Origin of the sequence: Pleionea mediterranea (genome assembly GCF_003148745.1) — a bacterium.
GTDB lineage: Bacteria > Pseudomonadota > Gammaproteobacteria > Enterobacterales > Kangiellaceae > Pleionea > Pleionea mediterranea.
In genome coordinates, this window is the sequence record NZ_QGGU01000011.1 from 57,672 (window position 1) to 153,437 (window position 95,766).

Genomic DNA, 95,766 nt, shown 5'->3' on the forward strand with positions numbered 1-95,766 from the left:
CATGTTTGCACGTGCACCAGGGATAGTCGCGAGTTGCGGATTGGCCTGTGCAAGCATTGGAATAACAGCGATACTCACTAAACCTAGAACAATAAAAAGTCGATACGTTAACAGTGATTTCATATTTTTTCCCTTGAAAATTTATGGTTAACAGCGTTAATACAAACCGTGACAGAGAGTGGTTTGATGTTTGATAATCTTGTTACTTTTAAACTTATCTTTATTAGGTCTTGATAAAGAATGATTGATAATTTTTGTGCAGCGAAAATCATATCTTTTAACGACTTTGCTTAAAAGAAAAATATTGGACCCGAAAAATCCAGTAAACCATTAAAATAATCACAGCAATCACTGGCATCAATAATATTAAGAAATGACGAAGAAACTCTGGAATTAATTGTGACTGACCCAGGAAAAAAGAAACGGTTGCAATTAATAAAGCAAAACCCATGCGCCATAGATGCCTGAGTAATCTGTGTTTTCCCTTGGCACTTCCCCAAATAATTGCTCTTAGATCCAGCAAAGTGGCAATCAGTGCGACAGAGCCAAACACAACAGCAACCTGAGCAGGCTTTCCATCAATTTGCCCATCGGGAGTATTTAACCCTTCAATTCCAATAGTAATCCCTGACAATCCCACAACACCACCAAAAACTAACATAATGATATTGAAGTATCGTATTTTCAAACTAGTGCGCTGAACAGAAAGGTAAGCCGTTAACACCAGATAAAATGTCAATGCCCCCGCAATCACACTAAGCTGGCTCGAATTCAGTGCAGCAATGACAGCCCCAGTTGCTGACATCAATAACATTGATACAACAAACGCTAATCCGCTTCTTTTATGTATGCTGGAACCTTTAAGAGCATAAAAGGCAACCGCCCCAGAAATCAGTCCTACTGTTCCTGTGGCAATATGTATGAATGTAATCAACATTTATTTACTTCCTGTAAGAATCACAAAAGAGATTATTACAACGTAACTTCACGAGTATATGTATGTTCATGTGTATCAATTTATTTCAATTTCATTGGAACATATATGAATTAAATAGCTCCATCCTGTTTTATATAGACAGGTAATCTTTAACTAACCAGTCTTCTGTGCGCAAAATGCGCACCCTACAAAAGAGTAATCCATGTAGGGTTTGCACGTATTTTTGTGCGAACCAATAGCACCCATGCCTGAACTAAAAGACTTAGGTAATATACTTTATATTTTTAACTTATAGTTGAAGTTGATTTGATTGCACTGAAAACATCAATATCATTCTTGACTTTAAACGTTATTAAAGCCATTCCCTCGGCTTAATTTAATTCAAAAACAATCAGTCTTTATCAGGCATGTTTTTCGAGTAGAAAATTTCGGCCATTTCTTTTTCGACGCGATTTCGAATACGATTTAATTCTTTTTCGGGAAATTCTTCTGCGCCTGATCCAAACAGGTATTCATCCACATCAATGCTTTTACGGATCATTTTGGTATGAAACGTATTTTCCTGATAAACATTAACATCAATCATCTGGTAAGCATTTTCGGTGTCTTCCGACACATAGTTTTGGATCGAGTTAATTTCGTGATCGATATAATGCTTGGTGCCATCAACATCACGAGTAAACCCTCGCACGCGATAGTCCATAATTACAATGTCGGAATCAAAGCTGTGGATCAGATAGTTCAACGCTTTTAGTGGCGAAATAACCCCGCAGGTTGAAACATCGATATCGGCTCTGAAGGTACTGATGCCACCATCGGGATGGCTTTCTGGGTAGGTGTGAACCGTAATATGACTTTTATCCAGATGCCCCACCACTGACTCAGGTAGAGGCCCCGGAGTTTCGTCCAGTTGATCTTCTTTCGGCTCAATTTCATGTTCGGCAATAAGCATGGTGACAGACGCACCATGAGGATCATAATCTTGCCGCGATACATTAAGCACATGAGCACCGATTATTTCGGTAACGTCTGTTAAAATTTTGGTTAATCGTTCAGCGTTGTACTGCTCATCAATGTATTCGATATATTCGTGACGATGTTCCGCTGTTTTGGCGTAATTAATGTCGTAAATATTGAAGCTGAGCGATTTGGTGAGGTTGTTAAACCCATGAAGTTTAAGCTTTTTTTCCATTCAGATGGCGTACCTTGTGTTCATCGTTAATTGTCGCGCCCTATTTTAATAGAAAGCTCATGTTTTTTATACGAATAATTGATCCGCATGCCCGCTTGTGGCGTAGTCTTAGATATAACTCTGGCCATAAACTGGCTTGGCATTCAACACAATAACTAACATAGCTAACCACCCATTAAGCAATGCGGTTTGCCATCTGTGGTTAAAGCATTAAGATAGAACATGCATTTATCCGATGCATCCAACGGGTGTATTGCTGACAACCAATAAAAATAGAGAGACACTAATGAATAATAAAATCATCTCGATTGTCCTGTTAATTGCCGGGCTTGCCTTACTTTACTGGGGCTACAACATGAGTCAGGCGGCAACTGAGCAAATTAAAGAAGCTTTTACCGGCTCATTTTCTGATAAGGCCACCCTGTTAATGATTGGCGGTGGTGTACTGGCATTGGTTGGCCTGTTAAAACTGGGCTTTGGCAAAAAAGCTTAAATCTAAAAATTATCTAATCTAAAAGCCGTATCGCCCTATTACTCGTTGCACAGCGCTCTGGTATTGCCCGCCAAATAAATTTAAATGATTTAATAAATGGTAGAGGTTGTACAGCTCAGCCCTGTCTTGCCAGTCGGACGCTATATCGCTCTGTTCGGCATAGCGATCATAGAAGCTTGCCGAAAAGCCGCCAAACAGTAACGTCATGGCCATATCCGCCTCGGCCATGCCAAAGTAACAGGCCGGATCAATCAACTTGGCGCCCGCCGTGGTTGCCATAACATTGCCAGACCAGAGATCGCCGTGCAGTAATACCGGCGGCTGTTTTGGGAGCCAGCGATGGAGTTGCCCGGCAATCCGCTCGATTGCCATTAAATTTTTACCGGATAACAAACCCGCATTCAGCGCTAACTTCGCCTGATACAGCAAACGTTGCTCAGCAAAAAATTCAATGCCACATGAGTATTCAGGATTCGGTTGTGGTGTCGCGCCGCAATAATTGTCGCAGTCAAAACCAAATGAATGGCCTTTGTATTGATGCATTAATGCCAGCTGATCCGCTAATGACTGCCAAAAACTTTCATCTGAAGACGCTGGTGTTAACCACTCCAGCACCAGCGCCTCATCACAATAATGCAAAACATCGGGCGCAAAATTGGAAACTGTCTGGTTAATGGCGGTTAATCCACTCGCTTCAGCGTCAAACATGGCACAAGTTTCATTGATTTTTACAAACACAGTTTGGCCGCTGGCGAGTCGCACACAATAGGCCTGGTTAATACAGCCGCCACTAACCGGCTCAATCTGCAGCACCTTGCTGCTCAACTGCGTTTCAAGCCAGTTTCTAATCGATGATTTCATAAACGACTTAACCTGTATTGGTTGCCATGATTTTGCGTCATAACCTTTAACCGATAACCTTTAACCGATGACTTTTACGATCATGATTTTTACGATGATTATTTTTACGATCATTAATAGAGCGCTATTTAATTGATTGGTTTAACCGTGTTCATTAAAAGCTATCACGCTATACAACCCACCGATAGCCCCATTGCTCTAACCTGACACAGCAGCTATAGCTCGTAGATGACAGCCCTGTACAAACTCGATAAACTGAGCGCATTATTTTTAACGCTTTTAATCACCGTTGTTTTATCTAGCTAAGTATTTAACAGGTTATTTACCAATAAATATTTTTTACCAGTTATAAATTTAAAGAGTTATAACGATTAATTTATCAAATCATTCACTTTCACAACAAATTGATGGAACACAACAATGACAGAAACAAAACGTTCTATTTTTATAACCCTACTGACAAGCCTGTCGCTGACACTGTTTGCAACCGCAAGCTTTGCCAAAGCGACGCTGATCCACAATGTACAAGGCTACACCCTTACGGGCAAACCGGGTAATGACGCCAAGCTGCTGACATTTCAGGCGATGGTATTCGACAATGGCAAGGTGCTCTATGTGGGCGACAAAACAACTGCTTCCGAGCGCTTTCCTGATGCCACGACCATAGACGGTAAAGGCAAAACCCTATTGCCGGGCTTAACCGATGCTCATGGCCATATTTTAGGGCTGGGGCAAGGTTTATCCACGGTGGATCTTCGTGGGGCAGAGTCTGAGCAGGAAGCCGTCGATCGCGTCGTGGCTTACGCCAAAGCCAATCCAAAGCAAAAATGGATCATTGGTCGCGGCTGGAATCAGGTACTGTGGCCCGATAAAAGTTTTCCAACTCATCGCAGCCTCGACAAAATTAAACTCAACCGTCCCATTGTATTAAGCCGTGTAGACGGTCATGCCGTATGGGTTAATGGCAAAGCCATGGCGCTGGCCGGCATCAATGACAAAACTCCGGATCCCGATGGTGGCCAGATCATTCGCGATGATAATGGCAAAGCCACCGGCGTATTAATTGATACCGCCGAAACACTGGTGACCAGTAAAATTCCGGCGCCAACGCAACTGGAAAACAACTTCGCACTCGATAAAGCCTTCAGTCATTTGTTGAGTCTGGGTATCACCAGTGCCCACGATGCCGGCATCGGGCAAGATATTTATCAGCTGTACCAGACCCGACAACAGGAAGATCGATTGCCGATGCGTGTTTACGCCATGCTCGATGGCAGCTCATCGAAACTGACGGACTGGTTAAACGCCGGAAAAATTGCCGATCCACAGGATAAACTGTCCATTCGCAGCGTTAAGCTGTATTCCGATGGCGCTCTGGGCAGCCGCGGTGCCGCAATGATCAAACCTTATTCCGATCAAAAAGATCACAAGGGACTGCTGGTTACCAAACCCGCCGTACTGGACGATAAAGTGCTGGAGATCTTATCCGCCGGTTTTCAGGCAAACATTCACGCCATTGGCGATCGCGGTAACCGCATCGTGTTAAACGCCATTGAGCAAGCCTATAAAAAAGATTTGGGCAAAGGTTTGCGTCACCGGATTGAGCATACTCAGGTGGTGGCACTGGAAGACTTACAGAAAATCAAACAACTGGACTTGATTGCTTCCATGCAGCCCACCCACGCCACCAGCGATATGAATATGGCCGAAGATCGCGTTGGCCCGCATCGCATTAAAGGCGCCTACGCCTGGCGAACCCTGCTCGATCAGGGCACCATCATTGCTTCTGGCTCAGATTTTCCGGTTGAACTGGCCAACCCGTTTCATGGCATACACGCCGCTGTAACACGTCAAAATCACCAGAACCAACCACCCGGTGGCTGGAAGCCGGAGCAGAAAATGACATTAATCGAAGCGCTGCGCAGTTTTACGCTGGATGCCGCCTACGCCGCCCACCAGGAAGATACCTTAGGCTCACTGGAACCCGGCAAATGGGCTGACTTTATTCTGGTGGATCAGGATATCTTTAAGTTAGATCCCAGCAAGCTCTGGCAGGTTAATGTTGAACAAACCTGGGTTGCCGGTGAAAAACAATTTCAAAAAGCGTTATAATATCGCCTGACTATACAGGCTCGACACTCGTCCTCAGTACAGGTGACAACAACGAAGCCAGTGCAAGGTTAACCAGACAGCGCAATTCACAGCCGTGATACTGGCGCTTCTGGTAGTGATTAACTGGCTTTAACATCACTGGTTACTGAGGCAACTGCTTATCTGGGTCATTATTTTTCAAACATTTTTTCAGGAGATAAACTATGGTACGCGCTACTGCCCGTCATCTATTGGTCGACAGTGAAGACAAATGCAACGACATTAAGCAACAAATTGAGCAAGGCGCCGATTTTGCCGACATGGCAAAAGAACACTCAAGCTGCCCATCTGGTCGCAGTGGCGGTGATCTGGGTGAGTTTGGTCGTGGCCAGATGGTTAAAGAATTTGATGAGGTGGTATTCACCGCACCGGTCAATACCGTACAAGGTCCGGTAAAAACTCAGTTTGGTTACCACTTGCTGGAAGTAACCAACCGTACCGAATAAGATTGGTTGCGTTTCAAGTTATTCATTGAAATAAAGCAAGGGGATGTACGGGTACAGAGTTATCTGATTCATTTTATAAAATCAGCGTACGTCCCAATTTATGAAAGCGTTCATCTTTTAACAATTAAATTAAGCTCTTAACAATTGAACTGTTACATTTTGTTTTAACCAATCGAATACGCAATTGCTTTCACAAGCCGTTTACTCATTCATCAATCAACTATCAGCCCATCACAACGAGAAAACATCCTTATGAATCATCAAACCGATATTGAAGCCGCCGTTTTTCGACGTTTACTTAAACACCTGGATGACAACAAAGATGTACAAAATATTGATCTGATGATCCTGGCCGACTTTTGTCGCAACTGTTTATCAAAATGGATGGTTGCCGAAGCAGAAGCACGCGGCGTTGAATTAAGTTACGAACAGGCACGCGAAAAAGTTTACGGTATGCCTTATGAAGAATGGAAACAACAGTATCAAACCAAAGCCACACCGGAACAATTAGCGGCACTAGAAGCCCGACAGAAAAGCAAGTGATCACTAGAAGCCATTGAAAAAATAACAACGAGACCGCCTGTCATCATGGAAAAATACGAAGAACTGCTTATTTCATTACGCCGGATCATTCGCTCGATTGATCTGCATTCAAAAAAGCTTAATAAAACCAGTGGCATGACAGGTCCACAATTACTGGTGCTTCAGGAAGTTTATAAAGAACGGGGGATCACCGCCAAACGCATCGCAGAAAACGTAAACTTAAGTCAGGGCACCATTACCACCATTTTAGATAAGCTCGAAAGCCGCGATCTGGTCAATCGCATTCGAAGCGAAACCGATCGTCGCCGCGTGTCATTATTTCTCACTGAAAAAGGCAGCCTGTTATTAGAAAAAGCCCCAAAGCCAATGCAGGAAGAATTTATCGAACGATTTAAAAATCTCGATGAGTGGGAGCAGAATTTATTATTGTCATCATTTAGCCGTGTCGCACAGATGATGGACGCCAGTAAAATAGATGCCGCACCGCTGCTTGAAATTGGCACCATTGTTGACCCGGTGAAAAAAGTGGATGTTGATAAAAAGTCGGATAAACCAGCCTAAACTTTTATAACCTATGAAAACCATCGGAGCCGTTGCCAAATACCTAAATATCAATACGGAAACCATCCGCTTTTATCAGCGAGAAGGATTGATTCAACAACCTCAAAAGCCCGCCTCCGGCTATCGACAATACAGCCCATCTGACATAAATAGACTGCAATTTATCCTCAATGCAAAATCTCTTGGTTTTACCTTGAAGGAAATAAAATCATTGTTAACACTCAGTCAAAACTGTGACGACATAGAATCACTTAGCCGGTCAAAGCTAGCGGTTATTCAACATAAAATTCAGCAGCTAAAAAAGCTCGAATCCGTTATTCAAGAATTAACCCGATCATGCCAGAGTAATACTGATAAAACTCGCTGCCCAATCATTGAATCGCTAACCAATCCTTGACTCCGTACCCAGGTACGGAGTTTATACTGTTTGCATTAGCATATTTAACGGTATAAAAAATGGTTAACAAACTGGTAGATAAACTTGGTATTTTTGGTGTATGGCTAGCGGCTTTAAGCTGTACGGCCTGCTTTCCTGCTCTGGGTACTGTTGCTTCACTGTTGGGTTTAGGATTTTTATCGTCACTTGAAGGTATTGCGATTAATTACCTATTACCAATACTTGCATTAGTTGTACTGCTTGCTAACAGTTTAAGCTGGTATAACAACCGACAACATATACGAGGCGTACTGGGAGTTTCAGGACCGCTCGCAATATTAACCACACTTTACCTGTTCTGGTCTGCACACTGGAGTACCTATCTGTTTTATCTTGGTCTATCTCTGATGTTGTTAACCAGTATTATTGATATGTATAGATGGTTTAACAAAACTTGAAACCAAGAATAATGAATTCGATTAATTTAAATTCTACAATTACTTGCCCACTGTGTAAGCATCAAAAAGAAGAGCATATGCCAACGAATGCTTGTCAGTGGTTTTATCAATGTGAGGGATGCGGTGAATTACTAAAGCCGCTAAAAGGTGACTGTTGTGTCTTTTGCTCTTACGGAACAACCAAGTGCCCACCTATTCAATTAGGTGATTCATGCTGCAATCAGAAATAAAATTCATCACCGTTTGATAACTGGTAAACCGGTCATATCATTCGAATTGCCATGCCTCCTGAACTAAAATAATCCTTGGGTCAGGAATAGTGATATATTTTTTTGCTTTCTCGCACTGTCTATTGTTTTAACGCTTTCTCCTGTTGCAAAACAATATTGTCACGCACTGCTTTTGCAAAACACTTAAAAATATCCCGCTGTGAAGAAATATAAGGCAGGTATTCAGGGTGCCACTGCACACCAACAATAAAACGATCTTGCCGTTCAATGGCCTGAATAAATCCATCGGCATCCTTTGCGGTAACCACCAACCCTTCACCTAAACTTTTAACCGCCTGATTATGCAAACTGTTTACCGTAAGCGTTTGCGGGGTTACACAGTCGGCCAGCCGACTGTCTTGTTCAAGTTCCACACTCTTTATCGGAAAAGCCGTGTATTTATTTGGCGTTAATTTTCTTTCTGGCCTTATGTCGGCATGTAACGTTCCTTTTAGCACAACATTTAGCAGTTGCGCGCCACGGCAAATGCCCAAAATAGGAATATTTTCTGGCAAATAGGCTTTTAACATATCCATTTCAAGTTGATCACGGGCAGGATCATATCGACTGGCTTCGTTTTCCGGATCACCATAGTGGGTAGGATGAATGTCATCACCACCACTGATGATGAGGCCATCTATTTTTTGATCAACTTTTGGGCCATCAGGGTAACGATATACTGCTCTTAAACCGGCCAACGCAAGATTAAAACGAATTGCCCACCACCCCACGGGAAAGCGTTTTTTAGGTCCGGTAACCGCTATTAAAGGCTTTTTATTATCGCTCATCCACTCAGTCGCTTTTTGTCTCTATTATTGTTTCAATTATTGAGCCAAAAGCTCATCACAACGTTTCACCCATTTACTGTCAATTGATCGGGTCAGTCGTTGCAAGTCTTCTGAAAACTCATTAACCAACTGATCGAGTAACTTTTTATTATTAGCCACTCGCTCAACCTGCAACCAATAACTCCAGGGTATGTCGAGGTTCCAGTCCTGATTATCAATATCACAATTGGGTAATCGATAGTGAAAGGTAGGACGAGACTTAATCAGGTGTTGATCTTTAAGACCTTTAACACATTCAGCATCGATATGGGCAAACAGAGGCAATAAGTCGAGGCTGCGATTGCGCGTTGGGTTAAACTCAATATAGTCAGCGATCAATTCTGACATACTGGGTTTATAATTATCGTCAATAATTTTAACGATATAATCTTTTTTAAACGAGTCGATATAAGGCGTAATGCGACGCACCACATCAATTTGTTCCTTGTCGTATATCCAGTCATACAAACATATGTAGGCTTTTAAGTGATTAAGTATATTGTCTGCGCTGAGTTCGGATAATTCCGGATTAATATGCAATCCAAACGCATATCGTGCCGCGTGCCGCGTGCCGAGCGCACCATGGTTTCTTAAACTTTCAACCAGATCACCAAGTTTATATAAGTGACTAACCTTAATCGGTGGACTCACTACTTCCCAGGGCACCAGTTGCTCCGCTGTAAACTTAAGCAGGTTTTCAGCCATTTCGATAACGGTATTATCCAGTACAGCATCTTCTGGTTTTGGATCATCCGTTTTACTAACCATTTTTTGCAACAACTGTGCATCCAGCTCCAAAATAAAGCCGCCAACATCAGTGTCTTTAATTTGATAATTAAACACCGATTGTTTAACAGCTTTGCCATTAAAATGCTCGGTGATGGATTCAATGATTTGTTTTGGCTCCACACCGGAAAACTCCAGCTCGACACCAACGGTTCGCTCTTCGCCATCAAAGTTATTAACTTTTTCAGGTAACCAATCTTTTTTATCGTTAAACTTCACAGGAAATCCTTGCGTAACACTCAATTGATAAAAGCGTTTAAATTAAACCAGAAAAATAAAGCGCTTGTGATAACTTATCAAACGCTGCCAGATTAGCACCCCGTCGATAATCAATCACTTTGCCACCATCACCATAATCGACACAAGTATCGTGTATGGTCTTCATAATTTCTTTTAACTTGGTATCCACTTCTGACGACTCCCAGCTAACCCTCGAACGGTTTTGACTGATTTCAAGTCCGGACACTGCGACACCACCAGCATTAACCGCTTTGCTGGGGCCCATCACAACATCGTTGTCTTCAAAATATTCGATAGCCTCTTTGGTGCAGGGCATATTGGCTGCTTCTATTATCATCTTGCATTCGCCTTCGACCAAAACTTTAGCATCATCAATATCAAGCTCATTTTGAGTGGCGCAAGCAAAAGCGATATCCGGTTTTAATCCCCAGGGTTTTTCGCCTTTTTTAAAATCGCAATTGATGTTATCCAGTTCCGACATGCGGACACGATTTTCATGGGCTTCAATAATTGAATCCAGCTCATCGGCAGTGATGCCCTCTTCGAACACACAAGTGCCATCACTGTTCGATAAACTGATTACTTTTGCATCCATCTCAATTAACTTTTTTGCAGTAAACAGAGCAACATTTCCTGCACCAGACAATGCACAACGTTTTCCTTTTAAAGAGTCATCAATTTCATCGAGCATATGTACGGTAAAATAAACAGCACCATAACCGGTAGCTTCTTCCCGAATGCAGGAGCCACCAAATACCGGGTGCTTACCGGTCAACACCCCTCTAAATTTATTATTGATCGATTTATACTGGTGAAACATGTAGCCAATTTCACGAGTACCCACACCAATATCACCGGCAGGCACATCGGTATCAGGGCCAATATGATGAGACAATTGAGTCATAAACGCCTGACAAAAGCGCCGAATTTCAGACTCGCTACGATTTTTTATATCAAAATCGGCACCGCCTTTGGCTCCGCCCATAGGCAAACCGGTCAATCCATTTTTAAAGGTCTGCTCAAACGCCAAAAACATTAAAGTATCGATTTTGGTATCCGCTGAAAATCGCAAGCCGCCTTTGTAAGGGCCCAGCGCATTATTAAATTGAACGCGATAACCGTGATTGCATTGAAACGCGCCATCATCGTCTTCCCAGTCCACTCGAAAACGAATGACCCGATCCGGTTCGGTTAAAATTCGAAAGGCCTTCCAGTAAGAGTCATCACTTTTTTTCTTCAAAAAATCAAACACATCACGACCAACCTCCTCAACCGCCTGAGCAAACTCCGGCATGTTGGGATAATGCCCCTCAAGATGATCGATCACCTGTTCGAATTGATTTTTTGAATGACTCTTTTTAGATGATGCCATTAAGTAACACTCCTAAAGCGTCAAAGCCTTGATTTATGAGAGTAGCGTTAAAATACAATGTTATCCATTGCAGATTGCCGTGTCCCTAGTTGCGGTTAATTACCATCGGAAAATTCTTGCTCTAACTTTTTCATGGTATCAGACAATTCATCAAGTGAACGCTCAACACCATTGTTGATGGTTTCCCATGATTTTTCAGTTGCACTGTCTGCTTTTTTCATCCAGTGCGAAAGACGCTGCTTAGATTCTTTTAATGACGCTATAAGATATTGACGGCGATCATTCACATCATCGGATAACTCTTCGGTCTCACGCTCCATGCGTTGCTGATAGTAATCAATATCGCCATCGAGCGCGTCGAGTTGCTTTTGAAAAAACGCAGCGGTTTGCTGTCTTTTCTTGGCGGTGTATTCACTGATGGATGCCACCAGTTGATTCCACTGCTTTACAACATCATCACTGTCACTGCTGTTAGCGTAACCGTTATTCGATATTGTGAATGACAGTGCAACAGCAGCTATTAAAACCATTGATTTTGATACCATGCGAAACATACTGCCTCCTTTTTATTCACTTTTAGAGTGTTTAACACTCGTTATTAACGTTTATAAATTTAAGCAACAATATTTAAGCAACAGTTATGCCACCAATCAAATTACTATCAATTCCAGTTAATTTAATGCTAGTCAAAAACTATTAAAAGCTACTTAGGTTGAGTTCAACCAGTATCGCGGGCATATCAACACGTTTAGTTCTTTTGTTTAGTTGCTTTGTTTAGCTCTGGCATTTGCTATCAGCAACAAAATACTGCCTCCAATTGCTGAAAATAACGAGCCGGTTAGAACACCAATTTTGGCCTGTTTCAGCAACAGATCACTTTGTTCAAACGCAAGTGTTGCAATAAACAGCGACATGGTAAACCCAATACCAGCCAACCAGCCTACACCCACCAGCTGCATCATGGATAAATCCTTGGGTAAGCGGGCCAGCTTCAATTTAATGCCTAACCAGGCAAATAAACCGATGCCAATAGGCTTACCAATAAACAAGCCTAACAATATCCCCATCCATACGGCAGCATTAGGGCCACTTAACAAATTCCCAAGTGAAGCATCTGGCATGGTTACTCCCGCATTTAACAGTGCAAACACGGGAATAATAAAGAAGTAAACGCTGGGCTCAAGACGACTGGTCCAGTGCTGCAATGGTGTCATACTGAGTCGAGCAGACTCTTGTGCTTTTTCCACCAGCTGATGTTGTTTCGGCTTTTCATAAATGCTTTGTTCTTTTTTATCCATTCGTTCGAAACGATTAAGAAGCTTATGCATTTGAGAAGTAAACCAGCGCGACTTAACAGCCGGTTTAGAGGGAATAAATAACGCCGCAATTATGCCGGCCGTGGTTGCATGAACACCAGAGTGCAAAACCAAATACCAGAGTGCGATACCCAATACAAAATACGGTAAAGGCCGTCGAATGCCAGACACATTTAACAGAACCATTAGTGAGACGACCAACAAACCATAAAGTAAAGGCTGTATGGCAAGCGCATCGGAGTAAAATAAATTAATCACCAATACCGCGCCTATGTCATCCACAATCGCCAGTGCTGATAAAATAACCGCAGCCACCCCCGGAACTTTATTTCCTAATAAGGCCAGTAAACCTAAGGCAAAAGCGGTGTCGGTTGCCATAGGAATTCCCCAACCTCGCATTACCTCAGGATTAATAACACCCGAAATAGACACATAGATTAAAGCAGGAGCGACCATTCCTCCTAGAGCAATAATAAGCACTAATGACGATTGCGAAATATCTTTTAAATCGCCCACCATTAATTCACGTTTAATTTCCATACCCAGCAAAAAGAAGAAAACGACTAATAGTCCATCATTAACCCATTCTTTTAATGAGTGACTTAACGTCCAGTCGCCAAGCGATAATGATAAGGGCAGCTCACTTAAACCGTGATACATTTGTTGCCATGGGCTGTTAGCAATAAGCAACGCAATAACCGTTGCAATAAGTAAAATAATTCCGGATGAAACCTGACTGTCTTTAAACTTACGAACCGGTGAAGCAACTTTTTCTACAACATCTTCAAGTGGCGCTTCATCCCGATCATCGGGTTTTATATCAACAGACTTATCGCTCATGGTTTACAGTTATCCTCTTTGATAATTGTACAAATATGTGCTGGTAACTTATGTAAGCATCACCGTTGTTTTAAGTAATACCCAGTATGTTCATAAGCCATCACTGACCAATACTCTGCAATTATCCTAACACGTTACGCTAACGTCTTCTAATGACAGTAGTTTTACCACTCTATTCTGTTCTTGGGCTTTAAAAAGTAAAATAAGATTAAGCTTCCAAGCAATACCAGCTTTAGAAGCTAAATATTAACTATGACTTTACGTTAAAAGAAACTGTTTGGATCACACTTTGGCTCATTTAAAAATTATATAACATTAATACTGTTATGCCCGTTTTATGATTCATTAGTTATTAGCTCATTGCGACTACAGAAATGAACTCAAGGATAGTGTTTAGTCTATAATGGGATCACTGGCATCACCGCTCAGGTTTCGATAATATTTATTGGGTATTTATGTAAGCCACTTTTCTGGCATTCATCTCTTTTAAATAAGAAAAAGTACGGATTTATGACTATTAATAGCACCCATAGCACCCGTTTTAACCGACAACTTGATCAGCTGAATAAGTTACTGTTTTCTAACAAACCCTGGTTAGTGATCACAGGTGCCGGAATAAGTTTATCCTCAGGTATTCCTACCTACCGTGACGACAAAGGGCAATGGCTAAGAAGCGATCCAATACAGCATCAGGAATTTATTAGCGATGAACAAAAGCGCAAACGTTACTGGGCAAGAAGTCTTGTTGGCTGGCCTCCGGTTGCCAATGCCAAACCATCGGAAGCCCATCATTTATTAACAGACATGGAAAACAAAGGCTTGATCAGTGGTGTGATTACACAGAACGTCGATCGACTGCATCAAAAAGCTGGACTCAACAAAGTAATCGACTTGCACGGACGGCTTGATCGTGTTTACTGCTTACAATGCAATCGCTATGAAACACGCGACAGTGTGCAACATCGATTATTAAATATAAATCCTCACTTAAAACCTTTGGTCAATCATTCTGATAACATTGTGAAAGCACCCGATGGTGATGCCTATGTGGAAGATAAAGTAACAGAAACCATAAAGCTCGTAAGTTGCGAAACATGTCAGGGTGTCATTATGCCCGACGTGGTGTTTTTTGGTGGCTCGGTACCTAAGCATATTCATGAAGAAACCAATGCGTTATTTTTACAAAGCAAAGGGTTGTTGGTTTTAGGATCGTCATTAATGGTTTATTCCAGCTATCGTTTTTGCAAGCTCGCAAAACAATACGCAAAACCTCTGGTGATCCTTAATCGTGGAAAAACCCGAGCGGATGATCTGGCCGATCTGCATATTAAACAGGACTGCACCCTGATACTAAAACACTGTTTGGATGCTTATCAGAGTTAAATAGCAATGAGTAAATAGTATTATGACGATAGAGTTTATTAAATTTTATTCGAAATCATTATCCACAATACTAAGCACAAACTTTAGCGACTAAATTCCGATTAATGCACTCATAACACCAAAAGCAATAAATCCAAACACCAGATACATAACCGGTAACTTTAATCGACTCAACAGGAAAAAACCCACTATAACGGCCGCCATATCCTGACCATACGATACCGCATTAACAAATACAGGATTGTACAAAGCCGACATTAGTAACCCAACAACAGCTGCATTTATCGCAGCAATGGCTCCGGCAATTGCAGGCTTCTCGGCCCAGTACTGCCAGCGTTTACGTAAGCCTAAAACCAATAAAAAACCTGGCAAAAAAATAGCCAGTGTGGCCAAGGTAGCACTAACAAACGCATTCTCCGGCTCGACAACGGCGCCAAGATAAGTCGCCAGAGAAAACATTGGTCCGGGTACGCCCTGTGCTGCAGCATAACCAAGCAGAAATTGATCACTGGATATCACTTCGGAAAAACTTTGTTGCAATAGCGGTAAAACAACATGACCACCGCCAAACACCAGACTGCCAGAATGATAAAAACGCGCTGTCATATCCAGTAAAGGCCATTCTGTAGCATAGTTTCTGCTGACTATGGCCAATATAAACAGGGCGACAAATAGCAATAAGGCAGTGAATGCACTGCGTGACAACTTCGATGATACTTTGGCTGTAGTGCTTTTTGAGTTGGACACAGAAGATTTAAAGTAAGACGCGCCTATCAACGCCGACAACACCAGAATAACAATTTGTGTCCATAGATGAGGAAAGGTTAACAGTGCAGCCGTGGTTGCAATGGTAATGGCCATTAATGATCGCGTATTACAAAAGCTTTTCGACATGGTAATAATGGCATCGGTCACCACCACTACCGCCAGCAATTTTAAGCCACTGACAATCCCGGACAAAATCACATTATCACTGCTCACCGGATAAGCAGCCAATAGAAACATCAGTAGAAACGACGGTAAAGTAAAACCAAAGAATGCTGCAATACCGCCTGCAATCCCTCCACGGGATAAACCAAGGGCAAAACCAACCTGACTTGAACCGGGCCCAGGCAAAACCTGACTTAATGCAACCAGATTACCGTACTCTTGCTGACTCAACCATTTAAGCTGATGAACAAATACACGATTAAAGTAACCTATATGTGCAGCGGGGCCGCCAAAACTGACACACCCTAACAATAAAAACCGCCAAAATATTTCTAATGCTTTCATTTTTTTCTGATTACTTGTCAATGCTATGGTTATTATGCCGAAATAGAGAGCCTATAAATATGACAGTTTTGTTGCAACTTATAGTATTGCAAATTTTTACACTACCGCATCATATAAAGACAGGAATAATAAACACGCCTCCAATAAGCCAGATAAATGCGATGATCGACAATAAAAACAACAGCTTTTCGCTCAAACTTGAAGTCTTATGAGAATGAGATTGGGAGCGCATCCACCAAAAAATAAAGACAATCGAAAGCAAGATAAAGCTACCATTTAAAACAGCAGTATAATCCAGCTTAAAAAACTCTCGCTCCGTCACCTTGTCAATAGACTCAGGCGAAGGTAACGCATCAAAGGCAGCAAAACCATAATGCATAACCATTGATGCCATTATCAATATAATAAGAAAAGCCACCAATAAATACAGAGCCATTTTCCAACCGTAATATTGAGCTTGAATTCTTAGTACAGGAAAAACCACCAAGTCACTAAAAATAAATGCCATCACACCAGCAAAGCTAACACCATTACTAAAAAGTACAGCAGCCAGTGGTATATTTCCCATGGAACCAATAAATGTAAAAAAGGCTGCTACAGGCCCAACGATTGATTGCATCAACACTTCAAAGAATGATAAAGACTCTTTTCCTGCGCCCATAAACAAGGCTTCAAAAAAAGACGTAGGTACAAAAGCAGCAATAATACCGGCAACCGTAAATCCTATAGTGACATCCTTCCACACCATATGCCATTCCATAACGTATTTATGGCTGACTTCACGCCACCCCTCTAAAGTAGCAATTTTTTCCTTCCAATTTTGCTCCTGCTCTGAACCATCATCGCCTTGAGCTTGCTTTGCATTATTTCGAGCAGTCTTCTCTAAAGATTTTGGTAAGGTTAGTTTTACAATAATCCATAAAAATAAGATCAGTAAAATACCGCCCAAATATTCACCCACAACAAATTGCCAGCTTAAAAAAACAGCTATCACGATACCAAGCTCTATAACCAAATTTGTTGAGGCTAATAAAAAGGCCATTGAGGGTAGAAAACCAGCCCCTTTAGCAAACAATGCTCTAGTCGTGGATAAAGCACTGAATGAGCAACTGCTTGAAATGAAGCCAAAAAAGGTACCTAAAAACATACCCTTTCCTCCAGCTTCTCCCATACTTTTCTGCATTCGCTGCTTAGTAACGAACACCTGAATCATTGCACTGATCAAATACCCCAATCCAAATGCCCAAAACGCCATCCAGAAAAGGCCAAGTGACGTTTCAGCAGCTTGACTCCAAGTTTGTAAAAAAGCTTGCACAACTCTACCCTCTGACTTTTTATCTAAAAAAGTTAATATTTAGTGCGAGTGTTTCTTAGGCTTATAATCTCTTGTTGAAGAATGAGTATGAATGACTTTCCACTGGTCATTTACTTTCCTAAACAGGAATGTTTGATAGCCTTTTTTATCAAATTCTCGCTGGCTTTTACGTACTTTTCCTTTAACCCGGGTATCCGCCAATGCCCATGCAAAATTATTCTCTACATTAATTTCAATATTTGAAAAGTCTAATTCAAGATATTCTAGTGCATCTTTTTCTGGTTCTACGTGATGCATAACCAAATCATCAAGCCCTTCGTTTTGACCACCGGACTCTATGTAGCGTGCACCATCAAAATCCAGATAGTTTTCTCTAAATGGTTTTCCATCACCATTTTCCCAACCGTATTCAATGCCAGCTATAATTTTAGTAATCGCTTTTTTGTCATCAGCAAAAGCATTAAAAGAAACGCTAGAAACCACAAGTAAACAATACATTAATTTACACTTCATAATCTTATCCTCTATTTTATTGTTGTATTCTAGAAATCATTTAAACGTTAAATAAGTAACCACACGCCCATCACTGCCATCATGACATTTTCAGAAATACTGACCACACCCAAGGGCACATTGGAGTTACCGCCAATACAAGCACAACTTAAATCGGTTTTATCGATATACACGGCTTTAAATATTGAGACACCACCCACAAGACCGACGAATAGAGACACACTGCCAACAAGATTAGGCACTAAGCCCGATAAAAAGCCAAGCCCGGCAAATAGCTCTGCAAAAGGATATACCCAGCCATAAACAGGTATGGCTTTTGTGAGTAAGTCGTACTTTTTAAATCCCTCAATAAAGGCAGGAATATCCATCAACTTTAAACACGCTAATAGACACAGAGAAAAGCCCATAAACCCCATAATCCAGGTTTGGGTTGCCAAAGCCATTAAGGCCGCTGTTGAAAACACCGCAATAACGGGCAGATAGGATGTCTCATCCTCATCATCATCCACTGAGTCATTTAAATGTTCAGCGAGCTCTGTATAACCGCCAATCCGCTCGCCCTTAAGAAAAACTTGCGGCGTTGTTTTAACCTCGTGCTTTTCTTTAAATGCATTTTCTTCATCTTTATCAGAAAATGTATGGTCCTTGTACTCAATATTATTGTTATCCAGAAGTGTTACTGCCTTTTTACCCCAAGGGCAATCTGGCTTTCGATATATTTCATTAACGTTACTATCTTGGTTACTCATAACTTAGTCTCCTATTGAATAATAACAAACAGATTAACAACTTTATTTATCCAAATTCATATTGCCAAAAAATCATATTGATCCAAAATCATCAAATCGAACTTTAGAATCAGGCACATTAAATTGACTCAGTATTTTTAAGGTTGAAGACAACATTTTAGGTGGTCCACAAACATAAAACTGACAGCTGGGCAGTGAGTCATGTTGTTTAAAATATTGATATCTGGCGACATCGCTTATATTTCCGATTGCATAACGACTGTGCTGTTTGGCATTCGATAACGCAATCACCATCTGAAAATTTGAAAACTCATCGACTAGCTGACTTAATTTATCCAGATAAAGCACTTCACTTTCATCACGCACGCCATAAAACAATGTTATCTTTCGTTTACTGTTTAAAACATGTAATTGATATTCAATATGACTCATGAGTGGCGCAATACCAACACCACCGCCGAGCAAAATCATTTCATCATCACTTTGCTCGGCATAAAACTCACCAAAGGGACCACTTAAACTGACGTTATCCCCCGGAACCAGAGAAAATAGATAACTTGATCCTGCTCCGCAAGTATTAGAATCATCGGTTGGCACTTCTAACCGTACTAAAAAGGTTAACTCCCGACAACGGCCGGGCTTATCAACCATAGAATACGCTCGTTTGATAGCATCGGTTCGAACACCTTTTAGTGAGTTAATTTTATTGTCACGCCAATAATCATCAACAAAGTCTGGTCGTTGAATATAACTTAACTCAACACTGCCCTCTGGGCAGTGAAACTGCATATACTCGCCTGCTTGAAACGACAACTCATCGCCTTTATCCAACTCTAATACAATTTCCTTAACTAAAGGTGTTAAGAACCGACTGGCTGTTACTTTACCCTGTTTAACCTGTTGTTTTAATACTTGCTCCGGGAGCTCTACGGTCATTGCTCCTGTCACATCAATTTGACAACCTAACCGACAACCGTCTTTAAGCGCATTACGGGATAATATTTGGTGTTTATTGAATGAAGAACTCTGATGATTAAACTCGGCTTGCGGCAGCCGCACTTTGCATAAGCCACAGGTGCCACCTCCGCCACAGTTCGAAGGCAAATCAAACCCTTCTTTTGATAAAGCATCTATTAATGTTTGATTTTTTCGAACAAACACTTCAGTTTCAAAACCATTGCGACTGGTAATCTGGATCGGCACCCGTTTGTTTTTACCTGCAAGCACAAAGTCCTGTCGTTTGAATACCGAAAATAAGAGTAAGATACCCGATAAAGAAATAAACAATGTTCCCGCAGCTACAAAAATCACCAAGGCATTATTAAAATCGGTGCGGCCACTGTAATCCATAATATGCAGCATCCAGAAAATGTCGAACAATCGCCAGCTGTTGGTTTTTATATCAAGAAATTGACCATACTGATCAAAGTATAAAGCACTCTCTTGTTCATCTGAGACATCCACTCGCCAAACAGGCAAGTTAAAGCGTCTGTTTTCGAGTGTTCTTTCACTTTCCAGATTGGTACTAATAATTTTAACGTCGGGATAGCGTTTATTTACTTCAGACTCAATAACAGGTTTCGCAATGCGCTTTGATTTTAAAGAAACAACATCCAATAATAATTGTTCGTTGTTGTCTTCTATTAGCCACCATTCGGAGTTAAATCGACTGACTCTTTGTATACTAGAAGCATTTGGGTATTTTTTTAACACATCTGTAGGATCAACCTGCAAGGCAATTGAACTTTTTTCAGGCGTAGTCAGCAAATATCGACCACTAACTTCTTTATGATCAAGCCAGTTGAACATAAGTCCACTTAACACCCATAAAAACAATTGCAGTCCTAACAATAAACCGAGCCATTTATGGATGCGTCTTAACCAGAACACTGTATTGATATTCGCTTCGTTGCTTTTTTCTTGATAGCTTTTTACTTGAGCAGAGTTATTCATTACGCCACCTGCTTTTTATTACGGCGATGAAAACTGTAAAACAGTAACCAAAGTCCTGCCGTCACAAATATCAGTGCCGTTAGTGCGGATAAAAACAGTAAGTTATTATTAACATCGGATCGTTCATCATAATCCATTATGTGTAGCATCCAGAGGAAATCAAAGGCTCGCCAAATATCACTGCGCTTGCTTATGAGTGCGCCGGTAACAGGATGAAAATATAAACTGGCATTGAAAGCAGCATTAAAGTTTACTTGCCAGACTGGCTGATTACGACCACCAAGCTCCTGAGGGTACTGTTTTAATAAAACAGCCGATTGAACAGGCGCGTCATAGGCAAATTTTTTCTTGGCAATCATTGCAATATCATTTCGCGTAAGCGGCCTAACCTTCTCTAAAGTTTCACCGTCAAGATAAATCAATCCTTGTTCCGTTGTTAAAACATACAAAGCCTGATTTAGACGGCTGGTTAAGCGAACCGACGATACTGGTGCATACTGTTCTAATTCGGCTTGCGATATGGGCTGCCAGGAATACTGGTTCAGTAAAACTTCATCATCAGCTTTCAACAGATGATTACCGTGCACATTTGTCAGCGGAACAGCGGTCATATAAAGACCACTAACAATCCAAAGCAAAAGCTGAACGCTTAAAATCAAACCTAACCACTTATGTGTTTTTCTAACTAAAAACTTTATACGCATCATAATTTTATTCAATATTTTTATATCTATCTTGGTTTCAAGTATTATTTACATTACTTATTGATTTACTTGTTAGTCTGCTTTCAAAATAACAAATACACTGCATCATAAAGTGCAGCATTTTTTAAATAGCCTCAAATCAATGCATAGGGCCTACAACAGTGGATAGCACTGCAGTTACAATTACAAGCAAGAAAGCCAACCAAAACTCAATGCCAATTGAACGAGCTAGCACGTACTTAACATCCTTTACATCAGATGCATTATCACACTCAAGCCTGGGCACTAAAATTAGTTTATGGCGAGCCGCCAAACCAAGCAACAACAACACCAAAGCCAATTTAGTCAAAAGAAAGTTTCCGTAGGCTGATTTTAATAGCATTTGCGGTTCGGAAAGTAATGTATAAACAAGATAACCTCCCAATCCTACCAAGATTAAAACCATAGGCTGCGCAACTTTACTGAAGTCATTCATCAGCTTATGTAATACTTCAACTTTCAATTGATAACAAGCATGGCGTAATGCCAGCAAAGAGCCAATCCAGCTCAAAGCAATGACTACATGCACACCTAGAATCAATTGCATCCAACCAGATAGCCCTGCAGTATGTCCGATAAAACCAAATGACAGGCCGATGGCGTAAATCATGCCAAGGTATAATAATGCAGCGAATGCAATCGAGACTCGTTTTTTGCTAAACCAATAGATAGCCGCGGCCACAGATATCGAAAACAGAGCCATCAGTCGCCAACGGAATGAATCGCCAACGCCAGAATCCCAAAGCAGTGATATCATTTCAGTATCAAAAAGTCCTGTTATGCCTGATTCGGAAAAAGACCCAACACGTCCAAAAAAGTAAACACCGTTAAATACAAAGGCCATACCCACACCAGTAATAAATAGTCGGCGAATATAACCATGCCACTCCCTGTTGAAGGGCAAACGAATATACATCAAAGGCAAAGCAATTAAGAATGAAAAGCCTAAGTACAAAAACACTTTGCTGATTACTGAAACTAAATTCCAGATTGTTATATCCATAGCTTTGTTCTCTTACTGTTTACGAAAAACATTTAGCTTTATTATCTATTTTTTCTTTAATTCAAATGTAAAGTCTCCGGTAATTTTATGAGTATCCTTACCCATAACCATCCAGCTAACCTGATACTTACCGCTATTTAACACGGGTAATTCAACACTAAATGAAGATGCAAAGCCTTTATTTGATTCTAATAAAACTGGCACTTCATTTTCTTGATTATGGATCAAGGTTACTTTGATTAACTTAACCTTGCTTTTAAATTTTAGCTCAAGCTTGTCAGGCACTTCCGTCAAGACCGCCCCATTATCTGGCGAAGACGATGAAAGTGTCGAGTGAGCTAACGCATCAAGATTAAAGCCCCATACCACTAACAATAATGTCCAAAAAACTATCTTTTTAATATTCATAATTTAAACTCCTCGTTGAAGTTATCATCGCGTAAAACATTAAAGACTCAATTGTTTTTTACGCCATAAAAAATACACTGCGGGTAATACCAGTAACGTTAAAATAAGTGCAGAAACCATGCCGCCAACCATTGGCGCTGCTATTCGGCTCATCACTTCTGAGCCGGTTCCGGAACCATAAAGTATTGGCAGCAATCCAATAATAATGGCGGCAGCGGTCATCATAACCGGGCGAACACGCATGCCAGCACCTTCTAATACGGCTTTCATCAATGACTCTTTTGAGATTGTTTCTGTTGTTTGGTTTGCTGTTAACTGCTGATAGGATTGATTCAAATACACCAGCATGATTACCCCTATTTCTACCGCGACGCCGGCCAGAGCAATAAATCCAACGCCAACCGCTACCGAAAAGTTAAAGCCGTGTAGATACAGTAACCAGATACTGCCAACCATTGCCAATGGTAATGTCCCCATGATGATGGCCACTTCAGTGAAATTTCTAAAGTTGAGATAAAGCAAAATAATTATGATGGCCAAGGTTAACGGCACCACATAGGTTAGTTTCTCTTTTGCTCGTAGCATATACTCGTACTGACCGGACCAGTTAAGCGAATAACCGGCCGGCAACTCAATATTGTCAGCGACGTATTGTTTGGCGTTTTCCACATAACTGCCAATGTCCACATCATCAATATCGACAAAGGTCCAACCGTTAATCCGTGCGTTTTCACTTTTAATACCGGGAGGCCCATTGTCGATTGAAATATCGGCAACATCGGCCAGAGAAATTCGCTGTCCGTCGGGTGTCACTACCGGCAGCACAGCCAATTGTTCTGGCGATTGACGATACCCTTGAGGGTAACGAATATTAACCGGGTAACGCTCCTGCCCTTCTACCGTTTGCGTAACATTCATACCACCAATCGCTGTTGCAATAACCTGTTGAACATCTGCAATGTTTAAACCATATCGAGCGGCCTGCTCGCGTTTTATATCCACTTTAATATAACGCCCGCCGGCAACTCGCTCGGAATACACAGAAGCGGTTCCTGCAACGTCCATCAAGTGTTGCTCCAGTTGTTGACCTATCGACTGGATCACATTTAAATCAGGGCCAGCCACTTTTATACCTACAGGTGTTTTAATGCCGGTGGCCAACATATCTATGCGTGTTTTTATTGGCATAACCCAGGCATTGGTGACTCCCGGAAACTGCACCAATTGATCCAACTCTTTGATCAGTTTTTTAGTGGTCATGCCATCACGCCATTCAGAGCGAGGTTTTAACTGAATAAAGGTTTCGATCATGGTGAGCGGTGCCGGATCCGTCGCAGTTTCAGCTCGTCCCATTTTGCCAAATACATTCCTGACTTCGGGTACTGTTCGAATAAGCTTGTCGGTTTGTTGCAACAGTTCTCTTGCTTTACCAATAGAGATCCCCGGGTAGGTAGTGGGCATATACATAATATCGCCTTCATCCAGTGGCGGAATAAACTCACTGCCAATTTTATTCACTGGCCAAAGTCCTACCAATAAAATAACCGCCGATAAGGTTAGCGTTGTTTTCGGGTAAGCCAATATTTTTTTTAATACCGGAATATATCCCGCAATTAACACTCGATTAATTGGATTTTTATGTTCGGCTATGACTTTGCCGCGAATAAAATAACCCATTAACACCGGCACTAAAGTTATCGCCAGTGCAGCTGATGCGGCCATGGCATATGTTTTGGTAAAGGCTAATGGCGAAAACATTCGACCTTCTTGCGCTTCCAGGGTAAACACCGGCACAAAACTAACGGTAATGATTAATAAACTGAAAAATAATGCCGGCCCTACTTCACTCGATGCTTTTGCGACCACTTGCCAACGGTTTTCATTGGTTAATGGCGTCCTTTCCATGTGCTTATGCATGTTTTCGATCATCACAATGGCACCGTCAATCATCGCACCAATGGCAATAGCAATGCCACCAAGCGACATTATATTGGCGTTTAAACCTTGCCAGTGCATCACTATAAACGCGGTTAAAATACCCACCGGCAAACTGATAATGGCTACCAGTGATGAACGCACATGAAACAAAAAGATCATGCAAACCAATGCGACAACGGCAAACTCTTCCAGTAATTTAAACCACAAGTTTTCTACCGCATTTTTGATCAATCCGCTGCGATCATACACGGTGACAACTTCCACACCTTCCGGCAAACTTCGTTTCAGTTGTGCTAATTTTTCTTTTACGCCATCAATGGTTTTTTGCGCATTTTCACCAAAACGCATCACCACTATGCCGCCAACCACTTCACCTTCTCCGTTCAGTTCAGCAATACCACGACGCATTTGTGGCCCAATGCTGATATCGGCAACATTTTTAAGCAACAGAGGTGTGCCTTTTTTATTTTGTCCTAAAGGTATATTGCCGATATCCTGCGTGCTTTTTAAATAGCCAGTCGCTCGCACCATATATTCGGCTTCGGCCATTTCAATCACCGAGGCGCCTATTTCCTGATTCCCCCGTTTGATGGCCATTTGAATATGGCTGAGTGGAATGTCGTATGCGCGCAACTTATCAGGATCCACTCGCACCTGATATTGTTTAACCATTCCGCCCAGTGCCGATACTTCCGAAACACCGGGCACGGTTTGCAATTCATACTTTAAAAACCAGTCCTGAATACTTCGCAGCTGGCTAAGATCATGTTGACCGGTTGGATCTGTTAATGCGTAAAGATAAACCCAGCCAACACCGGTGGCATCAGGCCCCAATTGTGGCTTGGCATTATCAGGTAAATCCGCCGCAACCTGACTTAAGTATTCCAGCACACGACTCCGTGCCCAATAGAGATCCGTATCATCATCAAAAATCACATAAACATAGGAATCGCCAAAAAAAGAAAAACCGCGTACCGTTTGTGCACCGGGCACAGATAACATTGCTGTCGTAAGCGGATAGGTCACCTGATCCTGAACCACCTGCGGAGCTTGACCGGGATAAGATGTCTTGATGATCACCTGAACATCGGATAAATCAGGGATCGCATCCACCGGTGTATTTTTAAGCGAATAAGCGCCGGCGCCAATCAGTAAAATAGTTGCAAGCAACACAAAAAAACGATTGCTCACAGACCAGCGAATTATTGACTCAATCATGCTGTTAGCCCTTTGTCGTGTTTTTGTTTAATTTCTGCTGAGCGATGATGCGAATGGTCCATGAGATCTATTTGTTGGTTCAAATTTATTGACGAATTATCTTTCGCTTGCGACCGACGATGGTGAAATCCCATGATAACAAATCCATCGTCGGTAACTTTAAACGTAAAGTGCACTCTGTCACCCGGCTTAAATCCCTCAGTACTCACTCCCGGCTTAAGTTTAAAATTAACGGTGGCAGCATCACGCCCCCACTTTTCAATCGCATCGCGATAAATTCGAATTGATTGCTCGTTGTTATCAATCGACAATACATCACCTTTAACTCGCGCTGTATTATTGGACGATTCAGTGGCGTCACTAATAGCTGTAATGGTGTAGTTATTATTTTTCTGTCGGGTGATTTCAATACTGATTTCTTGCTCAAGTTTAATACGGGAAAGATCAATGGCTTCATCAATGGAAAAATCCATGGTCATTGCAGGCCAGTCCCAGGCACTAACAGATTGATGGGTTGCATTAACGCTTCCGGCTTCAGCATTAACCGAATGAATCACGGCATCCACCCAGATGTTATTCACTAACGTCTGTTTGCTTTCCATTCGTTTAAAGTCCGATGATTTGCTTGACTCCGAATCAATTAAAAATTGGGCAGAAGTGACCACACGATCGCCCTCTATAAGCCCCGACAAGACTTCAATATACTGCTGACTTGATTTACCCAGAGTCACCGCAACGGATTTAAATTGGTTATCGTCTAATACAACCACAACCCGATTTTGATTTTCAGTTCGAATGACCGCTTCTTTCGGTATGGCTAAAACAGGTTGTTCTGTTTTAGAGTGGATCATAACCTGAGCAAACATATTCGGCTTTAATGCTCTGTCAGAATTGTTAAACACCAGACGAAGCTGTAATGTTCTGGTGGCTTCGTTCAGTACCGGATAAATAAAATCCACCTGTCCCTGCCATTTTCGCTCGGGCAAAAAGTCCAGTGTCATGGTGACCTTATCGCCCTGTTGCACAAAAGGCACCTGTCGTTCAAACACTTCGGTTAGTACCCAAACTTGAGACAAATCACCAACCGACATAATTTTATTGCTGGGCTGAACAAAAAAACCTTCCCGAATACTCAGGTTATCAACGATTCCACTTTGTGGCGCATAAAACACCACTCGCTGCTTAACCTGACGAGTTTGCTTTATCTGTTTTATAAACGAGGCATTAATATTAAGCGACGTTAATCGTTGTTCAGCAGCCTTAATTAAGGTTGTATTGTTACGTTGCATGGCTAACACTAATTCTTCCTGAGCGTTAACCAGTTCTGGCGAATAGAGTTCGTACAAGGGTTGACCTTGCGTTACAGTTTCGCCACTGGATTTAATGTAAAGTTTTTCAACCCATCCTGAAACGCGTGGATGAATGTGAATTAGTTTATTTTCATCGTACTGTACATAGCCCACGGTTGAAACCTGACTGTTTAGATTGATTCGCTCAACCGTTTCTGTACGAACGCCAAGATTGTTCACAACATCCGGATCAATGGTTACAGCACCGGCGACTTTTTCAGCGCCCTTATCGTCTGCGTAAACGGGAACCAAATCCATTCCCATAGGCGACTTGCCCGGCTTATCCCGTCGATAATTATCATCCATGGGCGCAACCCAATACAAAGGCTTCTGTTCGCCAGATTGAGTTTTAGCACTGTCTTTATTAAATAATGATAATAAATAACTTGTAATAATAGTAATCACAATACCAAGCAACAGGCCCATTAATAATGGCCCTAGCATTGTTCTTCCGTTTGACAGTACTTTTAATTGAGCGGTTTTGTTTGCTTTTAATGAGTTCATGGTTGCGCTCCCGCATTATTCTTTAATTCAGAAGGTTCACTGGATAAATTACCAGTGTAAAATATTTGCTTTGCGTTTTTGGCTAAAAAATAATTTATTTTCAAAATGCTTTTTTGTTTCTCAACGGACAACATTAAGAAATCTATTTTTGCATTAAGCTCTGCAATTCTTGCTCGCACCACCTCGGCAAAATCACCATCATCGTTGTTGTAAGCAATCAATGCCGATTCAGCCTGCTGATTGATTTGTGGCAATAGCGTCTCTTTATATAGAGTTTCTCGCTCCATTAGCCGGCTTAAACTTTTATACTCAGACTTAAAGCCAGCAATTAATTCACGAAGCTTTAACCAACGAGCCACTTTAATCGACTGGTTTTTTTTGGTTTGCGACTCAACTTGTTTATCTTGTTTGTTCGCAGTAAATAAGGGTAAGTCAAAAGAAACACCCACCGAGAAAAAATCGGAACGCGACTGCCCGGTTAAACCATCTTCTCGATAGCCATAATTTGCGTTAACCATCCAGTCGGGTTTGTAAGACTGCTTTGCCAACTCAATATTGATGTTACTGACGGCAACTTGACTGTCAATTAAACGAACCGATGGATGCTGTAAGAACAAGTTAAAAATGGTTTCCTCACGCAAGTCATTGAGCTCTGTAACAGCCTGCTTTTGAATCAAGCTTAATTCAGGCAACTCAGATCCAAGGGTGATTTTTTCTGAATGGCTATTTTCGCCATAAGAAAGCCCTTGCGTAGCATTTTTTAAAAGTGCATGGGCGTTGCTAATAAACTGATTGCCTAGCCAGCGTTGAATACTTTCTTTTTGCTGCTCCTTCATCTGTTGCAGTTTCAATAAACGATCATCAAGCCGGGTTAACTCAAGTTGCGCCCGAACAATATCCTGTTGACGCACGCCCCCCATGGTTGATGAATATCGCGACTCAGCAATGCTGACTAACTGCGTAAACAAAGAACGGTTTTGATTAATTAATGCAATACTTTGTTCGGCCAGAAAATGTTGCAACCATAAAGAGCCTACAGTTACCACTAACTCTGCCTTACGTTGTTCTCGAAGAATAGGTTGCTGTTGTGCCATTTGTTGCAACTTTTTATGTTGCAACTCAAGAACATCACCTTTGGGAATAACTTGTGTTACCCCCACCTTAAACTGGGTCATTGGCTCTTGCGCAAACTCAAAACTGTCAGTAGGTAAATTGGCCAAACCAAGGGAAAGCTTGGGATCAGGCAATGAATTTGCCGCAACAGACTCGGCTTCCATGGCGCTTTGCTGCATTTGATTGGCTAATATCCAGAGATCATTATTAAGAACCAGTTCCAGAGTTGTTTTGAAATCCGGTAGCGATTCATTGCTGTTGAATGGAGCCTGTTTACTCATGTCAATTGCGTCGCGTTGAGCTGCCACTGCACTTAGTGGTGTCAAAACACCTATAACAAGCACCATGAATACACGTATTAACAAGCAGTTCGTATCAGACAGAATTCGCTTTAAAGCCATAGTTATAAAAATCGTTCGTTTAATCATCATGTTCATTTACTCACATGCCCATAAAAGCTAGAGATCTATTTAGAAGCCATCTCAAATAGAATTCATCTCAAAAAAAGTAACGCTAATAGTATTTTTTTAAAACCACTGTAAAAATAATACACAAGCTAGCAGGTTAAATAGATACCTGTACATTGACTATTAATTTACAAGGACTATTGAACTAGAGGATAGGAGGACGGAATAACGGAGAAGAATAGGCAATTAAAAGCGCAGGTGTTTGCACTAATGCCGACTGGGTTGAGTTAGAATCAATAACACTGGCCATATCCAGGCAGCAAATGGCAACGCCGGAACAAGCCGTCATGGTGCAAGATGCGCCGTCATCGCAACAGGACATTCCACCTGATGAGTCATGATTTGTAATTAAAGAGTCGGTTATGGTTGAAGAATCTTTGTTGGCAGAAAAAGCATGTTTGGTTGCAGCCGATGTAGACATCGACTCGGCAGTATGGCCTGTGTGTAGCGGGTCTGATGGCTCAGACATCGTCTCTGTTTTCATCATATGAGAATTCATCGTATGATCATCCATCATATGACCATCCATCGTAGAACCATCCATCACATGGCTACTATCCATAGCGACACAAACATGACTCGCACCACTCCACGACTGCACCGATTGTGCCGCCACAAGTAGAATTAAAATTAATAGAGTCTGTTTATACACCTGATGTAAGCTGCCTTTATGTTGTATGACAAAATTACTCTATCGTCGCTAAAACGCAGTAATTAAGTGACTTTATGATACCACTTCCGATTAAAAGTTCAATCAGCAGCGTATTTTGAGCTCTCAACTATGGTGACCGTCTCATTGGCTTCACTCCACTCAATAACAGCATCACCAGAAGCCAGTTGACGTTTAACCTGATCAGTCCACTGTTGCATATCCGCCGACTCCATCTGGTAATCTTCGAGTTTTTCTAAAATATACTCTTTTATTACGCTGTTTAGCGTGTCGGGTTCAAGTTGTTGCCAGGGGATAATCATTGACTAGGACCTAGTGCTGCTTTCAAAGATGGGCTAATAAGGCAAATTGTAGAGATGCACACATTAATAAACAAGTGTAACGATTATCCATATGATGAATAACTTGGCTTGACTTTAAGCTCTTGGCAAACAGACAGTGTATCTTTGTCATAGTTGGTTTTTCTGATTTTCCTGGTTTTAGAGTGACTCAATTAAGCTCAAAATCATTCATGCCGCACACATCCACTGGCATGGACGCCAGTGGAAGTTATTGTCAGCCATGGAAGGCTGTCAATAACGGTGTGTTGACAGGTATGAATGATTTTGAGATACCCGAAGGGCTTAATTGTTGGAACGCAGGGCCTTTTATTCCGGGCATCCTGCCCTCCACCTTTCAGGCCAGCTAACGCTGTTCAAATTCGTTCCCGACGAATTTGTGCCTTCTTTTTGGCTAAGCTACATGGATGTAGTGAATGCAGTTAATGCAGGAGCAATTAACTGCCAGAAAAAGAAGGTCGCCTGAAAAGGCGAAATTGAGGCGATGAAATAAAAGTAATTGTTAATCTTTTCTTTGATTCAAGTTTTTAAAATATCGACTGTCCACTTAAATTGCGTTTTCATATTACTGCCAGATCGAATTATACTTTATACAATTTAAATCTATTCATTTGAATCGGTACTTGAAAATAAACATGCCCCATAACTTACACCATCATATTTCGTAGCCAGCTTTGCATTTTTTCAGCAAGCTTTTCCATATCAATTGGTTTAGCCAGATAGTCACTCATTCCGGCGGCAAAACATTTTTCTTTATCGCCTTTCATGGCATTTGCAGTCAAAGCAATAATTGGAATAGTTGATAAAGCTGGACCAAGCTCGCCCTGACGAATGTGCTTTGTGGTTTGATAGCCATCCATCTCCGGCATTTGGCAGTCCATCAAGATCAACAAATAATGATCGTGGGACTTCTGTTTCAGCATATCTAAAGCCTCTACACCATTATTGGCAATATCGCTGGCAATCCCCATTTTTTTCAACATGGCCTGAGCCACCGTTTGATTAACACGATTATCTTCCACAAGAAGCACGCGTTTACCTTCCAGTTGATGTTCTGTTAATTCATCCAGTATCAAACCGGACGACTTACGACTGATTAACGAATCTAATACTGTATTTTTAAACACCCCTTCGTCTTTAAGGGCATCGTTTAATCCATCCAGCAGTTCCGATGGTGTTGCTGGCTTGGTAATATAAGCATCAAAACTGGTATTGGAATAAAACTTCTTCTTTTGATGCTGCTTAACCGTTGCCATAATAATTAACTTTATATCATCACACGCATTATCGTTTCTAATCGTGTTACCCAATTCATCACCGGGCAAATCTTGCAAGCTCATATCGATCAAAATAATGTCCAAAGCGGTTTTATTATCTTCTACTATTTGCAGGCCTTGTTTAGCGGATGAGGCGGTGGATATTTTTGCTCCCCATAAACTCAATTGCTCTTCCAACATCTTACGGTTGGTATCATTGTCTTCAACGATTAAAATATGTTTATTGGTTAGGTAGTGTCCGCGCCCATCCAGATTATTATGCGCTTTGTCAGCAATACCAATATTAATTTCAAAACTGAACTCACTGCCCTCGCCCGGCTCACTTTTAACATCAACTGAGCCGCCCATAAGATCACACAACTGCTTAACAATAGCCAAACCTAATCCAGTTCCGCCGTATTTACGGGTTGTTGATAAATCTTCCTGAGTAAAGGCTTCAAACAACATGGACTGTTTATCTTTATCGATACCAATGCCCGTGTCTTTAACGACACAATAAAGTCGATTGACACTCTCACTCTGCTGTCGGACTTCAATAAATACAACCACTTCACCATCGGAGGTAAACTTTACACTATTACTAATAAGGTTGGTCACAACCTGACGTATACGCAGCGGATCACCAATCAGTAAGGGAGATTCTATTTTGCTTGCATCTAGGATCAACTCAATATTTTTTTCTTCAGCTTTTATTGCCATCGACTGAATTAAATCACTGAATAACTGCAGCAGGTTAAACTCTATGTGCTCAAGTGATAACTTCCCTGCTTCAATTTTAGAAAAGTCGAGAATATCGTTAATTATATGCAATAGAGATTCCGCAGAGGAGTGAGCCAACTCAACATGGTGCGCCTGCATTTTTTGTAACTCACTATTTTGCAGGAGGCTTAACATTCCCAGAATACCGTTCATTGGCGTTCGTATTTCATGGCTCATACTGGCTAAAAACTCACTTTTCGCGTGAGCTGCCGCTTCTGCGGCTTCTTTTGCTTGTACCAGTTGTATTTCAGTTTTATTGCGTTGATCCGTTGTATAAATACCGCCAACTAAAGTGCCCAGCGATATTAAAAAATTCTCTTCGGCCTGTGTCCAGATACGTTTATCGTGTCGATGTTCGGCACAGATAACGCCAACAATTCCACCGCTGCCAGGAATAACCGCGTCCAGCATGGAAACAATTTTATTCGGCTTTAAATAAGCCTCAGCCATATCCTTTGTTGCTGGGTGATTAGTTGCGTCATTAACAGAAATTAGCGCCTGAGAATGCAGTGCTTTAAAATACGAAGGATAATCTTTTAATCTTAATAACTGACCATCAGTTAATGTATCTTCTTGTCGATCGAACAGAGATATGCATTGCAAATTTTCCAAGTTTTTATCAAACAGCCATATACTGGCCCTGTCCACATTAATGGCATGACTGACCAGCTCACTGATTACACCTTTCGACTTTTCCAGATCACCAACTAATACAGCATTATTGACGGTCAATGTCGCCAGAACTTCATTGTGGCGAGCTATGTTATCCCGTTCCAACTCATTATTCTTGCGCTCAGTAATGTCCTGAAATGAACCGACAAGTTGTGTGCATTTTCCATCCGCCACAATAGCTTCGCAACTTACCGATAACCAAACTGACTGTTGATTATTATCAATAATTTGTAATTCGGAATCGAATCCTAGTTGATTATCGATGGATAACTGTATTTGCTCGGTCATTTCTGAGCGATGCTCTCCTGCTTTAAAGAATGACAACATCGAAGATAAGTCCGGCTGGTAATCACTGGCGACAGCAAATAGTTTTTTTGCAACATTCGACCAGTAAACGTCTCCCGAGTCTACATAAAGTTCCCATGCGCCTATTTGAGCTTGCTCGCTCATATTTTCAAGCATTTCTCGATGATGCTTGAGTTCTTTTTCAGCCAGTTTACGATCGGTTATATCAATTGCTGTCGCATAAAGTTTATTACGCGCTAAGTCTGCCGATGCATGCCACATTAAGTCCAGATAATTGCCGTACTTCGTTTTTATTTTATTTTCAATACCAGTGATTGGCTGGCCACTTCCTAGCGCATCGGCAACCGCTTTATTAATTTTCTTATCTTCGCTATGAACAAACTCAAGAAAAGATTTACCTATCAACTCTGATTCGGAGAAACCAAGTTTATCAACAAACGTTTGATTAACTTTTTGTAAGACACCGTTATTGTCGGTGATGCACATAAAACTGTTGGTTTGCTTAAAAAAGTTTTCCACCTCTTGTTTTGCAGATAATAGTTGCTGCTCTTGTTGCTTACGTTCAGTAATATCCCAATGAATACCAATCATTCGTTTAGGTTTACCATTATCTCCCCTGTCAACCACTTTACCGTTGGTGTAAACCCATACCCAGCCGCCCTGTTTGTGTTGCATTCTAACTTCTGCACGAAAACTTTTGGTTATACTATCCCAGTGCTGTTGAATTTTTTCCTCTGCTTGCTTTAAGTCATCAGGATGACAAAGGGCTTTCCAGGTATCGTAATTAGTTGGTGATAACTCAACAAGGTTGTAGCCCAATATTTCAGCCCAACGCTCATTGAACAATACCTGGTTCTCTTCAATGTACCAATCCCATATGCCGACTTCTGTACTATCAACAATGAGTTCAAGTTGCTCACTGTTTTCACGTAATATACGCTCTCGGATTTTTCGTTCAGTGAGATCCTGAATAATTGACCAGACATATTGTCTATCATTCGCTTCAAACAATAGTCCATTGATTGATACAGGATATTCAGTACCATCCTTACGCTTAAACGTATCTTCATAAGGCCCATAAACACCAGCTTCCTGCATCAACTGTTGTGACTGTTGTTCTTCTTCCCCATTGGCAAACAATTTCCAATAATTAAATTGGTTAAAATCTTCCTTGCTGTACCCTGTATTTTTTTCCAAAGCGTCATTCACATCGATAAACTGGCCAGTTTTGAAGTCGGTGAGAGCAATGCCCAAAGGCGATAAATCAAATAAAGCCATTAAACGTTGATCTGCTTGCTTTTGCTGTAGCAATGCTCGAAATAAAAACCAAAGAAAGGTAATAACGGCCGCACTAATAATGATAATAAGAAAGCGAATCGGCCAAATTACGCTGGCCAGTGACTCCCAGCCATTTTTAGGTACGACGTATATATTCCAGCCTCCGCCAGGAAAATCCAATTTAAAAGAGACGGGATCTTCTGCTAATAAATCCGCGTTGCCGCGAAAAAACTCGCCCTTATCCCCCAGCCCATGTTTTCCTTGATAAATAACATTATATTTTGACTCAAGTTCAAACATGCCACTGTCCTGATAGACTTGCTCTATATCCAGCACAACGGACAATAATCCCCAAAAGTCTTCATTATTTTCACCGAGAAAAACCGGGATCCGCGCAATAAGCCCGGTTCCACCCTGCACTAGTTCTAATGGCCCTGCCATTACTATGTCACCGGTATCGCGAGCCTTTAAAGCCGTTGTTTTTTGAGTAGGGTGTGTGCGGAAGTCAAGTCCTATGGCCGCTTCATTACCTTCCAGAGGGTATACCATTTGTATGACCATATTGGGTGCAGCGCCAATATTACGTAACTGAGATGTCCTGCCAAATAAGGGTTTTGCCACCTTAGAAAAACGCTGTTGGTCGATTGTTGGATCAGACGTCACCACAGACACCAGCCCACGTACCAGTTGCATATTAGAGATTAAGACGCCTTCCAGACGGGCCCTGTAGGTGCTCACCTCATCGACCACTTCGCTGCGGTAGTTGGCTATAACGCGCTCACGATTAATAACATCAACAACCCATGCAACGGCTATCACCAGCAACGATAAGGCCAGTAATGAAATCTGATATTGCTTTTTTCTTTTTCTGGTGCTGGATGTAGCAGTTTTTTCCATGAAAATCAGGTCTAATTTTTTGATATTGTTAGCTTTTAATCATAGTCGAGGCAGCGGCAATTGCCACTGAAAACCTATCATAAATTATCCTCTCAACAGCTTCTTATTGCGCGTTCTGCCGTGTTTGGTACTATCCAGTCACAATATAAGCCCATAGACATTCTATCGACCGCTGATTTATGCACATTTCTTCTCAATTGCTACTCGCCCTCTGGCAGGCTCCGAAAACTCTGTTGCAGCAAAAACACCGTTCTTTAATCTGCCTGCTGCTGTACTTATTAGTGGGTTTTGCCGTATTTGCAGGCTTCAGTTATTTGTTGCTCGATAATCAGATAGCCCTGAAAAAAGCTGCGCTCGACTACCTGTTTCCAAAGTCCTGGCAATCTATCTCGGAAGAACTGTTTCGCTTTTTCTTTGAGTCTCAAGCGCAGGACGTACTGAGTAACCTTATATTAAGTGGTTCGCTGGTCGTTGCCTCGATATTTTTGTTTCCCATCAAGGAGAAATATTCCGCCGCATTTGAGCGAGAACAGCATTACCCGAATGGTGTTGCCAAAGAATTTACTCTGATGATGCAAGGCATTGAAGAAACCCGCCTGTTCTTATTTTATCTGACGGCCCAAATGGTGATCTTGTGGATAGGTTACTACCCCTATTCCTGGGCCAATACCACATCCATTACACTGAGTTATCTGTTTTTATTTTATACCTTTGCACTGGATATTATTTCTCCCACCTTGCAGCGCCATCGCATCAAATACGCCATGATCAATAAACTGCTTTGTCGCAATATTGGTTTATCTTTGCTGTTTGGCGTGATTTACAGCTTGCCCGCCCTGTTACTCAGCCGCTGGATTATGACCATTGAATCGCTCAATCTTTTGGAAGTTTCGGTGATTTTATTTTTGGTAAACTTGGTATTTATTGCAATTGCGATCCCCGCCGGAACACATATCGCCAGCCGACTGCTGCCAGAAACACAACATATTCATCCAGTGTCCAGTTTTAGCAAACGGCTGGGTTACACTGTCATGACTTTATTATTAATTACCGGACTTATTTTTCACGGTCGCCTTATTCAGTCCATGCACCATAAAAGTCAGGTATTAAAAGCAAATTACAGCATTAACTGGGACTCTATTAGCGCCAACTACTCATCACTCAGTAATCTGTTTGATGGTGAATCCTTTGGCAAACTCAGCTTTGACCTGGACATTCAAAACCCGACAGAATTTGATCTGGTATTTGAGAACAGCCGCGTATTAATCCAGAAAGACGAGCAGCTCATCAGTGATATTAAAGTAAAAGGTTTTTCCATAAAAACGGGCGAGACCCGAACTATAACCATGCAGCTCGATACGGTTTCAAACTTTTCATCCTTAACCGATATTGCCAGACTATTGGATGGCTGGCGCATCGAGTTAAGAATTGAATTATTTCCGGGCATTCCATTTATTATTAATTTGCTCGACGAACCCAGAAAGCCTGACGAAGAATCATAACCAATAATATTTTAAGCACTGGCCTGCTCAACCCAGTAGGCCAGATCCGAATGTTCTGCATCCAATAGCTCAAAACCACATTCATAATCTTGCCCGGCTTGTTTGCACCAACGAACTTCTGCGTATAACAACATCAGTTGGCCTTTATTATTTTCAATACACAACTCGGTAATAAATCCTACGGGTAGCTGACAGCTTAAGTGAACTCGAAGACCACTTTTTGAAATATCCAATGTTTCACACCGCTGCTTAACAGCGTGACCGGCTTCATTTTTAAAGGTCAGTTCAAAATTCACCTGAGTGCTGCGCTCCTGGCGCTCGTCTTTGCGTCGTTCGTGCTCTGTCATGATGTACTCACCGCCTGTCGTTTTAACCGCTGTGCGGCGACTATTTGCTCCATGGTTTGCTCATTCGATTGCTGACTGGCTAACAACTCCAGTTTGCCATCGACCATTAGTGTGGCCATTTCTTCTGGCAACCACTGAGCAACTTTTACGCCTCTTTTATTAACAAACACCAATTTTCCGGTTTGTTTTAAACGCAACACAAACTTAATCAAAGTAGCGTCATTTGCGTGATCAATAAAGGTTGATCCCGGTGCTAATAATTTGAGCTGCTCGATAATTGACTGCTTTTGCTCGGCCTGTTTTTGCAGTATTGCCTTTTCTCGAGCCCGTTTTTCTGCCTGACGTTTCGACTTTTTAATTTCAAGGCGTTCTTTACGCGATGCTTCAAGTCGAGCTAACAGTTTGCGCTTTTGTTGCTGCTTTTGTTTGTCCGTTAACTGTTTGTTAATGGCCTGAACTTGTGCACCAATATAATTCGAAAGTTCACCCAGCTTTTGTTCCAGTTCACTGTGTAACGAAAAGGGTTTCAATTTTTCGGTTTCGATCAAATCATTTGCCACTTTAAACGATAAACTGTCGACCCTAACGCCAGAATAATTAACCAACACCAGCTTTTGATAGCTCATATTACGATCAATAACCCGACAATGCAGAGATTTATCGGGCAAGTGATAGTTGAACCATGAACCACTTTTGCAATGAAGGATCACCTGTTTGTAAGTTTCTTTTACGCTGTCTGAAGATTTTATTTCGTTTGAGCCGAAGCTAACCCACTCATTCTCCGGTAAAGCTTTACCTTCCATTATATCGATATGATGTTGCTCTAACCGGTCCAGAAAACTGTCCATCACCGCATCATCAATAACGATACTGGAGAACAACTCTCTTATTTGACTTCTTAAAGGTGAGATGGTCGATGCAAAAGCTTGCTGCACCTCTTCGGCCGTGAGCAATTTAAAACTATCCAGCAACTCACTGAGTAGACTTGTTCCTGCATTTAGTGCTTCATCAGGACTGTCATTTTTCAATAAAATCAAATGAAACAGTCGATGCCAATGTTCACTAATAAACACATTTACCCATTTCGGGATCCTATGTTGCTGCAATGTTGATTTAATTAATTGCTTGGCATCATCGGATGCGGTCTGGTTTTCGTGCTGTTGCTTCTCAAAAGCGATCACCCTTTGTTCAAAAGGCAATATCTTTTTTTGAAACGCCTGATACACACCGGTTAACTGATGCTGCAAGTCGACATAGTGTTGAGGGTCGGCCTGAGACTCCACCACTTTTATCAATAATTCACCAAACTCATCGATGACGTGATCAAAAGTTCGACCGGCATGAGCATCGTAGGGTTTTAATAGCCGCGATAAAAACTCCAGCAGCATCTGGAATTCATTTGGGTAATGCTGCTCTGAATATTGCAGCAGCCAGCTTTTCATAAACCAAAGATGCAAGCTCTGAGCAAAAGGTAACTTGTTTTGCTTAAGTGATTCCATCGGGATTAATTGAGCAAGCAGGACTTCGGTAAGAGTATTTAGCAGATAGAGTTGGGGGTATTCTTTTAAAGCCCGGTTTGGTAATGCCGAATCATCTTCTTCATCAGTGGTTTTAATAAAGGATTGCCATAAGGACTGATCGCTTACCAGTCGTTTGGCATCCTGACGTACATCACCCGAATATTCAGGATCAATGGCGGTAACAAACAAATTGAAATATTGATGCAAATGCTGGTCAAGCTCAGTAAAGCTGACTTTATCGCCTGTCATAAATTAAACACCAACATAGTCTATGAACACCTTAATCCACTGCAAGATCTTTGCAAAAAAAACTGAAATAGCCACTTAACACCCATTAGGATCACATCAGTTGCCCGTGTGAATGGCTTATCACTGAACGGTGCGATAAGTATAGTCAGCCAATTGCAAAATCCCAGCGCAAATAAAATTTAGTCTTAAAAACAAGCAGTTAAACATTGCTATTCGTTATATCTTGGTAAATGACACCTTGTTGAATGCGATATTCCATGAAGCCCCTGTGATCTGGCTCACAAGACTGTCAGATATCTCTTACAGGGATTAGATTTTTTGGCTGATATGGTCAAATATTAATCTGCGCTACAGTTAACTCAAGACTTAAGGAAACTCTTCCTTTAAATCTTACGATAAAGAAAACGCAATTTTCGACATCGATTAATGACAATAAGCAACCGTGGGAGCAGTACAATGATGTTCAGCAATGATAATAGTAGTCACCACTGGGTTACCTTCACTAAAGGACGTATTCACGTAACAGGTTGTTCAAATTGTGGGCAAGTGTTAATGCCTACCAATGAAGACACCTCCTGTCATAAAGTTCCGGTTACCGACAACATGCTTGTCAATAAAGGTTTCCGCATAACAGGCGCGGTACAAACTGCTGCGGCTCAAAGCCCAACTGCCGCCTGACCCGAATAATCAGGTTACTCAGCTCGAAGCCTACAAAGCAAAACACCCGGTTGCTCGACTCTGTTCATTAACCTTGTTGAATAAGACACATCGTTTTTGAATAGAGCTCAAAGCAACGAGGGCTAACGAGGGCTAACGAGGAATAAAAATTCATTCATCGCATCTATGAATGACTTTACATTAAACTTGCTTAGACGTATTCGACGCTCTTCAATAATCAATCTGTTTGCAGACGGTTTGCTCTAAATGGTTTCTTCCCGCACTAACTCCCCGTTATAACCTAACTCAAATCAGTTAATCACCTTTATTATTGCTAAGTCCTCACGTACCATTAGCGGTTAATTTGCTTTTAAGTCATCAGAGCGTGTTTATCTGTCATTATTTGAGATGCAAGCGGTTATTTTATGACACAACTAGGCTGAGGGAATGATGAATAGTTATTCTCGACTTTGTCTCCTGAGTCGTTCTACCTCCTACGCCCTGTAGTCGTATTTGGATGACCGATAACGCAGTTGTGTCATAAAATAACCCCTGCCCGAAGGGTTGAGGCTAAAATTAAGCCACTCTTTGTTGAGAATTTCTTATTTAGAATAACTAAACCTCAAAATTCACGCCGCGATTGGCTTAATTTTGGCACTCAACATCTTAAATAATGAAAGATAAACTCGCTCTAGCTACTTAGTATGAATCAGTATGAATCGTTCGAATTTAATTACCCCAGAAGGCGCCACCCGGTTACGCAATGAATTAGCCGACCTTTGGAAAAATAAGCGTCCCGAAGTCACCAAAGCTATTACTGCCGCGGCTGCGGAAGGCGACCGCTCGGAAAATGCAGAATACATCTATCGTAAAAAACAGCTTCGAGAAATGGATCGACGCATTCGTTATTTACAAAAGCGTACCAGCCATATGAAAGTGGTGGAGCATAAACCAAGTGATCAATCGCGGGTGTTTTTTTCGGCCTGGATAGAGATTGAAGACGAGCAAGAGAATATTCTCTGCTACCGTATTGTTGGCAGTGATGAATTTGATGCCGATAAACGCTACATTAGTGTCGACTCACCATTAGCCCGTGCATTGATAAAAAAACAGCAGGACGATGAAGTACAGGTAACTACACCTTCCGGGGAGCAACTGTTTTACATTAATAAAATCTGGTATTAACCGTTTGACGTATTACCTATAAAGTAATTGTTTATACTGTTATTCGCTATCATGGTGCTAGAGATAGAATTACCTTGGATTAGAGTATTTATCATAAGCAGCATCTATCAACAAAACATTAAGCAAGAGAACAATAATGATCGTTAAGCATAAATTAATCGCCATACTCGTGTCTTTACTACCCGTTATAGTTACTGCGTCATCTACTTCTGAAGAAACTGAAAGACAACCAAAGGCAGAAGATTTTTTTGAAATTGGTGCCGGATTCTCGATAATTGATGTGCCACATTACGCAGGCAGTGATGAAAAAAATACTTATGTCGTGCCTTTTCCATATTTTGTTTATCAAAGCGATAAGGTATCGCTTAACCGGGAAGGTCTTAAACGACACATCTCCAGCACGAACAAGTGGGATCTGGACATCAGTTTTGCCGGAACATTACCACTGGACAGTGAAGACAATGATGCTCGACAAGGAATGCAGGATCTTGACTGGGTAGGTCTGGGTGGTCCATCAATTAATTACCATGCTTACAACAGCGAAAATTCTCGCGTTAAGATCATATTACCGGTTCGCTTTGGTATTGCCACTGACTTTCGTTCAGCGGATTATGTAGGCTGGGAGTTTTCACCCGGCGTTAGATTTGAGCACACCTTCCATCAAGAGTCGACAAAGTGGAAGTTTTTAACGTCAGCGAACTATTTTTACGCCAGCGAAAAATTCAATGATTATTACTATTCGGTGGATCAAGCCTATGCCACTGCGGAACGTCCAGAATATCAAGCCGAAGCTGGCAATGCGGGATATCAGGCAATGTTTGGATTGACGAGACGTGACGGCAACTTTTGGAGCGGAGGCTTTTTGCGTTACCGCTCGGTGTCTGGAGCAACCTTTGAAGACAGTCCGCTGGTGCGAAAGCAAGATAACTTTTACATTGGTGTCGCGTTTGCCTGGATTATTCACTCAAGCAAATAAAACCAGATGTTAAAACAATTCAAATAAAAAAGCGGATGCATGTTCATCCGCTTTTTTATTTGAATTATTGTTGTATTTTTATAAATAACTTTAAAAGTAACCGTAAAGTGCCAATGACCATCCATTGTCGATAGCAGTATTTGACAGGCCATTCTGATACGACAGGTTAAGCAAACCTGACTCACTAAATTGATAACTTAATGAATATTCAAGCTGTTTAATATCGGTATCATTTTTAAGAAAGCCCAGGTACATACCCGCGCCCAAAGTTAAAGTTTCTGTGGCAGTATAATAAAGCCCCGCCTGAGTATAATAATAATCACTGCTATCAAATAACTCACTGTCACCAACAAAAACGCTGCCAACGGTTACGCTAGGAGTCCAGTCGTTAATATAATATTGCCAGTCCAGCTTTAACGTATAATCAATACTGCCTGTACCCAGCAGCTTTTGCTCATCGCCATTGTCCAATTTAATATCCAGTGACAGTGTCAGAAGATAGTTATCGAACAAGCTGTCGTTTAAGTAATAACCGGACGACAGGGTCACATCACTTAAACCCGATACTTCCGAGTTACTGACACTTGCAGCCGAATTATTAACAATGGCATCAAGGTAAGTATCAACACGGTTGCTACTGAACAATACCCTATCGCGCGTAGGTAAGATGCCGACAATAGCTGCGGGGCCTTCCAGTTTCGCATAAGGAATGTAAGCGCTGATATAAAAGTCATCGTAATAGGCAGAGAGATCAAGCGTGTCGATAGTAATACGACTTTTCAAACCAAAGCCAAAGTGACTTTCACTTTCACTGTGTTCTAACCCGACGGAATAGTCAGTCGACCATAGCGGTATTGAAATGAAACAAACGAGTAGCAGTAAAAACTTAACCAAGGTTTATTCCTTTTATTCGTATTGGTAAAAATAAGGAGCCAACCGGCTCCTTATTTTTAATCTATAATTTATTTTCGATTTTTGCCCAGCTGTCCCTTAATGTGACCGTCCGATTAAATACCAGTTCACCGTCTTTACAGTCGTAGCGATCGGAACAGAAATAGCCTTCACGTTCAAACTGAAAGCGTGTTTCTGGCTCAACGTCTTTCACACTCATTTCAATGCGTGCATTTGATAAGGTAATCAATGACTCTGGATTCAATGATTCCGGTAAGTTCTCTTCCGCTCCCGGATTTGGCACATTAAACAAACGGTCATACAGGCGGACAGTTGCAGACAACGAATGCGTTGCCGAAACCCAGTGGATAACCCCTTTTGGTTTTCGACCTTCGGGGTTTTTGCCCAATGTGTCGGGATCATAACTGCAATGGATTTCTGTAATATTGCCCTGTTGATCTTTTATCACATCATTTGCCTGAATCACATAACTGTTTCTTAAGCGTACTTCTTTACCTAAAACTAAACGCTTGTACTTTTTATTCGCTTCTTCACGAAAGTCAGCGCGATCAATAAATACTTCTTTACTCATAAACAAAGTACGCACACCCATCTCTTCTTTTTGAGGATGATTTGGCGCGGTCAGTTGTTCAACTTTATCTTCCGGATAATTCGTGATCACTACCTTCACCGGATCCAGCACTGCCATGACTCGCTTGGCGTTTTTATCAAGATCTTCACGAACTGAATTTTCCAGTACACCCATTTCTGTGGTGTTAACTTTTTTGGTGATTCCAATTCGCTCACACATATCTCGGATGGCAGCAGCAGTAAACCCGCGGCGACGCATTCCCGATATGGTTGGCATACGAGGATCGTCCCAGCCATCCACATGCTTATCTGTAACGAGTAAGTTCAGTTTTCGTTTACTGGTAACGGTGTGTTCAAGATTTAAACGCGAAAATTCGATTTGTTGTGGATGACAATCAATGGAAATATTATCCAGCACCCAGTCATACAGAGGACGGTGATCTTCAAACTCCAAAGTACACAATGAATGCGTAATGCCTTCCAGAGCATCAGAAATACAATGGGTGAAATCGTACATCGGATAGATACACCATTTATCACCGGTACGGTGATGGGTTTGGTGTTTGATTCGATAGATAACCGGATCACGCATATTAATATTGGGCGATGCCATATCGATTTTGGCACGTAGACACATTTGACCATCGGAAAACTCGCCGGCTTTCATGCGGCGAAACAGATCCAGACTCTCACTGCTTGGGCGATCCCGATGCGGGCTGTTTTTTCCCGGTACTTCGAAGGTACCACGATATTCGCGAATTTTTTCAGGCGTCAGTTCATCCACATAGGCTAAGCCTTTTTCAATTAACTCTTCGGCAAAGCCGTAAAGTTGATCAAAATAATCCGAGGCATGACGAATGTTGCCATTCCACTCAAATCCCAGCCAGTGCACATCTTCTTCAATCGCCGTTGCATAGGCGGCTTCTTCTTTTGCCGGATTGGTATCATCAAACCGTAAATTGCACTGGCCTTTAAACTCTTCGGCAATACCAAAATTAAGGCAGATGGATTTTGCATGACCCACGTGTAAGTAGCCATTAGGCTCAGGAGGAAAGCGTGTGGCAATCGTTTGATGTTTACCGGACGCTAAATCTTTATCAACAATTTGACGGATAAAGTGCTTCGGTTTTTCTGGCGATTTAGAATTATCAGCTACATTACTCATGGACAATATTTGCTCATTAAAATCAGTGTTACGGCTAACTTGGCCAACGGCCGCATCATGCGCATTTTTACAAAGCGGGTATTCTACTATAGATACCTGCGGGTAAGAACTCTGTTAACCCCGATATTAACGGATTTAACGGCCAACTCTTACAAATCCCATTAACGGCTTTCTTTCCCTTGTCGCAGCCCTTAGCCACATCAGTCGATGGTCGTAAACGGGGTGTTTTTCAGAAAGATAACTGGAAATCGGTCAATTTTTAAACTATTGATTATATATGGCAATAGATAATGAGCAGTGCTATGAAATCTTCCAATTATTTACGACAGGCGAAACGACGCAACCATCACAAAGATGAAGATAAATCCCCTTCCTGGCAAGATAAGGTGATCGGTAAGTATCAGTTGTCACTACTGCTCGACATCAATCGCGCTCAACTGGATAGCTGGATTAAGATGGGTATGCCGGTTATTCAGGAAGGCGGTATCAACCGCGAGTGGGAGTTTGATCTGGTCGCCGTGAAAGCCTGGGCAAATTCAAATGGGCATCTCGATAATCGATAGTCCTTTTGTTTATTAAGCGAAAACTCAACTTTTAACGCACATTGGCTTGTTTTACAGAAGCTCATGTCAGCTTAGGCCAATAGAGGCATAGCCAGTAGCGCCCTTTCATCATTTAGTTTTCGGGTTCGTCATTACTCTCCGTTTGAACCGCAGCATCGGCACCGGTAACGCCTAAAATATTACTCGGTGTCGACTCTCCCTGGACAATAATGATTTCTACCCGGCGATTTTTCGCACGCCCCTGTGGTGTTTCGTTGGTATCCAGAGGTCGGGTATCGGCATAACCGGTTATAACAAATCGCTCTCGCTCAAGCGCTTCGTTTTTCAACAACTCACGAACCACGCTTCCGGCACGCCCACCGGATAATTCCCAGTTAGAGCGAAAGCGTTCCGTTTCAATAGGCAGGTTATCAGTATGGCCAGCGACCCGGATTTCGCCATCGGTATCCTGCAAAATTTCGGCTATTCTGCCGAGCACGCCAATAAAACTTGGTTCAATGCGATCCGAGCCGGAAGCAAACGAGCCACTTTCGCGAATTCGGATCACAACAATATTATCTTTAGCCAATAATTCTATTTGTCCAGAATCGAGCTGAGCCGACATCTTGACGGCTATTTCACGGGCCAATGATTCCGATGCTTGACCCTGGGCAGACGCTTGCCCTTCGCCAGAAGCCTGCTTTTCACCAGCACCGACATTGGCGCTATCGCCTTCTCCGGTATCACTTTTGTCTCCCTCGCCTTCCTGCGGATCTTCTTCAACCGGTTCATCAAACTCCAGCGACTCTTTGGTGATCTCCACAGTATGCTGCATGATGGCTTCAATCATGGTCGGGGTCGGTTTTCCGGGCGAGAATTCCTGCGCAATGACACTGGTGCCCTTGGGGATATCTTTTACTTCCACTTTATTTTGCACACCGAAGGCGTACTTCATGGAACCGGCGATTTGTTTAAACTTCAGAACATCCATTTCGGAAAAAGCCAACAAGAGCACAAAAAAGCACATCAGCAGAGCCATCAGGTCGGCAAAAGTGCCCATGTAATCCGGAAGTCCCTCCGGTGGGCAGTCACATTCTTCTTCAGTACTCATGGGCCACCCTAATCTTCAGCCGAGGGCCGTTGGCCTTCAGCCAGATAGCCATGCAACACCTGTTCAATGATCCTTGGGTTTTGCCCGGCTTGAATACCGAGTAAGCCATCAATCATTAAGGTCCGGGCAATTTTTTCTTCTGAATCTCTTAACTTCAATTTATCCGAGATAGGGGTTGCCATCATATTGGCGATCATTGCGCCATACAGGGTTGTTAACAGAGCCACCGCCATCGCCGGACCTATGGATTTAGGGTCGTCCATATTACCCAACATGGCCACCAGACCAATCAGGGTACCTATCATGCCCATGGCTGGCGCGACACCGGCCAGGCTTTTAAATACCGCAGCACCATTGGCGTGTCGCTTGGAAGCCATTTGAACATCTTTTTCCAGAATCGACTTGACCACCTCTCCGTCGTGGCCATCCACCAGTAATCCGACGCCTTTCTTTAAGAATGGGTCTTCTACTTCGGCGCCTTCCAATGACAATAATCCGCCTTTACGCGACAAATCGGCCAACTCAACGATTTTTGCGATGATCTCTTCGCAATTGGGCGACTTGTACATGATTGTCTTCATGCCAGCTTTGGCGGCACCAATAAATTCTGATAGAGGGTATTGCCCTAGCACCACCAGATGAGAGCCAATCACAACCACCAAAACAGAGGGAACATCAATAAACTGCACAAAACCGCCAGCCAATATCATAGCCAACGCAACAATACCCACTGCACCAAATAAACCTATAAGGGTTGCTATATCCACCCAGTCTTTCCTCAAGTTTTAAACTATTTTTCTATTAAAAAGGTTAGTCAGTTTTGCGTAAGATGCAATTAACTGACGGAAAATCATAACAAAATTCCACTCCAATGCTCCAGAAATGAAACCAACTCACACTTATACCGACGGCTGTATTTTTACACAATTAAAATTAACTTATTACCGACGGTTTAAGCTTTAGCGCAAAAAAGTAATGCTTCTGCCTGTTTTGTGCCCGATTATTTCACCAGTTTGCCACCTGCTTAGGGTTTTCATTCATCGCGATCTAGGCGAAAATAGCGTCTCTTCACTAGGAATTCATTATGAGCAAAAAACAGACATCCGCATCCTTTGAACAACAGCTCGAACAACTTGAAACCATTGTTGATGCAATGGAACAGGGCGAACTGTCGCTTGAAGATGCTTTGAAACAATTTGAACAGGGCGTCAAACTGACCAAAAACTGCCAGCAAATGCTTGAACAGGCACGTCAACGGATCCAGGTTCTGTCTGAGCAGGAACAACTCACCGATCTTCACATTGCTGAAGAAGAAGCCGATTACACACCTAATGCTCAATGAATTTCAATCAATTTAGTCACGAGTATCGCGACCGCGTCGAAACTCAGATCAGTCTTCTGTTACCCGATAGCGAAACATCCCCCGGCAATTTACACTCGGCAATGCGTTATTCGGCGCTAAACCCCGGTAAGCGCACACGCCCGCTGCTGGTTTACGCCACCGGACTCATGTGCGGCGCAAGCGCCGAGCAACTGGACAACGCTGCAATTGCCGTCGAACTGATCCATGCTTATTCGTTGATCCACGATGATCTTCCCTGTATGGATGATGATGAGTTGCGCCGTGGATTACCCACTTGCCACATCAAATATGATGAAGCCACTGCTGTATTAGCCGGTGATGCGCTGCAAACACTGGCGTTTGAGTCCTTAACCCGCCAGTCCATCACCAATTGCCCGCCTGATATCCAGCTGGCCATGATCAATCTACTCTGTAAAGCATCGGGTTCTATGGGCATGGGCGGCGGTCAGGCGATCGATCTGGAATCTACCGGTAAACAGTTAACGCTATCCGAGCTTGAACAAATGCACGCCATGAAAACAGGCGCTCTCATCGAAGCATCGGTTTTGTTGGGGTATTACGCCAGCGCCAAAAGTGATCCCGCAGAGCTTGCAGCCCTGAAAAAATACAGTCGCGCCATTGGCCTTGCCTTTCAAATCAAAGACGATATCTTAGACATTGAAAGCGATACAGAAACCCTTGGAAAGCCTCAGGGCTCTGATGTTGCAGCCAATAAAGCCACCTACCCGGCGCTGCTCGGTCTGGATGGCGCCAAGCAACATGCCCAAAAACAATATCAACTTGCGTTAGAAGCGCTGGCCGAGTTGCCGTATAATAACGGCCTTTTACAACAGTTCGCTCAACACATAATCGAACGGGATAAGTAAGCGTCTGGCTTACCTTATTAAGGAGTATCCATCCCGAATGAATGCAACACTCAGTCATTATCCATTACTGGCAGGTATTAATTCGCCGCACGACTTGCGCCGCCTTGAATCGGGTCAATTACAGCAGGTTACCGATGAGTTACGCCAGTACTTAATCGACACCATCAGTCGCTGTGGCGGGCACTTTGCGGCTGGCCTTGGCACGGTTGAGCTTACCGTTGCGTTGCATTATTTATACAATACGCCCGATGACCGGCTGGTCTGGGATGTAGGACATCAGGCCTATCCACATAAGGTATTAACCGGTCGTCGCGATCAACTTGAAACCGTGCGACAAACCGATGGCTTGCATCCATTTCCGGTACGCAGTGAAAGCGAATACGATACCTTTGGTGTAGGTCACTCCAGTACATCCATTAGTGCTGCCCTAGGAATGGCCATTGCCGCGAAGAAAAAAGGCGAAGACAGACGAACCGTTGCTGTAATAGGCGATGGCGCCATGACTGCCGGAATGGCTTTTGAAGCCATGAATCATGCTTCAGATGTTGACGCCAACCTGTTAGTGATTTTAAACGACAATGATATGTCGATTTCTGAAAATGTCGGTGGACTGAATAATTATCTGGCAAAAATATTATCCGGGAAATTTTATTCAAGCATTCGTCAGGGTGGAAAAAAAGTTCTGCAAAACATGCCGGCTATTTCGCAATGGGCGCACCGTGTTGAAGAACACATGAAAGGTATGATGTTACCCGGCACCTTATTTGAAGAGTTGGGCTTTAATTATATTGGCCCGGTCGATGGCCATAACATTGATGCACTGGTGGACACCCTGAGCAATATGAAACAGCTCACCGGCCCACAGTTTTTGCATGTGGTTACCCGAAAAGGAAAAGGCTACGAACCGGCAGAAAATGATCCCATTGCTTATCATGGCGTGCCTATTTTCGATCCAAAAGATGACAAGCTGCCTGCTGGCAAAAAGAAAGTAACCTACTCCAATGTGTTTGGAGAGTGGTTGGTGGATGTTGCAAAAACCGATGAACAATTAGTAGGAATTACTCCGGCGATGCGTGAAGGCTCCGATATGATAGAGTTTTCCAGACAATATCCCGAACGTTATTTTGATGTGGGTATTGCCGAGCAACACGCAGTTACTTTAGCGGCCGGGCTTGCCTGCGAAGGTTGTAAGCCAGTTGTCGCCATTTACTCATCATTTTTACAACGTGCTTATGATCAATTAATTCATGATGTGGCGATCCAAAACCTCGACGTATTATTTGCCATTGATCGGGGCGGTCTGGTTGGCGGTGATGGCGCAACTCATCACGGCGCTTATGATTTAAGTTTTTTACGTTGCATTCCAAACATGGTCATTATGGCCGCCAGCGATGAAAACGAACTCCGACAAATGCTAAACACCGGTTATCAATATAACGGCCCCGCTGCAGTTCGTTACCCAAGAGGCACCGGTACTGGTGTAACGGTAAACACAGAAAATAAAACCATAGCGGTTGGTGAGTCACGTAAGGTTCGTACCGGTGAAAAAGTCGCAATACTCTCATTTGGCGCTTTATTAAAAGAAGCCGAAGCAGTTGCCGAAAAACTGGATGCAACCCTTATCGATATGCGCTTTATTAAACCGCTCGACACAAATGTCATTGACCAAGTGTGTCAATCACACACTCATCTGGTAACTCTGGAAGAAAATGCATTAATGGGTGGTGCCGGAAGTGCAGTTAATGAATATTTAATGCAACAAGGTAACCGTGTGCAGGTAAAAAACCTGGGCTTACCGGATCACTTTGTTGAACACGGTGATCCCAAAGATTTATTAGCGCGATGTGGATTAACGGCGGATAAAATGACTAATACATTAAATCAGTGGCTTCATAATTAACGTTACAAGAAGATTCTATACGCTAGTTTATAACAACATTACCATCACTCATGGTTATTCTGCTGGTAAATTTTTTAACGGATGTAAAATATTTTAATCGTGGAAAATATTGAAATTAGTGACGATAAGTCCAAACTGGATGTATCAAAAATACATCAATTCCTTACATCCGAAAGCGAATGGGCTAATAACATAACGATTGATATAGTTACTAAATCAATTGAAAACTCAATCTGTATTGGAGCTTATATCAGAGATGTTCAAATAGGTTTCTGCCGAATCATAACTGACTGTGCAACATTTGCTAATTTAGTCGATGTTATTGTATGGCCAGAGTTTCGCGGCAAGGGCATTTCAAAGCATCTAATGAATGCAGTTTTGAACCACGCAAGTGTTAAAAATGTGAGACGATTTACTTTAGCGACATCTGATGCTCATGGCCTTTATAAAAAATTTGGCTTTACTCCACTCAATAAGCCAGACACATTTATGGAAATTTATAAACCCGATGTTTATAAATCCTCATTATAGCTAATGACTGATTATTCAAACACAATACAACAGCACCTAGATCGCATTGCAAAACACGCCCGTGATTTATTTGGCAATGGCCATGTTGCCGATTATATTCCAGCGCTTGCGAAAGTTGATCCCAACCAATTTGGGATTGCTGTGTGTGATTTACAAGGCAATGTTTATCAGGCAGGCGATACAACCACTGCTTTTTCAATTCAAAGCATCAGCAAGCTGTTTACTTTGATACAGGCGCTGCAAATTTACGACGAAGAATTATGGCAGCGAATAGGACGAGAACCCTCCGGCCAACGATTTAATTCATTGATGCAACTTGAAGTGGAGCAAGGTATCCCGAGAAACCCTTTTATTAATGCTGGGGCATTGGCGGTATGCGATCGACTGGAATCACGTTGTTCGGCACCAAACTATCAGTTACTCGAACTGCTCAGAGAGTTATCACAAAACCCACACTTGTTAGTTAACACCACCGTTGCACGCTCGGAGTTAGAACACGGCTCCCGTAATGCTGCAATGTCCTACCTGATGAAGTCCTACCATAACTTTGATAACCCGGTTGAAAAAGTACTGGAAAGTTACGCCCATCACTGCGCCATCGAAATGAACTGCATTGATCTGGCAAGAGCCGCTTTATTACTTTGCAATAAAGGTAAAACATTAGCTGGCCGCGAAATACTGACTCAAACTCAGAGCAAACGGGTTAATGCTTTACTGGCCACCTGTGGATTGTACGATGCTGCTGGTGACTTTGCCTACCGTGTCGGTCTGCCAGGAAAAAGTGGTGTGGGTGGTGGCATAGTAGCTATTTACCCCGGGCACTACTCCATCTGTGTCTGGTCGCCAGAACTAAACGACGCTGGAAATTCATTAATTGGAACTTATGCACTTGAAGCATTAACCGATGCTCTGGGGTTATCAGTATATTAAGCTAGTGTATTAATCTTATGTATAAATATGGCCTATAACAACCAACCATTTTTAACCAATGCCGTTTAAGAGCACAAAGATATATAGAACTAAATAAAAGGCTGATTATATAAAATTACATTGTGACCCAAGAAAAGCTTTGCTATAAATAACTTCTCAGATTGAAATATTGATTTTATCTGAGAAAACAGTTTAACAAGAAGCCATATCAAAAATTGAATTAAACTTACATATAAGAGGGACCTATTATGAAGTGGCTAAACACCAAGTTTTTCCTATTTGTGATCATAGCTATATCTGGCCTGATTTATTCCGCGCAAGTTTCTGCCACCTACAATATTTGTTTAGTAAAAGAGATCAGCAATGACGGCGTCACTTACTATGATGCAAATACTCAAGCGGATGCCGTGCCGATTTCAGACAGCGCATTCTTCCGCTTTACGGTAAGTAAGTGCCCTACCGATCCCGGTGGTTTGCTTGACATTGTATTAACGGATCCATCTCTGGATTTAACCGTGACGTCACTTGAAGACTTACCGCACAGTCATACCGAATACCCGGATCGCATCTACTCTCTGGAAGTCACTGACTATTGTTCTGGTCATCAAGGTTATAAAGAAAATGTGGCAAGTGTTACTGGCACCATTGTCACCGGTTTAGAAACTCGCACAGACACCGATAATGCCTGGGCATATTGTGAAGATATTCCTCAAGGCGGTGACGGTTGTACACCCGGCTACTGGAAACAACCCCATCACTTTGATTCATGGCCGCAACCACCTTATCCCTATACCTCATTCGAAACCGTGTTTGGCGTAGATATTAATGTCAACTCTAAAAAAGATGACGGTAATGATGATGTCAGCTTTATTGAAGCGTTAAACGCTAAAGGAGGCAAAATCAATATGGCAGCACGTCATGCTGCGGCGGCTTACTTAAATGCAGCATCAGGTGGCGTAAGTTACGACCTGAGTACTCAAGCGGTTATTGATATTTTTCAATCTGCACTCAACAGTGAAAATTACGACACGGTAATTCAAACGCTGGTTGAATTTAATGAGCAAGGTTGTCCACTTAACTAAGTAATCTATGTTAAAGCATCCTCTTTACTAGAGGCGACCTATTAAAAAACCCGAGCTTTAACTCGGTTTTTTTATTCCGCAGTCTCAGTTTAAATTAATGTCTATAAATCGAAAAACCTCTGAATGTCTCTCTTTCAGTATCAGCTTGACGAACATAAGCTTTACCACTAGCTTTATAAGATACTCTTTATAAAAGTCTGTGACATACATGCGCAATTTTTTATGGTCATTTGCAGTACTCTTGCCCAGTTTTCTAACCGCTAATGACCATAACTCACGGCAACCCCTGCTAAACATGCCTTTGGATCAACTGCTGAACCTGAAAGTTGCCGTGGCATCACGAGGTGAAAGTCGGTTATTGCATAAATCACCGGTACCAGTAGAAGTTATCAGTCAGTCGCAATTACAAAACACCGGACAAGCGTATCTTGCGGATGCTTTACTTCGCTCCTCTTCAAGTTTCCATTACTTACACTTTTCTTTACGGGATGGTTCCGATCATTACCTTCCCTTTTCACTGCGTGGCTTTAACCCGAACCAAACTCTGGTCATGATCAATGGAAAACGACTGCATCACGGCGCATTACTCCATACCAGTAATGCGCTCGGTAGAGGTGGCACCAGTATTGATTTAAACCAGATACCTCTGTCTGCCGTTAAACAAGTTGAAATTTTAAAAGACTCAGCCTCCGCGCAATACGGTTCCGATGCCATTGCCGGTATTATCAATATTCAACTGGTTGAAAGACAAAATAATGAAGTCTCCATCACACAGGGACAAACCAGCCAGGGCGACGGAGAACAAACCCATTTTACCGCACAACTGGGTGCTGACTATTTTACCAAAGGATTTCCTGATACAAGTCTGATTGCCAATATTGAGTACCATGACAATCAAGGAACCAATCGTGCAGGTCCTGATTCAAGACAACAATATTTTGCGAGTGATCCTCGCAATGATTTAGCCGAAAATCAAAACCCTATCAATTCTAAAGATGGCGACCCGGCCAGTGAGCAATGGCAATTAAACACACAGGCAACCTTTGACTTATCTTTATCGCGGCAACTTTATGCCTGGTTCAATGGTCGTCAAAAAGACGGCCGTTCTGAACTTTTTTTTCGACGTCCACTGGATGATAACAATGTGCGGGCAATTTACCCTGATGGATTTCTACCACAATTAGCGCCGGATATTTGGGACACCAGCGTTACCCTGGGTCTTAAACAAAAACATCACTGGGACATTAGTTACACTCGCGGGCGAAGCAGCTTTAACACTATTCTTAACAACAGTCTGAATGCCTCTTTAGGGGAGCAAAGCCCTACTTCGTTTAACAGTGGTCGACTGGGGTTCAGTCATCACATACTCAGTGGCGACTGGGTTAAATATTTGGATAATCTTCAGATTGCTGCTGGCGCAGAATTTCGTTCAGAAACCTTTGAAATAAAAGCAGGCAGTCCAGCTTCTTATCAACACGGAGGTGTAAACGTATTGGATGGGCCCAACCAAGGTAGTACGACTGAAGCTGGCGCACAAGGCCTGCCAGGATTCGAGCCTCAAAATGCCAGTCGCAACAGTCGGAATAATTCAGCTGTTTATATTGATATAGAGTATTCGAAAAATGACCTATTGTGGATCAACTCATTACGTTACGAAAACTACAGTGACTTTGGTGATACCTTAAATGGCAAGTCCAGCATTTCTTATTCATTAAACCCTAATTGGCGTTTTCGCGCATCAGCCAGTAACAGTTTTCGAGCGCCCTCCTTGTCGCAATCGCATTATTCCTATACAGGTTCAGCCTTAATCAATAATCAACTGGTTTCTATTGGAACCTTTTCAACGGATCATCCATTAGCAATAGCGCTAGGAGCTAAGCCACTGGAACCAGAAACGGCGCAGCAAATAAACCTTGGAATGGTTTATAAATCTGGAACAGACACTCTGCTGTCTTTTGATATTTTTAAAATAGATGTAAACGATAGAATTGAGTTAACCGGAAATATTGATCGCGATATTGATCTTTGGGGCAACACCACAGTGTCACTGCTTGAACAATTTGGTGTAGGTGCCGCACGTTATTTCACCAATGCTATCAGCACCACCACTACCGGGTTTGATATTGATTTTAATCACACCCAACATTTAAGCAACAGCTCGATAATTCACTATAAAATGCAATACCACAAAGCAAAAACTCGCGTCGACGATAACATACACCCCCCCATACAATTTAATAATCAAACGGAATTATTTTTTGATCGCGGACAAGTCATGCGAATCGAAAGAAAATTACCGGAGAGCAAAGCGATACTTTCGGCGGAATATAATAACGATAAATTAAATATTTTATTGAAAGGTTTGTATTTCAGTTCCATTGCTCTGGTAAATGATATTGAACAACCTGAGCGCGACCAAACTATTTCAGACGCCTGGATCACAGATCTGGCCTTTGGATATTCCTACAATGATTCTTTAAGTCTTTACCTTGGCGCTAACAATCTGTTTAACCATACGCCGGAAGCCTTTACACCAATGCCACCACTGTTTGGTGAAGGTCAAATACTTCAATATGCGGATCACACGCCTTACGGTATAAATGGTCGTTATATGTATCTACAGGCAAAATACCAGTTTTAGAGCGTGTTTATCTTTCATTTAATAACGAGTGCCTATCACCAGCTTATTGCCGTCTTGCTCAACCTTAAAGTTACCCAAAAAAGACATGCCTAATAACACTTTACTCGGTTGAGAGCCAACAAGCACCGCACCATCAACATTACGTAATTCCAAATCGCCCACCCGCACATGAGCTAAATTAACCCGATAGGCTTTTACGACGCCCGATGCTGTTTCTGCTCGAATCACTTGCCCCATACTACGATAAGGAATACCAATACGATCCGCCGTGTGATGATTCATCGCAATACTGGTGGCTCCGGTATCCACCAAAAAATTAACCTGAGTATTATTAATGGTGCCAGAGACACGAAACATGCCATCCGGTTGACGAATTAAATTTAAAACTTTTTGTCGCTTGGGAGCTGTCGAAGTTTCGATCACCGAATTAAAGGCAACCGGAGATGAGGATCCCATAACCAGAGTTTGCTCTTGCTGCTTGTAACGGATCACCGCTTTGCGGGAATTGGCGGATAATAACACCACGCCTTCGGGCGATGGCTTACCCACTTTTAAGGTACGGGCAACGCCATTAATTTCAACAATCGCGGTATTTTTAAAAAGGCCTTTAACATTAATCGACAATTCTTCTGCATATACCGATGCACAAAAAAATGTCGCAATTATAAAGCCTGCTTTAACAGCAGCTTTAAGGTTAAAAGTTAAAGTATTTGATAAACGTTTAAGTAATACCATACCACACCGCTAACAATGGCGGCCATAACACCGGCGATAATATCGTCCAGCATAATTCCCAAACCACCTTTTACACCGCGATCAATCACACCAATTGGCCACGGCTTTACAATATCGAAAAAGCGAAACAGAACAAACCCTAAAATTAACGCGCGCCAGTCAAAACTTAATGGCAACATGGTAATTAAAAAGCCCACCACTTCATCCCAGACAATACCGGGATGATCGTGTTTATGCATGGCTCGAGCGGTTTCTCCGCATAAATAAACGCCCACTGCCGTAAACAGAATAACGATCAGGCCGTAAAGAATTATTGGTAGATCGGCCATCAACCAATATAGAGGGATAGCTGCCAGCGTTCCAAAGGTGCCGGGCGCTTTAGGCGATAACCCAAGACCAAATCCAAACGCCAGACAATACACAGGGTGCGTTAAAATGCGTCGATGGGTTAATGGAGGTGAGCTCATTACAATCCTTATATGACTTTAGTCTTAGTGTTAATCCACAACAAAATGATCAAAGCCCGCTTTTTTGTTTTCAAGTGTTTCACCGTCTTTAATAACACGAACGCCATTTTTACCGGTAATGCGGCCAATTTCATAACAGGCCACGCCCACTGACTCTAAGGCTGACTGCACTTTTCTGAAATCGTCTTCTGCCACAGTAAAACATAATTCATAATCATCGCCACCGGATAAAGCGTGTTCCATGGCGCTTTGCTCGTTAGTGACTTTACGAGCCGCTTCGGAAATCGGTAGTTTTTCGGTATTAATCACTGCTCCAACTGAACTGCGAGAACAAATATGCCCCAGATCAGCGAGCAATCCGTCAGAAATATCTATCGCTGCGGAAGCCCTGCTCCTAAGTGCAATACCGGCTGCTACTCGAGCTTTTGGACGATTATAGCGATCCAGCAAATACTGTTTGATATCACCTTCAGCTTTGAGTTTCTGCTGAGCAACTTGTAAGCCAATGGAAGCATCACCTAATGGCCCTGTCACACACACCAGATCTCCAGCTTCTGCGCCGGAACGTGTTAAAGCAACACTTTCCGGAACAAAGCCATGAACCTGTAAGGTAATCGACAATGGTCCACGAGTGGTATCGCCGCCAACAACTTGCAGGCCGTAATGGGACAGTAAATCGTGGAAGGTATCACTAAAATCCTGTAGCCACGCCATATCAACTTTCGGAATAGACAGTGACAGGGTCACCCAGGCCGGTTCTGCACCCGCGGCAGCCAAATCACTTAAATTAACCGCCATGGCTTTTGCGGCCACATCAGAGGCAGAGGTATTCGGCAAAAAGTGGACCCCTTCAACCAATGTATCCATAGAGACTGCCAGGCTCTGTCCCTCAGGGACATTGAGAATAGCACAGTCATCACCTATTCCCAGAGCAACGTCTTTTCGTGCCGGCATTTCGCGCACAAAAAAACGTTCAATTAAATTGAACTCAGAAAACGACATAATAAACCTTAACTGCGTACTTCTAACGGACGGAGTAATTTAGCAATTTTATCCAGTACACCATTGACGTATTTATGCCCATCTTCGGCACCAAAAACTTTGGCAAGTTCCAAAGCTTCATTAATAACCACCCGGTAAGGAATATCCTGACGCTGCTCAAGCTCCCAGACTGAGAGTCTTAAAACGGCTCGCTCAACGGGATCAACCTCATCAATAGTACGATCAATATGCGGCGTTATATGTGCATCCAGAGATGAAAGTTCCGTCAGTACGCCACGGATAATCGCTAAGAAATAAGGCACTTCGACCTTATTGGGGTTAATGGTTTCAATAAACTGGTTTTCAATATCGGCCAGAGAATTGCCCGACATCTGCCATTGATAAATGGCCTGAACCCCATAGTGCCGGGCTTTACGACGATGCGATGGTTTTAACGACATTAGCCAATGCTCTCAAACAGGTTAACCATTTCCAGAGCTGTCATTGCGGCTTCACCACCTTTGTTGCCCGCTTTGGTACCGGCACGCTCAATGGCCTGCTCAATGCTGTCGACGGTCAGTACGCCAAATGACACAGGAACATCAGCATCAAGGGATACTTGCGCCAGACCTTTGGTGCATTCACCCGCTACATAATCAAAATGTGGCGTACCACCTCGAATCACCGCACCCAGTGCAATGATAGCATCATACTGTTTTTTTGCCGCAATACGTTTTGCGGCGATGGGCATTTCAAAAGCGCCGGGCACGCGATAAATTTCAATGTCCTTTTCCGACACACCGTGCCGTTTTAAAGTATCGATGGCGCCTTCAAGTAAGCTTTCAACAATAAAACTGTTAAAACGCGCCACCAAAATGGCGTATTTAGCTTTACCAGCAACCAACTGACCTTCAAATGTTTTCATAATCAATTCCTGTAACTATTTATCTGTTATTAATAAGACGATTGCACATCAGCAGTCGTCTTAAGCATCATCTTCTATGTATTCGACCACTTCGAGTTTAAAACCGGACAGTGCGTGGTACTTTTTCTCCGGACTTAATAAACGCATCTGATGAACGCCCAGATCCGCTAAAATTTGTGAGCCGACACCAACGTTTCTAAGCGCTGCACTGCTGTCTTTTTGTGGTGAATCGATCCCCTGATCTTCCTGTTGATATCGATGCAGCCGATTCAGCAAGGACTCTTTGGTTTCCTGATTATCGATGACCACTATGACACCTTCACCTTCTTTGGCGATCCGCTCTATTGCCCGGCTTAAACTCCAGCTGGATAACTTACCTCGCTGTTTTTGCAACAGATCGGTTAGCGCGTTAGCAACGTGAACACGAACCATAGTTGCTTTATCAGGCTGGATATCGCCTTTGACTAAGGCAAAATGCACGCCATGATCGATGGAGTCTTCGTAGGTATGCAGCCGGAAATCACCAAATGGGGTTGGCCAGTGACATTCGCTTAATTTATCAACGGTTTTTTCGTTCAGTGTTCGGTATTCGATAAGGTCGGCAATGGTACCCATTTTAATGCCATGCTCCTGAGCAAATACTTCCAGATCAGGGCGGCGCGCCATGGTACCGTCTTCATTTAATATTTCAACTATAACTGCTGACGGCTCTAAACCGGCAAGACGGGCAAGATCACATCCCGCTTCTGTATGGCCGGCTCGGTTTAATACGCCACCGGGCTGTGCCATTAATGGGAAAATGTGTCCGGGTTGTACCAGATCCGACGGCTTTGCGTCTTGTGCCACAGCGGCCTGCACCGTTCTGGCTCGATCAGCGGCAGAAATTCCGGTTGTTACCCCCTCTGCCGCTTCAATGGATATAGTAAATGCTGTGGCGAACTGGGCATCATTTTGCTGCACCATCAAAGAGAGATTAAGCTGTTTGCAACGCTCACGAGTCAGTGTCTGGCAAATTAAACCGCGTCCATAACGCGCCATAAAATTAATGTCATCGGGCCGAACCATACTGGCTGCCATAATTAAATCGCCTTCGTTCTCCCGATCTTCGTCATCCATCAAGATAACCATTTTGCCTTGACGAATGTCTTCAACCAGCTCTGAAACTTTACTTAATGCCATTAAATTTGCCGTTACTCTGCTTAGTGCGTGTAAAAAACGGTAATTATACCAGTGATCTAAGGGATTATTTAATAAATCCCGACTTTGCCAGTAAATCTTTTGTTACGGAACTTGCCTGAATATCGTCACTGCAGGTGAGCAGTCGTTCCAGATACCGGGCAATTTGATCCACCTCGAGGTTAACGGCGGTTCCTACCTGATAAGTATCCATAATGGTTTCAACCAGAGTATGAGGCACAATATTCAGTTCAAAACTGTCCCCATCAACCTTGTTTACCGTTAGGCTGATGCCATCAACCGTAATCGACCCTTTATGGGCAATATATCGGGCCAGAGATGAAGGCGCTTTGATGATAAAGCGAACAGAACGCGCGTCCTGCCATCTTTGTGTGACTTCACCAATGCCATCCACATGGCCACTGACCAGATGACCACCCAGTCGTTTGGTGGGTGTCAGTGCTTTTTCCAGATTGACCGGCTGCCCTTTTCGATAATGTTTAAATCCGGTGAGTTCGATGGTTTCACCAGACACATCGGCAATAAAATAATCATTGCCAAATTCAACCACCGTTAAGCAGACTCCATTGCAAGCGATAGAGTCGCCTAATGCCACATCTGCCATATCCAGCTTGCCAGTGGCAATAGTCAGTCGTTGATCGCCACCCTGAGTAACAAGATCACGAATTTCACCAACCGACTCAATTATTCCTGTAAACATAAAGTAACCTTCAGCCTGTTACGGCAATTGAATAGTTTTAATCTTAAGGATTCACAACAGAGACTATAGACCACATTTAATTCGACAGTTGGTAGGTCAACTTAAGATCATCACCCACCTGTCGACAATCGGTCAATTGCATGGACACCGATTGCTCCATAGCATCAAACGGTAAGGCCGCCAATGGCATTGCATTGGCGCCCATGAGTTTGGGCGCGATATAGAGCACCAGCTCATCCACCAGACCGGCCTGAATAAATTGCCCTGCCAGCTTACTGCCCGCTTCAATCAAAACCTCATTAAATTGATGGGCAGCGCACTGCTTTAACAGATTGTTGAAAAAGTCAGCTCCGTTACCGACTACTTTTTTGCGCTCTATGTGCGGCGGCAATCGATCCAGATAATCTTTGTCGCCAACCCACCATATGGGCGAGGTCAATTTGAAAAACTGTTGCGTTAAATTTGCTTTAGCCTGACGATCAATTAATACTCGCACCGGCTGTTTAAAGTGAGCAAGTTGCTGTTCTGTTAAAGGTTCTGCCCACTCATCAAGTCGAACATTGAGTGACGGATTATCATTAACCAGCGTACCGCGTCCGGTAATTATGGCGTCGTGTCGGGCGCGTAATCGCTGTACATCCTGCCGGGCATCGGGTCCTGTGATCCACTGACTTTCTCCGCTTGCCATGGCAGTACGACCATCGGCACTGATCGCCATTTTTAATCGAACCAAAGGACGTTGCTGCTGCATTCGTTTGATAAACCCCGGATTCAGATCCGCCGCCTGCTGCGCCATTAATCCTGAATCGACGGAAATTCCCGCCTCTTGCAACATGGCAAAACCGCCACCATCCACTTTAGGGTTGGGATCGCGCATGGCGCAAACCACACGGTTAACGCCAGCGTTAATTAATGCCGTTGCACAAGGGCCGGTTTTACCCTGATGCGCACAGGGTTCCAGTGTGACATAAGCGGTGCCGCCACTGGCTTTACTGCCTGCCTGCTTTAAAGCATTGACTTCTGCATGGGCCTGACCAAATACCTGGTGATACCCTTCACCAACAACCTGATCGTTCTGGGTAATCACACAGCCAACTCTTGGATTGGGGCGCGCCAGATAGAGCCCTCGCTCGGCAAGGCGCAATGCACGCGCCATCATCTCAGCATCGAAAGCACTAAAACTGGCCATACTATTGTTGGACATCAGGGGTGATCGTTAAGAGGCTTTGGGATCGTTCAGTCTGCTAATTTCGTCACTGAACTGCTTAATATCTTCAAATCGGCGGTATACCGAGGCAAATCGTACATAGGCAACCTGATCGAGCTCTTTTAAAGCCTCCATCACCAGCTCACCGAGTAAGTTTGCTTCAACTTCTCGCTCTCCGGTAGCACGCAGCGCCGATTTGATTTGAATGATGGCGTGTTCTAACGACTCAACACTTACTGGTCGTTTTTCCACTGCACGCATAATGCCCGCTCGCAGTTTGGCTTCATCAAAAGGTTGACGAGAACCATCACTTTTAACAAGGCGAGGCATCACCAGTTCAGCCGCTTCAAAAGTTGTAAAGCGTTCACCGCAAGCGGCACACTCTCGACGTCGCCTCACCTGGCCACCCTCACTGACAAGCCTGGAGTCAATTACCTTTGTGTCGGTATGAGAGCAGAAAGGGCAATACATGGGTCACCTCACCATCAAACATTTCAACCGTCGCAGCCAGTTTTCACTCACTGCGACAGTGCTCCGAGCATCAACTAATGTTGGTATACCGGAAACTTAGCCGTTAACTCAGCCACTTGCTGTTTAACATTTTCAATCGCTGAGTCATTTTCAATGTCGTCGAGAATATCACAGATCCAGCCAGCTAGCATGACTGCTTCCGCTTCTTTAAAACCACGGGTGGTAATAGCTGGAGTCCCGAGTCGCAAGCCACTGGTAACAAAAGGCGAACGAGGCTCGTTTGGAACAGTATTTTTGTTCACGGTGATATTGGCTTTACCCAAAGCGGCTTCTGCGTCTTTACCGGTAATATCTTTATCGATTAAGTCCATCAGGAACAAGTGATTATCAGTTCCGCCAGACACGATTTTATAACCGCGCTGCAACATCACATCCACCATGGCTTTGGAATTTTTAATGACTTGCTGCTGCGTCGCTTTAAATTCATCGCCAAGCGCTTCTTTAAACGCCACCGCTTTGGCAGCAATCACATGCATTAAAGGGCCGCCCTGATTGCCAGGAAATACCGACGAGTTAAATTTCTTTTCAAGTTCGGCGTTTGCGCGAGCCAAAATAATACCGCCGCGAGGACCTGCCAGAGTTTTATGGGTGGTTGATGTGACCACATCAGCATGGGGCACTGGATTAGGGTAAAGACCCGCCGCAACCAATCCGGCAACGTGTGCCATATCCACCATAAGATAAGCACCAACTTTATCGGCAATTTCTCGAAACTTGGACCAATCGATGGTGCGGGAATAAGCGGAAAAACCGGCTACGATCAACTTAGGTTTGTGCTCAACCGCTAAGGCTTCCACCTCATCGTAATCAATATAACCTTCGTCATTTACCGGATACTGCACCGAATTGTAGATCTTGCCGGAAAAGTTAACCGGCGAACCATGGGTTAAGTGACCACCATCGGAAAGGCTCATACCCAGCACAGTATCACCCGGTTTTATCAGCGCCATATAGACCGCTGAATTGGCTTGTGAACCAGAATGAGGCTGAACATTCGCGTAATCGGCACCAAACAGCTCTTTCAGGCGGGCAATCGCAATATCTTCAGCAACATCGACATATTCGCAACCACCGTAGTATCGTTTATGAGGGTAGCCTTCTGCGTACTTGTTGGTTAACACGGAACCTTGCGCTTCCATCACCCGGCTGCTGGTGTAGTTTTCAGACGCAATCAGCTCAATATGAGCTTCTTGTCGTGCACGCTCATCTTCAATAGCTTTCCAGATTTCGGGATCGTATTCAGCAATACGCGAGGTGTCTTGTAGCATACTCATTTCACGACTCTCTTTTTTACGGTTATTTATTCGGTGATTCAGTAATAATTTTGGCCGTATTTTACCCAAACTGACCTCTAATGTCGTGTTCTTATTCGAAATAATTCCTAGTTCAATTCTTTTTAAGCATTGCTTTTCACAGTCGTCAGAAACCTTTACTGAAACAACCTTTTCAGCAAGGTTTACGTCCTTTTAGAGGGTTGCCTATTTTTTGCTAATTTGAGAACCATGACTGAAAAATTGCCTTTAAACGTGGCTAAATGGTCTATGATAAAAACACTAGGTTAGCTATTTACCACATTTAACCGCAGCATAAGAAAGCAACACGAGAACATTATGGGCAGCTACAATATTATCTATCGATTTCAATTAGCCGATAACCAAACCGAAACCGTTGGTTTACAACTGGATGAAAATACTCTGTTGCTCAGCGATCAGTATCTGGCGAATACCCCCGAATGGACCAAACTTCGTTACAAACAGTGCCCCAACTGCCCCCTAAAACCGAAAGAGTCACCCAATTGCCCTGTGGCAAAACAATTGGCAAGACACACGGATCTGTTCGATAAAGTACAGTCATTCGACAAAGTAAAACTGGTGGTTAAAACGTCACAACGAATGACCAGCCAAAAGACCACCGCACAAAAAGCCATCAGTGCCTTTATTGGATTGATTATGGCCAGCAGTGGTTGCCCACATACAGCACCGTTTCGTCCAATGGCCCGTTTTCATTTACCACTGGCAGATGAACAAGAAACCATTTACCGTGCCGCTTCCATGTATTTATTAGCGCAATATTTTAAAGAAAAAAATAACCAACCCGCAGATTGGCATTTAAAAGGATTGAAAAAGATTTATCAGGAACTTTCGGTGGTTAATCAAGGTATTGGCGGCCGACTACGCGAAGCAACCAAAACCGACTCATCACTTAATGCCATTGTTAACCTGGATATGTACACAAAAGTAATCCCCGACATGATCGAGGAATCCTTGTTTGAAATGCAAAGTCTGTTTGAAAATTACCTTGATCTAAGTGATTCAAATCACGATTTTCGGTTTTAACTGGTACGGCTTTTATAAGAGCGACTTTTATACTTCATAAGTGTTGATTTAAAAACTCAATCACTTTTGAATAAAAAGCGACTCTATTTTTTTCGTTATAAAAACCATGCCCCTCTTTTTCTCGATAAAACCAGTCATAAGGTTTATTTAAAGCTTCCAACTTATCTTTCAGCAAATGCGCCTGTTCAACAGGAATACGCTTATCTTGACCGCCGTGAGCAATAAGTACAGGAACATTTAAGTCATTTAAATAACTTACCGGAGATGCTTTTAAAAGTTCTGATTTGTCATCGCCATAAAGTCCTTGAGCGACAGTATTAACAGAGTCAATATTGGTATAATCCGCTGTTGAAGATAATCGATACGCATCATAGTAACCAGCAGCGGTGACAGCACAACGAAATACATCAGGCGCCATAATGGAAGACATAACAGCCGAATAACCACCAAAGCTCCACCCCATAATACAAGCATTTGCTTTTATGCTTTGTTTTGACTCATCTTTCAACTTAACTGCTTTTAAATACCACTTAGTCCCATCGACAATATCGTGCTGCATAAGTGTACTTAACTTTCGTATGCCGGCGTCTTCATATTGTTCACCATAACCGCCGGAGCCTCTATAATTTATTTGCAGTACTGTAAAACCATGACTCGCCAACATTTGGGCTTCGGTATCAAACAGCCAATCATCGTACACACCAAAAGGACCGCCATGTACCAGTGTGACGACTTTAACTTCATCCTGCTTTGTAGGCGGTTCAGTGACAACAGCGTATACCGTCGAACCATCTCTTGCCGTAAACTCTACAGGTTTACGATTGCCCATTTTTGCAGCCTGAATCCAGGGTTTCGAATGAACTAATGACGTTAACTTGTTCGACTCAGTATCGAATAAAAAATATCGCGTTGGCTGCTGATCACTTTGGGACTGAACGATATAGAGCCGATTATCTTTCGTTGCTGAAACAATTTGATTGTAATACTGAGGCAATACGCTGGTAATTGTAGAGTGCAACTTTGCAAACCTATGTTCCGGTTCAAAATAGTGGTACTCCGGGTATCCTGACAGTAATGATGCACCAACCACCTGACCTGAAACAGGATCAGTAATTAAATCTTCAACATCATATTTCTCATGGGAAAAGAGCATCTGATTCGTTAGTTTTGGAAATTGCAACTGGAATACCGATAACTTGTCAGAATGATAAGCTAAATAAGTTAACGTATTTTTATTGCTAACAGTGGCTGTCACAATGGTTGATATCGTTGATTCAGTACGAAATGGTCGCCAGCTTTGTTTGTTATAAACAAACTCTTTTAAATAGCCATCATCATCCACACCAACTGCGTATAAAGGCTCGCCAAGTTCATTAACTTTGACATTCATATTTCCAACCGGTAAACGAGTGATAATGGATTTTTTGCCCGTATAAACATTTAAGTTTGCGATGGTCGTTGATGTATCAATATCGGTACCCCATGGACGATAAGCGATTATGATTTCGTCATCGCTACTCCGCTTTAAATCAACAATTTCACCAAACGCCAAATCTGACTTTAGATTACGAGTTCGAAGTGACCCATATTCTTTTTTAGAGCCCGCAGAAAATCCGAATATAACCTTTTGTTCGCTACCATCAGCGTTACCCGCGTATATTTCGCCGTAAGTGACAGGATTTTCATGCCAACCTCTCATCTGCACTTTATCAAAGACAAGACGATCATCGTTCACCCAAAAAAAATCACCCACATGTCCTTTTTCACCAAACTGATAGGTATGCACAAGCTTCATTTTACTGCGTTCAATAACCACAAGAATATCTTTATTGTCATGGTTCATTTTGGCAGCTAAATATTGACCGTCGGGAGAGATTTTTAATGCTTTATATTTTGCCTCCTTTGCGAAGGTCTCAACATTAGAAGCCCAGGAGCTTGCTATAAACACCCACACTAATAAAACTAACTTAATAAAATATGACATATGCGATGACAGTTGATATTTAATAAAAAATAGTTAACTAGATATTCCAGATCGAATAATAATTACTAGGATCTCAATGACAATAGCAACTAAAGGAACCCATATTGCGTATTTAAATGACTTTTTAACCGAGTAATCCATTAGTCCTATCAGGTACAAGAATGGTATAAAAAAGTACAAACTATAAGCCAACAAAAACAATTCAACGGCTAATCCTGCACTGGATATCATGGAACCAATCATAAAAACCAAAAACATTGGAGCAAGAACAAACGAAACAGTAACCCACCAGTCAATATCTGCATCGTCACTTTCTGGCTTTTTATGGTCGATTAGCTTGTAAATCCCTAATAATACTAACGACATCATGATTGCTTGCAACATAACAGTCCCTTATTCTATTATCTGTAAAAAAATCAATCGGCATAATCCTTTATTTAGGTCTGTAAATCAAGTAATCACCGCCATTTTTGGCGGTAATATTCACTTCATTATTAATCAACTAATAGACGGTTGAATGAATATAAAACGGACTACTAAGATAACAACCTGATAATGTTATTTCGTTTAAAATGACAAATAAACTTAAGAACAAGATAGTTAGGCTCAAACTATAAAAGGCAACATAAGATAACAGTATGAAGTGGAACTTAATTAAACAACATCTTCAAGGCAGCGCATCAGACTTAATAGAGGCTCATTTTCATGACCTTACCCGCGAGTCATGGGCTGATTTATTTTGCTGGATTAAAAATAAACTACAGCTGTTAGATAATCAGCATGGCAGAACAAATACAAACGAACTCGACCTTGATTTATTTTTAGGTGAAAAGATGAGTTACATTGCTCATATACGCATGGATGATGGGTATGAGTTATCACTTTCTATCATCGAGCCGAATAAATTAATCATCGATATTGAAATAGGTGAAGTTAATACCGAAGAAAAATTTAAGATGTTTTTGAAAAACATCATTCATATCGCAAGCATTCTAAATTGCCGCCATCACATTATTTGCCCTGAAATAGAACCCGATAAAGCTTTTGTTGTAAATGGATGTTTAAAAAGTAACTCAGATAAGTGACTTGATTGCAGTTAATATAATTTAAGCCAAATCAATTAAAACCATTTGCTCTTAATAAAGTATCAACAACGGCAATAAATAGAGTACTTATCAACAACAATACAGAGCGAAGCCTGTATTTTTTATTGCTAACAATTAAATAACCGGCAACTGTCGTAGGGTAAGCCAGTAACATAATATAAACGCCTGGATGATGAAGTCCTACTGGGTTTAAATAGGAGTAAATTACGTATGCTACTAGCAGTAAGCTGCTTGTTAGAAACAATCCTAAATAAGATTGCAGCAGTTCATCACCCTTTTCTATCCATGAAAACAAACCTTTCATACTTTACTTTCCTTTATAAATAAAATTAAAACCAACCATCAATCGCATCATCAAGTTCAGACTGACAACTTTTCAGTTGCTGATTAAACATGGCTGCTTTATTTTTCACCTTATTCGCAACGCCTAACAACCACGACTTGTGCTTATAGCTGCCACGACTGAATCCGCCCTGCCCTTCGTGATAGGCGAGGTATTGGTTATAGGCGTCCCACTTGGACACTTTTAATCGACGTTGTGTTTTGTGAGTGTACCAACCAATAAATTGTATCGCATCGTAAAAGTCATCACGATCAGCGCCGCTGTCAAATTCGTCCTGAAACTCACCCCAAACCTCATCTTTTGCTTGCGCAAAACCATAGGCCGACGACTTGTAGCCCCAGGGGATAAAGCCTAATAGATAATCTCTGGGTGAGCGCACATTATGTCGAAACCGTGATTCCTGATGCATAATTGCCATCATCACCCAAATGGGCGTTCCCCATTGCTCATTCGACTCAACCGCGGCTTCATACCAGTCGGTTTCACCTCTAAAAATATCACAAATATTTTCGGTGTTCGAAGGCCGATAAGTGGAACAACCTGCCATCAATAAAAAGATTAGTGCGGCAACACTGCATTGAAAACTGAACTTTAAACTGATCTTAGAAATAGACGTCATAAATTTATCTTTATTTTGTTAAACACGATACGACCTGACATAAAACGGCTAAACTTTTTCTAACTGACTGCTGCAATATTCTTTCTCGATTTGCACGGTTGCATGGGTCACATTAAATATATGCTCAAGCTCATGGTGCACACGCTTGAGCAGCTCATCCACACAGTTCAACTCCGACACTTTAACGTGCAATGTCATAAGCACTTCCTCATTATTCAAACTCCAGGTATGCACATGATGAATGTTATCAATTTCCGGAAACTGCTGTTCAAGATGCAATTTCACTTGATCAACATCGATATGCTCCGGCACTCCTTCGAGTAAAATATGAATAGAATCTTTAATAAGCATGACACCGCTTCGGGTGATGAGCAATGCCACCACCAAAGATAAAGCAGGATCCATCCATAGCCAGTTAAAGTAGTAAATCACAACCCCGGCAATAATGGCTGCCACAGACCCAAGTAAATCGCTTAATACATGCAACAAAGCACCGCGAACATTTAAATTATCCTGCTCACCCGAATGCAGCATTTTAAAAGTAATGATGTTGACGATAAGACCCAGAGTCGCGACGATCAACATAATAGGCACATCTATTGCCTGTGGGTTTTGAAAGCGATCCAGCGCTTCAAATAAAATCCATAAAACAATGGCGATAAGAAAGATACCATTCAGAAACGCGGCAATCACCTGATATCTCTGATGACCATAAGAGTGCTGATCATCGGGCGGCTTTCGACCAGCAATAAAGGCCAGCCAAGCCATCGCCAGAGCAAAAGCATCGGTAAGCATATGTCCGGCATCGGCTAACAGCGCTAAGCTACCCGAAATGATACCGCCAGCGGCTTCCACCAGCATAAAACCGAAAATAATAAAAAACGCCCACTTCAGTGCGGACTCACTGCGACTCGGCTCGTTTGTGTGTGCGTGTGTGTGCATATTGACCTGTTATTAATTGGCTACCGACATACTGCTGCGGCACCAAAATATAAGTTAAGAATGAATTATGCAATAAATCCGTTCATTAAAAAATGAGCTCAGATCACTCCGGGTTTAATTGTTAGTCAGTGTGCTCACAATTTTGTCCAATAACTGTTAAAATCGCCCCCATTACATTCACCGATTCGAATAGAGAAAGTGGAGCTATGGCACAGTTTATTTATACCATGAACCGGGTGAGCAAAGTGGTGCCGCCCAAAAAGACCATCATCAAAGATATTTCTTTATCCTTCTTCCCGGGCGCAAAAATTGGTGTGTTGGGATTAAATGGCTCAGGTAAATCCACCGTTTTACGGATTATGGCCGGAGTGGATACCGAATTTGAAGGTGAAGCACGTCCTCAGCCAGGCATCAACATTGGTTACTTGCCGCAAGAGCCGCAGCTGGATGAATCTCTGGATGTTCGTGGTAATGTTGAGCAAGGTCTTGGTGAAGTCAAAGACTGGTTGAAACGTTTTGAAGAAGTGAGCAACGCTTTTGGCGATGCCGACGCTGATTTCGATGCGCTGTTGGCGGAACAGGCTGAACTGCAAGACAAGATTGAAGCCGCCAATGGCTGGGAAATCGATCGAACCTTAGAACGAGCCGCTGAAGCCCTTCGACTGCCCCCCTGGGATGCCGAAGTAAAGCATTTGTCCGGCGGTGAACTGCGACGAGTGGCACTGTGCAAACTGCTGCTGTCCAAGCCAGACATGCTGCTGCTCGATGAGCCGACCAACCATTTAGACGCCGAATCCGTCGCCTGGCTGGAACGATTTTTACACGATTTCACCGGTACGGTGGTTGCAGTAACCCATGATCGGTATTTTCTGGATAACGCCGCTGGCTGGATTATGGAGCTGGATCGCGGGCACGGTATTCCGTGGGAAGGCAACTACTCTTCATGGCTGGAGCAAAAAGAAAAGCGTCTGGAAATGGAAGAGAAACAACAAACCGCCCATCGCAAAGCCATGCAAGAAGAACTTGAGTGGGTACGCTCCAACACCAAGGGTCGACAAGCAAAAAGCAAGGCTCGTATGTCTCGCTTTGATGAACTGTCGTCACAAGATTACCAGAAGCGAAACGAAACCAAAGAACTCTATATTCCACCCGGCCCTCGCCTCGGCAGCCAGGTGATTGAAGCCATCGGTGTGCAAAAGAACTTTGGTGATAAAGTACTTTATACCGACTTAAACTTTAACTTACCACAAGGTGGTATTGTTGGTGTTATCGGTCCAAATGGTGCCGGTAAATCCACACTATTTAAAATGTTAATGGGTCAGGAAAAACCCGATGCCGGTGAAATCAAAATTGGTGACACCGTTGAGCTTGCTTATGTTGATCAATCGCGCGATTCACTCGATGGCGAAAAAACCGTGTGGCAGGAAATTTCCGACGAGTCCGATAATATTACCGTTGGCAACTATACGGTTCCCTCTCGGGCTTACGTTGGCCGCTTTAACTTTAGAGGCAGTGACCAACAAAAATTCATTAAAGATTTATCGGGCGGTGAACGCAACCGGGTACATCTGGCAAAACTGCTGCGCAGCGGCGGAAACGTACTGTTACTCGATGAGCCCACCAACGATCTTGACGTAGAAACACTGCGTGCCCTGGAAGATGCCTTGTTGGCGTTTCCAGGTTGTGCCGTGGTTATATCGCATGATCGCTGGTTTCTTGATCGTATCGCCACCCACATACTGGCATTCGAAGGCAACAGTGAAACCGTCTGGTTTGAAGGCAACTACGCCGAGTACGAAGCCGACCGCAAACGTCGACTGGGTTCCGATGCCGATCAGCCCCATCGAATTAAATACAAAAAGCTGGGCAACGACTAATCAGTAAACCTTAACTATTAATCATCTCCTTTGGAGGTGGTTAATAGTTAATGGAAAGATTCGTTAAAAATATATTAATATAAAAAGTTATACCTATGAATTTACACCAATAAAAAAGGCTCCTGCAGGAGCCTTTTTTATTGGTGTAGCCATTCTAAATCAATTCAATAATCGAGCACTTGAATCCCTGACAACCAACTCTGGGCAAAATCGAATACACTGTGATTGAACTTGTTTATCATTGGTATTTTGCAACATATCAATCAACATCGAAGCGGCGGTTTCTGCAATAGTGTTGTTTGGCTGATGCGCAGTGGTCAGCTTTGGCCAGGTTTGTCTAGAAAACGGACTGTCTTCAAACCCGACAATAGACAGTTCTTCTGGTATAGCTACTCCCGATAACCGGGCAGCAAACAAAGCACCGGCGGCAATTTCATCGTTTGCAGCAAAAATGGCGGTAGGACGATTTTTACGGCTGAGTAATTTTTTAGCGCCTTCAACGCCAGAATCAAAAGAGTAATCACCATCGAGCACCAGCTGTTTACTCTGACGGATGCGGTTCTCTGCCAAAGCCTGCTCATAACCTGATAATCGCGCTTCAGTTGACTTATGTTCTTTGCCACCGCATAAAAACCCAATTTTTTCGTGTCCGAGATCAATCAGGTGTTGTGTAATTTCAAATGCCGCGGTTTTATCGTCTACCAACACACAGCCCTGTGTACTTTTACTCGGCTTGCTGCCAGAAATGATACGAACAAACTTTATATCCAACTGTTGTAGCGCTTTAACCACGGAAGGCATTTCAGAATACGGCGGTGTTAAAACCAGACCAGCAATACGGGAATGTTTTACCAGTGATGTAATTTCTTCGATAAATTCACCGGATGATGGCTGGCAGGGGTGGATCAGTAATTCGTAACCACGTTTCCGACACTCCGATAACATGCCATTTTGCATATCAATTACATAATAAGCATTCGGATTGCTGTAGACAAAACCAATGATATAAGACTTGGTACTCGCCAGATTACGAGCGGCCTGATTCGGCTGATAATTTAATGCAGTCACCGAAGCCATGACTTTATCGTATGTTGCCTGCTTTACAGAAGGCTCCCGGTTTATGACACGGGATACGGTTTTCATGGAAACACCGGCGTGTTTTGCAACATCATTAATAGTGACGTTCATATCGACAGTTGCGCCTATGCAGCAAAATTTAAAATACGACTCACGAACTATGTGAGTTCGAGATGAGGTTGGAATATACCATCATTTACAGGAGCTGACTATTTCTGACAGCGATGTCAGCCAGAGACGTAAATACGCTCAGCTCACGGAACTTAAGGAATTTAGGAACTTTAAAAGTATAGAGATAAGATAAATTAAAGCCTTGCTGTTTATTTAATGTCATCAGCCCAAAAAATTCTTATCAAGATTAATATTCCTTTCCAGATTGCCCAAGTATTAACTGGCGACAGTAAAAAGAGTTATACCTTAATAAATATTTTTCGCTTATAACACAGATACAACACCCACCACTGAACCGATAATAATGCGACAGTACTCGTTATCAGTTGATAATGTTCAGGTATTGATACCAGCAAGCCACCTATTAAACTACTGACAATATAATGCCAGTCAAATAGTGCCGTTGACAGATATATGGCAATGGCATTGGCGCCAATAACCGCAAAAAACACTGCCAGTTGTCGCCATTGCCATACGTCAAATAACCAATAAAAAATAGCAAGCAGTAAACAGGAATAACCAATGGATAAAAGATTAAACGGTAATGTCCAGAGCACTTTATTAATTGGAATAAAAGAACTGATAACAAAACCAGCTAGCAAACAACTGCCTGCCGTAATCAGCATAAATCGTAATCTTAATAGCGATGACGAAAGCCGGACATAAACCAGACGTCCTATAATGGCACCCGCCAATGCCGTAAATATTGAGCCAATGTGTGCCAGTAATCCTTCAGGATCAAGTGTATCGCTTTGATAAAACTGTCCCGGCAGAAAGCTCTGATCAACCCAGGCATTAATGGAATATGCTTCAGAGTAGTCACCACAGCCATAATGAGCAAAATCGTTACCAAAACCATCACTGCCAATACAAACAAATGCTTGCAACAGAGCGTAACCAACCAGTCCTACGCCCAGAATAATTATTAGTTTTTGCAAAGAAAAATGCCACACCAGCCAGGCGGTAATGCCCCATGCGATGGCAATTTTAGCCAGCACACTGGTGTAACGAACAGCTTCCCACGACAGTGGAATCCCCTTACCCCATCCGTGATTATAAACAACACCCAGCAGACACAATAATAAAACACGTTTGATTAATTTAATGGCGTAGGGTTGTTTATCCTTCCAGGGTTTACCAGCCAGATCAGTACGACTGATCCCGACGCTTACACCCGAAATAAAAATAAACAGAGGAAAAATCAAATCGTAAGCGGTAAAGCCATGCCACTCACTGTGCTGCATTTGTTGAGCAAGCGACTGCCAAATAGCAATGGGCCAGATTAACGCCAGACCATAAAATAACTTTTCTGCGCCAATGATCCAGAACATATCAAAACCACGCAGAGCATCAATTGACAGTATGCGTAATTTTGATCCAGAGCGAGTACTTTTACTGTACTCAGCAGACATGGCCGTAATCTAAATACATTATTTTATTCAAATATTTTTATGCGTGAAGAAAAATATTTGACCAGCAGCGTCGACACCACAAATATCGAAAAGTACATCAAGGCATCGCTCCACTCTTTAAACACAAGGCTTCCCGTAGTAAACAAAATACTGTAAGCCATGGCAATGGCACTCAACCAACAAACCAACAGCTGCCACATACTGCCATTTTTTGGTTCGCCCGGCTCAACAAAGGGTTTCCAGTTGCCAGCAGGTTTAATACGTTGATAAAAATCTTTTAATACCTGCTTATCCGTTGCCGGCGTTAAAAACGTAACCGTCAGCCATACTACGGCAGTAAACACCAATGTAAAAACAAAGCCACTGGGATCTTCTATAATGGGTTTACCCCAGGATTCATCCACATAAGGCGCCAATACAAACTGGGTAAATGAATAACCGACAAACGGCGCTATGGTTGCGGCTATTTCACTCCAGGCACTTACCCGCCACCAATACCAGCGTAAGATTAATACAAGACCTAAACCAGCACCTGTTTGCAATAAAAAGTTCCAAACCCCGGCTATGGATTGCACTTTCGATGTCACAAATAAAGCCACCAGAATCATAACAAACACAGCAATTCGGGAAGTGATAACCAGTTGTCGTTCATTCGCATCTGGCTTGATAAAGGGTTTATAAAAATCGTTAATAATGTAACTGGTTCCCCAGTTAAGCTGTGACGCCGTTGTGCTCATATAGGCGGCAAAAAAAGCAGCCAGCAATAAGCCTTTAAAACCAACCGGTAAAAAGTCTTTCATTGCCAGCACATACCCCATTCTGGCTTCGGTAATATCCGGGTACAACACCAGCGCACTTAAGCCAACCAAAACCCAGGGCCAGGGGCGAATGCAATAATGAGCAATTTGAAAATATAAATTGGCGTAAACCGCATTTTTTTCATCCTTTGCGCTCATCATGCGCTGCGCAACGTAACCACCACCGCCGGGTTCAGCTCCGGGATACCAACTGTTCCACCAGGGCAATAAAATCATCGCAAGAAAGCTACCCAAACCTAACGCCAATACGGTACCGGCCGAACCATCTTCACCGGTAATGGTTGGGAAGAAGCTTAATGATTCTTTTGGTAATGCCGCTTTTAATCCATCGATGCCTCCGACCTGATCGGAATTAACAACCAATACGGCCAATATAATGCTTCCGGTCATCGCGACAATAAACTGCACAAAATCCGTATAAACAACGCCCAGTAATCCTGAAAATCCGGAATAAAGATAAACGATCAACATTGCACCAAGTGCATACCAGAGTGACTCGGCGGGCGAAATACCAAAAAACACCTGAAGCAATGTAATCAGAGCCAGGTTTACCCAGCTGATCACCAGAGCATTAATAAACATGCCCATATACACCGCACGAAACCCGCGTAAAAACCGCGCCTCTTTACCGGAGTATCGAATGTTAATCAGTTCAACATCGGTGATGATGTTGGCCCGTCGCCAATAACGGGCAAAGAAAAATGTTGTTAACATTCCTCCAGCCAACATATTCCACCACATCCAGTTACCGGCTATACCGCTTTGACGGATCAGCTCTGTAACGGCCAATGGAGTGTCAGCTGCAAATGTGGTTGCCACCATGGATGTACCTGCCAGCCACCAGGGAAGACTACGACCACCAAGAAAAAAATCACTGGTACTTTTACTGGCTCGTTTACTAAAGTAAAGACCAAGTAAAGTAATCGACAAAATAAAACCGACAATGATAACGTAATCAATTATCGCTAAACTAAATTCACTTTCCTGCATTACTGGTCCTCTTTATTCATTATTATTGCTTTCATTTATATATTTTAATTATGTTTTAAACTATTCAGTAATTTTTCAGAATTATTTTTCAGAGTTACTTTTCAGAATCACTTTACAAGCTTACCCTTTAACCAGACATGGGTTACATCTTTGTTATCATTTAATGCAACGACATTTGCAAAATAACCTGGCAGTAACTTTCCATAACGATTATCCAATCCTAAAAATTTAGCTGGCGTGGCCGCTGCCATAACAAGTGCATCGCTTAACTTAATAGCCAGTGTTTTAGTGGCATTTTTGATCGCAACATCCATGGTTAATGTTGACCCTGCAAGCTCTCCGGTAGATGACGTCAATTTATCGCCGTGTCGATAAATTTTACGGTCAAAAAAATCGACCTCGGTTTTATCCGAACCGGCCAGAGCCATTGCATCTGTCACCAGCATCAATTGCTCTATGCCTTTTGTCTTAATAGCAAGCTTTAAACTTGCAGCGTGTACATGATGACCGTCAACTATGATGCCGCAAAAAACATCGTCATCCAGTAATGCGGCCCCCACCACTCCGGGTGCACGCGCATTCAATGCCGACATGGCATTAAATAAATGGGTAGCGCCATTGGCACCAATATCAAAAGCTTGTTTTGCGACTTCATAACTGGCATTGGTATGACCCAATGACACTTTCACATTATGTTGCGTTAACCATTTTATTTGTTCTGCTGGCACCACTTCTGGCGCTAATGTAACCACCACCTGCCCTATATCCTGTCGCGCGAATAACTCAAGTTCCTGATCGGTTAACGGCCGAATTCGACTCTGACAATGCGTACCTTTCTTGTTGACAGAAATACCCGGACCTTCAAAATGGATGCCGACAATGTTGTTCTCAATATTGCTTTTTTGTTCATTAATAGCCTGAGCCAGAGTGTCCGCTGCCTGCTTCATAACATCAAAATGATCCGTGATGATGGTGGGCAGCATAGCGGTTGTGCCAAAACTTAAATGAGTTTTACAAAGCTTGTTAAGATCATCACGGGATGTTTGATGGTTAAATAATATGCCTCCGCCGCCATTCACTTGCGTATCAATAAAGCCGGGAGCTAGCAAACCTGGTACCGTCTGTTTTGATACAGAAGCACCAAGCATGGAAAGTTCATCGGCAGACACAATGGCTTCAATGCAGTCATTGTTAATTAATAATCCGGCCTTATGATGAAAATTTTCACCATCAAAAATGTTATCCGCGATAATAAGCTGTTTTGACATTTAGAGTGTTTCCGTCACTTTTTTTAATCCTTCTGGCTCATCCGGATTTCGACCGATTGATTGTGCAACCGTTTCTATATCAATATAAAATCGCTGAAGCAGCGCAAGTGGGGCCAACCTTTTTGGTAACGACTCAGTCGTTTGCATTAAATGAATAATTGTTGCACCTCTTCGTTTAAACTCTTCGATTTGTTCCATGTGCGCCTTGTAGGACTCATCGTTTACCGCGACATTTATCATGGTCAATTTATTCGCAACCAGAGTTACCGGCCCATGCAAAAATTCTGCGCTGGAAAAGGCCTCAGCGTGGATCCCGCACACTTCTTTTAACTTTAAAGCAATCTCTTTTGCAATGGCATAGCCCAAACCACGGCCAACCACCACCAGATGTTTCACCCCAGTTAACGACTCGGCTGATAGCTGCGGAGCTGATTCTATTGCATCAGACAAAATATCAGGCAATTTTTTTAATTCAGCCTTCAATGATGATGACTCACTCCAACAGGCCACAAGCATTAACAATGCAGACAAGGTCAAAAGATAGCTTTTTGTTGCCGCGACTGATTGTTCTTTTTCTGCTTTTAAAGGAATAAAGTGATCAACAATGTCTTTCAGTGGCGATGATTCATCATTCACTAACGCCAATATCATCGCACCCGATTTTTTCGCCTGCCGGATCTGGTTAATAATATCCGGGCTACGACCTGATTGTGATATCACCACAACCAAACCACCATCAAGAATTAGATCCCGTTGATAAATGCTGGCCACCGAAGGCGCTGCGGCAAAAGTTGGAATACCCAGCTCAATTTCAAACAAATATTTGGCAAATACTCCGGCATGATCCGAAGATCCACGCCCCACAATCATCACAAACTTAGGGTTAAATTGCTTAATACTCGCAACAACTCGCAGAAATTCAGCAATATCTTTATGTTGCTCCAATACTCGCTGCGGTGTTTCCGAAGCTTCTTTTAACATTAACGATGGTTTTGTCATACGGGTAACCTAACAGTTTGCACTATAGTTTCGAGTTTCGAGTTTCGAGTTTCGAGTTTCGAGTTTCGAGTTTCGAGTTTCGAGTTTCGAGTTTCTAAAGCGTATACTTTTAAAAGATTTATGTTTGCTCATATTTTAATTTATAAACAATGCAGCCTACACTTAACCACTTGCAGAATGATCGTTTGTTTTACGGTTCTGTGTGTCAGCGTTTATTTTGTTTTGCGCATAAAGAATGGCACCTATTTCTGGCGGATGTTCGGCATCGGTAATTTTATTGCGCACTTTAGATGTTAAATAGGGCAGAATACGGGCAGTAATTCCGCCAATTAATGTCAGCTTTGGTGGATTTAATGACAACAATTTTTCACCAACCTGAGATAGGTAATCACCCGCTTCCTGTAGAATGTTTTGAGCAATAACATCGCCTTCTTCAGCCGCCTCAAAAACCAGAGGCGCAAGGCGGGCGTAAAACCTTGGTGGTTGACCGGATACTTTACTAACCAGATCCAATGGATTATCGGCGGCTATTTTTTGACGTAATATACTATCCTGCCCCAGTTGGTCCATAGCTAATAAGCAATGCTCTACCGCCTGCAATCCAATCCAGGCGCCACTGCCTTTATCCCCATGAGGAAAACCATGGGCACCAATGGTTAATGACTGACCGTTAACCGATGCGTAACCGCAAGAACCGGTTCCGGCAATAATAACCGCACCATCACCACCGCTGTGTGCCCCAAGACAAGCTGCATGAAGATCAGTTAACACCAGATGCTGTTTAAACGGGCTCTTCCAGTGCTGCATGGCGTTGAAAACAGAAGGAATATTTACACCAGCTAACGCAATGCCTGCCGTCATATCGCCTAAGTCAGAATAATTAAACCCGACTTTAATGGCTGCCTGCATTGATGCTTCCGTAATGGATTTTATTGCCAGTTCAAAATCCTGAAATGGATTTGCCGGACCAGATAATCCATCACCCAACACACCATGAGTGGTTGAATACACTATCGCCCGACACTTGCTGCCGCCGCCATCGATACCAACATACAGAGTAGATTTTGGCTCACCCTTTAATGCCATTCAAACAACCTTTTTTGTTCAACTGTTTTCATAATATAAATTTGCGTGATGTTATAGCTATATTCAGTCTAAACAATTATGACAGCGCTGTCATTAAATTCTTTAAAATAACCAACATTCTTTGTTTATTCACACTCTGAAGCAGCAATCCCTTTCCAACTAAAACTTGCGTGGTTGATTTGTGTTAAATAAATTATTTAACCTGAACTCTGATACTCAGGAGCTCTTAAACTCAAGATCTCTGAAACTCAGGATCTCATACCCACCACTGGTTTTATCTCGTTTCCACAGGAATCGCTCTGCCAGTTCGCTGTCCATCAGCCGAGCGTGCCCGGATCAACGCCGTGTCCGTTACTGTCACATCAGGAGAATAGGCTTGCCATGGGGCGTTTTCATCCGGCTTTACTTCAACGGTAACTCCCGGAAACTCGCTGTTCACTAACAACTGATGGTTATGACGAATTGCCCCAACACCCGGCAGACGATAAGCAATATTCGCTGCATCGAGTTTTAATAACTCTTTATAACCAACAGCGTCACGAAACACGAGCCAGTCTAGTTCGCGAGCCCGTTGATGAGACCCGGTAAAATATTCGCTGTTTTGCGAATAGAGCCGCCCCTGATGGTGATAAAGCAATTCCCAGTCAGCTTTATGCCAGGCACGTTCTGCCAGAGCCAGCAAACGCGGAAATATCATATACTCAACCTGAGCGTCAGCACGGATCGACTCACTCCAGAATTGCCCCTGAATTCCATATACTCGTTTGCCTTTTACTATCGGCTGATTAACTGGGTTGCTGGAGGATGGACGATCATCAGCCTGATACGCATACCCGGAACGGTCTTGCCATATTTCTGCATGCGCCGGTAAATTATCGGGCATAAACTGAAACACTTTCTGACTGTTGCTGCGCCGGGAAGCCCAGTAATACCCTGGTTCTTTCGCATCCACCTCGTAAAGAAAATCAAAATACAGTACATCCGGCGATGAGATCACCACTTGCCAATCGTCATTCACTAACTGATGCGCAGAACGATGCCCTCCCCAAAACAAAGTGGACCACTCATTTACCTGCACTGGTTTTGGCATATTGGAATCATCAACCAGTTTCATACCGTCGCTCCAGCCTGCAGCAATAATTTGCTTTTGACTTAAATATTTGGCAACTTTTTCGATAAAATATCCCGTTAAGTCATCAACACTATTAAGGGAACTTGTTTCTGCTATCAAACGCTGACACACGGGTGACTGTTTCCAGGCACCCGCAGTTTCATCGGCGCCAATATGATATCGATTTAAGGGAACGCCCGCCTCCTGGTGCATTCGTTTTACTTCATCAATTACTTTAAACACAAATCGATACGTCGACGGTTGGCAAACATTAATTGTGTTGTCGTGATAATACTGAACCGACTCGTACTCAGTAGTGTCCTGACGGTCCGTTAATAAAAATTCGGTGGCTTTTGATAACTCGCCTTTCGCTTTATAATTTTGAAAACGGGCTTCCATAGCTTTTACTGCCGCACGTGAATGCCCCGGCATATCAAACGAAGGAATAACCTCAATGTTCCTCTCGGCTGCGGCAATCAAAATGGCTTTATACTCGGCTTCGTTTAAAAAACCATTAACACTTGTGTTACGAAAAGGACCACTGCCCAACTGCGGTAACAGACAACGAGTTTCTGTTAAATCAAAACAGCGAAAGCCACCTATGTCGGTTAGCTCCGGTAAGCCTCTTATCGCAACACGCCAGCCTTCGTCATCCGCTAAGTGCAGATGCAGTTTGTTTAACTTATACGCACTCATTTGATCGAGTAACTTATTGATTAAAGTAACCTGATGAAAGTTGCGAGCAATATCCAGGTGCATACCCCGAAAATCAAATCGGGGTTTATCTTGAACGCTTCCTGTTGCAACAGTTTTTGTCTCTGGATCAAGTAAACTGGCCAGTGACATTAATGCGTAAAAAGCACCACTGGCGTTTGGTGCTAAAATATCGATATTATTTTTATCTATCGACAATTGATAGCTTTCGGGGTGAGCACTTTTTTCACTGCTTCGCCGGATAGTTACCGGTACGCCTTGTTCACTCTGCTTAACACCGATCTGTGCCAGTCGATTGATAGCATGAGCTATTTTAACTTTAACCTTAACATTAGGTGAGATTGCGACTGCATTTTCATCATCAGCCTGATTCAACCTTGGATCAAAGTCATTTTGTTGCAGATAAATACCTTGTGTCAGCGAAAGTGATTCCGTTGCAGAAAAGTTCGATTGATACGGCTTAGGAATGATGCGCTGTTTCCAGCTGCTTTGTTGTTTGGCTTGTTGTTCATACTGACTATTGTATTGATGATAAAGAAAAGATGCGCTGCTGATCCGGGTTTTATCCTTGTCACCTCGTAATAAATATTCTGGCTTATCTGGCACACCGCCAAAAAACCACTCTCCCTGTTTCACCAAAAACTCTTTATTAGCTTCATTGGTATTGGCAATAATCTCTGGCTTCAAATCATTAACCACAACAAAGTAATTCGGCATAACATCCGAGTTGGATAAATGCCAAAAGTCAGCCAAAAATGAAACCGAAACAGGCTCAGGACTTAAGCTAGAAAACTGTTTAGAAGGCGTTATACGATGTAAGTCGCCGTTTACGTGTTTCAGTGTTAACCCATGGCTGCTTGATGATCGAGCCGGTGCTATGTGGCTAAAATAAATGGCCCAATTATCAGCGTAAATGGTTTCTGGGTATGTAAGAGTAATCTCTACTAAGAAGCAATTGCCTTCTGCGTATTTTTTATTACACTTTCCCTCTGGTTGATTTTCAACAATGTTATATTGCACCGATAACTCATTGGCAAACTGCTTAAGTTCTTTCTGATTTAAAATAGTCGCCGAGGCTTTTATTGATGAGTCTTTTGATAAAGTATCCGCCGAATCTGCGCAAGAACTGATTAGAACAATAAAAAACAACGATAAAATGCGTTTAAATTTAAATAAATTAATTATTTTCTTAGAAGCCATTTCAGCAATAGCAAGCGAAGGTGCAACAAGAATATTGTTGACGGGAAGGCACTGTTTAAACGCAGTAAATGAGTGTTTTGATTTGTAACTTAACGCTGCCTTATCATGTGCAGCATTTTTGCGAGTGCTTCTAATAACTTGCTTCATGAAGGTCATAATGATTGAAATCCAAATTGATACACTTTACTCACCAACTCGCGCTGGCTTGGTAACTCACGTTTAAGTCGTTCACCCATTGTCTGGATATTGGAAAAATGTTGCTTTGCAGACTCCGTATCAGGATAAGACGACAGGTTGTGACGGATATCGGTAGGGAAATTCATGCCATAAAGCACAAATAAATAACTGTCCAGCACAAAAGGCTCAAACGCGTATTCAAAATCGTACTTACTTGGTGGATGATACCGCCAGTGAGCTAACTTTTGTTGCAATGACTCAGGTATGGACGCCTGCTGACAATTATCAATCCAGTAACGAGAGTCTCGTCGATCCGATATACAATAATGCAGCTTTATAAAGTCCAGTGTTTTTTCCCAACGTAGCTGAAAAGTCTGGTTAAACTTTTTACACACCAATGGCACTGATTCAATATTTCGAGGAAACTGCTCCGCCAACATAGTAGCGGCAGCATCGGTCAGAAAGATTGCCGACGCTTCCAGAGGTTCAATAAAAGCAGCCGACATGCCAATCGCCACACAATTATTTTTCCAGAAAGTATCACGGTAGCCGGTCTTCATTTTTATTTTCCGAACCGACAGTTCGTCGGCTTTATCGCCGATGTAATTTCTCAGTGCGGTTTCTGCCATATCATCGGAACAATGGTGACTGGAGTACACATGCCCAATACCACGGCGGTGTTGCAATCCTATATCCCAAATCCAGCCGGAGTCGGTTGCGGTTGCCATGGTGTGAGTCGCTATGGGGCAGTTATCAGACTCATTAGGTACCTGAATGGCCATCGCCGTATCATTAAAAATACAGTCAGAAATAGAATGCCACGAAACCTGCAAAGCCTGTTCAATTAATAACCCTTTACTGCCCGAACAATCTATAAAAAAGTCGGCATGGATCACCTCATCCTTATCGGTAGACACCGACTCAATCCAGCCGGTTTCCGATACCGACACCTGAGTAACATTAGCCAAAATATGTTTAACGCCTAACCGCGAGGTGCAATGCTCGGCTAAAAAACTGGCAAACTTGTTTGCATTTAAATGATAGGCGTAATTCTGGATCGCTTCATAAGCAGGTGTCGTTATTTTTTTCGGTGCAAGACCAGCACGACACACAGCAGCCTGCGTAGCAACGGCCTGATCATAACCAACACCGTCGCCAGCCTGTCCTTGTAACCAATATGGCGCCAAATTAATATCATAAGCGGCATGGTATACAGCGTTAAGAGGATGAAAATATCGATGAGTCTTATCCTCTTTTGGCTGCATCCAGTTGATAAATTCCGAGCCCTGCTTAAAGGTTGCATCACACTGACGCATAAACTCAGTTTCATCCACACCGAGCTTTTGCAAGGTTGCTCGTAAATTTGGCCAGGTGCCCTCTCCAACCCCTAAGATAGGAATGTTTGGCGACTCCACCAAGGTTACCTGTACGGCCTGAGGATCGTTAGAGTTTAATTGATTTGCCAGTATGCCAGCCGTTAACCAGCCCGCGGTTCCTCCTCCAACAATCAATACACGGTTGATACTGTTGGTCATTACAGCGACTCATGCAATAAATTTAATTTTTCAGTCACAACATTCATTCGCGATAGCGACATTAACGCAGCATAAATGGGAACCAGATAACCTTTTTGCCGCATGGCAATAAAGTCACTTTCCGATAAATCATTTAACGCACTTTCGTTAATAATATAAATGCCACTCACTTCAAAAGATTCTGACTTAAGTTTTACCGAAAGCGTTTGCTCCAACAACAACTGGTGATCGATCAGGCATTGTATAAACTCATCGGTATAGACTTGCTTATTGTGATGTTCCACCAGTTGCTGACCGATGGTTTGTGTAAACTCTGATTGTGAGCCATCATCATTAAATAATCGCTGGCCCTGGCTTTCGCCATTTGAGTTTGCATCGACCTCACTGACACAAGGCGAGTCAAAATCAAGACACAAAGTACTCATACCCTGACCATCCGGATTAACCGATAAAGCAAACGGGTAAAGCTGCATAATTTCGGGTATATAATCCGCCTGCCAGCCCAGATCGGAATAAAAAACATTCACGCCCGCCTGTAGCCCAAGCAAAGCTACTGAACGAAATTGTCCGGTTTCCGTATCCTTAACAAATACAATGGGGTAATCCTGTTGCGCCAATGAATACTCGTGCAGCACCAAAGGTGCAATGTGTTGCTTTGCCATATGTGGATAATGGTTATCCCGTTGAACGATGACCGTTTGATGCAGCGTTTGATCCAGTGGTTTAATTGAACTCATTATCTGACCTGTATTTGTGATTGTTAATTATTTTAAATAGTAATTATTTTTTAAATAGTTATGACTTTTTAAATTATTTTTATTTAGTGAATAGTTTTTTTGTAAATAGTTTTGTTTTGTAAATAGCTTTGTTTTGCAAATAGCTCTGTTATGCCTTTTTCCATTAAACGGCCTGAAAGCCGTACTGATAAACCTTGGTTAATAATGCCCTATGATCCGGTAAGGTTTTTAACAAATGCTCCGTAAATTTCTGGATCTCCTGAAACGACTGTTGTGCGTAGTTTAAATCGCCTGGCACCCGATTATTGTCGCTGTCGATATGTCTAAGCCCCATACCATAAAGCACATAGTGATAACTCTCTTGCGGAAATGGCTCAAAAACATTATCAAAATCGTACTTGCTCACCGGATTAAATCGCCAGTGCTCAACTCTTTCTTTTAACGACTCAGGTATGGTTGAATCCATTCGGTTATCTTTCCAGAAGCTGGTTTGTCGCTGAGACAATAAGTAGTGCAACTTGATAAAATCGATGGTCTTACGCCACCGCTTTAACAATGAGTCATTAAATCGCCGCGAACAATAATCCATTGCCGCTCTATCGGCCGGAAACATATCCACCAGCATATTACCCGCAGCTTCAATCAAAAAAATAGCCGAGGCTTCCAGAGGTTCTACAAAGGCTGCCGATAAACCAATGGCAACACAGTTTCGATGCCAGTGCTGTTTACGATAGCCCACATTCATGGATAATTTTTTCGCACTGAGTTGAGTAATGGCTTTGTTTGAACGTTCACCTAAATAATCACGCAAACATTGTTCTGCTTCATCATCACTGATGTGATTCGACGAATAAACAAAGCCGGTGCCACGACGATTATACAAACCAATATCCCATACCCAGCCAGCATTTTGTGCTGTGGATTTGGTGTGGCAAGCAATGGCTTCTTGCTCATTGTCGTAAGGCACCTGAATCGCCACTGCAGAATCGGTCAATAATGTATTGTCAACCGATACAAACTCCACACCAAGCGCTTCGCCTAACAACAAACTTTTAAAGCCACTACAATCAACAAATAAATCACCTGCAATTGTTTCGCTGCTATCCAGAACAACCGATGCAATATCGCCCTGTTCGTTTTGATTAACCGACACCACATTGGCACGCACTAATTTGACGCCCAGTTTTTCAGTGGCAAATGTCATTAAAAAGTTGGCAAATTTTCCGGCATCCAGATGATAGGCGTAATTAAGTGCGCCATCGTATTGTCGTTGGATAATTTTTTTTGGCGCCAGACCATTTCGACAAACACTGGCTTGTGCGCTGACGGCGTCCGCAAAGGGCATGTCATTACCAGCCACTCCCGCCAACCAGTAAGGCGATAAATTAAAGTCGGCCGGATCAAGCGCAGAGCTGAACATATGAAAGTATTGGTTAGAGTTATCGAAAGAGTTGTCGAATGTGTTATTTAAAGTATTATCGAAACTATTTTCAGACTGGCTTGCCAAGGGTTCCTGTCGCCAATGAATAAACTGTGTTCCCTGTTTAAACGTCGCCTGACAATAAGCCATAAACTCACTTTCATTGATCCCCAGATCCATTAAGGTTTTACGCATGGTGGGCCATGTGCCTTCACCCACACCAATGGTCGGAATATCTGGCGATTCAATCAATGTCACTTGAACAGCTTTCGGTTGTGATGAATTAGCTGGCTGAGAAGTGTGTAAGTGCTTGGCCAACTTGGCCGCCGTCAGCCAACCGGCGGTCCCTCCACCCACAATCACCACTTGTTCTGTTAATTGATTACTCATCGCTGATCCGCCGTCCACTGCCTGAAGTTAATACCTGATAGATTTTGAGTATAAAAGGAATCCTTTCAGCTGTGAAACCGAAAAAAAGGGGCTGCATATACAGCCCCTGACCAGGGTTTAAAAGCGAACAGATGCTTTTAAATAATAACGGGAGCCATTAACCGTGGTAACACGATTGCTCCCAAGCGAAGCCGCCGGGTTGTGTCGCTGAACCGAGACTTCATCGGTTAAGTTGACGCCTTGAAATGACAAATCAACAATATCGGTTGCATGCCAGGTCACACTCAAATCCAGAAAGGCTTGCTCATCAAAGGTATCGAGTGCACCACCAATCGCAGTACCTTCCGCTAAAAATTCATCACGGAATGTGTAAGCCAGTCGAGCCTCAATAACTTCGGTTTGATAAAAACCGGTTAGGTTATAGGACAGATCCGATTGACCCGGCAGCGAGAAAGTATCGCCACTGTCTGTTTTTCCTTCGCTGTCTGAGATGGTCACGTTAGCCAACAAACCAAAATTGCCGAACATCTGCTGATAATTCAGTTCCAGTCCCTGCACATGGCCACCTTCACCTTGAACAGGTACGGTGAGTGTATAGGTCTCTAAATCATTGGGTGCCCCTTGATCACCATTCGGTTCATACACCAACGCCTGAGTGGTTCCACTGGATACAAATGACTCTATGTCTTTGTAAAACAATGCGGCGCCTAAAAAGTTATTGTCATCAAAATAGTATTCGATACCAGCGTCAAGCTGATTGGCACGGAAAGGATCGATACCCACGTTTCCGGATGATGCCGTATTGGCAGTTGGGTTAATCCCCGATAACGCCGGATTAACGGTGCCATAAGCGGGTCGACTGATCACTTTTGCAGCCGATGTACGGAAGATCATTTCATCGCTAAGGTTATAGGCAAAATTGATACTCGGTAAAACATCGGAATAATCCGCTTCACGTGAAAAGTAAGAATCGGCATCCGTAGGGGAAGAATAAGTTGAACCCTTTACGTCGGTTGTAACATAACGCAGTCCAACATTACCTCGATAGCGATCACCGAAGAAGTCACCCTGAACATAAAATGCGGTGATTTGTTCTTCCACTTCGCCAAACGCGGCGTAAAGAAACTCGCTGCCCGTAACATTGGCCCGAACGGCGGCATCAAAACTGGCGTCAACTTCGGCAATTTGCATATCCGATCCTGCCGCTAACACGCCACTATCAATACCTATCACACCGCCAAAATAACCCGAGCTTCCCAAGGTAGATCCGGCACTCATCACCGCCGCCTGATCCACCGTTGAGTTAATTTGCGACTTACCAAACACATGATCGCGCGTTTTAAATCCGGCCTTGATGGTGTCAAACGCGCCCCACTCCACATCAAAATCAATATCAAATTGCAGCCAGTCTTCTTCATCCCATAATCGTGTTTCACTGAGCGAAATGGCCCGGTTGGTTTGCCAGTCGGGATCCGCCATATCCAGATTATTCACATTAAAATAAAAACCGGTATCGCGAAGAAAATCAAAATCGACAGAAAGATTGCCGCCATTTTCCACCCAGCGCGCGTCGTCGTCATCAATGCCCCATAAAGAATTGATGTTTCCACCGTTACCGCCATTAGCCGTGGTGCGTCCAACGGACACATGCGCCCGATAACCGTTCCCTTCATAATCAACGGTAAAGTCGGTTAAATCACTTTCAATTTCAGGACGGCGACTGTTTACATCTTGCGCCAATAACCAACCAGCCCAACCGGGATTTCCACTACCGCCGGTTAATGTTCCCGCCATGGGAATTCCTGTTGTTGGTGATACGGTGGCACTGCCGTTGGTAAATGTCGACTGACCGGAAGCCGTATCGCAACAGCCACCAAACAATAAGAAGTTTTGATTGGTGTTGGTGGCATCCAGAGTCGTATTAAAATGATGCAAGCCAAAACTTAACCGATCAGTGGGTGCAAACTGCGCATTAATATCAAAGGTATCGCGTTCTCGATCTTGTCGAAATTGTGCAATACCCGATGCTGCCCAGGCTTCTTCCCAATAGTTTTCGGCTTTATTACCACGACCAATGGTATTGGCTTGTGAAACCGTCGCCAAAATACCAAACGTGGAATCTTCATTTTTCCAACTGAATAAACCGTTTGCGGAAGTTGCGGTATCACTGTCGAGAGAATTTTTCATGGTCTCGACCGAGGCATAAAGAGTTTTAGGATCCAGATCGAGCGGCTTACGGGTATTAAGCATAACCGTTCCGCCCACACCGCCTTCATCCAGCTCGGCCACCGGTGATTTATACACAACAACCGACTGAACCAGTTCAGATGGCATTAAATCCATATTAAAACTGCGGCGGTTAAACGCCAAAGAAAACCAACTGGTGGAAGCAACAAACTGACCATTAACCAAGGTTTGCGTTAACTGTGGATCAACACCACGAATGGATACTTCATTACCTTCACCGGCAAATCCGCGGTTAATGGTGACTCCGGGTACACGTTGCAATGATTCGGCAATATTTTTATCAGGAAACTTTCCAATATCCTGCGCAGTAATAACATCCACCACCGCATTAGCATCACGCTTATCGGCCAGGTTACGTTTAAGACTTTCTCTTAACCCTGTTACCGTAATCGTTACGCCAGACTTTTCATCTTTTAGCGTCTGTTTGTCACTGTCAGACTCATCTTCCGCAGAAAAACCTGCCCCCGTTATGCCCGCCAAAGACATTGCCACCAAACTTGGCAGCAACTTCTTCTTAAAATGAGGACCTCTCATCAGCCTATCCCTCTTATTGTCTTAGTTATTGTTAAATAACACTGTCCCTTACCGCTATTATATGACAGCGTTGTCATTATGTTTTCCAAAACATTACACAGAAATGAACGCTATTGCAATAGCCGATAATCGATTTAAGGTAAGTTTATGACAACGCTGTCAACACTATACATAATAGAGCATTCATTTAACACACTGCATTAATGGTTTTATTATTTTAAAACAGACAGTTAGTAGCCACTACAACCACCAGACGAAAACAAAATTGACCTTGAACAAAGTAAATTATCATTCCATTTGTTTATGACGCTTTGCAATATACGGCTGTCATTTAGTGGTTTTAAGTAAGCAGATGTAAGGACAGTAATAGTCAGAACTGAGTGATTAGTAAAGAAGGGAGATCTTTATAAAGCAGTTAAAAAAACAGCGGGGCAAAGTTGAGCTAGAAGGACTAAAGAATTATTTAACTCTTGAACTTACTGGTTTATAAACGGCATCATGTTCTCTTTTAACCCTATTCAGCTAAACGAATAGCTTGTAGTTTAAATCTTTGGTAAGTTTTCGACAGGGTCTTCTTTTGAACATTATTTGTTCTCCTATTAGATTCAATTAATGACCGTTAAATTGGAGGAAGATCAGCTTGCCCGCTTACTTTTTCACTTAAACTACATTCAACCGACTTGCCCCTTACCATCTTACTTATTTTTTCATTTTATGGATTGAAAGTAATTCATATAAACTTCTCAAGGATAAACTTAATTACTTCTGATTTCGTATACATGCTATCTAACGATGAGTCTATTTCTTCACTCTCTCCTGCTACATACACTTGGTGATAACGCTTCCCTTCAAAAACAAAATATTCGCGCTCACAATCCTCTGCACCAATAAATGCGCCCGAAAGTGGAACATTGAAATAACTCAGTAATTTTGGAATACGATAAAGCATATCATCTGCTTCATCCCCCTCAAATACACACAAAGACTCTAGTTCAGATATTTCGATATGCTCACCACAACCTGTTGTTTCAAACAACTCGAATAAGCTTACTTCTGTAACCGGCACATCATCTTCAAACTGTGGCCGAGATTCTTCTAACAAATATCTTAAAACATGATCTTTCTGCTCTTTTTCACTAAAAGAAAAATAAACATTTAAATATATTTCCACAAAACATCACCAAAAAAACTAAAGCTCACATTTACGGGCCTTCTCAATATCGACTTTTGCTCCATCTAATATATCTGGCTCATTAAATACATCGCTAATTTCACTTGCAACTTTAACTTGAAGTGGATGATAATCATAAGGCTGGTCACATATCTTATCAACCAATGGGATGAAGCTACGCCACTCTTCAGGTAGAGATTCATAACCTAACTTAAAAGCACCCGCCCAATATGGAACTCTATACTTAATAATATTTGCCTCTATTAGCGAACTTGCAGACAAATACGCATGAAATTTAGCAGTCATTCTTCTCGATTTCTCTTTAGCAAAATTAAGTAAATCACAGTCACTTTGGAATGCTTTTTCACCTTCAAACTGTTTTGGCACCAGCTCTTCCCAAAACAAATCTTCCAAGCCATCAAAAAACGAGTCTCCTTCAAACTTTAAAACATAATCCTTTTTGTCTCGATCACAATATTCAATCCCTTCCATAAAATAAAGAAATTCACGTGAATGAGAATGTATTTTATTTTGCATATTATTTTTAATATATTTTATTTTAATTTTATTAAAATTTTTCAGAGTATGCTCTGGATGCAACCAGAACTCTAACCAAAAACCACCTCGACAGCTGCTTAATGCAAAAGCTTCCTTTCCGGCCATAAAGTAGTTTTTACAAGTTTCAATATTATATTTATCCAGAAAAAAAAGTTGTTTCAACCTTTTATGCATACTTAACCACTTGCGTTTGCGCTCTGATACCCAATCAGAATCATCAACTAACCAAGATTTTAAAAACTCTTGCTCTTCCTTTGCCCGCTTAAGCGCCTCCAGTTTTTTAGCTTTCTTTTCTTTTAAACGTTCGCTAACACTTTTAAATTCATCATCACTCATACTTCCACCACACATTCAACTTCCGCAATACTCTTTTTGCAATATAAGGGGTCAGAAAAGATAAGTGGGATCAGGTCGGCTGTATATAATTTAAAGTTCGCAAAGCCTGCTTCCTTAGCCTCTCCCACTTCTTGTCCTGCTTAAACAACTTCTTCATTGTCGCTGCTTACTATATTCAATCTGCTTGACCCCATAGTTATTCCAGTCGCTGTTTTAATTTCTTTTTGAACTTCTCTTTGATCACAGCGTCGAGCTTTTTGAATTCCTTTAATGCTTTCGGATGAAACTCAAGCTTATAACTCATCGAGATCAACGCTCACAGATTTTTGACCGTCATTCAGACGTTCAAGCGCTAGCTTAGCAAGCTTGGCATCTTCTATCTGATCGAGCATAGACTCAAAAGCTTCTGGTGATAAACAGTACATCACAGGCTTATTTCTATTCAGTACAGCAACAGCTTTCTCTTTCGTTGACTCAGCAAGCGACATAGGATTTTTCTTTACATCACTGATCGGCATAATACGATCAGTCAAAATTTCAATTGTAGCCATTATAAGCCTCACACATTAAAAAACTTTAACAGCACTTAAAATAGCACCTTTATTAGTGCTTTAGATAGACCCTTAAAGGAAAAGTATTAATACTATCTATTGAAAATCACATAACCCTATGAAATAAATGATGTTTCATTCGCCCAACCAACTCATCCGACTAGGCAAGCAATTGTTATCATTTGCTGGATGAGTCCCTCTTTAGGCAACACGCAAGCTGTTCACAGCAGCATGGGAATACAAGACCTGCCCCATTAACATCTTGCTCTTATGCTTTCTGTATACTTCATCATTTTTTTACAAAGCCAGTTGACTGAAGAGGGATCCATCCTATTTCGAATAAATATACAAACTCAATGTTACATTTATTCATATACGTCCATCTGACATAACCAGTTTTCGACTCAAAAAGTTGCTTTTTATTATATCTAAAACTAGGTTTTTTACATGGAAAGCCTATCTTTTCATGATCCAACTTTTTATCTTCACTAATTAATCTAGCATTCATAACTTCAAATGATAAATTACTATCGAGGCCAAATTTTCGCCTTGCTGACTCCTCAAGCAACACCTTAAAAAAGTATGATTTACTAATATAAAGCCCCTTTTCCTTAGCCTTCTTAATTAACTCAGAATTATCATTTAACTTCCATTTGTTGTAAAAATAATCAACCAAATCTTGAAAAGGATTTGTGTAACCTTTGAAGCTTATATTAAAAGCTCCTTTTTCTTTTACCTGCTCCAAAACTTCTACACTTAGACCACTTTCAATTATCTTGGAGGCATCCTCAAATGTACTAGGGTTATCTTTTTTAGAGCAATTATAGATATCTAGTTCTTTACTTAAATTCTTCATACCTATAAATAGCGTATCTTCCTTTTCTTTATTAAAAGCAATTTTTTCACAACTAAATATAGGTTGAGAAAATATCAATAATATAACAATCAAATTTCTCATAAAACCACATCCTCCTTATGAAGCTAAACTGCTTAGAAGGTTTTTGCATAGCCACTTCAGAGTTGAGTGTGACCACAACAATGATTTTTATAACCTGAGTTCAATCGCGACTTTCAGTTTAAGGCTCGGGGTCATCCAAAGGGTCTGGTTCTGACGAATCCCCCTTGGGGCATTAAAACCCGAGTGCAATCCGGGTTTTAAGTTTACTGAAGGGCGTAACAAACGCCCAGAAATCAACCGAAAGCTAAAGCTCGATACCCAAAGCAATAACTAATGCACTTAAGGCTCGTTCTTCTTCTTTACTAATCTTACTTCCAAAAAATCCTAAAAATCCTCCCGAAGCTTCAGCAACATTCTTACCAATTTCCAGCATTGCAACCTTAAACTTATTTCCGTCTTCTTTTGAAAGCTTTTGATTAACCACATGGTTAATTTGTTGAAGAATTTCTCTTAAATCAACCTTTGCTTCAAATATATCTATAATTAGACTATCGAAACGTGATATGACATTAGTAATTATGTACATCATCAGTTCGCTATCGGTGACAATTCCTTTAGCTAATTCAGTTTGAAACGCTTTAACTTCTTTGTTGTCAACCTTTCCATCGGCCATGGCAACCATACAGAATGATACAACAGGTGCATAAATTAAAACCTCAATATCTTCCTCTGTAAGTTTATCTGATAACCTTTCTTTTGATGCAAATTGGTCGTTCCCACAGTCATACCCATACTCAAAAATATCTTTTATGGAGACAGACTCAGCCTTGCTAATTAATCTTTCCCAATCATCCCCCGATATCTCTGGAAGTAGTAAAACCCGCTCACTCAACCATTTAGCCTGCTCACCTACTAACTCTGACAGTTGTTCGACAGTCACAACTGGAGAATCACTTTCCTGATTTTCATTTTGTAAATCATCTGCAACCGTAACCAAAGTGTTTTTATCAAATATCAAAGTTGCAATATTTTTAGGGTATACGGCCATTCGTACATTTCGTGTTCCATCTTCATTCTGAAGAACAAGGTTATTACTTTCAAAAACGTCGTCGTCCGAAAGATAATTTAATTTCTTTAGTCGCTCAAAAAACTCTTGATGCATACTTTCTTTATCTGACATCAGTTGCTTCACTAATCGATCACCAACCTCCATTTCAGAATATACACCATTGATCATACAAGCCTGATTTTTCTTTTGTTGAAACGAAATAATCGACTCAACAGATCGATAAGCACTTTCTTTCGCCCACTCACTACCATACTCACTAGAAAACTCAGTCAATGACAACTTTTCATTATCTTCTGGAGTGATAGAAGAGTTATTCAATTTGGCTATTGCTTTCGTCAAATCGATAGCAAGTTGATGATCTTCAACTGAACTACCAGTAAACACTCGAACTCCGACACGTTTGTTTTCATAATCCACCTCAAGAGGTCTGGCGGACTGTTTATTTCGAAAAACATAAGTAAAACCATCTGGCCAAAGATCGTTTTCAGGTTTTTTGTGAGAGTCGACAAACTGCAGGTCATTTATACCCAACACTTCAATTAATCGTTTGAAAGACAAAGAATTTACATCATTGATGGCAAAAGTAAAACTCATACGCTATTCCTTTATTTTATTGATTTATAATAGAATCCAAATAGTTATATTGGCCGTTTTGTTTGAAATCAAAAGGCATTAATCGCTATATTCTCAAATGTAGATATACAAAGCAAGATTTAGAATCATCCTTATTAGCAATTACGTATAAAACTCTTATTTTCGTGAATAGAATGTACTAAACTGCAATTGCAGAATAATGCTTAACAGTGTCAACATAATAGACTTCTGAAGACTCATAAAAACTTATCCAAGATGAATTTAGTTTTATCTGATTGTTTATCAAAGCCTTCTAGCGTCGAATCGATAAACTCATTATTCCCTACAACATATTTATGTTCATAGCTCTTACCGTTAAAGACAAAGTACTCTCTTTCGCAGTCTTCCACCAAGGGGGTCGCGGTCACCATCAAATATCCTTATTATATAAATTTCTTTCGCCTTTGTAGTTAGTAACATACCAAATTCTTACAGCTGCTTTTTTCTCGTTAAAAAAAGGCATCAAGCTAATATGAAAGGCAAAGGGGTCAGGTTTATTTCTTTATATTAAGTGAAAGGCAAAGGGGTCAGGTTTATTTCTTTATATTAAGTGTTCGATACACTTGATTAAGCACCTTACCCATCTCCCCTTTTTCTTCTAGCTTCTTCATCTCACTTATAGCAGGGCAGACACTGCCGACACTTTTTAAACCAAAATATTCCGCAATATTAGCTAACTTTTCATCCGATAACATTTGACATAAATACATAGCCAACTTCCTCGGCTGATTTTTACGCAACCGGCTGTTATGGCCGTCCACTATCGATTTTAAATCTACTTTAGACACTTTTGCCACTGCCCGGCAGATGGCTTCCATTGCAGGCTTTTCCCTAAGCACATCAACCCATTCACTCACCGGCTCTTTTTT

At 42.2% G+C, this 95,766-nt stretch carries 86 protein-coding genes (1 of these 86 cut by a window edge); 25 read left to right on the forward strand and 61 right to left on the reverse strand.

What is annotated here, in order from left to right; genetic code table 11:
• The 3 genes from C8D97_RS14690 to speD all read right to left on the reverse strand — a co-directional run.
• Positions 1-123 carry the 5' portion of an alpha/beta hydrolase gene (locus C8D97_RS14690; RefSeq protein ID WP_109764554.1) on the reverse strand. The gene continues 864 nt to the left of window position 1, outside the view, so only the first 123 of its 987 coding nucleotides appear in the window; its start codon is at positions 121-123; its stop codon lies off the left edge, out of view.
• A 154-nt stretch (positions 124-277) separates the two neighbouring features.
• Positions 278-937 (reverse strand): DUF2306 domain-containing protein, encoded by a 660-nt coding sequence (locus tag C8D97_RS14695; RefSeq protein ID WP_109764555.1) that lies wholly within the window; start codon positions 935-937, stop codon positions 278-280.
• 391 nt (positions 938-1,328) lie between these two features.
• Entirely contained in the window at positions 1,329-2,129 is an 801-nt protein-coding gene (gene speD, locus C8D97_RS14700; RefSeq protein WP_109764556.1) for an adenosylmethionine decarboxylase, read from the reverse strand.
• Positions 2,130-2,415: 286 nt separating this feature from the next.
• Between speD and C8D97_RS14705 the strand changes: the two genes are divergently transcribed.
• Positions 2,416-2,622: a DUF3185 family protein gene (locus tag C8D97_RS14705; RefSeq protein WP_109764557.1), complete on the forward strand. Its 207-nt coding sequence runs from the start codon at positions 2,416-2,418 to the stop codon at positions 2,620-2,622.
• A gap of 18 nt (positions 2,623-2,640) precedes the next feature.
• Here C8D97_RS14705 and C8D97_RS14710 read toward each other — a convergent pair whose 3' ends face one another.
• Positions 2,641-3,483 (reverse strand): fructosamine kinase family protein, encoded by an 843-nt coding sequence (locus C8D97_RS14710; protein ID WP_109764558.1) that lies wholly within the window; start codon positions 3,481-3,483, stop codon positions 2,641-2,643.
• 420 nt (positions 3,484-3,903) lie between these two features.
• On the opposite strand from C8D97_RS14710, the gene C8D97_RS14715 reads away from it, so the two are divergent.
• The 7 genes from C8D97_RS14715 (at position 3,904) to C8D97_RS18525 (ending at position 8,248) form a co-directional block, all read left to right on the forward strand.
• Positions 3,904-5,595, forward strand: coding sequence for an amidohydrolase (locus tag C8D97_RS14715; RefSeq protein ID WP_109764559.1), 1,692 nt, complete (start codon positions 3,904-3,906; stop codon positions 5,593-5,595).
• Positions 5,596-5,798: 203 nt separating this feature from the next.
• A complete protein-coding gene (locus C8D97_RS14720) occupies positions 5,799-6,080 on the forward strand; it encodes a peptidylprolyl isomerase (RefSeq protein WP_109764560.1) in 282 nt (93 codons plus the stop codon).
• A gap of 252 nt (positions 6,081-6,332) precedes the next feature.
• Positions 6,333-6,623 (forward strand): DUF1244 domain-containing protein, encoded by a 291-nt coding sequence (locus tag C8D97_RS14725; RefSeq protein WP_109764561.1) that lies wholly within the window; start codon positions 6,333-6,335, stop codon positions 6,621-6,623.
• Between the two features lie 45 nt (positions 6,624-6,668).
• Complete coding sequence (locus C8D97_RS14730) at positions 6,669-7,184, forward strand: MarR family winged helix-turn-helix transcriptional regulator (RefSeq protein WP_109764562.1); 516 nt, start codon at positions 6,669-6,671, stop codon at positions 7,182-7,184.
• Positions 7,185-7,197: 13 nt separating this feature from the next.
• Positions 7,198-7,581 (forward strand): MerR family transcriptional regulator, encoded by a 384-nt coding sequence (locus C8D97_RS14735; protein ID WP_109764563.1) that lies wholly within the window; start codon positions 7,198-7,200, stop codon positions 7,579-7,581.
• A 59-nt stretch (positions 7,582-7,640) separates the two neighbouring features.
• Positions 7,641-8,018 carry an organomercurial transporter MerC gene (gene merC / locus C8D97_RS14740; RefSeq protein ID WP_109764564.1) on the forward strand — a complete coding sequence of 126 codons (378 nt, stop codon included), beginning with the start codon at positions 7,641-7,643 and terminating at the stop codon, positions 8,016-8,018.
• An 11-nt stretch (positions 8,019-8,029) separates the two neighbouring features.
• Positions 8,030-8,248, forward strand: a complete 219-nt coding sequence (locus tag C8D97_RS18525) for a GDCCVxC domain-containing (seleno)protein (RefSeq protein ID WP_109764565.1) — start codon at positions 8,030-8,032, stop codon at positions 8,246-8,248.
• Between the two features lie 119 nt (positions 8,249-8,367).
• On the opposite strand, the gene C8D97_RS14750 is transcribed toward C8D97_RS18525, so the two are convergent.
• The 5 genes from C8D97_RS14750 to nhaA form a co-directional block, all read right to left on the reverse strand.
• Positions 8,368-9,075 carry a gamma-glutamyl-gamma-aminobutyrate hydrolase family protein gene (locus tag C8D97_RS14750; RefSeq protein WP_109764566.1) on the reverse strand — a complete coding sequence of 236 codons (708 nt, stop codon included), beginning with the start codon at positions 9,073-9,075 and terminating at the stop codon, positions 8,368-8,370.
• A gap of 36 nt (positions 9,076-9,111) precedes the next feature.
• The gene (locus C8D97_RS14755; protein WP_109764567.1) at positions 9,112-10,119 is read right to left on the reverse strand and encodes an amidoligase family protein; all 1,008 of its coding nucleotides are present in this window, start codon (positions 10,117-10,119) and stop codon (positions 9,112-9,114) included.
• Positions 10,120-10,156: 37 nt separating this feature from the next.
• Positions 10,157-11,512 (reverse strand): NADP-specific glutamate dehydrogenase, encoded by a 1,356-nt coding sequence (gene gdhA, locus C8D97_RS14760; RefSeq protein ID WP_109764568.1) that lies wholly within the window; start codon positions 11,510-11,512, stop codon positions 10,157-10,159.
• Positions 11,513-11,607: 95 nt separating this feature from the next.
• Positions 11,608-12,066 carry a hypothetical protein gene (locus tag C8D97_RS14765; RefSeq protein WP_109764569.1) on the reverse strand — a complete coding sequence of 153 codons (459 nt, stop codon included), beginning with the start codon at positions 12,064-12,066 and terminating at the stop codon, positions 11,608-11,610.
• Positions 12,067-12,273: 207 nt separating this feature from the next.
• On the reverse strand, positions 12,274-13,668 hold the full coding sequence (gene nhaA, locus C8D97_RS14770; protein ID WP_210204962.1) for a Na+/H+ antiporter NhaA: 1,395 nt from the start codon (positions 13,666-13,668) through the stop codon (positions 12,274-12,276).
• Positions 13,669-14,178: 510 nt separating this feature from the next.
• On the opposite strand from nhaA, the gene C8D97_RS14775 reads away from it, so the two are divergent.
• Complete coding sequence (locus tag C8D97_RS14775) at positions 14,179-15,051, forward strand: NAD-dependent protein deacetylase (protein WP_109764570.1); 873 nt, start codon at positions 14,179-14,181, stop codon at positions 15,049-15,051.
• Between the two features lie 90 nt (positions 15,052-15,141).
• Here C8D97_RS14775 and chrA read toward each other — a convergent pair whose 3' ends face one another.
• The 13 genes from chrA to C8D97_RS14840 all read right to left on the reverse strand — a co-directional run bounded on the left by chrA (position 15,142) and on the right by C8D97_RS14840 (position 30,571).
• Positions 15,142-16,326, reverse strand: coding sequence for a chromate efflux transporter (gene chrA / locus C8D97_RS14780; protein WP_109764571.1), 1,185 nt, complete (start codon positions 16,324-16,326; stop codon positions 15,142-15,144).
• 109 nt (positions 16,327-16,435) lie between these two features.
• The gene (locus tag C8D97_RS14785) at positions 16,436-17,641 is read right to left on the reverse strand and encodes a permease (protein WP_109764572.1); all 1,206 of its coding nucleotides are present in this window, start codon (positions 17,639-17,641) and stop codon (positions 16,436-16,438) included.
• A 39-nt stretch (positions 17,642-17,680) separates the two neighbouring features.
• Positions 17,681-18,154: a YybH family protein gene (locus C8D97_RS14790; RefSeq protein ID WP_109764573.1), complete on the reverse strand. Its 474-nt coding sequence runs from the start codon at positions 18,152-18,154 to the stop codon at positions 17,681-17,683.
• A gap of 47 nt (positions 18,155-18,201) precedes the next feature.
• Positions 18,202-18,903: a MauE/DoxX family redox-associated membrane protein gene (locus C8D97_RS14795; RefSeq protein WP_109764574.1), complete on the reverse strand. Its 702-nt coding sequence runs from the start codon at positions 18,901-18,903 to the stop codon at positions 18,202-18,204.
• 72 nt (positions 18,904-18,975) lie between these two features.
• Positions 18,976-20,856: an NADH:ubiquinone reductase (Na(+)-transporting) subunit F gene (locus tag C8D97_RS14800; RefSeq protein ID WP_109764575.1), complete on the reverse strand. Its 1,881-nt coding sequence runs from the start codon at positions 20,854-20,856 to the stop codon at positions 18,976-18,978.
• A complete protein-coding gene (locus C8D97_RS14805) occupies positions 20,856-21,467 on the reverse strand; it encodes a hypothetical protein (protein ID WP_170115269.1) in 612 nt (203 codons plus the stop codon). The genes C8D97_RS14800 and C8D97_RS14805 overlap by 1 nt, the downstream gene beginning before the upstream one ends.
• Positions 21,468-21,699: 232 nt before the next feature.
• Entirely contained in the window at positions 21,700-22,602 is a 903-nt protein-coding gene (locus C8D97_RS14810) for a copper resistance D family protein (RefSeq protein WP_109764577.1), read from the reverse strand.
• A gap of 45 nt (positions 22,603-22,647) precedes the next feature.
• Entirely contained in the window at positions 22,648-23,010 is a 363-nt protein-coding gene (locus C8D97_RS14815; protein ID WP_109764578.1) for a copper resistance CopC family protein, read from the reverse strand.
• Positions 23,011-23,049: 39 nt separating this feature from the next.
• A complete protein-coding gene (locus C8D97_RS14820) occupies positions 23,050-26,166 on the reverse strand; it encodes an efflux RND transporter permease subunit (protein WP_109764579.1) in 3,117 nt (1,038 codons plus the stop codon).
• Positions 26,163-28,019: an efflux RND transporter periplasmic adaptor subunit gene (locus C8D97_RS14825; RefSeq protein WP_109764580.1), complete on the reverse strand. Its 1,857-nt coding sequence runs from the start codon at positions 28,017-28,019 to the stop codon at positions 26,163-26,165. Before C8D97_RS14825 ends, C8D97_RS14820 begins: the two co-directional genes overlap by 4 nt.
• Positions 28,016-29,413 carry a TolC family protein gene (locus C8D97_RS14830; protein WP_170115270.1) on the reverse strand — a complete coding sequence of 466 codons (1,398 nt, stop codon included), beginning with the start codon at positions 29,411-29,413 and terminating at the stop codon, positions 28,016-28,018. The genes C8D97_RS14825 and C8D97_RS14830 overlap by 4 nt, the downstream gene beginning before the upstream one ends.
• A gap of 331 nt (positions 29,414-29,744) precedes the next feature.
• Entirely contained in the window at positions 29,745-30,251 is a 507-nt protein-coding gene (locus C8D97_RS14835; protein ID WP_146196163.1) for a hypothetical protein, read from the reverse strand.
• A 98-nt stretch (positions 30,252-30,349) separates the two neighbouring features.
• Positions 30,350-30,571, reverse strand: coding sequence for a YheU family protein (locus C8D97_RS14840; protein WP_109764583.1), 222 nt, complete (start codon positions 30,569-30,571; stop codon positions 30,350-30,352).
• Positions 30,572-30,753: 182 nt separating this feature from the next.
• On the opposite strand from C8D97_RS14840, the gene C8D97_RS18045 reads away from it, so the two are divergent.
• Positions 30,754-30,957: a hypothetical protein gene (locus tag C8D97_RS18045; protein ID WP_146196164.1), complete on the forward strand. Its 204-nt coding sequence runs from the start codon at positions 30,754-30,756 to the stop codon at positions 30,955-30,957.
• A 297-nt stretch (positions 30,958-31,254) separates the two neighbouring features.
• Here the strand turns inward: C8D97_RS18045 and C8D97_RS14845 are convergent, their stop codons facing one another.
• The gene (locus tag C8D97_RS14845; protein ID WP_109764584.1) at positions 31,255-35,796 is read right to left on the reverse strand and encodes a PAS domain S-box protein; all 4,542 of its coding nucleotides are present in this window, start codon (positions 35,794-35,796) and stop codon (positions 31,255-31,257) included.
• Between the two features lie 179 nt (positions 35,797-35,975).
• Between C8D97_RS14845 and C8D97_RS14850 the strand changes: the two genes are divergently transcribed.
• Positions 35,976-37,298, forward strand: a complete 1,323-nt coding sequence (locus C8D97_RS14850) for an LEA/WHy family protein (protein ID WP_109764585.1) — start codon at positions 35,976-35,978, stop codon at positions 37,296-37,298.
• Between the two features lie 11 nt (positions 37,299-37,309).
• On the opposite strand, the gene C8D97_RS14855 is transcribed toward C8D97_RS14850, so the two are convergent.
• On the reverse strand, positions 37,310-37,645 hold the full coding sequence (locus C8D97_RS14855) for a PilZ domain-containing protein (protein WP_109764586.1): 336 nt from the start codon (positions 37,643-37,645) through the stop codon (positions 37,310-37,312).
• Positions 37,642-39,414: a DUF1631 family protein gene (locus C8D97_RS14860; protein ID WP_109764587.1), complete on the reverse strand. Its 1,773-nt coding sequence runs from the start codon at positions 39,412-39,414 to the stop codon at positions 37,642-37,644. Before C8D97_RS14860 ends, C8D97_RS14855 begins: the two co-directional genes overlap by 4 nt.
• A gap of 456 nt (positions 39,415-39,870) precedes the next feature.
• Here C8D97_RS14860 and C8D97_RS14865 point away from each other — a divergent pair, with 456 nt between their 5' ends.
• The 3 genes from C8D97_RS14865 to C8D97_RS14875 all read left to right on the forward strand — a co-directional run bounded on the left by C8D97_RS14865 (position 39,871) and on the right by C8D97_RS14875 (position 42,232).
• Positions 39,871-40,092 (forward strand): hypothetical protein, encoded by a 222-nt coding sequence (locus tag C8D97_RS14865; RefSeq protein WP_109764588.1) that lies wholly within the window; start codon positions 39,871-39,873, stop codon positions 40,090-40,092.
• Positions 40,093-40,785: 693 nt separating this feature from the next.
• Entirely contained in the window at positions 40,786-41,256 is a 471-nt protein-coding gene (gene greB, locus C8D97_RS14870) for a transcription elongation factor GreB (protein WP_109764589.1), read from the forward strand.
• Between the two features lie 136 nt (positions 41,257-41,392).
• Positions 41,393-42,232 (forward strand): MipA/OmpV family protein, encoded by an 840-nt coding sequence (locus tag C8D97_RS14875; protein ID WP_109764590.1) that lies wholly within the window; start codon positions 41,393-41,395, stop codon positions 42,230-42,232.
• Between the two features lie 90 nt (positions 42,233-42,322).
• Here the strand turns inward: C8D97_RS14875 and C8D97_RS14880 are convergent, their stop codons facing one another.
• Positions 42,323-43,126 carry a hypothetical protein gene (locus C8D97_RS14880; RefSeq protein ID WP_109764591.1) on the reverse strand — a complete coding sequence of 268 codons (804 nt, stop codon included), beginning with the start codon at positions 43,124-43,126 and terminating at the stop codon, positions 42,323-42,325.
• A 61-nt stretch (positions 43,127-43,187) separates the two neighbouring features.
• On the reverse strand, positions 43,188-44,879 hold the full coding sequence (gene glnS / locus C8D97_RS14885; RefSeq protein WP_109764592.1) for a glutamine--tRNA ligase: 1,692 nt from the start codon (positions 44,877-44,879) through the stop codon (positions 43,188-43,190).
• A gap of 302 nt (positions 44,880-45,181) precedes the next feature.
• Here glnS and C8D97_RS14890 point away from each other — a divergent pair, with 302 nt between their 5' ends.
• On the forward strand, positions 45,182-45,442 hold the full coding sequence (locus tag C8D97_RS14890; protein ID WP_109764593.1) for a hypothetical protein: 261 nt from the start codon (positions 45,182-45,184) through the stop codon (positions 45,440-45,442).
• 112 nt (positions 45,443-45,554) lie between these two features.
• On the opposite strand, the gene C8D97_RS14895 is transcribed toward C8D97_RS14890, so the two are convergent.
• Together C8D97_RS14895 and pomA are read right to left on the reverse strand one after the other, a co-directional pair.
• Positions 45,555-46,532 carry a flagellar motor protein MotB gene (locus C8D97_RS14895; protein ID WP_109764594.1) on the reverse strand — a complete coding sequence of 326 codons (978 nt, stop codon included), beginning with the start codon at positions 46,530-46,532 and terminating at the stop codon, positions 45,555-45,557.
• 8 nt (positions 46,533-46,540) lie between these two features.
• Positions 46,541-47,299, reverse strand: coding sequence for a flagellar motor protein PomA (gene pomA, locus C8D97_RS14900; RefSeq protein WP_109764595.1), 759 nt, complete (start codon positions 47,297-47,299; stop codon positions 46,541-46,543).
• Between the two features lie 317 nt (positions 47,300-47,616).
• On the opposite strand from pomA, the gene C8D97_RS14905 reads away from it, so the two are divergent.
• The 7 genes from C8D97_RS14905 (at position 47,617) to C8D97_RS14935 (ending at position 55,845) form a co-directional block, all read left to right on the forward strand.
• A complete protein-coding gene (locus C8D97_RS14905; RefSeq protein ID WP_109764596.1) occupies positions 47,617-47,874 on the forward strand; it encodes an exodeoxyribonuclease VII small subunit in 258 nt (85 codons plus the stop codon).
• Positions 47,871-48,761 carry a (2E,6E)-farnesyl diphosphate synthase gene (gene ispA / locus C8D97_RS14910; protein WP_109764597.1) on the forward strand — a complete coding sequence of 297 codons (891 nt, stop codon included), beginning with the start codon at positions 47,871-47,873 and terminating at the stop codon, positions 48,759-48,761. The genes C8D97_RS14905 and ispA overlap by 4 nt, the downstream gene beginning before the upstream one ends.
• A 37-nt stretch (positions 48,762-48,798) precedes the next feature.
• Positions 48,799-50,661 carry a 1-deoxy-D-xylulose-5-phosphate synthase gene (dxs, locus tag C8D97_RS14915; RefSeq protein WP_109764598.1) on the forward strand — a complete coding sequence of 621 codons (1,863 nt, stop codon included), beginning with the start codon at positions 48,799-48,801 and terminating at the stop codon, positions 50,659-50,661.
• A 99-nt stretch (positions 50,662-50,760) separates the two neighbouring features.
• A complete protein-coding gene (locus C8D97_RS14920) occupies positions 50,761-51,192 on the forward strand; it encodes a GNAT family N-acetyltransferase (RefSeq protein WP_109764599.1) in 432 nt (143 codons plus the stop codon).
• Between the two features lie 3 nt (positions 51,193-51,195).
• Positions 51,196-52,122, forward strand: coding sequence for a glutaminase B (gene glsB, locus C8D97_RS14925; protein ID WP_109764600.1), 927 nt, complete (start codon positions 51,196-51,198; stop codon positions 52,120-52,122).
• Positions 52,123-52,370: 248 nt separating this feature from the next.
• The gene (locus tag C8D97_RS14930; protein WP_109764601.1) at positions 52,371-53,204 is read left to right on the forward strand and encodes a hypothetical protein; all 834 of its coding nucleotides are present in this window, start codon (positions 52,371-52,373) and stop codon (positions 53,202-53,204) included.
• 208 nt (positions 53,205-53,412) lie between these two features.
• The gene (locus C8D97_RS14935) at positions 53,413-55,845 is read left to right on the forward strand and encodes a TonB-dependent receptor plug domain-containing protein (RefSeq protein ID WP_109764602.1); all 2,433 of its coding nucleotides are present in this window, start codon (positions 53,413-53,415) and stop codon (positions 55,843-55,845) included.
• A gap of 18 nt (positions 55,846-55,863) precedes the next feature.
• Here C8D97_RS14935 and C8D97_RS14940 read toward each other — a convergent pair whose 3' ends face one another.
• The 10 genes from C8D97_RS14940 to glyA form a co-directional block, all read right to left on the reverse strand.
• Positions 55,864-56,580: a retropepsin-like aspartic protease family protein gene (locus tag C8D97_RS14940; protein WP_109764603.1), complete on the reverse strand. Its 717-nt coding sequence runs from the start codon at positions 56,578-56,580 to the stop codon at positions 55,864-55,866.
• Complete coding sequence (locus C8D97_RS14945) at positions 56,547-57,047, reverse strand: phosphatidylglycerophosphatase A family protein (protein ID WP_109764604.1); 501 nt, start codon at positions 57,045-57,047, stop codon at positions 56,547-56,549. The genes C8D97_RS14940 and C8D97_RS14945 overlap by 34 nt, the downstream gene beginning before the upstream one ends.
• Before the next feature lie 30 nt (positions 57,048-57,077).
• On the reverse strand, positions 57,078-58,049 hold the full coding sequence (gene thiL / locus C8D97_RS14950; protein ID WP_109764605.1) for a thiamine-phosphate kinase: 972 nt from the start codon (positions 58,047-58,049) through the stop codon (positions 57,078-57,080).
• 8 nt (positions 58,050-58,057) lie between these two features.
• Positions 58,058-58,489 carry a transcription antitermination factor NusB gene (gene nusB / locus C8D97_RS14955; RefSeq protein WP_109764606.1) on the reverse strand — a complete coding sequence of 144 codons (432 nt, stop codon included), beginning with the start codon at positions 58,487-58,489 and terminating at the stop codon, positions 58,058-58,060.
• Positions 58,489-58,959, reverse strand: a complete 471-nt coding sequence (ribH, locus tag C8D97_RS14960) for a 6,7-dimethyl-8-ribityllumazine synthase (protein ID WP_109764607.1) — start codon at positions 58,957-58,959, stop codon at positions 58,489-58,491. Before ribH ends, nusB begins: the two co-directional genes overlap by 1 nt.
• A gap of 54 nt (positions 58,960-59,013) precedes the next feature.
• Positions 59,014-60,132, reverse strand: coding sequence for a bifunctional 3,4-dihydroxy-2-butanone-4-phosphate synthase/GTP cyclohydrolase II (ribBA, locus tag C8D97_RS14965; protein ID WP_109764608.1), 1,119 nt, complete (start codon positions 60,130-60,132; stop codon positions 59,014-59,016).
• 64 nt (positions 60,133-60,196) lie between these two features.
• Positions 60,197-60,850, reverse strand: a complete 654-nt coding sequence (locus tag C8D97_RS14970) for a riboflavin synthase (RefSeq protein ID WP_109764609.1) — start codon at positions 60,848-60,850, stop codon at positions 60,197-60,199.
• Between the two features lie 76 nt (positions 60,851-60,926).
• On the reverse strand, positions 60,927-62,054 hold the full coding sequence (gene ribD / locus C8D97_RS14975) for a bifunctional diaminohydroxyphosphoribosylaminopyrimidine deaminase/5-amino-6-(5-phosphoribosylamino)uracil reductase RibD (protein ID WP_245411467.1): 1,128 nt from the start codon (positions 62,052-62,054) through the stop codon (positions 60,927-60,929).
• A gap of 12 nt (positions 62,055-62,066) precedes the next feature.
• Complete coding sequence (gene nrdR, locus C8D97_RS14980) at positions 62,067-62,528, reverse strand: transcriptional regulator NrdR (RefSeq protein WP_109764611.1); 462 nt, start codon at positions 62,526-62,528, stop codon at positions 62,067-62,069.
• A 74-nt stretch (positions 62,529-62,602) separates the two neighbouring features.
• A complete protein-coding gene (gene glyA / locus C8D97_RS14985) occupies positions 62,603-63,856 on the reverse strand; it encodes a serine hydroxymethyltransferase (protein ID WP_109764638.1) in 1,254 nt (417 codons plus the stop codon).
• Positions 63,857-64,198: 342 nt separating this feature from the next.
• On the opposite strand from glyA, the gene C8D97_RS14990 reads away from it, so the two are divergent.
• Positions 64,199-64,924: a DUF6901 family protein gene (locus tag C8D97_RS14990; RefSeq protein ID WP_109764612.1), complete on the forward strand. Its 726-nt coding sequence runs from the start codon at positions 64,199-64,201 to the stop codon at positions 64,922-64,924.
• Between the two features lie 34 nt (positions 64,925-64,958).
• On the opposite strand, the gene C8D97_RS14995 is transcribed toward C8D97_RS14990, so the two are convergent.
• The gene (locus C8D97_RS14995) at positions 64,959-66,908 is read right to left on the reverse strand and encodes an alpha/beta hydrolase family protein (protein WP_109764613.1); all 1,950 of its coding nucleotides are present in this window, start codon (positions 66,906-66,908) and stop codon (positions 64,959-64,961) included.
• Positions 66,909-66,941: 33 nt separating this feature from the next.
• Positions 66,942-67,292 carry a hypothetical protein gene (locus tag C8D97_RS15000; protein WP_109764614.1) on the reverse strand — a complete coding sequence of 117 codons (351 nt, stop codon included), beginning with the start codon at positions 67,290-67,292 and terminating at the stop codon, positions 66,942-66,944.
• Between the two features lie 254 nt (positions 67,293-67,546).
• On the opposite strand from C8D97_RS15000, the gene C8D97_RS15005 reads away from it, so the two are divergent.
• Positions 67,547-67,993: a hypothetical protein gene (locus tag C8D97_RS15005; protein ID WP_109764615.1), complete on the forward strand. Its 447-nt coding sequence runs from the start codon at positions 67,547-67,549 to the stop codon at positions 67,991-67,993.
• A 31-nt stretch (positions 67,994-68,024) separates the two neighbouring features.
• Here C8D97_RS15005 and C8D97_RS15010 read toward each other — a convergent pair whose 3' ends face one another.
• The 3 genes from C8D97_RS15010 to C8D97_RS15020 are packed head-to-tail and all read right to left on the reverse strand — an operon-like array spanning position 68,025 to position 69,918.
• Entirely contained in the window at positions 68,025-68,318 is a 294-nt protein-coding gene (locus C8D97_RS15010; RefSeq protein ID WP_109764616.1) for a hypothetical protein, read from the reverse strand.
• Positions 68,319-68,343: 25 nt separating this feature from the next.
• Positions 68,344-68,976: a transglycosylase SLT domain-containing protein gene (locus C8D97_RS15015; RefSeq protein WP_245411468.1), complete on the reverse strand. Its 633-nt coding sequence runs from the start codon at positions 68,974-68,976 to the stop codon at positions 68,344-68,346.
• 48 nt (positions 68,977-69,024) lie between these two features.
• Positions 69,025-69,918: a cation diffusion facilitator family transporter gene (locus tag C8D97_RS15020; protein ID WP_109764617.1), complete on the reverse strand. Its 894-nt coding sequence runs from the start codon at positions 69,916-69,918 to the stop codon at positions 69,025-69,027.
• 206 nt (positions 69,919-70,124) lie between these two features.
• Here C8D97_RS15020 and ettA point away from each other — a divergent pair, with 206 nt between their 5' ends.
• Entirely contained in the window at positions 70,125-71,795 is a 1,671-nt protein-coding gene (ettA, locus tag C8D97_RS15025; RefSeq protein ID WP_109764618.1) for an energy-dependent translational throttle protein EttA, read from the forward strand.
• A gap of 159 nt (positions 71,796-71,954) precedes the next feature.
• On the opposite strand, the gene C8D97_RS15030 is transcribed toward ettA, so the two are convergent.
• From C8D97_RS15030 to C8D97_RS15115, 17 genes are all read right to left on the reverse strand, one after another.
• Positions 71,955-72,983: a LacI family DNA-binding transcriptional regulator gene (locus tag C8D97_RS15030; protein WP_109764619.1), complete on the reverse strand. Its 1,029-nt coding sequence runs from the start codon at positions 72,981-72,983 to the stop codon at positions 71,955-71,957.
• Positions 72,984-73,282: 299 nt separating this feature from the next.
• The gene (locus tag C8D97_RS15035; RefSeq protein ID WP_109764620.1) at positions 73,283-74,455 is read right to left on the reverse strand and encodes an acyltransferase family protein; all 1,173 of its coding nucleotides are present in this window, start codon (positions 74,453-74,455) and stop codon (positions 73,283-73,285) included.
• Between the two features lie 23 nt (positions 74,456-74,478).
• The gene (locus C8D97_RS15040; RefSeq protein ID WP_109764621.1) at positions 74,479-76,263 is read right to left on the reverse strand and encodes a sodium:solute symporter family protein; all 1,785 of its coding nucleotides are present in this window, start codon (positions 76,261-76,263) and stop codon (positions 74,479-74,481) included.
• A 107-nt stretch (positions 76,264-76,370) separates the two neighbouring features.
• Positions 76,371-77,531 carry an N-acetylglucosamine-6-phosphate deacetylase gene (gene nagA / locus C8D97_RS15045; RefSeq protein ID WP_109764622.1) on the reverse strand — a complete coding sequence of 387 codons (1,161 nt, stop codon included), beginning with the start codon at positions 77,529-77,531 and terminating at the stop codon, positions 76,371-76,373.
• Positions 77,532-78,530, reverse strand: a complete 999-nt coding sequence (nagB-II, locus tag C8D97_RS15050) for a glucosamine-6-phosphate deaminase NagB-II (protein ID WP_109764623.1) — start codon at positions 78,528-78,530, stop codon at positions 77,532-77,534.
• A 162-nt stretch (positions 78,531-78,692) separates the two neighbouring features.
• Positions 78,693-79,616 (reverse strand): N-acetylglucosamine kinase, encoded by a 924-nt coding sequence (nagK, locus tag C8D97_RS15055; RefSeq protein WP_109764624.1) that lies wholly within the window; start codon positions 79,614-79,616, stop codon positions 78,693-78,695.
• Between the two features lie 274 nt (positions 79,617-79,890).
• On the reverse strand, positions 79,891-82,788 hold the full coding sequence (locus C8D97_RS15060) for a family 20 glycosylhydrolase (protein ID WP_210204963.1): 2,898 nt from the start codon (positions 82,786-82,788) through the stop codon (positions 79,891-79,893).
• A 5-nt stretch (positions 82,789-82,793) separates the two neighbouring features.
• A complete protein-coding gene (locus C8D97_RS15065) occupies positions 82,794-84,353 on the reverse strand; it encodes a tryptophan halogenase family protein (RefSeq protein WP_109764626.1) in 1,560 nt (519 codons plus the stop codon).
• Positions 84,353-85,090: a SapC family protein gene (locus tag C8D97_RS15070; RefSeq protein WP_109764627.1), complete on the reverse strand. Its 738-nt coding sequence runs from the start codon at positions 85,088-85,090 to the stop codon at positions 84,353-84,355. Before C8D97_RS15070 ends, C8D97_RS15065 begins: the two co-directional genes overlap by 1 nt.
• Positions 85,091-85,253: 163 nt before the next feature.
• Positions 85,254-86,900 carry a tryptophan halogenase family protein gene (locus C8D97_RS15075; protein WP_109764628.1) on the reverse strand — a complete coding sequence of 549 codons (1,647 nt, stop codon included), beginning with the start codon at positions 86,898-86,900 and terminating at the stop codon, positions 85,254-85,256.
• A gap of 117 nt (positions 86,901-87,017) precedes the next feature.
• The gene (locus tag C8D97_RS15080; RefSeq protein ID WP_109764629.1) at positions 87,018-89,681 is read right to left on the reverse strand and encodes a TonB-dependent receptor; all 2,664 of its coding nucleotides are present in this window, start codon (positions 89,679-89,681) and stop codon (positions 87,018-87,020) included.
• Between the two features lie 730 nt (positions 89,682-90,411).
• Entirely contained in the window at positions 90,412-90,852 is a 441-nt protein-coding gene (locus C8D97_RS15085) for a hypothetical protein (protein WP_109764630.1), read from the reverse strand.
• 18 nt (positions 90,853-90,870) lie between these two features.
• Positions 90,871-91,746 (reverse strand): hypothetical protein, encoded by an 876-nt coding sequence (locus C8D97_RS15090; RefSeq protein WP_109764631.1) that lies wholly within the window; start codon positions 91,744-91,746, stop codon positions 90,871-90,873.
• Positions 91,747-92,039: 293 nt separating this feature from the next.
• The gene (locus C8D97_RS15100; protein ID WP_109764632.1) at positions 92,040-92,297 is read right to left on the reverse strand and encodes a type II toxin-antitoxin system Phd/YefM family antitoxin; all 258 of its coding nucleotides are present in this window, start codon (positions 92,295-92,297) and stop codon (positions 92,040-92,042) included.
• Between the two features lie 289 nt (positions 92,298-92,586).
• Entirely contained in the window at positions 92,587-93,255 is a 669-nt protein-coding gene (locus C8D97_RS15105; protein ID WP_109764633.1) for a hypothetical protein, read from the reverse strand.
• Positions 93,256-93,499: 244 nt separating this feature from the next.
• Positions 93,500-94,858, reverse strand: coding sequence for a DUF4299 family protein (locus tag C8D97_RS15110; protein WP_109764634.1), 1,359 nt, complete (start codon positions 94,856-94,858; stop codon positions 93,500-93,502).
• Between the two features lie 572 nt (positions 94,859-95,430).
• A partial coding sequence (locus C8D97_RS15115) for a helix-turn-helix domain-containing protein (protein ID WP_210204964.1) occupies positions 95,431-95,766 on the reverse strand: 336 nt, incomplete at its 5' end.

Bases quoted from the DNA above. Each gene is read 5' to 3' on its own strand.
- C8D97_RS14695 (WP_109764555.1), bottom strand. From the start codon at position 937: ATGTTGATTACATTCATACATATTGCCACAGGAACAGTAGGACTGATT.
- speD (WP_109764556.1), bottom strand. From the start codon at position 2,129: ATGGAAAAAAAGCTTAAACTTCATGGGTTTAACAACCTCACCAAATCG.
- C8D97_RS14705 (WP_109764557.1), top strand. From the start codon at position 2,416: ATGAATAATAAAATCATCTCGATTGTCCTGTTAATTGCCGGGCTTGCC.
- C8D97_RS14710 (WP_109764558.1), bottom strand. From the start codon at position 3,483: ATGAAATCATCGATTAGAAACTGGCTTGAAACGCAGTTGAGCAGCAAG.
- C8D97_RS14715 (WP_109764559.1), top strand. From the start codon at position 3,904: ATGACAGAAACAAAACGTTCTATTTTTATAACCCTACTGACAAGCCTG.
- C8D97_RS14720 (WP_109764560.1), top strand. From the start codon at position 5,799: ATGGTACGCGCTACTGCCCGTCATCTATTGGTCGACAGTGAAGACAAA.
- C8D97_RS14725 (WP_109764561.1), top strand. From the start codon at position 6,333: ATGAATCATCAAACCGATATTGAAGCCGCCGTTTTTCGACGTTTACTT.
- C8D97_RS14730 (WP_109764562.1), top strand. From the start codon at position 6,669: ATGGAAAAATACGAAGAACTGCTTATTTCATTACGCCGGATCATTCGC.
- C8D97_RS14735 (WP_109764563.1), top strand. From the start codon at position 7,198: ATGAAAACCATCGGAGCCGTTGCCAAATACCTAAATATCAATACGGAA.
- merC (WP_109764564.1), top strand. From the start codon at position 7,641: ATGGTTAACAAACTGGTAGATAAACTTGGTATTTTTGGTGTATGGCTA.
- C8D97_RS18525 (WP_109764565.1), top strand. From the start codon at position 8,030: ATGAATTCGATTAATTTAAATTCTACAATTACTTGCCCACTGTGTAAG.
- C8D97_RS14750 (WP_109764566.1), bottom strand. From the start codon at position 9,075: ATGAGCGATAATAAAAAGCCTTTAATAGCGGTTACCGGACCTAAAAAA.
- gdhA (WP_109764568.1), bottom strand. From the start codon at position 11,512: ATGGCATCATCTAAAAAGAGTCATTCAAAAAATCAATTCGAACAGGTG.
- C8D97_RS14765 (WP_109764569.1), bottom strand. From the start codon at position 12,066: ATGTTTCGCATGGTATCAAAATCAATGGTTTTAATAGCTGCTGTTGCA.
- nhaA (WP_210204962.1), bottom strand. From the start codon at position 13,668: ATGAGCGATAAGTCTGTTGATATAAAACCCGATGATCGGGATGAAGCG.
- C8D97_RS14775 (WP_109764570.1), top strand. From the start codon at position 14,179: ATGACTATTAATAGCACCCATAGCACCCGTTTTAACCGACAACTTGAT.
- chrA (WP_109764571.1), bottom strand. From the start codon at position 16,326: ATGAAAGCATTAGAAATATTTTGGCGGTTTTTATTGTTAGGGTGTGTC.
- C8D97_RS14790 (WP_109764573.1), bottom strand. From the start codon at position 18,154: ATGAAGTGTAAATTAATGTATTGTTTACTTGTGGTTTCTAGCGTTTCT.
- C8D97_RS14795 (WP_109764574.1), bottom strand. From the start codon at position 18,903: ATGAGTAACCAAGATAGTAACGTTAATGAAATATATCGAAAGCCAGAT.
- C8D97_RS14800 (WP_109764575.1), bottom strand. From the start codon at position 20,856: ATGAATAACTCTGCTCAAGTAAAAAGCTATCAAGAAAAAAGCAACGAA.
- C8D97_RS14805 (WP_170115269.1), bottom strand. From the start codon at position 21,467: ATGACCGCTGTTCCGCTGACAAATGTGCACGGTAATCATCTGTTGAAA.
- C8D97_RS14810 (WP_109764577.1), bottom strand. From the start codon at position 22,602: ATGGATATAACAATCTGGAATTTAGTTTCAGTAATCAGCAAAGTGTTT.
- C8D97_RS14815 (WP_109764578.1), bottom strand. From the start codon at position 23,010: ATGAATATTAAAAAGATAGTTTTTTGGACATTATTGTTAGTGGTATGG.
- C8D97_RS14820 (WP_109764579.1), bottom strand. From the start codon at position 26,166: ATGATTGAGTCAATAATTCGCTGGTCTGTGAGCAATCGTTTTTTTGTG.
- C8D97_RS14825 (WP_109764580.1), bottom strand. From the start codon at position 28,019: ATGAACTCATTAAAAGCAAACAAAACCGCTCAATTAAAAGTACTGTCA.
- C8D97_RS14830 (WP_170115270.1), bottom strand. From the start codon at position 29,413: ATGAGTAAACAGGCTCCATTCAACAGCAATGAATCGCTACCGGATTTC.
- C8D97_RS14840 (WP_109764583.1), bottom strand. From the start codon at position 30,571: ATGATTATCCCCTGGCAACAACTTGAACCCGACACGCTAAACAGCGTA.
- C8D97_RS14845 (WP_109764584.1), bottom strand. From the start codon at position 35,796: ATGGAAAAAACTGCTACATCCAGCACCAGAAAAAGAAAAAAGCAATAT.
- C8D97_RS14850 (WP_109764585.1), top strand. From the start codon at position 35,976: ATGCACATTTCTTCTCAATTGCTACTCGCCCTCTGGCAGGCTCCGAAA.
- C8D97_RS14855 (WP_109764586.1), bottom strand. From the start codon at position 37,645: ATGACAGAGCACGAACGACGCAAAGACGAGCGCCAGGAGCGCAGCACT.
- C8D97_RS14860 (WP_109764587.1), bottom strand. From the start codon at position 39,414: ATGACAGGCGATAAAGTCAGCTTTACTGAGCTTGACCAGCATTTGCAT.
- C8D97_RS14865 (WP_109764588.1), top strand. From the start codon at position 39,871: ATGATGTTCAGCAATGATAATAGTAGTCACCACTGGGTTACCTTCACT.
- greB (WP_109764589.1), top strand. From the start codon at position 40,786: ATGAATCGTTCGAATTTAATTACCCCAGAAGGCGCCACCCGGTTACGC.
- C8D97_RS14875 (WP_109764590.1), top strand. From the start codon at position 41,393: ATGATCGTTAAGCATAAATTAATCGCCATACTCGTGTCTTTACTACCC.
- glnS (WP_109764592.1), bottom strand. From the start codon at position 44,879: ATGAGTAATGTAGCTGATAATTCTAAATCGCCAGAAAAACCGAAGCAC.
- C8D97_RS14890 (WP_109764593.1), top strand. From the start codon at position 45,182: ATGAAATCTTCCAATTATTTACGACAGGCGAAACGACGCAACCATCAC.
- C8D97_RS14895 (WP_109764594.1), bottom strand. From the start codon at position 46,532: ATGAGTACTGAAGAAGAATGTGACTGCCCACCGGAGGGACTTCCGGAT.
- C8D97_RS14905 (WP_109764596.1), top strand. From the start codon at position 47,617: ATGAGCAAAAAACAGACATCCGCATCCTTTGAACAACAGCTCGAACAA.
- ispA (WP_109764597.1), top strand. From the start codon at position 47,871: ATGAATTTCAATCAATTTAGTCACGAGTATCGCGACCGCGTCGAAACT.
- dxs (WP_109764598.1), top strand. From the start codon at position 48,799: ATGAATGCAACACTCAGTCATTATCCATTACTGGCAGGTATTAATTCG.
- glsB (WP_109764600.1), top strand. From the start codon at position 51,196: ATGACTGATTATTCAAACACAATACAACAGCACCTAGATCGCATTGCA.
- C8D97_RS14930 (WP_109764601.1), top strand. From the start codon at position 52,371: ATGAAGTGGCTAAACACCAAGTTTTTCCTATTTGTGATCATAGCTATA.
- C8D97_RS14935 (WP_109764602.1), top strand. From the start codon at position 53,413: ATGCGCAATTTTTTATGGTCATTTGCAGTACTCTTGCCCAGTTTTCTA.
- C8D97_RS14940 (WP_109764603.1), bottom strand. From the start codon at position 56,580: ATGGTATTACTTAAACGTTTATCAAATACTTTAACTTTTAACCTTAAA.
- C8D97_RS14945 (WP_109764604.1), bottom strand. From the start codon at position 57,047: ATGAGCTCACCTCCATTAACCCATCGACGCATTTTAACGCACCCTGTG.
- thiL (WP_109764605.1), bottom strand. From the start codon at position 58,049: ATGTCGTTTTCTGAGTTCAATTTAATTGAACGTTTTTTTGTGCGCGAA.
- nusB (WP_109764606.1), bottom strand. From the start codon at position 58,489: ATGTCGTTAAAACCATCGCATCGTCGTAAAGCCCGGCACTATGGGGTT.
- ribBA (WP_109764608.1), bottom strand. From the start codon at position 60,132: ATGGCATTAAGTAAAGTTTCAGAGCTGGTTGAAGACATTCGTCAAGGC.
- C8D97_RS14970 (WP_109764609.1), bottom strand. From the start codon at position 60,850: ATGTTTACAGGAATAATTGAGTCGGTTGGTGAAATTCGTGATCTTGTT.
- ribD (WP_245411467.1), bottom strand. From the start codon at position 62,054: ATGTCCAACAATAGTATGGCCAGTTTTAGTGCTTTCGATGCTGAGATG.
- nrdR (WP_109764611.1), bottom strand. From the start codon at position 62,528: ATGTATTGCCCTTTCTGCTCTCATACCGACACAAAGGTAATTGACTCC.
- glyA (WP_109764638.1), bottom strand. From the start codon at position 63,856: ATGCTACAAGACACCTCGCGTATTGCTGAATACGATCCCGAAATCTGG.
- C8D97_RS14990 (WP_109764612.1), top strand. From the start codon at position 64,199: ATGGGCAGCTACAATATTATCTATCGATTTCAATTAGCCGATAACCAA.
- C8D97_RS14995 (WP_109764613.1), bottom strand. From the start codon at position 66,908: ATGTCATATTTTATTAAGTTAGTTTTATTAGTGTGGGTGTTTATAGCA.
- C8D97_RS15000 (WP_109764614.1), bottom strand. From the start codon at position 67,292: ATGTTGCAAGCAATCATGATGTCGTTAGTATTATTAGGGATTTACAAG.
- C8D97_RS15005 (WP_109764615.1), top strand. From the start codon at position 67,547: ATGAAGTGGAACTTAATTAAACAACATCTTCAAGGCAGCGCATCAGAC.
- C8D97_RS15010 (WP_109764616.1), bottom strand. From the start codon at position 68,318: ATGAAAGGTTTGTTTTCATGGATAGAAAAGGGTGATGAACTGCTGCAA.
- C8D97_RS15015 (WP_245411468.1), bottom strand. From the start codon at position 68,976: ATGACGTCTATTTCTAAGATCAGTTTAAAGTTCAGTTTTCAATGCAGT.
- C8D97_RS15020 (WP_109764617.1), bottom strand. From the start codon at position 69,918: ATGCACACACACGCACACACAAACGAGCCGAGTCGCAGTGAGTCCGCA.
- ettA (WP_109764618.1), top strand. From the start codon at position 70,125: ATGGCACAGTTTATTTATACCATGAACCGGGTGAGCAAAGTGGTGCCG.
- C8D97_RS15030 (WP_109764619.1), bottom strand. From the start codon at position 72,983: ATGAACGTCACTATTAATGATGTTGCAAAACACGCCGGTGTTTCCATG.
- C8D97_RS15035 (WP_109764620.1), bottom strand. From the start codon at position 74,455: ATGTCTGCTGAGTACAGTAAAAGTACTCGCTCTGGATCAAAATTACGC.
- C8D97_RS15040 (WP_109764621.1), bottom strand. From the start codon at position 76,263: ATGCAGGAAAGTGAATTTAGTTTAGCGATAATTGATTACGTTATCATT.
- nagA (WP_109764622.1), bottom strand. From the start codon at position 77,531: ATGTCAAAACAGCTTATTATCGCGGATAACATTTTTGATGGTGAAAAT.
- nagB-II (WP_109764623.1), bottom strand. From the start codon at position 78,530: ATGACAAAACCATCGTTAATGTTAAAAGAAGCTTCGGAAACACCGCAG.
- nagK (WP_109764624.1), bottom strand. From the start codon at position 79,616: ATGGCATTAAAGGGTGAGCCAAAATCTACTCTGTATGTTGGTATCGAT.
- C8D97_RS15060 (WP_210204963.1), bottom strand. From the start codon at position 82,788: ATGAAGCAAGTTATTAGAAGCACTCGCAAAAATGCTGCACATGATAAG.
- C8D97_RS15065 (WP_109764626.1), bottom strand. From the start codon at position 84,353: ATGACCAACAGTATCAACCGTGTATTGATTGTTGGAGGAGGAACCGCG.
- C8D97_RS15070 (WP_109764627.1), bottom strand. From the start codon at position 85,090: ATGAGTTCAATTAAACCACTGGATCAAACGCTGCATCAAACGGTCATC.
- C8D97_RS15075 (WP_109764628.1), bottom strand. From the start codon at position 86,900: ATGAGTAATCAATTAACAGAACAAGTGGTGATTGTGGGTGGAGGGACC.
- C8D97_RS15080 (WP_109764629.1), bottom strand. From the start codon at position 89,681: ATGAGAGGTCCTCATTTTAAGAAGAAGTTGCTGCCAAGTTTGGTGGCA.
- C8D97_RS15090 (WP_109764631.1), bottom strand. From the start codon at position 91,746: ATGAGTGATGATGAATTTAAAAGTGTTAGCGAACGTTTAAAAGAAAAG.
- C8D97_RS15100 (WP_109764632.1), bottom strand. From the start codon at position 92,297: ATGGCTACAATTGAAATTTTGACTGATCGTATTATGCCGATCAGTGAT.
- C8D97_RS15105 (WP_109764633.1), bottom strand. From the start codon at position 93,255: ATGAGAAATTTGATTGTTATATTATTGATATTTTCTCAACCTATATTT.
- C8D97_RS15110 (WP_109764634.1), bottom strand. From the start codon at position 94,858: ATGAGTTTTACTTTTGCCATCAATGATGTAAATTCTTTGTCTTTCAAA.